Raw genomic sequence first — 115343 nt, forward strand, 5'->3', positions numbered from 1 at the left:
TGGGACGGAGGAAGGGTCAGAAGTGTATACGAGAAAGGTAGATAGGTTGGAGGTGGAAGTGCAGCAATGCATGGAGCTGACCAATACTAATCGGTCGAGGGCTTATCCTACAAGTTTTACGAAGTAAAATTACTTCGTAAGCATATGCTTATTCTGGAGTTTAGGCTTCAGAAGCAAATGTAAGTTTCTGAACTGCAAATTCATTCGTATCTAGTTTTCAGGGATTCAATCTCTGATTCATGAATAATCTGGAGAGATACCCAAGTGGCTATAAGGGGACCCTCTGCTAAGGGGTTAGACTGTGTAAACGGTGCGTGGGTTCGAATCCCACTCTCTCCGCCATTGATTTTTTCATGAATATGTAAATATTGTTTATCGTGGCGGTGTAGCTCAGCTGGCTAGAGCGTACGGTTCATACCCGTGAGGTCGGGGGTTCGATCCCCTTCGCCGCTACCATACATATTACATTCCCAGGAGGCTTAGCTCAGCTGGGAGAGCATCTGCCTTACAAGCAGAGGGTCGGGGGTTCGATCCCCTCAGCCTCCACCATTTTTATTGGTTTTAGATTTAATACACTTGCCGTTGTAGCTCAACTGGTAGAGCAACTGACTTGTAATCAGTAGGTTGGGGGTTCAAGTCCTCTCGACGGCACCATTTTTACTAAAAAGTGTGGAACCGTGGTGTAGTTGGCCTAACATGCCTGCCTGTCACGCAGGAGATCGCGGGTTCGAATCCCGTCGGTTCCGCCATTTTTTTATTAAAAATACAACAACATGTGGCTCGGTAGCTCAGTCGGTAGAGCAAAGGACTGAAAATCCTTGTGTCGGCGGTTCGATTCCGTTCCGAGCCACCTTTTTATTACGGAGGATTAGTGAAGTGGCTAAACACGGCAGACTGTAAATCTGCTCTCTACGAGTTCGGTGGTTCGAATCCATCATCCTCCACCATTAGTACGAGCCATTAGCTCAGCCGGTAGAGCACCTGACTTTTAATCAGGGTGTCGAAGGTTCGAATCCTTCATGGCTCATCAGTAGCAATATCAAAAAAGTCATCAACCTTTAGAGGTCGATGACTTTTTTTGTTTAAATATAAGAAAGTATAAGTTTTACTTGATACTCTATTCCTTATATTTCCGCTGAAACGGGTGCCGTCCTTGGAGAAGGACGGCGCAGCCGTTTCTACTTGATTCTTCTTTTTAGTCCGAATATGTTACTATATGAAGAAAAAGGTAAAGTGGTAGGTGAAAGCCGATGATGGAGATGGAGACATTACGTCTGAAGTTGCAACAAATTGTAGGTATTCCTCTCACAATTAAAGAACTCAGCAAAATGGATTCTAGCTCTTTTTTCAATTATAAGAATAGTACGCTCATGGATTCTGTTGTGAATGAGGGCGAAGTATGGTTCCCTTTGTATAGTAGAGAGGGTAGAATGTCTGTTTTAGCTGGTGAATTAAATGCATTAAGTCTAGAAGAAGTTCAATTTATGGAACTCATCCTGAGCAATGTACGGGTGCAGATGCAACAATCTTTATCTCCTCAAGCTGAGGAAGAGAGAGTGGCTAGAAATTTAAGCTCATGGATTCAATCAGAATTAGAGTCAGGGAGATTAGAAAGTTACATTCCGGATAATATCTCGTTAAAGAAGCGTATGGTGTCAGGTATGGTGCCTTTATTGCTGACATGCGAAGGAATTCATTTGCCTGATATTCCATATTTTCAATTAAAGAGATTGTTAGTCAGTTACTTTGATGGTGACGTAATACTGATTCCACTGAAGGATCACGAGTGGTTAATTTTGGCGCATAAAGAATTGTTGTCGGGATCTACGGATGATAAAGATGAAGAGTTAGAGGAAACAGAAGAAGAGATTTTATCCGCGTTCTCGCTAGGGTTATATGAATTGATTGCTAGTGAATGGGTTGGAGTGTTCCACTTGTCTGTTGCACCTTCATTAGATCCGATGAACACGTTACCAGGTGCAGTTGCGATGCTGAGGGAGACGATTGTTCTAGGTAAAACCTTTCATATTACAGAGCACATTCATCTCCCTTGGGACTTAGTGCTGGAACGCCTCGTCAGTAGTATTCCAGATAATCAAGGGGGGCGATTTCTAGAGCAGGTAGGAGATCATTCCGTGCTGTTTACTGATCCAGAGACGCTATCGACTTTAGAGACTTTTTTTCAGCTAGATTGTAATGTGAGTGAGACAGCAAAGAGAATGTACATCCATCGCAATACACTTCTCTATCGATTAGACAAGATTAAGAATGAGACTGGGCTTGATGTTCGGAGCTTTGGAGATGCCGTATTAGTTAAACTTACAATGCTATTGTATAAAGTGACGAAAAGGAAATAGGTTTTTTGTGCAGTTTGTGGATAGTAAGTGTTGATGATGTTCGGTAATATAAGACTATCAAATGTATTCGATTTCAATAATACCACTTAGGGGGAAATTATAATGGCTGGAGTACGCTTAGAGAATATTTCGAAGAAATACGCAGGTGCCGATAAAGCAACAGTAGAAGCTATTAACCTTGATATTGCTGATAAAGAGTTTTTGGTTCTAGTTGGACCATCTGGTTGTGGTAAATCTACAACACTTCGTATGATCGCTGGTCTGGAAGAAATTACGGATGGTAAGCTTTATATCGGAGATCGTGTTGTAAATGATGTAGCTCCTAAAGATCGTGATATCGCGATGGTATTCCAATCTTACGCCTTGTATCCTCATATGAGTGTGTATCAAAATATGGCATTCGGTTTGAAACTTCGTAAAGTGAAGAAAGAAGAGATCGACAAAAAAGTTCGTGATGCAGCTAAAATTCTAGATATTACACACTTGCTTGATCGTAAGCCTAAAGCACTTTCTGGTGGACAACGTCAACGTGTAGCTCTAGGACGCGCAATCGTACGTGATCCACAAGTCTTCTTGATGGATGAGCCTCTTTCCAACTTGGATGCTAAACTTCGTGGTCAAATGCGCGCTGAAATCACTAAACTGGTTAAACGCCTTGAAACTACTTGTATCTATGTAACGCATGACCAAACAGAAGCAATGACGATGGGTGATCGTATCGTAGTTATGTACGATGGTATTATTCAACAAGCAGCTTCACCAGAAGAGCTTTACAATAGCCCAAGTAACCTTTTCGTTGCAGGATTTATCGGATCTCCTACAATGAACTTTATCAAGGGTACATTGAGTGAATCAAATGGTTCTGTACGCTTCCGCGCTGATGGCTTGGATGTTGAAGTTCCAGGTGGTAAAGCTCAAGTCTTGAAGAACAAAGGTATGATTGGTAAAGAAGTAATTATGGGTGTTCGTCCTGAAGATATTCATGAAGAGCCTGTATTCTTGGAAGCATCACCAAATACAATCTTCTCGGCAACTGTTGATGTTACTGAGAACCTTGGACATGAAATGTTGCTTTACTTGAGTGGCTTGGGTAAAGATACAGTTATCGCTCGTGTAGACGGACGTTCTACGACTCGTGAAGGTGGAACAGTTCGCTTAGCTGTTGATATGAACAAAGTTCATATCTTCGATATTGAGTCCGAACTTAATGTTCTAATCGAAAAGTAAGAAATAGCATTATTGAATACGGAGACCGCCCTTAGGGGCGGCTTTTTTATTGTTTATTTCGCTTGTTGAAATGATCGCTTACAAGGCAACGATTGCATTCGGTAACGATTTCATTTACGATGAATACATCGCAAAAAGGTCATATATCTTGGAAATTAGTCTTAAAATAATAGATAGATAGAATGAACTAAAGACGAACCCTCATAATCATAATCGGACTAGCATCTATGGAGTTTGGTGAGTGTAAACTTTAGTTCAATCTATGCAGATCGTTGGATGAAGGGATGATGTGTCTTGGGTAAGAATGTTAAAGTTTCTGAATTAGTGCAACAATTTCAGTTGGAAGTCATTGCTGGTGAACAAGGTCTCAAACGTACCATAACCGTCGACGACTTAAACCGACCTGGATTAGAAATGGCAGGCTATTTTGAATATCATCCTAAAGATCGTGTTCAATTGCTTGGCAAAACGGAGTTAGCTTTCTTTGAAATGTTAACGGCAGAAGAAAAAATAGATCGTATGCGTCGAATCTGTTCAGATGTGACTCCATGTTTCGTGGTCACCCGATCGCTGGAAGTCCCACAAGAGTTAATTGATCTTAGTAATGAGAAGGATCTACCCGTGTTACGTAGTAATATGTCCACAACGACGCTATCCAGTAAAATCACAGGGTTTCTGGAGAGAAGGCTAGCACCTACAACTACGATTCATGGTGTGTTGTGTGATGTATATGGTGTAGGAATGCTGATTACAGGGACTAGTGGTATTGGTAAGAGTGAGACCGCCTTGGAATTGGTCAAAAGAGGACACCGTTTGGTAGCAGATGATGCGGTGGAAATTCGTCAAACATCGGATAGCCAGCTTCATGGTTCTGCTCCAGAACTCATTAGACATTTACTGGAGATTCGTGGTGTGGGTATCATTAACGCCATGACGTTGTTTGGTGCAGGTGCGGTTCGTAACCATAAACGAATTACGCTAGTCGTTAGGTTGGAAGCTTGGCAGCAGGATAAACAATATGATCGTCTTGGATTAGATGAAGAGACAACCCGAATTATCGATACAGATGTTCCGTTGGTGACGATTCCAGTTCGTCCGGGACGTAACCTTGCAGTTATCATTGAAGTGGCTGCAATGAACTATCGATTGAAAAAAATGGGGCTGAACGCAGCGCTTCAATTCACGAATAAATTAACGGCAACAATAGCAGAAGATATGGACGATATGGATTAGGAGTGATTCAATGGCCACGTTATTACTGGATCCGATTGCAATTTCGATTGGATCTCTAAAAGTTCACTGGTATGGATTGATTCTAGGGTTGGGTGCTTTAGTGGGCCTAATGCTTGCTATTAGAGAAGGAAAGAGATTTGGGATCTTCTCAGAATTCTTTATGGATCTTTTATTAATCGGAGTTCCTTCGGCTATTATTGGAGCACGGATATATTATGTTGCTTTCAAATGGGAGGATTATAAGGATAATCTTTGGGATGTGTTCAAAATATGGAATGGAGGTATTGCCATTTATGGCGCTTTAATAGGGGCGATCATATTTGCTTTCTTCTATACCCGTTACAAAGGATATAAATTTTGGAGAATCGTTGATATATGTGCTCCTGGACTCATCATCGGGCAAATTATTGGACGATGGGGAAATTTCGTTAACCAAGAAGCTTATGGTGGTCCAGTGGAACAATCTTTTTTACAGAATAATTTGCATTTGCCGGACTTCATTGTTAACCAGATGAATGTTCAAGGGGTATTCCATCATCCTACATTCTTGTATGAATCCCTTTGGAATCTAGTAGGTCTTGGGATATTATTGGTTCTGCGTCGGCAGAAATTTTTGCGATCTGCAGAGTTATTCCTTTCTTATCTCATATGGTATTCGATTGGAAGGTTCTTTATTGAAGGCCTACGTACGGATAGTTTAGCTTTCCAAGGTCCGGAATGGCTGGGCTCCTTTATCAGTGGTCTTTGGAGTCCTATGAAAGCGATGGGATTTGACTATGGTAATCTAGATGTTGACTACGGAAATGTAAGAATATCACAGTTGCTACCGATCTTGATTCTTATCGGTGCAATTGCATATATTATCTATCGCCGTGTAACAGGTAAAGCAGAAGAGCGTTACCTAGATCCAATCGTTTCAACGAGAGTAAGTGTGGATACCATGCCAGAAGCACTAGCTACTCATAAAGAAACGAAAAAGGTAATTCCCTCCGTACCCGTTGTGAATGAGGAAGAGTTACCAACCGAGAGCAAAAAGGAGTAACGAACAGCATGATTGACACGATATTGTTTGATTTAGATGGAACGATTATAGATACGAATGAGCTTATTATTAAGTCTTTTATACATGTGTTAGAGGACCATACGCAAGCGCCGTTTACGAGGGAGCAGATTATTCCTAAGATGGGTTTGACATTGGAGCAACAAATGCAAATCTTCTCTGGTGTTGAAGATGTTACTCATTTCGTTCAGGCATATAGAACCTATAATGATGTCGTTCATGATGAAATGGTTCAGCCATTTCCTCAGGTGTTAGAAGTCATTGAGGCACTACATCATAAGGGAATTGCTATGGGTGTAGTCACTACGAAGAATCGTCCGGGTACTTTGAAGGTGCTGGAGATGTTCGGGTTGATGAAATACATGAAGTCCATCGTAACTGTGATTGATGTAGAATATCCTAAACCACATCCTGAGCCTGTTCTTAAAGCACTGAAAGAACTGGGATCTGATCCTCGTAAGACGTTAATGGTTGGAGATAGCCCTGTAGACATTCAGGCCGCTAATGCTGCTGGTGTATGGTCTGCAGGTGTGTCTTGGTCTCTAAAAGGTGAAGAAGTACTCAGGGAGTATAATCCGAACTATATATTGCACTCGATGAATGATTTATATCCTCTGGTAGAACAGGAGTAAGATGAAGTGAGAAAGGTAACCCGATATCCAGTGGAAGGTCCGAATTCGCTTTGGCAGATATATAGAACGGTCAGTCCCTGGAAAGGGGTCAAAAATTTCATCTGTATACAAGTTGCCCGTTACTGTCCTATTCTTCATGTGAAGAACTGGATTTACCGTCATATGTTAGGGATGAAAGTAGGAAAGCATACCGCCTTCGGTCTGATGGTGATGGTAGACGTTTTTTTTCCAGAGAATATATCTGTGGGAGATAATACAGTGATTGGATATAACACTACGATCTTGGCGCATGAGTACTTGATCAAGGAATACCGCCTAGGTCATGTTATTATTGGTGCGAATGTGATGGTGGGAGCAAACACCACTATTTTGCCAGGAGTGACGATCGGAGATGGAGCTATGATAGCGGCTGGTTCTGTTGTACATAAAGATGTGCCAGCTTACGCCTTTGTAGGTGGTAATCCATTACGTGAATTGAAGTCTTCGAAATCGAGTGATGATGATATGGAACATACACCAAGCCCAAAGTGAATGACTTTGGGCTTTTTTGAAATATAAGAAAGTATAAGTTTCACCAAATACTCTATTCCTTATATTTCCGCAGAAACGGATACCCGATACCCACCCTTAAGGGGAGGGGTAGCTGTTTATGCTTGGTACCGATAATAACGATCATATTTTATTCAAGGCAAGCACAATACATTTATATTATGTAATGAGTACTATTATTGGAAGGGCACTTAGACAGCGATATTTTATTGAAAAGGGGAAGTTACTTTAAGTTCATAAAATGTGCGCCTTCCTCAGTTGGGCGATAATACAGTTTTGTTTCAAAAAAATATCGTTGTCAGGGTATTTCTAGGAAAATATCCCAAGCTCTTTATCACAAAAAGGCAAAAAGCATGATATACAAGGTAAAGAACAAAATAATACTTTGCATATGGTAAGGAGAAACTAACCCATTGACGATAAGGATTTATTCATGTTAAAATAGCAGAAATTCTTTATCTTGGTAGTATGGTAGATCATTAACGCGCTAAAGCGTTTGGGAATGATAAATGATAGTACTCTCTAAGTCGAGGTGAATATAGTGTCAAAGCCAAAAGGGTTTGAAAAACCGACAGGTGTTCGGGATTATCTTCCGTACGCAGTAAAAAAATTACGTAAGATCGAACGCAATGTATTGGAGTGTATGGATCGTTGGGGATATCAGCAGATCATGACACCAACCATGGAATATTACGATACGGTAGGCGTGGCGAGTTCCACATCAGACCAGAAACTGTTTAAATTACTCAATAATCGAGGTACTACTTTGGTGCTTCGTTCGGATATGACGGCTCCAATTGCTCGGGTTGTGTCTTCTCTTCTGAAGGAAGAGTCGTTGCCAATTCGTTTATCTTATCATGCTAACGTATTCCGTACGATTGAAGAGGAAGCGGGTAGAGAGGCAGAGTTCTTCCAGACGGGTGTTGAATTAGTAGGCGATGATTCAGCAGAAGCAGATGCAGAAGTGGTAGCACTTGCGATTGAATCGTTGAAATCAGCAGGGGTGTCCTCTTTTAAAATCGCTATGGGTCACGTTGGGTTCCTCCATGGATTGTTCGAAGAAATTGTTCCCGGTAGGGATGATGATCAGGAGTCATTGAAGGAAGGTCTCTTACGCCGCGACTATGTCGGATTCCGTAATACCATTCGTCAGCTTGATTTAACTGAAGCACAGGGTAGCGTTCTCGATGGTATTGTAAGATTACGTGGAGGCAAAGAGATTTGTGAGCAAGCGTTGAAGTTAAGTTCTAATCGACAAGCTAGAGCATCCATTGATCATTTATGTAAGGTATGGGCAGTACTTGAGGCATATGGTGTGTCAGAACATGTACTGATCGATCTTACGATGATTGGCGATTTCTCATATTATACAGGTATGACTTTCGAGGGTTATGCGTCAGAGCTAGGGTTTCCGGTGTGTAATGGGGGGCGCTACGATAATCTATTACAACAATTCGGGCGAGCTATTCCTGCGACGGGCTTTGCACTCAAGACGAATCGGATTCTAGATGGTGTACATGGTATAGAAGAGGCAGAAGAGAAGCGAGTATTAGTCCAGTATGATGCGGATCGACGACAAGAGGGGCTTGCAGAAGCTGCTAAACTTCGGAGTGAGGGATATATCGTAATCACCGAGTTAGTCGGTTGTAGTGAGTCATCAGTACCATCAGAAGAGCTTATAAATAATGAAGTAACAGGATATAACGATGTGTTCACTTTCACAACAAAGAAATGATACATATCAAAGGATAAGGAGGGGATGAGCACGTGGGAGAAACGTTAAAAGTGGCTATGCCAAAGGGACGTATCTATGCGAAGGCAGCAGCCTTATTTCGTCAAGCTGGGCTAGCTATACCACTAGAAGTGGATGATTCACGTAAATTGGTAGTTCCACTACCGGAGATGGGAATGGAGTTTATTCTAGCCAAACCAGTAGATGTGCCTACGTATGTAGAGTATGGGGTCGCTGACATTGGTATCGTAGGTAAGGATGTTCTTCTTGAAGAGAATAGAGATGTGTATGAACTCCTTGATCTCGGAATTGCACGATGTCGGATGTCCATCATTGGACTGCCTAATTGGCAACCAGGTATACAGCAGCGAGTCGCTACGAAGTATCCTAATGTTGCATCCCAATATTTCCGTGAGCAGGGACAACAAGTAGAAGTCATTAAGTTGAATGGATCGATTGAGTTGGCACCCCTGATCGGATTAGCTGATCGAATTGTCGATATGGTGGAAACGGGTCAGACGCTGAAGGATAACGGGCTTGTGGAAATGCTGAGTATTTTTGAAATATCGAGTCGTCTGATTGCAAATCGTGTGAGCTACAGAATGAAGAACACTCAGATTCAAGAATTATGTGATCTTCTCCAAAAGGTGATTCCCGTACCAGAAATAAAGATAAAGAAATAAAGATAACGATTCACGACGAGTGAAGAGTAAGTAAAGTACGCGTAGTGGGAAGGAACGGATGACGATGAAAATTGTACCGATTCAGGAGTTTGATTTGAAACGTGAAGTAGATTACGGTACGCCGGAGCAGAATGCGACTGTCAAACAAATTGTACGTGATATCAAAGTCGAAGGCGATGCTGCACTCTTACGTTATACCGAGAAATATGATCGGACGGCGCTTTCTTCCGAACAGCTTCGTGTGACACCTGAAGAGTTGAAGGCGGCATACGAACGTGTAGAACCCTCTTTTGTTAAAGCTATTACAGCTGCAGCATCGAATATCCGATCATTCCATATGAGACAAAAGAGAAACTCTTGGATGGATATGCAACCCGATGGTAGCATACTAGGGCAAATCATTCGTCCGCTCAAACGTGTTGGTGTCTATGTTCCAGGTGGTAAGGCAGCATACCCATCGTCTGTTCTTATGAATGTAATTCCTGCCCAAGTGGCTGGTGTACCTGAGATCGTCATGGTCACGCCACCAGGGACGAATGGGAAAGAGGGAATTGATCCTTATATCCTTGTCGCAGCCGCTGAAGCGGGTGTGAATGAAATTTACCGTGTAGGTGGAGCGCAAGCGATTGCGGCCTTGGCTTATGGAACGGAAAGTATCGCACCAGTTGATAAAATATGTGGACCAGGAAATATATATGTAGCACTAGCGAAACGTGAAGTGTACGGAGCTGTTGATATAGACAGCATCGCTGGACCGAGTGAGATCGTCGTATTGGCCGACGAGAGTGCTGACCCGGCTTATGTTGCCGCAGACCTGTTATCACAGGCAGAGCACGACGAGATGGCCTCAGCCATTCTCGTGACACCATCCCAAGCGTTCGCCGAGGCGACTTCAGTCGAAGTGGCAAGACAGTTAGCCTTGTTACCACGTCGAGATATTGCGGGTGCTTCGATTGAAAATTATGGTGCCATCATTGTGGTGGAATCTATCGAAGAAGGAATATCCGTTGTGAATCGATTAGCGCCTGAACATTTGGAGATTGTGGTAGAGGATCCGATGTCTTACGTAGGTAGCATAGAGAATGCAGGGGCTATCTTTCTAGGTCCGTATAGCTCCGAGCCGGTAGGTGACTACTTTGCGGGACCTAATCATATTATTCCGACGAATGGTACAGCTAGATTCTCTTCCCCCGTAGATGTCGATGATTTCATTAAGAAGTCGAGTATGATTTATTATAGCAAGGAAGCATTGTTACAGAACGGCGCAATGATTATGGAGCTCGCGCGTCATGAAGGATTAGAAGGTCATGCTCGAGCGATTGAGGTTCGGCTTGAAAAGGAAGGTAGGGTTAATAATGGACAATAATGTTAATGAGAACTTACGTACGGCAAGTGTTAGTCGAGCAACGAATGAGACGAATATCTCACTTTCTTTCGGAGTAGACGGTACTGGGGTTTCTGAGATGGAGACAGATGTTCCTTTCTTGAATCATATGTTGGATTTATTCACGAAGCACGGACAATTTGATCTCAAGGTAAAGGCTACGGGTGATATTGAGATTGACGATCACCACACGGTTGAGGACATCGGGATTTGCTTAGGGCAGACGATACGGGAAGCGTTAGGAGATAAACGTGGAATCAAACGATATGCTAGTGTCTTCGTACCGATGGATGAGGCTTTGGCACAAGTCATTATTGATGTAAGCAATCGCCCTCATTTCGAATATCGCGCAGAGTATCCATCTTCACAGGTGGGGAGTTTCTCGACAGAGTTAGTCCATGAATTTCTCTGGAAGCTCGCGCTGGAAGCTCGCATCACGTTACACGTGATTGTTCATTACGGACAGAACACGCATCATATGATTGAGGCTGTATTTAAAGCGCTGGGACGTGCGTTAGACGAAGCGACGAGTATTGATCCACGTGTGACGGGTGTACCTTCCACGAAGGGAGTGCTGTAGGCGTGGCAATTGCGATTGTGGACTATGGCATGGGGAACCTGCACAGCGTGAGTAAGGCTGTTGAGCGTCTCGGGTATGAGACGCTCATCAGTAGCGATGAAAGCGAGATTCTAGCCGCAGACGGTGTGATTTTGCCTGGCGTTGGCGCCTTCGGCGATGCTATGGAGCATCTTCGACTGAGCTCGCTCGATACGACAGTACAGAAGGTGGCAGCAGGCAAGCAACCGTTGCTCGGTATCTGCCTGGGTATGCAACTACTGTTCAGTAGTAGTGAAGAGCACGGTACTCATGAGGGGCTGGGTATTTTACCTGGCTCAGTGGTACGATTCACAGGTGGCGATTACAAAGTGCCACATATGGGATGGAATAAACTTCAGTATCGTGCAGAGGAAGGTCCGCTATTTGCTGGGCTTGTAGAAGGTTATGTATACTTCGTACATTCCTATCATGTTCTTCCAGAAGTGAAGACGGATGTTCTGGCTACGACTGACTATGGAACTGATGTAACAGCGATTGTGGGACGTGATTCTGTCTTCGGTATGCAGTTCCACCCTGAGAAGAGCGGGGAACTTGGCATGAACCTGTTGCAGAATTTCCTTAAGCTTACAGGTGATCCTGTGAAAGAAATCCGTGTTTAGAGATCAATGACGATTATAAATGCTTCATAAAATATAGGTTGAGAAGAAAGTGAGGCTACATAAAGATGTCTTCTTTTATCATCTATCCAGCTATTGATATACGTGATGGGAAATGTGTAAGACTTGTGCAAGGGGATTATAATCAGGAAACGATCTATAATGATAGTCCTTTAAAAGTAGCAAAGGCTTGGGAAGAGCAAGGCGGAACCTATATACATCTCGTGGATCTGGACGGAGCTAAGGCAGGCCATCCCGTGAATGATGCTATAATTGGTGCTATAGCTAAGGGAGCGAATGTACCTGTACAGGTAGGCGGCGGTTTGCGTACGTTAGATGATGTGAAAAGATTACTTGCACTTGGGGTAAGCCGTGTCATTATCGGAACGGCAGCGATAGAAGATCGTCCCTTTACTGAAGCGGTCTTAGGTACATTTGGAGATAAAGTAGCGATCGGTATTGATGCAAGGAACGGCTATGTTGCGACTAGGGGTTGGCTTGAGACATCTGAAGTTAAAGCAGAAGTATTGGCTAAGGAGCTTGCATCCAAGGGAGCAGAGACATTTATCTTTACAGATATTTCTCGAGATGGAATGATGCAAGGACCGAATGTGGAAGCTATTCGTGCTTTAGCTGTGAGTAGTGGTCGTACTGTTATTGCTTCAGGAGGCGTTACTGTCTTAGATGATCTTCTTAGTCTTAGTGCGTATCACCATGAAGGTATAGGTGGAGCAATCGTAGGCAAAGCGTTGTACACAGGAAGTGTCGATCTGGAGACGGCTGTACAAGCGATTAAGAAACAGGGCTAGAAGGAATGAGTGTGGGATGTAAGCCTACGCTCATTTTTTCACACTAGGGTATATCATGAACTTAAAGATAGAGGGGAAGAGAAATATGCTAGCTAAACGTATCATTCCGTGTCTGGATGTGAAGGATGGTCGGGTGGTAAAGGGCGTTAACTTTGTCAATCTACGTGATGCGGGGGATCCGGTGGAATTGGCGGCGCTTTATGATAGAGAAGGCGCAGACGAACTCGTTTTCTTAGATATTTCAGCTTCTGTAGAAGGTCGTGCAACGATGATCGAAGTCGTTAGGCAGACCGCAGGTGAAATCACCATTCCATTCACGGTAGGTGGAGGAATCTCGCATGTAGATGATATGAAAAGAATTCTACGTGCCGGTGCGGACAAGATTGGCATTAATACGGCAGCGGTGCTTAACCCACAGTTAATATCTGAAGGTGCACGTCGCTTCGGTTCTCAGTGTATCGTTGTAGCGGTGGATGCTAAGTATAATCAGGCTTGGGGAGAATGGGAAGTCTATACACATGGCGGACGTACGCCATCGGGTATTCGCGCTTTGCAATGGGTCAAAGAAGCAGAATCTTTAGGGGCGGGTGAGATTCTACTCACCAGTATGGATGCGGATGGTACAAAAGATGGATTCGACCTTCCGCTTACTTCGGCTGTATCTGGACTTGTGGGTATTCCTGTCATTGCCTCAGGTGGAGCGGGAACCTCAGAACATTTCCATGACGTATTTACAAGTGGTAAGGCTGACGCGGGGCTAGCAGCAACTATTTTTCATTATAAAGAAATGACGATCCAAGATTTGAAAATGGACTTAAAGCAAAAAGGAGTGGAAATTCGATGAGTAACAAGCTGAATCAAGAGGAAACATTGGAAGAATTACAGAATAAAATTCGGTGGGATGAAGCGGGACTCGTGCCTGCTATCGTTCAAGATATCACAACCAAAGATGTGTTAATGATGGCTTATATGAATAAGGAATCCCTTAAACTTTCAATAGAAAGTGGAGAAACTTGGTTCTGGAGCCGTTCCAGAAATGAATTATGGCATAAAGGTGCAACGTCTAGTAACACACAACGAATTGGCTCACTAAGCTACGATTGCGATGGAGATACGTTGTTGCTTCAGGTTCAACCTCAAGGCCCAGCTTGTCACACAGGGGAGCAGACGTGCTTCTTTAACGATGTTCCATTGGAGAAGAATGAAGACCTTACCTCAACAAGCTATCAAGATGGCGGACGTTTTGCTGTGTTAGCGGAGTTGGAACAGATTATTTCGGCTCGTGAGAAAGAACGCCCAGAGGGTGCATATACCACTTACTTGTTTGAAAAAGGTGTCGATAAGATCCTTAAAAAAGTGGGCGAAGAAGCCTCTGAGACGATCATTGCTGCTAAGAATAAAGATAATGCTGAGTTACGTCTTGAAATAAGTGATCTTATCTATCATTTACTAGTGTTGTTAGAAGAACGTAAGCTACCGTTAGATGAAATTATGGCTGAGCTTAGTCTGCGCAGCGAGCGCCCTAGACGCGATTAAAGGAGGATACGTTCCATGCTGATCGATTACCATACGCACCATGTCCGTTGTGGGCATGCGATCGGAGAACTGGAGGAATACGTTCTTAGAGGGATTGAGATGGGGTTATCCCAGCTCGGTCTATCGGATCATATGCCTCTTCTTCATGTTGATCCTGCTACGTATTATCCAGAGATGGCGATGCCTATGGACGAACTTCCTCGATATGTTGAGGAGTGTCTTGCTCTAAAGGAGCGCTATAAGGGTCAGATTGATGTTCGCGTAGGGCTAGAAGGTGATTTCATTGAAGGATATGAAGCAGAGATTGAACATATAGTTACATCATACCCTTGGGATTATGTTATAGGTTCCGTACATTTCCTTGGAGAGTGGGATATAAGCGATTATCGCCAGACGCATAACTGGGAGGGTAAGGATATTCTCGCTGTTTATGAACAGTATTATGATGTGGTTAAGAAGGCGACAGCAACGGGATTCTATGACATTATGGGGCATGTTGATGTGATTAAGCGATTTGGCTACAGACCGGCACCAGAGGTTTCGCGTGAGGTGGAAGCATTAGAGAATTCAGCACTAGCGGCCGTACGCAAAAGTGGGATGGTGATGGAGCTCAATGCCTCGGGTTTATCCAAAGCTTGCGCTGAGATGTTTCCCAGTAAACGAATGGTGAGTGAAGCCTTTAAGTTAGGAATTCCGGTCACGATAGGTTCCGATGCACATGATCCGTTAAAACTTGGAGAACATTTAGATAAAGCACGGGTCCTACTCTGGGAAGTTGGTTATCGGGAAATATCAGTGTTTAAGCAGCGGAACAGAACGGAGGTTCCTTTTGAAATATAGCAGAATTCTGTATAATGCAATTACATATGGATTAATTCAAGTCTTTACAGTTTTGAAATCAGGAGGATGCTATGCAACACAAGATGCGTATTTTTACCGGTTCGTCGAATCCGAAGCTTGCGGAGGATATTTGTAGTAAGCTGGGCGAGGAATTGGGAGATGTTACACTTTCGCGCTTTAAAAGCGGTGAAATCTATGTTAACTACGAGGAAAGTATACGTAATTGTGATGTATTCATAGTGCAGTCGCTCTCACATCCGATAAATGAGATGTTTGTAGAACTGCTTGTCATGATAGATGCAGCCAAGAGAGCTTCAGCTCGTACGGTTAATATTATCATTCCTTATTATGGATATGCACGTCAGGAACGGAAATCAGCTCCACGTGAACCGATATCCGCCAAAATGGTAGCCGATGTTCTAACGACTGTTGGTGCTAACCGAGTGATTACAATGGATTTACATGCTCCTGCAATTCAAGGGTTTTTCAATATACCTGTGGATCACTTAACTGCACTTGATCTTATTAGTGAGTATTTGAAATCTAAGAATATCAGTAACCCAGTTATTGTATCTCCGGATGCTGGACGTGCTTCAATGGCAGAGAAACTGGCGAATCATCTCGATTCTCCATTCGCTATTATGATAAAAAAGAGACCTTCTCATAATGAGTCCGTGATCACTCACGTGATAGGTGATGTTGCGGGTAGAACACCGATTATTATAGAAGATATCATAGATACAGGAACAACCATTGTTAATGTGGTGGAAGGATTGAAGGAGCGTGGAGCAGAAGAGGTGTATGTCTGTGCTACACATGGTCTCTTCTCAGGGTCTGCCCTAGAACGATTGAATCATCCCCATATTAAAGAAGTCGTGGTGACGGACTCCATCGTACTTCCTAATGATCATGTCGGACGTGTTAAAGTGCTATCGGTGGCTCCAATGCTTGCTCAGGCGACACGTATTATTACAGAAGGCGGATCGATCGCGACATTGTTTAAAGACTCCGGCATGTAAGCCATGCGGTGTCTTTTTTTATAAGCTTCACTTGATGAACAACAAGAAGAACCTCCCTACTTAAAAGGACTCATGAACTTATGGTATACTAGGATGTGGGTTACAGGATTGTAGGATAAAGGAGGTACCTTGCTTCAATGAATGATGAAAAACTACGGGCTGAGGCCCTACACAATAAAGTAATACCTGTCCATTTCGATGCCAATTTCTTCTTCGAAAGGGCTGTTCAATCGTTAGAGCGCAACCATTATGCTAAGGCATTGAAATATTTCAGTAAAGCAGTAGAGTATGAACCAGAAAATCCGGTGAATCATTGTAACATGGCTGGCATTATGTCAGAGATGGGGGACTATGAGGGTTCCAACTCTGTTCTTGTCGATATTATTAAGCATATTGATCCAGCTATGACGGAATGTTATTTCTACATGGCTAACAACTTTGCCAATATGGAGAATTTCGAAGAAGCTGAGAAAGCACTCGTCACATATCTGGAAGAGGATTCTGAAGGTCAGTTTCTACACGAAGCAGAAGAAATGATGGAGCTTCTTATGCATGAGTTAGACCGTCCAGCTAAATTAAAACGGATTAAAAGTCGTCAAGGAATGATCGAGCATGAGCAGGCCCGCGCTCTTCTAGAACAGGGTAAATTCGCTCAAGCCGTAGAGCTACTTGAAGAAATTGTAGAGAACTATGCGGATTTCCTTGCGGCACGTAATAATTTAGCGCTTGCTTATTATTATGTGGGTCTGTTTGGCAAAGCGAAGGAAACGATCCATGAGGTATTGGAACAAGACCCTGGTAATTTACACGGGTTATGTAACCTGGCTATCTTTTATCAACACGAGAATGATGTAAGTCAGTTGCTTCCGTTGTTACAACTCCTTACGATTACGGTTCCCTTTCATCAGGAGCATTTGTTTAAACTCGCTACTACGATGGGGATCTTAGGTCAACATGAGTTAGCGTATCAACATTTTCGTCGGTTACTAAAGGACGAAGAACTGAGTGATGACCCGAGTGTGTATCACTACACGGCTACAGCCGCTTTCAACTGTGGAAGATTTATTGATGCAGAGCGATATTGGAGATTTGCGTCAAAGCTTGATCCAGATTCTGATGTTTCGAGGTTTTATTTATCTCAGCTTGCGCAATTCCGTGAGGGGACCACGGAGCAACCTAAGATCAACTACCATTATCATCTTCCCTTTGAAGAACAGCTAAAGGCGTGGGAGCATAACGGTGAAGGGATAACGGATGAGGTTAAACATAATCCGTTGGTTCGATCATCCTTTTTCTGGGCGCTTCGTCATGGGGATCATGCTACCAAGCTTCAAGTCATTCAATCTTTCGCGTGGATTGCTGATGAAGAAGTGAAGCGGGTTCTACAAGCGTTCTTACGAGATCCGAAAGAAGATTTACAGCTTAAAGAGGCGGCCGTATTAGTACTAGAAGGACTAGGGATAGAGAACCCTTTAATGGATTCTCCTGAACAAGAAGAGATTGAATCTGAAACGTTAGTAGCTAGTGAGCTTTCTAACGATTTGGATCAACCTTCTCGCACAGTTGTGAACAAGACATTACAAATGATGGATCAATCGTGTGATTTGGATCAACAGCATGATATACAAAACCTATGGACTGAGTTTTTGCATAAAAGTTATCCTAATACGCCTGAGTTAGGGCATACAGAAGCCTGGTCAGCAGCGCTTGAATATTGGGCTATCAAAATGGTAGGCCTTCCGACGACCTATCAGGAAGTAGCTAGACGTTATGGTCTTTCTCCATCTACAGTCAGTCGATATGCACGACGTATGGACAGTGTATGTCATATGAAGGATAGAAATGGTTAATATAGAGTTATAGGCATGGGATATAACAAATTGGGAGGTCAAACGAATGTATAAATCGATTGTTATTGGAACAGGTCCAGCAGGATTGACGGCAGCAATTTATCTAGCACGTGCGAACATGAAACCACTGGTTATTGAAGGTATGCAACCGGGTGGTCAGTTAACGACTACTACCGAAATCGAGAATTTCCCAGGGTTCCCTGAAGGAATTATGGGACCTGAATTGATGGATAATATGCGTAAGCAAGCTGAGCGTTTCGGAGCTGAATTTAAAACGGGTTGGGTAGAGACGGTTGATTTCTCAGCACGACCTTTTAAGGTTAATGTGGATGGAATGGGAGAATTACTGGCTGAGACGGTTATCATTTCCACAGGTGCTTCTGCGAAGTATATAGGCATTCCAGGTGAACAAGAGAACATTGGACGTGGTGTTAGCACATGTGCAACATGTGACGGATTCTTTTTCCGTGGGAAGAAGATCATCGTGGTTGGAGGTGGCGATTCAGCAATGGAAGAAGCTAACTTCTTGACGCGTTTCGGTTCTAGCGTAACACTAGTACATCGTCGTGAAGAGATGCGTGCTTCCAAGATCATGCAAGATCGTGCGCGCGAGAATGAGAAGGTCCTATGGGCTTTGAATCGTACGCCTCTGGAAGTGGTTACAGAAGGTATGGGTCTTAAAGGTCTAAAAGTTCGCAACAATGAGACCAATGAGGAAGAATTGATTGAAGCGGATGGCATGTTCGTAGCGATCGGACATACGCCGAACACGGCTTTCTTGGACAAGCAAATCACGACGGATGATGTAGGATATATCGTCGTGAAGCCAGGTACGACAGAAACAAACATTCCGGGTGTGTTCGCATGTGGAGATGTGCAGGACACTCGTTATCGTCAAGCTATTTCAGCAGCAGGTTCAGGATGTATGGCTGCGATGGATGCTGAGAAATTCATTGAAGGTAACATGGTTCATGACTGGAGCCAGACTTTAGGAGAGTAGTACTAAATTGCTTTGATTCATATTAAGAACCTGACGGAATATTCCGTCAGGTTCTTTTATGTACCCTACAACCATCCCTTGTCCTCTGCCACCCGAATACCCTCAATGCGGTTCTTAGCATCTAGTTTATTCAAGGCTTCGGAGATATAGTTGCGTACCGTTCCATAGGAAAGGTGGAGCATCGCTGATATTTCATTGGCTGACTTCCCCTGGGCAGACAGAGATAGAATCTCACGTTCACGAGCATTAAGTGGATTCTCTTCCTTTAATGTCCCGAATATCAATTCAGGGGAAATCTCTCGATGCCCCTTCATAACACGTCGAATGGACTCCGCAAGTTGTTCAGTTGGTCCATCTTTTAATAGATATCCTTGAACATTTGCCTTTACGGCACGCTCGAAATAACCAGGACGAGCGAAGGTAGTTAGAATGATGATTCTAGTGATGGAACCTAGTTCAATCAATTGTTCAGCGACATCTAGACCGGTCTTGACGGGCATCTCGATGTCCAGCAAACAGACATCTGGTTGAAGAGAAGCGATGAGTGACAGGGCTTCTTGCCCGTCGCAAGCTTGACCGACCACTTCAATATCATCTTCCAAATCTAATAGTAAAGCTAATGCACCGCGTAACATACGTTGATCTTCGGCAATAAGGATTCGTATCATGCAGTCTCCTCCTTAATGATAATAGGTATATTTATAGTGTAGGTGGTGCCTTCCCCTGAAGATACTGCTAAAGAACCTTCGATTAAAGAAAGACGTTCGTTCATACCCTTCAATCCATTTCCATCATGATGATCTTCTTTGAGTCCTATACCATCATCACGAACGATGAGTGTGACTTCTGAATTCTTCTGTTCAAGAGTAACATTACAATTCTTTGCTCGACTATGCTTTATAATATTTGTAATGGCTTCTCGGAGGCATAGACTGAGAATGTTTTGAGTTAGATCAGGTATACCGACAAGCTTAGCATCTCCTTCGAAATGAGAGGTAATATCGGCACTCTGTAAAATGACCTGTACCTCTAACATTTCTTCAGCGATCGTAACCGCACGCATATCCGATACAAGTTCGCGAACCTGTCGCAGAGCTGCCCGCGAAGTACGCTCGATCTCTTTGGCTTCAAGTTGTGCCCGCGCTGGATCTTTGGTAATGAGCCGGTCCACGATCTGGCTCTTCAAGGTAATCAAAGACAATGTGTGCCCTAAAGTGTCATGCAGATCCCTAGCAATACGCATCCGTTCTTCTCGTTTAACGAGTTGCTTAATATGTTCATTGGCTTCATCAAGCTTCAACTCCAGCTGTTGGTGTCTATTCATAGAACGTATTCCAAAAGGAGACATGAGCATAATGATTAAAAACGGGAGAAAAAACAAGTATTGCTTAGGTGCAATGCTATTTAAATTCAATATAATCGGTAGCGATACAATAATGGCTAGTGAACCTAAAGATACTTTGAATTTAAAAGAGTTCGTGTAATAGCCTATGAAGTTAGCGGTGAAGAAACCCATGAAAAAGTTATAAGGGTTATAAAAGTAACTGAGAATAAAAATGATAACCATCTGTGTGGCAAGCCAATATGAAAAGCTTCCTTCTTCTGAAGCGAAATAAAGCTGCCTATAGGAGATTGCGAATACTCCGATCATTAAATAGCCTAAGACCAATTTCAACCCTTGTTCTTGTGCGGTATTAATGATAGGTAAGAAGAGGTATATTAACCAAACATAAGGAAAGAATCCTAACTTTTCAGGGAAAAGCTGAAATTTTTCGCGCATAACGAGCTTCACACCACTTCCTGTTTTTTACGGATATAAGTTGATAATACCACGAAGAAAACAAGATATCCTGACAGAATAAGTATATTATCCCAACTAGGGGCATTCCCTTGGATAAGCTCCCAAGCACCATTTCCAAAGTTATAGGAAGGAAGCCATTTACTAACCAGTTGTAATCCTTTGGGGAAGGAATCAAGTGGGAACCACATTGCGCCGAGAACAGCTAATACCATATAGATCGCATTACTAACGCCACTTGCGGTGTCCACCTTTTTCATGGTTCCGACTAATGTACCTAATGCTAGAAATGGTGCGCACCCTATTAATATCCACAGTCCACTGAGAATCCACTGCGACGCAGTCAAGGACACGCCATTGATAAGATACCCAGCAGTAAAAATAATGATAATAGAAAATAAGTGCATGACCGATTGCCCGAACATCTTACCAAAGAAATAAACACCTTCGGGAAGTGGCGTAATTCGCATGTACGTGGACCAACCATGAACTCGCTCCTGCACGATACGAATACCAAGCGTCATGATTGACGAACCCATTACACTAAATGTAGTCATGGACATCAAATAATGAGCTTGCCAAAGTCCTTTATCATCGGGGTTGGTATTCACAATTCGAGTAAAGATATAATAAAATATGATAGGTAATATCAAGGACCAGAATACATAATAAGGATTACGAAAAATTCTTCTTAACTCCGCTTTACACTGCATGGTTATCACGTTCATCATGATATTGCCGCTCCTTTGGTATCCATTTCAGGATGTGTTGTTAATTGTTCAAAAGCATCGTCTAGGCGACCGTGCTCGACTCGGATATCCCTAACCGCCAACTTATGTTCAAAGATAGATGCTAATATGCCGTCTGTATCTTCAGTAACGGTATAAATACGCCCTTCTTTCTCATAAACATCATGAACATTCGGTAATGTAAGCAGAAAGCTACATAAATCAGGATCATCCGATTTGAAGGATATAGAGGATACAGTAAGTTTAGATTTGATATCGTCAGGTGTTCCATCAGCAATGATGACCCCTTGATCAAATAAAATGACGCGATCTGCATAGTCTTCAGCTTCGGGTAGGTAATGCGTAGTAAATAGAATGGTCTTCCCCTGTTGGGTCAGTGAACGAACTTGCTCCCAGAACACACGACGAGCGGTAACATCTAACCCTACGGTGGGTTCATCTAAGAAAATCAGATCAGGATTGCCAGCAAGAGCGAGTGCGAAACCAAGTCTTCGCTTCTGACCGCCGGATAACTTATTTGCATATCGATTGAGATCTTCCTTTTGTAGACCGGTAAGTGGGATCAGTTGATCGATATCAAGAGGCCGAGGATAGTAGCTACGAATTAAATTAATAAGTTCATGTACCTTCAACGCATCCATGACGCTAACCTCTTGGAGCATAGCACCGATTCTTTGTCGTACTTCTATATCCCTAGGGTCTTTACCCATCACTTGCACTGTACCTTGGGTTGGCTTAATCAGACCTAGCAACATGGATATCACCGTTGTCTTTCCTGCTCCATTAGGACCAAGAATGGCAACGATGGAACCTTTATCAATCGAAAAGGAGATATTGTCCACAGCTTTCTTATTTTTAAACTGCTTGGTTATATTCTTCATTTCCACAATCGTGTCCATACATTAATACCTCCATTAGCGTTGACTGAATTTCTCTTAAGTTCATCATAAGAAATATGCCGCGTTCTTGTTAGTTAAGACTGTCACCTTATGCAGATGACAATTGTCATGAATATCCAACACTTGTGCAATTAATCACAAAAGGGTGCAATAACTCAACATAATATCCTCTGAATTTGCTATATAATGAAGCTTTAATTCTATCGAATGGCTTTGGGATAGAGTCTAGCTTCTCTTGACCAGAATGAGGGCATCACTTATAGTGGGTACGTAGGCTCAAAACTATTTTAGATTGAAAAAAGGTGGCTGGAACATGTCTGAAAGTATCTATGTTGGTGTGGATTTAGGTGGAACGGCGATTAAAGTTGGGATTTGTGATCAGGAGGGCAAGCTTCTTCTAACGCATGAAGGACCCACGGAGGCTGCAAAAGGCGTTGAAGCGGTAATTGACAATATTGTGCAATATGTGCGTGACATTGTTGAGAAATCACCATATAGCTGGGACCAGCTAGTGGGTGTAGGAGCAGGAGTTGCCGGCTTTACGAATGTCCGTGAAGGGATTATTATTCAAGCACCCAACTTAGGTTTTTCGGATGTTCCGATGCGTGCGCTTTTAGAGGAACGTTTAGGCAAGCCTGTGAAAATAGATAACGATGCTAATGTGGCTGCTTTGGGCGAAGCTTGGAGTGGTGCGGGACGTGGATTAGAAAATTGTGTCTGCTATACACTTGGAACAGGTGTAGGCGGGGGCGTTATTTTAGATGGAAAGATTTATCAGGGTTCAGGAGGAATGGCAGGAGAGGTTGGTCATATTACGGTTGTGCCTGATTTGGAAGCTATCCAATGCGGATGTGGCAAAAAAGGTTGTCTAGAAACCGTATCTTCTGCAACAGGTATCATTCGTATGGCGAAGGATGCTGTTGAACGTGGAGATCGCACAACGCTCTCAACGGTAGAAGTGATGAACGCGAAGGAAGTGTTCGACGCAGCCAAAGCTGGCGATGAAGTGGCATTACGTATCGTAAATCGTGCAGCATTTTATTTGGGTAAATCGATGGCAGCAGTAGCTGCTGTATTGAATCCTGAAGTGTTTATTGTTGGTGGTGGTGTTGCATATGCAGGCGATATTCTCTTTAATGAGGTTCGTGAGGTATTTGCCAAATTCACGCCAGAACCGCTACAACGGGGCGTGTCAATTCTACCAGCTATATTAGGAAACAAAGCGGGAATCGTTGGGGCTGCCGGTCTGCATCTTCGTTCATAGAATTCTTCTTGTTTGAATATACCCGTCAAAAGCATGTGGGACTCATTGACAAGGGAGTGGAAGCTGATGCAGGAAACTGAAAATGAAAATATAACGTCGGCCATGGCCAATTTGATTATTATTACAGGGATGTCAGGCGCGGGGAAAACACTTGCTGTACAAAGCTTAGAGGATCTTGGATTCTTCTGCGTGGATAATCTACCGCCAGTATTGATCCCTAAGTTTGGAGAACTTATAGAACAGTCGAACGGTAAGATCGCTAAGATTGCCTTGGTTATTGACCTAAGAGGACGCGAATTCTTTACGGCCTTATCAGAATCTTTATTATACATTAAAGAGCATTTCACGATGCGTTGCGAGATTCTATTCCTTGATGCAACAGATTCCGTTCTAGTACAAAGATATAAAGAGAGTCGTAGACGTCATCCGTTGGCTCCAGAAGGGATGCCACTTGATGGCATTCGATTGGAGCGTAAGTTGTTGGAGGAACTTAAAGATTCCGCAACCCAGTTGATCGATACAAGTAATACGAAGCCAGGGCAATTGAAAGAGACAATCATTTCTCGATTCTCTCATATCGAGCCTAATACCTTGTCTGTCAACATTACATCTTTTGGGTTTAAATACGGTATTCCAATTGATGCAGATCTGGTGTTTGATGTAAGGTTCTTGCCGAATCCCCATTACGTGGATCATTTACGTCCACGAACGGGGCAAGATAGCGAAGTCTATGAATATGTGTTGAAATGGGCTGAAACCCAATTATTCTTAACTAAATTGATGGATATGCTCCATTTCTTAATTCCGCAGTATTATAAAGAAGGTAAGAGCCAGGTCATTATCGCCATCGGATGTACAGGGGGCAAGCATCGTTCAGTTGCAATTGCTGAGTACCTCGGTAAGATGCTGGGTGTAAGTAAGACGGAGAACGTTTCCGTTAGCCACCGAGACTCTGATCGAGATCGTGACCGGCATTAATGAGGTGAAGAGTGATGAAAGTGGCAGAAGAAAATAGATCGCGTCCGCGAATTGTTGTAATGGGTGGAGGAACGGGATTATCGGTCATGCTTCGGGGATTGAAAGAAAAGCCGCTTGACATCACAGCCATTGTCACTGTAGCTGATGATGGGGGAAGTTCGGGCATTCTGCGTAGTGAGATGCAGATGCCTCCACCTGGAGATATTCGTAACGTATTGACTGCGCTCGCAGATGTAGAGCCGCTACTTTCGGAAATGTTAAGTTATCGTTTTAGCAGTGGTACAGGACTTGCTGGTCATAGTCTTGGGAACTTAATATTAGCAGGAATGACCGATATCACGGGAGACTTTGTGACCGCTGTACGGGAGTTAAGTAAGGTATTTGCTGTTCGTGGGCAGGTATTGCCTGCAGCAGGAGTTGCCGTAACCCTTCGGGCAGAAATGGAAGACGGAAGTATCGTCATTGGAGAATCCAAAATACCGGAACACGGGGGAAGAATTAAGCGTATTTTTCTCGACCCGGCTCACGTGGAGCCGTTGCCAGAAGCTGTTGAAGCGATTCGACAAGCGGACGCAATCCTGATTGGGCCCGGTAGTTTGTATACAAGTATTCTTCCTAATTTACTCGTTCCAAAGCTTGCTGAAGCTGTGTGTGCTTCAAAAGCGATTAAGATTTTTGTATGTAATGTGATGACGCAACCTGGTGAGACAGATAATTATACGGTAAGTGACCATCTAAATGCGATCTACGATCATATTGGTACACAACTATTTGATTATGTCATTGTAAATAGTGGTGATATTCCGACTGAAGTTCAAGATAGATATGCCGAAAAAGGAGCTAGACCCGTTCAAGTGGACTGGGATGAAGTGACAGGCCAAGGTTATCAGGTCATAGCCGATACACTGGTCCTATTCCGGACATATCTACGACATGATGCTGAAAAGCTCAGTCAACATATTTACCAGCTCGTGCAAAATTGGATTTTACGAGAGAGGTGAGTCCCTTGTCGTTTGCGGCACAGACAAAAAAAGAATTGACTATGGTCGAAGGACAGGCATGCTGCGAGAAAGCTGAGTTATCAGCGTTAATTCGTATGAATGGTTCTGTTCAGTTATCGAATAAAAAGGTCATATTAGATATCTCGACAGAAAATGCCGCGATTGCAAGACGGATTTATTCCTTAATCAAAAAATATTTCCAGGCACATACCGAGTTACTTGTGCGTAAAAAAATGAGATTGAAGAAGAATAACGTTTATATCGTACGTATACCTGCTCGTGTACAGGAAATTCTGAAGGAATTGTATATTGTTTCGGAAGGTTTTCTATTCACACCAGATATCCAATCAGACCTCATACGTAAAAATTGTTGTAAGAGGGCTTATTTACGAGGAGCATTCATGGCTGGTGGATCCGTTAATAACCCAGAGGGTTCTTCATATCATCTGGAGATTTCGTCTATGTATGAAGATCACTGCAAGTCGTTAGTAGATTTGGCTAACCAATTTAAGCTGAATGCTCGGTTTATTGAACGTAAGAAAGGTTTTGTTCTTTACATTAAGGAAGGCGAGAAGATCATTGAATTTCTCAGCTTGATCGGCGCGCATCAATCGTTGTTCAAATTTGAGGATGTTCGAATCATGCGGGATATGAGAAATTCCGTGAATCGTATCGTCAACTGCGAGACTGCGAATTTGAATAAAACGATTGGTGCTGCGGTACGACAGATTGAGAATATTAAGCTATTACAGCGTGAGTTGGGACTAGAGAATTTGCCAGAGAAGCTACGAGAAGTGGCCGAGGTTAGGCTAGTTCACCCGGATATGAACTTGAAAGAAGTTGGCGAGATGCTAAAAGGTTCCGTCAGTAAATCAGGTGTGAACCACCGTCTACGTAAGATTGATGAGATGGCTGATAAAATTCGTAATGGCTGATTTTTTTCTTCTAGTGTCCTTCATGTTATAATGGTATAATGTTCTTAAATAAAATGTGTGTACAGTGTACAGATTTATAAATAGGGGGTAAGTTTCCATGATAAAACACCCGGTAGTTGTCCGTCTAAAGACGGGTCTCCATGCGAGACCGGCAGCGTTGTTCGTCCAAGAAGCCAATAAGTACTCTTCTGAAATTTTCGTGGAAAAAGATGATAAAAAAGTGAACGCAAAGAGCATTATGGGAATCATGAGTCTTGCGATCAGTTCTGGCACGGAAGTCAATATTAGCGCAGAAGGTGCTGATGCTGAGCAGGCTGTAACCGCTTTAGTAAATTTGGTAAGTAAGGAAGAATTAGACAATCAGTAGAGTATTTGGTATCACGACCAAATAGCGGCTAACCTTTAAAGGGACTAGCTGCTTTTTTTTGTTTTTTTATGTGTATTTTGTTATAGATAACTCATCAGTGATAAGACTTCTGTCTATATATACTAAACCTAACATGGAATTATTACAGAATATTATTATACATAGAACATCAGAAGGAGCTAAGGTCATTATGAATTTGAAATCAATTATCGGAAGTAATAACAAGCACAAATATTCAGGAACTTACGGTGCATGTGAATAAAACTTCTCAATTTAGTCAGACTATACGTGAAATAGCTAGAATAGAGGAGTTAAAATAGCCTCAAAATTATCTTGTCTTCATATGCAACATTTCCCAATCTGTCTCGTCTAAAGGTTGAATGAAAGATTAGATGATGCTTACGAGTGAGAGTTACTTCGTAAAGCTAAGAAGATGCTTACGAAGTTAGCTTTACTTCGTAAAACTAAGATTATGCTTACGAGGTAAGTTTTACTCCGTAAAACTTTTAGGGGGCGAAAGTTATGAAAAGATTGGTAAAGACGACAGGAAGTATATTGGTTGCGGGAGCATTAGTATTTGGGTTAACAGGGGTGGGTGCGTTGGGTAATGCATCCAAGATTTATGCAAGTGAAGTACAACGTAATGTTATCAATGTTGTAGGTAAAGGTGAAATATCCATCACACCGGATATCGCTTATCTATCAATCGGTGTAACTTCGCAGGCGGAGACGGCTCAAGCGGCACAGAAGGCGAATGCAGCTAAGATGCAGAAACTGAATGATTTATTGAAGAAGACATGGAAGATTGCTGATAAAGATATCAAGAGTACACAGTTCTACGTACAACCTAATTATATCTACACTGAAAAAGATGGACAAAAGTTAAAAGGGTACAATGCGAATCATACCATTGAAGTAACATATCGCGATCTTGCTAAGATTGGCCAATTGCTTGATGCAGCATCCACTGCAGGGGCAAATAACATTGATAATGTTCGCTTCTCGATAGAGAATCGTGACCAGTTCGAAACACAAGTGATTGAGAAAGCCATGGCGAATGCGAGTGTGAAGGCAAATGCAATTGCTAAAGCAGCAAATCGGACATTAGGCGTAGTGCTGGTTGTGAATCAAGGTGATGCTAATGACTTAATCGTATACGGACAGAGAGAGATGTTGATGAGTCCGAAGTCAAGTATGGACCAAGCAGGTTCGACAGCTGTTGAAGCAGGAGAAGTGAAAGTGTCTACACAACTTAGTGTTCAATACGAACTTAAATAATTACTAAAATGATTGTTGAACGTTCAAAAGTCACCTTTCTTCGACAAGCCATTGTCGCGAATAGGTGACTTTTTTGTGATAATAAGATAGTATAGGTTTTTGTTCAAATATAAGAAAGTATAAAGTTTCACTTAATACTTTCTTATATTTCCGCTAAAACGGGTGCCGTCCTTGAAAAAGGATGGCATAGCTGATTCTACTTGTATCTCAATCATTACTATATTGTGACGAAAGTTGCCAGGTTACTGTCGATGACTATAGAAAGTTGTTGTACCTCAAGGCGAAAAACGTTATAGTGAATATGCGAAAATGGTACGAATTTTTGAAAACAAATGGTTGAATAATAACAATAAAAGTAAGCCATACGGATGGTATGGCTTTTTTAAAATGTATGAGGATATAGAATGGATTCGACAACGAACGGACATATGATACAAAAAGGGGATGGTACTTATGATTGAACTCGTTGAGATCGAGAAACAATTTCAAGGGCAAGTGGTGGTGAAACCATTGTCTATGGTTATTGAGGAGGGTGAATTTCTCACGTTGCTTGGACCAAGTGGATGTGGCAAAACGACCATTCTTCGAATGATTGCGGGTTTTGAACAACCGACTAGCGGAAATGTAGTACTTGCTGGGAAAGTAGTTACAGAGAATCCTCCTAACGAAAGAGATTTGAACTTGGTATTTCAGCACTATGCTCTATTTCCGCATATGACGGTGGAAGAAAATATTGCATTTGGTCTTAAAATGAAAAAGATTCCGAAGGAACAACAAAAGCAGCGGATTGCAGAGGCTGTTGCCATGACGCAATTAACGACTCTAACGTCCCGGTACCCTCATCAGCTCTCTGGGGGTCAACAACAGAGAGTAGCTATTGCCCGAGCGATAGTGAATAAACCTAAAGTATTGTTACTTGATGAGCCACTAGGTGCGCTCGATTTACAACTACGTAAGAATTTACAGACCGAGTTGAAACATCTTCAACGGACACTCGGTATTACATTCGTGTATGTAACACATGATCAAGAAGAAGCTATGATGATGTCTGATCGCATCGTTATTTTAAATAATGGACAGGTTGAGCAGATTGGAACCCCTAAAGAAATTTATTCTTCACCACGTACGCTCTTTGCTGCAACTTTTGTCGGTGAGAATAATGTTTTCACTTCTCCTCAAGGTTTATTTGCTGTACGACCTGAGAAATTACGTCCACAACGAAGTGAAGAAAGTTCAATGAAGTCTGGTGTAATTCAAGATGTTTTGTATTTGGGAAATGTGCATAAATTAATGGTTGAACTTGATCAAGTTGGTGAGCAGCCAGCCATGACCGTAACTATTGTACTTGATTCAACAGATGAAGAATCTTGGCAAGTCGGTGAGCGGATTGGGGTGAACTGGAACCCTAAGGATGAGGTGGTGATCCAGCCATGAATAAATCCAAATGGTTCTTTACACCGGTGCTACTATGGCTGGGTTTGTTTTTAATTGTGCCAATGCTTATCGTCGTGGTGATGTCTTTTATGGAACGCGACACACTGGGTAATGTTGTCTATAATTTTAGTTGGGATGGATATAAGACATTTTGGGATTCCCTTTATCTAGGGATCTATTGGGATACGATTGTGTTATCCATCACCACGACAGTGATATGTTTAGTTGTAAGTTATCCTTTAGCTTACTATTTGGCGAATTCCTCTCCCCGAGTGCAGAATTGGGGTCTGATCCTGATTACGATTCCGTTCTGGATTAATTTCTTGATTCGGACTTATGCGTGGGTGTTGCTGCTCAGAACTCAGGGCGTAGTCAACAGTTTATTGATCCATTTCGGATGGATCGACGAACCATTGCAAATGCTCTATACAAAGGGAGCAGTTCTACTAGGAATGGTCTATAATTTTATTCCTTTTATGGTACTACCACTATATGTAGCTATCGAGCAGATTGATCGACGTTTGCTAGATGCTGCGAGCGATCTAGGAGCTAGTCGTTGGAAGGCCTTCTGGCACATTGCACTACCACAGAGTAAAACGGGGATTATGACCGGGTCTGTGCTTGTATTTGTGTCTACAGCAGGAATGTTTGTGGTAACAGATATTCTGGGGGGCTCTAAATCCTCTATGATTAGTAATATTATTCAATCTCAGTTCCTCGGGGCACGTAATTGGCCTTTCGGTTCAGCGCTTTCGGTCATCTTTGTTCTGACATCGCTCGTACTGATCGTATTATTTAGTCGAGTTATGAAGTCTCGGAGCGATCGAACAAAGGAGGAGGGGAACATATGAAGAAGAAAGGACATCCTCTTCTTGGTATTCATTCTGCGCTAATGATGATATTCATCTATGTACCCATTGTGCTCGTGATGGTGTATTCATTCAATAACACGCGATTAAGTGGGGATTGGAAAGGATTCACCCTCGACTGGTATGTCTCTTTAATGAAGGATCGCCACGTGATGGAAGCGTTAATGAATAGTCTTGTCATAGCCGTAATTTCTACCGTCGTAGCGACGTTATTAGGTACAATCTCAGCTTTGAGTATGCGGGATTTCGCGAGAAAGTGGAAAGGCCCACTAAATGGGGTGCTGTATATGCCAGTGATTATTCCTGACATCATTATGGGATTGTCGTTGTTGGTATTATTCAGTCAACTTCAGATCCCATTAGGTAAGTCTACAGTTATGATCGCCCATATCACCTTTAGTATGTCTTATGTATATGTTGTTGTGAACGCAAGATTGGCTGGAATGGGCAGACAGCTTGAAGAAGCAGCTCAGGATTTAGGAGCTACGTATTGGCAAACGTTTCGTTATGTCACATTACCACAGATTACACCTGGTATCATTTCTGGGGCACTTATTGCATTTACGCTTTCACTTGATGATTTCATGGTTAGTTTCTTCGTTGCTGGACCTAGCTCCACGACGCTACCAATCTATATTTATGGACAAGTGAAACGAGGGATCTCACCCGAGATTAATGCACTCTGTACACTGCTAATTCTAGTTAGCATTACGTTAATATTGTTAGCACAATACGTATTGAATCGTGGAAAAGGTCAGAAGAAACATAAGATGTTGCCCTTTTGATTTCTAAATTATGAGAACATATTTGCTTCGAATGTTGGATGATCGGGCTGTGAACGTCATGGCTTGTAATTCTTTCATATAAAATGGTTTGACGAAAGAGAGGAGATACGTAACTGTGAAAAGAACTGGATTGTTAAGTATGCTTGTAGTAGGAGTTTTGGCCATTTCCCTTTTGGCTGGTTGTTCTTCTAAAGAAAAGTTGCATATTTACAGTTGGGCGGACAATTTTGATGAAACGGTGATTTCAGATTTTGAGAAAGAGTTCAACGTAGACATAACATATGATATTTACGCAAATAATGAAGATCTTTTAGCTAAAATTAAAGCTGGTGGCGGAGGTTATGATCTAATCCAACCTTCTGATTATATGGTGGAGACGATGATCAAGAACAATCTGCTTGAACCATTGGATAAGAATAATATCCCAAACTATGTGAATATTGCGGATACATTCAAAGATCCAGCGTTCGATCCAGACAATAAATATTCCATTGTCTATACTTCTGGTGTAACCGGAATTGCATATAACAAGAAATATATTAAAGATCCGATTGATAGTTGGGAAGATCTTTGGAATCCAGCCTATAAGGGTAAAGTATTGCTACTGGATGACAACCGTGAAGTGATCGGTATGGCGCTTAAGAAGCAAGGATTCTCAAACAGTACGACGAATGAAACGGAGATTAAAGCGGCCGTAGATAATCTTAAAACGTTGCTTCCAAGCGTGTTAGCTTTTGATACAGATACGATTAAACAGAAAATGATTCAAGAAGAGGGCTGGATCAGTACCGTATGGTCTGGAGATGCTGCATATATTGTGAAGGATAACCCTGATATTGCTTATGTTGTGCCTAAAGAAGGGGCAACGATATTCTCTGATAACTACGCTATCCCTAAGGGCGCTAAGAATAAAGCATTAGCAGAGAAATTCATCAACTATATGTTAGATCCTAAAGTGAGTGCGGCAAATTATGAAGCGATTGGATATAGTGATCCAAATGTGAAAGCGATGGAGTTCCATAGTGAAACATACCGCAATAATAAGATGATCAATCTTTCTGAGGATGAACTAAATCGGGTAGAGTGGTTGAGTGATGTAGGCGATAGCCTGCAAATCTATGATCGTTACTGGACGGAATTGAAAAGTGGGCGGGAATAATATCCTAAACACATATGGTAAGGGATGAACAGATAGCAGTTCGAAGCTACAATTGTAGCTTTGGACTGTTTTTTTGCTATATAGATCAAGAAACAGGTGTGTGATGGGTTGGGTGAGTTGAAAACAACCAAACGATATTATATAATGTTTATTAAATTGGCAAACATAAGTGAGAGGTGTCTATAATAATGGTTCATTTGTCTGATTCATTCTGGAACGCTAGTATGGAAGAAATCAAGCGAGGTTACGTGTTCAATCAAGAACAGGAGGCTTATGAGTGCTTAGTCTGCGGCAAGCGGTATGAGAAAGGAATCATCTATAAGGATGAAGAGGTGTTGTACGAGGCTGAGAAGTATGTGCGTCGGCATATCACGAGTGAACATACGTCGATGGTAGATTTTTTATTGGGATTAGATAAGAAATGGACAGGATTAACCGATTTGCAACGAACGTTATTGAACTTTTTCCAAAGTGGACTAAGTGATCAAGAGATCGTTAAAGAATTGGATGGCGGAAGTTCCTCCACCATTCGCAATCATCGGTTTACTTTACGCGAGAAGATGAAGCAAGCTAAGGTGTTTCTGTCTATTATGGAACTTGTGGAGGAGAAATCGAGCCATAAGAGCAAGTATATCCATATTCACGAGTCCCCTTCCTTACTGAATGAGCGGCATGCCATTACGGAGCGAGAGAATGAAGAGATTCTTAATACGTATTTCAATCAGGGTCTAGAAGGACCGTTAAAGGAGTTCCCGAAGAAGGAGAAGCGTAAAATTGTTGTTTTGAGATATCTTACGCAATTGTTTGATGGTCAGAAACACTATTCGGAAAAAGAGGTCAACGAAATCCTTAAAGAACGCTTAGATGACTATGTCACATTAAGACGCTACTTGATCGAATATGGATTTATGGACCGGGAACCAGATGGTAGTCGATATTGGGTGAAAAGTAGAACCAAATAGAATGAACTAAAGTACTTCACTTTCACGTTTAGTTCAATCTATGTAAATAATGAATGATAAAGAAAGAAGGTAACGATATGGATCAACAAAGACGTAAACAATTAGTAACTGAGTATCAACAGCTCCCACGTAAGATTGGGGTATATCAGATTTGTAACTTATCAAATCAAAAGATATGGATTGGGAGTAGCTTAAATCTATATGGAGCGCTGAATAAAGATGTGTTCATACTGAACATGGGTAATCATGCTTGTGTACCCCTACAGCAGGAATGGAAGGAATATGGTGAGCAACAATTCCAATTAGAAATATTGGAAGAACTGAAGCTGGATGAGGGAGAATCGCTGATTGGTATGGTCCCTTTGAACGTACCTGTAAACCATCCGATGAATAAAAGATACAAGAACGAGCTAGAGGAGTTAGAGCAGAAGTGGTTGGATAAGCTGCAGCCTTACGGGGACAAAGGGTATCATGAACGAAAATCATGAATATTAAGGTAGTTCAATCTATATAGCGACAATACTGTTACTCGGATGTTACCTTATTCATTTCCTATTTCGATATACTATGAGTGAAATACTAATAATTAGTTTATTGGAGGGAATACTGGGAATGAATAGGGTAAAGAAATATAGCGCTACAGTATTAGTGGCAGGTGTTCTAGTAACAAGTTTAGGATTTACAGGACTAGCGCCGGCCATTGCAGCACCGATCACGAAGAACACCGTACAACAACCAAGTGTGGTTCTGAAATGGAAAGAAACGACGTTATCCCAAAAAGGATTGATCAGTAATGGAAGTACTTTGATTCCTGTAACCGTACTGAGAGATCAAATGGGGCTACCTTTAACTTATAATCCAGCAAGTAAAACATATAGCATTGGCAGTGGATATAAACAATTGGATATATCTATTTCTGAATATGGCGTAGATGCATACATTAATAACCATTATGTGAATGAGTACGAAGTGAAGAATATCGGTGGCAGATTGTATGTCCCTTTTAAATTAATGAGTGATTATTTAGGGTATCAAGGCGTGTGGAATCCACCACTTAAGTCTTTGAGCATTACTCCGAGAGTGGAGAATGATATCGTGATCACAACAAAATCCGAAGAGAGTAAGACGAAGGATGCATCATTCCTTTTGCAATACCCTACGATCAGTGGGCTTGAGAACGCCGCCGCGGAGAAGGAAATTAACGCTATGTTAGAGAAGGTTAAGAAACAGTTCGTTGAAGCTGCGAATGAGCAGGCTGCCTTGAGAGATGGCACTGTCGAGCACCCTTACGAATTCCTTCAAAATTATCTCGTAACTTATAATCAGAATGGGATGTTAAGTCTTGTTATGAATCAATATAGTTATACAGGTGGAGCACATGGTATGAACAACCGCATAGGATTAACATTTTCATTACAAGATGGGAAGTTACTTTCGATTGATGATCTTTTGAAAGAGAAGAATCCTACCTACAAAGTGGGCCTAGATAAATTCTTATTGAAGAGTCTTCAGGGATTCGAAGGGTATTATGGTGACTTCAAAGGACTAGGTGCTGATGTTGATTACTATCTCAAAACAGATGGGTTAGCGTTGTTCTTCCAACAGTATGAATATGCACCTTATGCTGCAGGCAATCCTACCTTCGTCATTCCATTCGATCAGGTAGTACCGAAAGCAAATAGTCTATTTGAATAGTATGTTCTCTTGAAAATCATGAAATCTTGTTCTTCCGAATATGTGGGAGCAAGGTTTCTTTGAAATATATAAGTAGAGTTGTGGTTCAATATAATCCTACTTGGCTTATACTCATAATAGTTGCGTTGAAGGGAGCTGTCATAATGAATAAGGTACTGAAATATAGTATTTCGGCATTGATTGCAGGTGTTCTGGTAGCAAGCTTTGGATATACAGGACAGGCGTCAGTATTTGCAGTAGAGAATACGAAGAACGTTGTGCAACAGACACCAGTTATTTTGAAATGGAAGGGAAAAACGTTATCCCAAAAGGGATTAATCAATAATGGGAATACACTCATTCCTGTGAGTGTACTGAAAGATGAGTTAGGGTTACCTTTATCTTATAATCAAGGAACGAGAACATATTACCTTGGCAGTGGATATAGACAGTTGAATATGGATGTATCCGAGTATGGGGTAAGTGCGAACGTAAATAACTATTATATTTATGATTACGAAGTGAAGAATATTGGAGGCAAGCTCTACATACCGTTTAAATTATTAAGTGACTATATGGGGGTACAAGGGGTATGGAACCCTTCGCTGAAGTCTTTGAGTATCACGCCAAGAGCGGAGAATGATGTAAAGATTACAACAGAGTTATTAGAAACGAAAACGAAGGATACATTATTCCTTGTACGTTATCCTAAGCTTAGTGGACTAGGGAATGCAGAGGTGGAGAAGAGTATTAACGCTGTACTCGAGAAACACAAGAATCAGTTTGTCGAAGATTCGAAAGAGCAGGAGAAGAAGAGAGATAGCTCTGTCGATTACATGTACCAAGCCTTTCAGAATTTTGCCGTAACTTACAATGAGAATGGCATGCTAAGTCTGGTCATCGATCAGTATAGTTATACTGGGGGTGCTCACGATGGCACGATTCGAACAGGATTCACTTTTTCGTTGAAGGATGGAAAAGTGCTTTCACTTGAGGATTTGTTGAAAGAGAAGAGTCCCACTTACAAAGTAGGGTTGGACAAACTCGTAATGAAGAATCTAAAGGGTATCAATGGCTTTTCTGATCAATTTAAGGGACTTGGTCAAGACGCTGATTACTATCTCAAACCAGACGGGCTAGCGGTGTTCTTCCAACAGTATGAATACACTCCTTATGCTGCAGGCATTCCGACGTTTGTGATTCCGTATAATCAGGTGTTGCCGAAAGGGACGAGCCTTGTCAAATAGATTTCTTTCTGGAAATAAACATAACAAAAACCTTGCGCCTAAATTTCATAGGAGCAAGGTTTGTTGTGGAAATGGTTTTATTTATTAAAATATAAGAAAGTATAAGTTTCACTTGATACTCTATTTCCTATATTTCCGCTAAAACGGGTGCTGTCCTTGAAAGGTAAGGCTCAGCCGTTTCTACTTGTCTAAAGCTAACGGGCGCTCGATTACTTTGTCGATGATACCGTATGATGCAGCATCAGCGGCACTCATAAAGTAATCACGATCGGTATCTTTCTCAATACGTTCTAGCGGTTGTCCTGTACGTTCGGACAATATTTTGTTCAACTTATCACGCATTTTGAGAATGCGACGAGCACGGATTTCGATATCCGATGCTTGACCTTGCGCACCACCCAAAGGCTGATGAATCATGATTTCACTGTTTGGTAGAGCGAAACGTTTGCCAATAGCGCCTGCGTTCAATAGGAACGCACCCATCGAAGCAGCCATACCAACACAGATAGTGGATACATCTGGTTTAATATATTGCATTGTGTCGAATATCGCCATACCGGCTGTAATCGATCCACCAGGACTGTTTACATATAAGGAGATATCCTTCTCAGGGTCTTCAGCAGCTAGGAATAACAATTGTGCAATAATGGAATTGGCAACAACGTCATTAACATCAGAGCCTAAGAAAATGATGCGATCTTTCAAAAGTCTAGAATAGATGTCATATGCGCGCTCGCCGCGGTTGCTTTGTTCAACGACCATAGGAATGAAACCCACGTTGAAAACCTCCCTTAATTAGCTAAATTATAACCTTTATTATACATACGATTACCGTATTTACCACATGATAAACATTTTAAATCAAAAAGTCAAAGAAAGTCAAACTCTAGATAAAAAAAATAGCCATGATTGGCTTTTGATGGTTTGGTTAAAGATATAGTAGTCAGCTATTGTAACAATTATAATGGCGCGCCCGCGAGGAATTGAACCTCGATCTCAGGCTTCGGAGGCCTACGTCATATCCATTTGACCACGGGCGCAAAATCAATAGCAAAAATTATTATATGATATCTACGTCAGAATAGCAAGAATTATCGATGTGTACTATCTTAAGCAGGATCGAAAATCGAGTGTGGCTTCCTAAATGTATAAGAAAATAGGGTGTTGTAAAATATACTCAAGGAACACTTGCAACAGGAGCGAATATTGAGTAGAATAGTAGTGGGACTTAAAAAGTTATCCCGGGACATTTTAGGGCCATTGAGAAAGTAGCAGGAGTGGAGAGCATGCGGAATTTATTAGAAATACAAAAGCAGCTTCTGCCTGATCTCATGGAAATACTCAAGACAAGGTATAGCATTCTTCAGCGGATCATGTTGTTTGATATGATCGGTCGCAGAACACTTGCTGTATCGCTTCATATGACGGAACGCGTGTTGCGTGCCGAGACGGATCTTTTGAAGTCACAGGGATTGATTGAGATTGAGAGCAAAGGTATGAGAATCAGTGAAGCGGGCAAGAAATTGCTTGAATCGCTTGAACCCCTTGCTAAGAATCTATTCGGTCTCGCTGATTTAGAAGAGAAAATTCGTCAAGCATATGGATTGCGGAAGGTAGTAATTGTGCCTGGTGATTCGGAAGTATCGTCGTTCTCTAAAAGAGAATTGGGGCGTGCAGGAGCGAAAGCACTGCTAAGCGTCATGGGTAATGAAGATATAATCGCTGTTACAGGAGGTTCTACACTTGCTGCAGTTGCTGAGCAATTGACTCAACCGTCATCTGCTCACGTTAAACGGACCTGGTTCGTACCCGCCCGTGGAGGGTTGGGAGAGAGCTTGGAGTTCCAAGCGAATACCGTAGCTTCTACGATGGCTAAGAGTGTAGGTGCCCAATATCGATTATTACATTTACCTGATTTACTGAGCGAAGATGCGTATCAATCACTTGTCCAAGATGTTAACATTCAGGAAATTGTGCAGATTATCAGACAGTCACGAATCATTGTGCACGGTATTGGTGATGCCATGGAAATGACACGTCGCAGAAAGCTGGATTCAGCTATTGTTGAAGCGATAAGAGCAGATGGTGCTATCGCAGAGTCCTTTGGTTATTATTTCAATGATGAAGGTGCTATGGTTCACAAGATGATGATTTTAGGTCTTCGGCTGGAGGATATCATGAAGACTGAAATTGTGATCGGGATTGCAGGCGGTAAGAGTAAAGCCAGAGCAATACACGCCGTTCTCAAGTTCGGTCAGGAAGATATACTCGTTACAGATGAGGCTGCCGCCCTGGAAATTGAGAGAGAGATGGAAGAAAAGGCTCTCACAACTTAGAAGAGTAATATTATTTATCGATTTATTATGTTGTTGTCACGACAGGCTTAATAACCCGTCTTGAATAAATAAAAACGAATTCTGGGAGGAACTATTAAATGACTATTAAAGTTGGTATTAATGGATTTGGACGTATTGGTCGCCTTGCATTTCGCCGTATTCAAGCTGTGGAAGGTATCGAAGTAGTTGCTATTAATGACTTGACAGACGCTAAAATGTTAGCTCATCTTTTAAAATATGATACAACACAAGGTCGCTTTGACGGTGACGTTGAAGTACATGACGGATTCTTCAAAGTAAATGGTAAAGAAGTTAAAGTTCTAGCTAACCGTAACCCTGAAGAATTGCCTTGGGGAGAGCTTGGCGTAGAAATCGTTCTTGAATGTACTGGATTCTTCGTATCTCAAGAAGCAGCTGAGAAGCATTTGAAAGGCGGAGCTAAAAAAGTCGTTATCTCTGCTCCAGCTACTGGCGATGTTAAGACTATCGTGTATAACGTTAACCATGACATTCTTGATGGAACTGAAACAGTTATTTCTGGTGCTTCTTGCACAACGAACTGTCTTGCTCCAATGGCTAAAACATTGCAAGATCAATTCGGAATTGTTTCTGGTTTGATGACTACAATTCATGCTTACACTGGCGACCAAAACACTTTGGATGCTCCACACAACAAAGGTGACTTCCGTCGTGCTCGTGCAGCAGCTGAAAACATCATCCCTAACACTACTGGTGCTGCTAAAGCAATCGGCCTAGTTATTCCTGAACTTAAAGGTAAATTGGATGGTGCAGCTCAACGTGTTCCAGTTGCAACTGGTTCATTGACTGAATTGATCACTGTTCTTGATAAGAAAGTAACTGTTGATGAAGTTAACGCAGCTATGAAAGCAGCTTCTGATTCCGAAACTTATGGTTACACAGAAGACGAAATCGTTTCTTCCGACATTAAAGGTATCACTTTCGGTTCCTTGTTTGATGCAACTCAAACAAAAGTAATGACTGTTGGCGACCAACAATTGGTTAAGACTGTAGCTTGGTATGACAATGAAATGTCCTACACAGCACAACTTGTTCGTACGTTGGAGCACTTCGCTAAATTGGCTAAGTAATATAGACTCAAGCATGGCAAATTTAAAGAGCGGAAACGGGTATTATTGTTTCCGCTCTTTCTACAATAGTAAGAAAGTATCCCGAATTTAAGATACTTGGTTTGCAGAACGGTTATGATCCTTCATGGGTCTTAGGCCGAAGGTGTTTTGAAATGTAATGATTCCTTGGATTCCAATCGATAAAAATATAATGGGTGTGGGGGAACGTGGAGATGAATAAAAAGAGTGTACGTGATGTAGAAGTTAATGGGTTAAGAGTATTTGTTCGTGTCGATTTCAATGTGCCGCTCGAAGATGGTAAAATTACCGATGATACACGTATTCGTGAAACACTACCAACGATTAACTACTTGGTAGAACGCGGAGCTAAGGTTATTTTGGCAAGCCATATGGGACGTCCAAAGGGAGCAGTCGTAGAATCTATGCGCTTAACTCCTGCTGCTGAGCGCCTATCTGAGTTGCTTGGTAAGAAGGTTGTCAAAGCTGATGAGGCTGTAGGCGAAGCTGTTAAGTCCCAAATTGCTGAAATGTCTAATGGCGACGTATTGTTGCTTGAGAACGTGCGGTTCTATCCTGGAGAAGAGAAGAATGACACTGAACTAGCGAAACAATTTGCTGAACTAGCAGATTTGTTCGTGAATGACGCTTTTGGCGCCGCTCACCGTGCTCATGCTTCCACTGAAGGTATCGCTCATCTTTTACCAGCGGTATCCGGACTTTTGATGGAAAAAGAATTGTCCGTGCTTGGTAAAGCATTCTCCACACCTGAGCGTCCGTTTACTGCAATTGTTGGGGGATCTAAGGTTAAAGATAAAATTGACGTGATCAATAACTTGCTCAATCTTGCTGATAACGTACTTATCGGTGGCGGATTGGCTTACACGTTCTTCAAAGCACAAGGGCATGAGATCGGTCTATCCCTGTGTGATGATTCTAAGCTTGAAACTTCGCTAGGATTCATTGAGAAAGCTAAAGAACTAGGTAAGAACTTTATGCTTCCGATCGATATCGTCATTGCCGACGACTTCAGCGCGGATGCAAATGTTCAAATCGTTGATATCGATAGCATCCCAGCAGGTTGGGAAGGCGTAGACATCGGACCGAAAACTCGCGCTCTTTATGCTGATGTAATCAAAAACTCCAAATTGGTTGTATGGAATGGACCTATGGGCGTATTTGAAATGGAACCATTTGCGAATGGTACACGTGAAGTAGCACAGGCTTGTGCTGACACAGACGCTTACACGATTATTGGTGGCGGGGATTCTGCTGCAGCAGCTGAGAAATTCCATCTTGCTGACAAGATGAATCACATTTCTACGGGTGGCGGAGCTTCTCTTGAATTCATGGAAGGTAAGGCCCTTCCTGGTGTAGAAGCATTGAACGATAAATAAATCCTCTTTCTACGTTTATGAATGGCGGGTTATCCAATCAAGAATTTACGAAGTTGGATAGTCCTTCAGTTATAAATGTAAAGGGGCTAAAAGGAGTGGATAGCATGAGAACACCTATCATTGCAGGTAACTGGAAAATGTTCAAAACCGTTCCAGAAGCTAAATCGTTTATTGAAGAAATCAAAGGTAAAGCTGAAGTAGCAGGTGTAGAGAGCGTGATCTGTGCTCCTTTCACGAATCTTCCAGCATTAGTGGAAGCTGTCAAAGGAACTGCTATCAAAATCGGTGCACAAAACTTACATTTCGAAGATGATGGCGCTTATACAGGTGAAATCAGCGGAATTATGTTAAAAGATCTAGGTGTTGACTATGTAATCATTGGTCACTCCGAACGTCGTGCTTATTTTGCTGAATCTGATGAAATCGTGAACAAGAAAGCACATGCTGCTTTCAAACACGGTATTACTCCAATTATTTGTGTGGGTGAGAAGTTAGAAGAGCGTGAAGCTGACCAGACTAAGGAAGTATGTAAAGTTCAGACTGAAGGCGCTTTGAAAGGTTTGACTGCTGAACAAGTGGCTCAAACCGTTATTGCTTATGAACCAATCTGGGCGATTGGTACAGGTAAATCTTCTACAGCACAAGATGCTAACGAAGTTATTTCTTACATCCGTGAGCTAGTAAAAGGCTTGTATGGAGAGAGCGTTTCAGATGCTGTACGTATCCAGTATGGCGGTAGTGTGAAACCTGAGAATGTGGTAGAATATATGGGCCAAAGCGACATTGATGGCGCATTAGTCGGCGGTGCTAGTTTGCAACCAACTTCATTCGTTCAGCTTGTTGAGGGGGCGAAGTAAGATGCCAGCACCAAGACCGGTAGCCTTAATCATTATGGATGGTTTCGGGCTACGTAATACGCAAGAAGGAAACGCTGTGGCACAAGCCAAGAAACCTAATTATGATCGGTTGATGAGCCAATATCCTAATTCAACACTCATTGCCTGTGGCGAAGAGGTTGGATTGCCCGTAGGACAGATGGGTAACTCAGAGGTGGGTCATCTTAATATTGGTGCAGGCCGTATCGTCTATCAGGACTTGACCCGCATTTCCAAATCCATTCGTGATGGTGAGTTCTATGAGAATCCGACATTGGTTGAAGCAGTACGCAGTGCAAAGAATAACAATAAGAAATTCCATATCTACGGCCTCTTGTCGGATGGCGGTGTGCACAGCCACATAGAACACGTATTTGCGATGTTGGATTTGGCGAAGAAGGAAGGCCTTGATGAAGTATATATTCATGCCTTTCTAGACGGTCGTGACGTTTCTCCTGACTCAGGTAAGCATTTCGTTGAACAATTGAATGCTAAGATTGAGGAAGTTGGGATTGGTACGATCGCAACGGTACAAGGTCGCTATTATGCTATGGACCGTGACAAGCGTTGGGAACGTGTTGAGAAATCATACCGTGCCATCGTGTATGGAGATGGACCAAAGTATACTGATCCTCTTCAAGCCGTGACGGAGTCATACACGAAGTCGGTCTTTGATGAATTTGTAGAACCTACAGTGATTGTCGATGAGCAAGGGAACCCTGTGGGTACGGTTGAGAGTGGAGATTCTGTTGTATTCTTGAACTTCCGTCCAGACCGTGCCATTCAATTGTCTCAAGTATTCACGAATAAGGACTTCCGCGGTTTCGATCGTGGAGATAAATTCCCAGAGAACTTACACTTTGTATGTCTGACGATGTTTAGTGAAACGGTTGAGGGTTATGTTGCGTATGAACCGAAGAACCTGGATAATACACTCGGGGAAGTATTGGTACAGAACAACAAGAAACAACTACGTATTGCCGAGACAGAGAAATACCCGCACGTAACCTTCTTCTTCAGTGGTGGACGTGATGTGGAACTGCCAGGCGAGACTCGTATTCTCATAAATTCACCAAAAGTAGCAACATATGATTTGCAACCAGAGATGAGTGCATATGAAGTGGCTGATGCTTGTGTGAAAGAGATCGAGGCGGAGAATCACGATACCATCATTCTTAACTTTGCTAATCCTGACATGGTTGGACACTCAGGTATGCTTGAGCCGACAATCAAGGCAGTTGAAGTAACAGATGAATGTATGGGTAAAGTTGTAGATGCTGTCATTGCCAAAGGCGGGGTAGCGATTATTATCGCCGACCACGGTAACGCTGACATGGTATTTGATGAGCAAGGTCGACCATTCACTGCGCATACAACGAATCCTGTGCCGTTCATTCTAACAGCATCCGATGTTGTGTTACGTGACGGAGGTATTTTGGCAGATGTTGCACCTACGATTCTAGATCTAATGCACTTGCCACAACCTGCTGAAATGACTGGATTATCCATGATTGCTAGTCGTAAATAAAGAAGTGAAAATGTTTCATAAAATATTGTACAAAAAAGGAGATTAAATACATGACTATTATTTCTGACGTGTACGCTCGCGAAGTCCTAGATTCTCGCGGTAACCCAACAGTTGAGGTTGAAGTTTATTTGGAATCAGGCGGTCTTGGCCGTGCAATCGTTCCTTCAGGTGCTTCCACTGGAGCTCATGAAGCTGTAGAACTTCGTGATGGCGACAAATCCCGTTACCTTGGTAAAGGTGTATTGACAGCTGTGAAGAACGTAAATGACATCATTGCTCCAGAAGTTATTGGTATGGATGCTTTGGATCAACTAGGTATCGACAAAATGATGATCGCTCTAGACGGAACACATAACAAAGGTAAATTGGGTGCAAATGCTATTCTAGCTGTATCCATGGCTGTAGCTCGCGCTGCTGCTGACGCTTTGGATATTCCATTGTATGTATACTTAGGCGGATTCAACGCTAAACAATTGCCAGTACCAATGATGAACATCGTTAATGGTGGCGAACATGCTGACAACAACGTTGACGTACAAGAATTCATGATCTTGCCAGTAGGAGCTCCTTCATTCAAAGAAGCGCTTCGTACAGGTGCTGAAATTTTCCACAGCTTGAAAGGCGTTCTACAAGCTAAAGGATTGAACACAGCTGTAGGTGATGAAGGTGGATTCGCACCTAACTTCACTTCCAACGAAGAAGCATTGTCTACAATCATGGAAGCGATCGAAAAAGCTGGTTACAAACCAGGTGTTGACGTATTCCTAGGTATGGACGTAGCTTCTACTGAGTTCTTCAAAGATGGTAAATATCATTTGGCAGGCGAAGGTAAATCCTTCACTCCTGAAGAATTCGTTGACCTACTTGTATCATGGGCTGACAAATACCCTATCATCTCCATCGAAGATGGATGTTCTGAAGATGACTGGGCTGGTTGGAAATTGCTTAGTGACAAATTGGGAGACAGAATCCAACTTGTTGGAGATGACTTGTTCGTAACGAACACAGATCGTCTTGGTAAAGGTATCGAAGAAGGTATTGGTAACTCTATCTTGATCAAAGTTAACCAAATCGGTACATTGACTGAAACATTTGATGCAATCGAAATGGCTAAACGCGCTGGTTACACAGCTGTTATCTCTCACCGTTCAGGTGAATCAGAAGATAGCACAATCGCTGACATCGCTGTTGCAACAAATGCTGGCCAGATCAAAACAGGTGCTCCTTCACGTACAGACCGTGTTGCTAAGTACAACCAATTGCTTCGCATCGAAGATCAATTGGGTGAATTGGCTCAATACAACGGCATGAAATCTTTCTACAACTTAAAGAAATAATTTAACATAAATAAAAAAGTCAGTTCGGGTGTACACCGACTGGCTTTTTTTGTGCTGCTAGAATCTTTATTTTGTCATGCTCCTGATATATCGGCTTATGTATAGATTTGATCCGGTTTCCAACAGACAATCTTGTCAAATATAGGTTGGATGTGCTACAATAAGAATGCTGTTTTCCGTAAATAATGAACAATTTTCATCTTGGAATCCAAGAGAATGTTCGACACGTTTAGGAGGTGGAATGAATGGAACTCTTTTTACAAGTATTGCTCGTCATTTTCTCCATTGGTTTGATCACGGTGGTTCTTTTACAAAAAGGGAAAAGTGCAGGTCTTTCCGGCGCCATCTCCGGCGGTGCTGAACATCTTTTTGGTAAAAGTAAAGCTCGCGGTATGGACTTAGTCCTTCAACGTGTAACGGTTGCTTTGGCTGCAGGATTCTTTATCCTTGCTATCGCAGTGGCTGTTGTTAGCTAATGAAAATTTCTTGAAACCTTCGCTCTTACATATCCTATGTGGAGTGAAGGTTTTTTTGTTAATAAAAATAACATTTCGTAGGTTATCTTGTCCTCACTATTTCTATATATCTCCTTGAAAGGGATGTATCGGATTGAAATCGTGTATACTAGGGTAAGGGTATAGTAAAGAAATAATTGGTAAACAAATAAATAATAAAGAAATAATATGAAGCAAAGGATACATAAGAGCTTGCAGTTCACAAATAGCAAGTTATCTGAGGTGATGATAAAGATGATAACAGAACAAGAGATACTTGATTTCATGCGGGAAACCGCCTATAAACCGATGACGTACCAGGAGCTAGAACAGCATTTTAGTATTGATAAAGCTCAGGACTTTAAAGAATTCGTGAAGTTACTGAATGCCATTGAGCAGGATGGCAAAATTATTCTAACTCGCACCAATCGTTATGGCGTACCAGAGCGAATGGATCTTATACGTGGTCGTGTACAAGCGCATGCCAAAGGTTTTGGATTCCTTATTCCTGATGATCGGGAACATCCAGACGTGTACATCAATGCCAATGACCTAAAGAGTGCTATGAATGGTGATATGGTCCTTGTCAAAGTGACCTCTAAGAGCGCTGCGGGAGGTAAGCTAGAAGGCGAAGTTATCCGTGTTGTGAAACGGGCCGTTACGCAAATCGTGGGTGTATTTCAGAATAACGAAGCTTATGGCTTCGTATTGCCGGATGACAAGCGGATTAACCGCGATATTTTTATACCTAAGAATGCATTTAATGGTGCTGTTGATGGTGAGAAGGTCGTTGTACGTATCGTGAATTATCCCGAAGGTCGCTCTGCTGCAGAAGGTGAAGTAGCAGAAGTCCTTGGTCACAAGGATGATCCGGGTGTAGATATTATCTCTATTATTCGGAAGCACCAATTGCCGGAGGGATTCCCTGAAGAAGTCACTGCGGAAGCGGAACAAGCACCAGATTCCATTACGGATGAAGAGATTGTTCAGCAGGGTCGACGTGATCTACGCAACAAGATCATTGTGACGATTGATGGAGAAGATGCGAAGGATCTTGATGATGCCGTTAATGTGGAACTTCTACCGAATGGTCATTATCTTCTCGGCGTACATATTGCCGATGTTGGTTACTATGTACAAGAAGGTTCTGAGTTAGATAAGGAAGCCTACAATCGTGGATGTAGTGTGTATCTGGTAGATCGGGTTATTCCAATGTTACCACACCGTCTTTCTAATGGGATCTGTAGTCTTAATCCACAGGTGGACAGGCTAACTTTGTCATGCGAAATGGAATTCGACGAGAATATGAAAGTGGTTAATCACGATGTGTTTACGAGTGTGATCAGAACCAAGGAGCGTATGACGTATACGAATGTACGCAAAATTCTAGAGGATGAAGATCCTGAAGTGATGGAGCGTTACAGTGATTTGGTGGACAATTTCCGTCAGATGAAAGATTTGGCTTTGAAGCTTCGTGGTAATCGGATGCGCCGTGGTGCGGTGGATTTCGACTTTCCAGAGTCCAAAGTTGTTATAGATGAGAATGGCAAGCCGATCGATATTGTCAAAAGAGAGCGTTCCATTGCGGAACAAATGATTGAAGAATTCATGCTTGCGGCTAATGAGACTGTAGCGGAGCATTTCCATTGGCTGAAGGTTCCGTTCATTTACCGTATCCATGAGAATCCAGATCCGGAGAGATTGCAGACCTTCTTGGCTTTCGCTGAGAACTTTGGGTATCATGTCAAAGGTCGTGGGAACTCCATTCATCCAAGAGCGCTCCAAGGGTTGCTTGAAGATATCGAAGGAACCAAAGAACAAAAGGTTATCAGTACGATGATGCTTCGATCCATGAAGCAAGCGAAGTATGATGCGGGCACGTCGGGCCATTTCGGGCTAGCGGCTGAGTATTATTCACACTTCACGTCACCAATTCGTCGTTATCCTGACCTTGCGATACACCGTGTCATTCGTGAAGTGATCGAGAACAAGGGTGTATTGACGGAGAAACGCCATGAATACCTAGCTTCCCGTATGCCAGATGTAGCTCAACAATCTTCTGAACGTGAGCGTGTTGCTGTAGAGGCAGAACGAGATACGGATCAGCTAAAGAAAGCTGAGTATATGTTGGATAAGGTCGGAGAAGAATTCGATGGTATGATCAGCAGTGTGACCAACTTCGGTATGTTCATTGAGCTAGAGAATTCGGTCGAAGGTCTCATTCGGTTGAGCGCATTGACAGACGATTATTATCATTTCGACGAGAAAGTCATGTCGTTAATCGGTGAGCGTACTTCTAAAGTGTTCCGTATTGGTGATGATTTGAAGATTCGTGTAGCCCGTGTAAACATGGACGATCATACGATTGATTTTGAATTATTAGATATGAAGCCGCGTGCTGATGGTGATCGTGGTGGTCGTCCTCAAGGGTCAAGTGGTGGATTTGGTAGAGGCCCGGGACGCGGAGGTAAGAGCGGCGGCGGAGCTCGTGGCGGTAAGGAAGCTTTCGGCAAGGAAGCCGGAGGTAAAATGGGTTCAAAGAGCGGAGGCGCAAAGGCGTCTCGTGCACATGGCGGAGGTAAGAAGAAAGCGATGAATACGGGGAATAATACAATGGTTAACGGTGTGTCTACAGATGCAGGAAGTAAGCCATCTGAAGGCAGTAACAATAGAGGTAAGGGTAAATCAGGCGGTTTCAAGAACCGCAAAGGAAACAAGGATGTTGTTTTTAAACCTGTAGCTGACAATGTGGGTGTTATTGGTGAAGGGGTAAAAGCTGCAAAACCAAGTGATACTAAGAAACCAGCTAGTCGTGGTGACGCACCGAGACGTGATGGAAGTGGCGGTAACAAGGATAAGGGAGCGGGGCGTAAGCGTGATCGTGGAGCGGGTGCTCCGGCAGGCCGATATGATGCTTTGCAGACTACACGAGGACCTGGATTTGCCTTCGGATCTGGTAAGGGAGGTTACGGAGAAGCGTCGACTATCGAACCTACACGTAACGACAGCCAGTCTTCCAACGGTAACGCTCGTAAATCTTCTGGTCGCGGTGGAATCTTTCTAGGTGGAGATGCAACACCGGGTAGCAACGCTGGTGGTAATGACACTCGTAAACGTCCGGCTAGAGAAGATAATAATTAAGAGGACTGAAACTTCAAGTGAATCGTAATAGGCTGCCTTTAGAAACTTAGATGGCTTGTCTCTTCTTGATTTTGAAGGGTGCAGTTGATACAATGGATTTCTGGTGCATTCCTTGTTTTCTTGAGGATATGAACACCAGAATCCATTTTTTATAATGATTTAAGGGGTGAAGACATGGGTAAGAATAATAGTGACGGGAAAGTCTTGGCCCAGAACAAGAAAGCTTCCCATGATTATTTCATAGAAGAAACGTATGAAGCTGGAATGGTCTTAACGGGAACAGAGATTAAGTCGCTACGGAATGGTAGATCGAACATTGGTGATGCATTTGCAACGATTCGTAATGGTGAGATCAACATTCACAATATGCACATCAGCCCTTTTGAACAAGGGAATCGTAGTAATCCAATCGATCCAACGAGAACGCGTAAGTTGCTCATGCATAAGGCGCAAATCAAGAAATTGGTTGGGCTGTTGAAGCAAGAGGGTTACACAGTCGTTCCTCTTAAGATTTATATTAAGAATGGCTATGCGAAGCTGCTTATTGGTCTTGGTCGAGGTAAGAAACAGTACGACAAACGTGATACAGCTGCTAAGCGCGATGCTCAGCGTGATATCCAACGTGCACTTCGTGAGAAACAGAAGATTGCTCGGTAAAAGGATACTGATATGCCTTAAGTAGTTAGCAACTGGCAATGATAGCCTACATTTCCTTGAACAAAGTATCATAGTGTAGTGGAAATGTGATATACTAAGTTATACGAGATCACAAGATCTTGTTGAATGATTACCTTCTAGTGGTCCTTTTTCATGGAGGAAAAGGATACTGAATAGAACATCATGTCTTGGTTACTCAAGATTCTATCCTAGAAGCCCTTTATATTAAGGGGGCGTTTATGGATTCGACGGGGATAGTTTGAGCATGGGTAGCGGGTAGTGGGGACGCGTCCGCTTTATCAACGCTAAAGCCTATTAAATGGCAAAACACAAAACAACTACGCATTAGCAGCTTAATAACCTGTTAGCGTGCTCCTACCTAGCATCGTCCATGTGACTAGACTAGGGGCTAACAAATAGTGGAATACGCTGTCTCATCTCCGCCTGCGGTGAGCTGAAGAAGATAATCAGGCTGACCCAACGTATAGCCGGTTACGGGGCGATACTCGGGTGACATCAAAACTGTGACTACACCCGTAGAAGCGTATGTGTCGATATTTTCGGACAGGGGTTCGACTCCCCTCGCCTCCATTTGAAAGACCCGCTCACTGAGCGGGTTTTTTCTCATTTATGGAGTAAATTGTAGACCAAATGTAGACATGAAATTATTGAGGATCTATTGTTTAGTCTATCCTGTAGACATGATGTCTACAGGATAGACAGAGGAATTAATATGCTAAAGTTAGCTAACATCGGACAAAACGGTATGTAATAGGGCTTTTGGGGACATGCTAAATTAAGGTAGCACAAGGGGGATGCTTGTTCGATTCCCCTCCACCAAACCATGAAAAAAGACACCTCAGAGGTGTCTTTTTCATTTTAAGCTAGGATCGAATTAATAAGTAGTCTTGATTGACGTTATATTTCATTCATGTGTGCTATGGATATTTATGTTCAATATTGTTGTGTAATGAGAATAGTTTGAAAGTTGATTAGTGAGGTGACATCTCAGATGAAGACGTAGCCTTCCAATGACTAAATTTCCTCTTTTCTATTACAATCGGTAATAGCGTTATCCGTAGCGTTAACCAATAGAGGTTCGAGACATGCATCTAAAAAACCGCCCCGCATGTGAAGTGACCCCTTAAAGTTAGACAGGTTATATAATTAGGCGACTTGTTTGGCCTGAGTTCGGTACTGTACCGGACTCAGGCCTTTTAGTTTTGCCTTAATGCGCTTGTTGTTGTAATAATCGATGTATTTTGATAGCTCTTGTTTAAAATGTGCGATACTTTCAAATTCCTTTTCTCTAGCAGACGTCCCGAATTTGTTCATATAATTAAGTACGTCTAGTTTAATCTGTACAGAATATGATGTACAGCCCTTTTTAAAAGCTTCTTCACCATGATGCTCATATTGCCTAATCCAGTTTGAAAAGACAGAATGGTGGAGATATATGGATTTTGCGATGGTTTTCAAACTGTCTGATCCCTTTTTATAACGCATAACGGCTTGTATTTTTTCATTTGTACTGAATCTGGTCATAAAAAACTGCACCTCCAATAGTTAGATAGTGTCTAACTATTGGGGTGCAGTTCACATGCAGCGGAGCAGTTTCTATTCAATTGCAGTTGCAGCTTGCATGATGAAAGGGAGAGAAAGGGCATTTACAGATGCTGTAATCCAGTTATGGTCTCAAATTCGGTGTATGTACAGGAGCAGTTCTTGCTTTCGTAGCTTGCTCGAAGGAATAAGCTAGATTAAGCAGCGTTTGCTCGCTGTATGCTGTTCCCAAGAATGAGATGCCCACCGGTACGCCTTCTTCTACCGTTCCCGCAGGTACGGTTACCTCAGGGAAGCCTGTAGCAGATGCCACGTAGCTCGCTGTATAAGTATCATACGCATTGCAGACATAAGTAGGGTCTTCTTTGTCAAAGCGGTTGGAAGCAGGGCAGGCCATCGTAGGGAAAACGATAGCGTCCAGGTTGTTCTTCTTCATAATCTTTTCAATTTCTTTACGGGTCTGCGGCATTTCTTTCTTAACGATCTCCTTGTACTCTTTGGAATATAGAGTATCTGCTTTAGCCAATGCTGTCTTCAAGCCTTCCAAACGAGCAGGGTTAACAGGTGTTGCCGAGTTCAATACTTCAGGAGATTCACTAATATCGATTACCTCTTGCAGCGTTTTAGGTCCGCCGACAGGAAGCGAGCGCAAATATTTTTCAAACTGTATTTTGAATTCTGCATCCCCGACCGGTCCAAGAACTGGAGTCCAGAGGTACTTGGTTTGTTTGGAGAATGTGACAGGCACTACTTCCGTTCCCATGCTTTTCATTTTAGCAATCGCTTGATTCGTAATAGCATCTACTTCATCATTGCCGCCGAAGAAGTCAGTCGCCACACCGATACGCGCATGCTTCAGCGAAGAAGCGTTCAGTGCTTTGGCGTAGTCTTGAACATGGCGGTTCGCAGATTTTGTCGCATAATCTGCTTTGTCTGTTCCAGCCATCGCAGTAAGTACTAAGCTAGCGTCGTTGACACTACGTGCCAAAGGACCAGTTACGTCCAAAGAAAGGGAAGAAGGGACAACGCCGCTGCGACTAGTCAATCCCATAGTCGGTCTGATACCTACTAGCCCGGTAACATTGGCTGGACCTCTGACGGAACCGGAAGTATCCGTTCCAAGTCCGAATACGGCAAAGTTAGCCGCTACCGCTGCTGCACTACCGCTGCTGGAACCAGAAGCATCACGGTTCAGATTGTAAGGATTAATTGTCAAACCGCCCATGGAGCTATATCCCAGTCTGCCATAGGAAGCTGCGAGCTCGGACATGTTTGTTTTGGCAATTACAATGGCTCCGGCATCGATAAGCTTCTGTACGGTGAATGAATTCTTAGTAGGATATTCATTCTTCAGAGCTACAGCCCCAGCTGTGGTCGCCATGCCAACCACATCAAAATTATCCTTTACGACAAAAGGAATACCGTGAAGCTTACTTCTTGGTCCTTTCGATTTGCGCTCGGTATCGAGTGCCTTTGCTGTTTCAAGAGCTCGGTTGTTAACCGTAATAATAGAATTTATAACAGGGCCTTGTTTATCAAAGGCTTCAATACGTTTCAAATAGTATTCCACAAGCTCTTCCGATGTAATTTGCTTTGTGTCCAGAGCCTTTGTGACTTCATCGATGCTTTTCTCAAACGGATCAAACGTACTTTTTGCTATTTCGGCATTTGCATGATTCCATGGCAAAATCGAGAAGACTAGCAAAATAGCTAGTAAAGCTTTGAAGTTTATATATTTTTTTCTCAAGTGTCTTGCCTCCTGATGTCTTTTTTTTAAAAGTAGTTCGTAATGCTCATTTTCTCTCCCTGTAACAGTTATCGTCATTTCCTCTGAAAAAATGAATGGAATTCGACAAATCTCTACTTATCCATTAGTTAATTCGACAATATCTAACAAAAAACCATTCTTTTACCGATAGTAGTATAGACACACTTCAATGTTTACACAACAAGATGGAGGAGAAACAACTTGAGAAAGAAACTACAGTGGAATCTAAAGCTACAACTATTGGTTACGATGGTCGTCCTGGTATTGCTGTCGACATTATCGATGGGACTCGGAATCAACATGCAAGTTAAGGAAGAAATGACGGAGGATTTCTACGATGCAACTCGTAAGGAAATCGAACAAGTTAGCGGTGCTATAGACTTGTACTTTACTACCGTGAATGAATCGGTTGAATACTTTGCCAAAAGCCCACTCGTCAAGATGATCGACAGTTCCATCACCTCTTATGTGGATACGGTAGGAGCAGATGGAACTCTTCAGATGACTCCGGCTAAAAATGGAGGTATAGAAGCTAAGATTTATAACTTTTTCTTGGAATATTCTAAGACACATCCAAATGTGCCTTATATCTATTTGGGAACAAAGGATGGCGGATACATACAATGGCCGGATGGTACTTCCACCGATAAATTTGACCCGAGACCAAGAGCGTGGTACACCCAGGCGATTGAGAATCCCGACAAAATCGTGCGATCGGGTGCTTACGCTGCCTTTACCACAGGTGCTCCGATCGTCAGCTCTTCGGTTACCATTAAGGATGACACAGGTAACATCGTTGGTGTCCAAGGTGTAGACGTAAGCTTGGACTTTCTGACCAATACCATCAATAACATGAAGATCGGTAAAGCCGGCTATGTCATCTTGGCAGATCAAACCGGTACGATCCTCGCAAATCCTAAGAACCCGGAAATCAACTTTAAAAATCTAAAGGATCTGGGTATAGCCGAATTTGCTGACATTGACAAACTGGCAGGCAAAAATTTGGATATCACCTTGAATAAGCAGGACTACAAGGCTAGTGTCTACGTATCACCGAAGAATGGTTGGAAATATATTGCGGTTATGGATGAGAGTGAAGTAGCGGAATCAGTCAATGCGATCCAAGACATTATTTTCCTCATCATGGTTGTTATCGCTGTTATCGCCATCGGAGTAGCTTTGTATTTAGCTGGCGCGATTACGAAGCCGATAAATGCGGCTGTTAAGTATTTGCAGCAAATTGGCAGTGGTGACTTGGCAGTCGATATTCCGCAATCTATGCTGAACAAGCGAAGTGAAGTAGGTACCATGGTACGGGCTATTGATGAGATGAAACAGGATATGCAGAACATGATCGGCGGCATTTCTACTTCGGGGCAAATTGTCTCTCAATCGGCAGATAAAATTATAGAAAGCATGGATCAGACACAAAAGTCTTCCTCACTCATTACCGAGTCCATCATTCAACTTGCTTCCGCTTCTAATGATGAAGCCAACAATGTTATGGAGGGCTCTGATAAAGTTGAACAGCTCGGCGGAGCGATCGATCAAGTTACGGCATCCGCTCAGGAAATACTGGATCTTGCTCGTCGTACATCCGAATTGAACCAACGCGGTATCGTAATTGTGCAGGAGTTAGTAGGGAAATTTAACAGTACACAACGAGCTTCTGAAGAAACAGCACAAGCTATTAATCATGTGAGTGGCAGCACTGGTGAAATCAGTGGCATACTCGGTACGATTCTTGAAATCTCCGGTCAGACGAATTTGCTGGCTCTAAATGCGTCCATTGAGGCTGCAAGAGCAGGTGAACATGGGCGAGGATTCTCCGTGGTAGCTGCCGAGATCCGCAAGCTCGCGGAGCAATCAGCTTCCGCTGCGAATAATATCAGTCACATTATTTCAACTGTAAACAACCAGGTTGGAGCGGCTGTTCAGGCCATCGGCACATCCCACGAACTGTTTATAGACCAGGAAACGGCAGTTCGAGAAACCGAATCCATCTTTAATGATATTATGGTGTCCGTGAACAGCCAAATGGACATGACGAACCAGGTTGACGGCCAAATGCAGTTGATGGTTGAAAAACGCTATGAACTCACAGACGTCTTCACCAATATCTCAGCGATTACGGAAGAGAATGCTGCTATTACCCAAGACGTGTCCGCGGCAGCAGAGGAACAGCTGGCTACGATTGATGATATAGCAGGTTATCTGACTCAGCTGCAGGGACTTTCTAAGGATCTGGAGGACAATATTAAGAAATTTAACATCCAAAACCAGTGATGTGTGATGTACTCCCCGTATGGGAGAGAAACGCTTTAGAACAAAACAAACCAGCCCAGGGAAGCATAAACTTCTCCGGGCTGGTTTTGTTTTGTATAGGATGTTCCCAAAGGATTATGAAAACGAGGAATCATATAAAAGAATTTAATCTGCTTTTCAAATGAGATCATCAATTACCATCGTTGTCGATGGACGAATGCAATCATAATCGGCTTAACTAATTAATCAAGCACTGATTTCGAGGTTGAGCCAGAAAAGGAACTAAGAAAGTGTTACATAAATCAGAGGAAATGGTTCTAATCCTAGTCTAAAGTCTAGGTTCAGACACTCCCTAAGACGGTTACGTCAGGCAAATAAGACGGATATAATGGATTTATAACTCAGAGCGTGACTTATGAAGCCAAAGGAGTGTTTGAAATTTGAAGACAATGGAAGCGACTGCAAAGGCGCCATCAGGTAAGGTAAATTGGGTGGTTTTTAATCCAAAAACCTATGCAACGATCCTCTATTTATTACTATCCCTCCCGTTAGGGATTATCTATTTTACAGTAGCGATAACGGGACTTGCACTATCCATCGGTTTAACTCCAATATTTATCGGAATACCGCTATTTTTTGGAGTAGCTAAGCTGTTGAATGGGATTGTGAATTTTGAACAAAGAATGATTAGACAAATTTTGGGTTTACCTACTCCTCCTGTTTCATATACCTACAATCAACAGTCTGAAGCTGGGCATAACTGGCTGATGCGAATGGTGAGAGGTTTTGACGGGGGGCTATTCATTCGAGATCTGCTGCTCGTATTACTAAGATTTGTAACAGGCATTGTATTCTTTGTTATTATGGTAACGGTGATTTCAATAGGACTAGGATTTATTACTCTTCCAGTCGTGCATATCATTTTAATGAATGAGATGAAGCTTGATATTTTAGAAAATACCTTGTTTAGTTATTTTCATATCGATTGGACCTATAATCAGCAATATATGCTGTACGTAGGCGTTGGCCTTGTGCTTTTTTGGATCGCGCTTCGCGTCGTGAATGGGCTCATGCAAATTCAGCGCAGAATCATGTATGTGGACGAGCCATATCAGCAGCCGTCAGTGCCAGTGGAGTCACAAATACATGCGCCGGTTCAGTCGCAATACTATGAGTACCAAGAGGAGCAGCCCACTCAAGGGATGATGCAGCCATCCTATAGAGAGCTTTAGAAGCTCTCTTTTTTTATGCGTATCGTCAAAGTGCTAATCCCTCTATGAATGAGGTACAATTAAAAAAACTCAGGGATTCTAGTTTCATAATGAATCCCTGAGTTTTATTTTTTCCACATGAAAACCTTGAACTGATTATGCAGCAGTTACATAAATTACTGTTATATTGCTTGTAATTATACTCCAACCATTGAGATAAATAGAATCAAACGGACCATGAGCTTGATTCACAGTATCCGCCGCCCATGAAGAGCTTTAAGTCGGTTTATAAGCACCGTTTCATAGAAGAATTGGCCAATAATAATTTTATGGAGCAACGCATGCAATCGGATCGTCTTTTTTATGATCATAGGAAGGTAAACATGCTATGATGTAGAATATTTGGGGGAATTCCTAAAATTAGGGGGATGGATATGAAGAGAATCGTCGTAGTTTTATTTTTTGTACTCATGATTTTAACGTTGCATCAGCCGGTACACGCCGACTCCAATAAATATTGGATCATGCTGGATGGAAAATATTTGAATACGGAATTGATGCCGATCAATAATAATGGAAGTATCTATGTTCCGATGCGCTTAATCTTCGAGTCGCTGCACGCCGAAGTGACTTATGTTCCCGAAGAAGGAAAGGTCATCGGCAAAAAAGGTGACATTATGATCGAGCTTCAGCTCGGCAAAACGATGGCTTATAAAAATAGTCAACCGATTCTTTTGTCCGGACCTCCAATGATCGTAAACAACAGCGTCTATGTACCGATCCGTTTTGTCAGCGAATCCCTAGGGGCATCGGTATTTTGGAAATCGGACATCCATGCCGTGGTGATCGAAACACCGCAATTGACGGCCATTACCGAGCTTCCGGTGCTCAATGATCGCGGCAACCGAGCTGTTCTAGAGCACAGTGGAAATATGAAATTGAAGTGGTCGTTTCAAGATGAAAGTCCATATGAAATGTACAGAGGGTATAAGGGGCCGACGGATACTCTGATTTTTTCAAATTTCGATACGATCAAAGTGATGGATCGTGATGGAAATCTTCAGAATGAATGGCCGTTCAAACATAAGGACATCCCGGCGAAGATCAATGCGATCATCAATAAGGGGTTAGCGGAATCGGGATCGGAACCGACACAAGCGTTTCATGTCACCAAAGATAATAAAACTTTGGAAAAAATAGACCCGAAAACCGGAAAAGCGCTGTGGACTTATCGTTTACCGGTCTCTGAGGAAAAGATGGGATTTAGTTTCCTTGATTACACCGTGTTTCTGGACCCATACGGAACTGTCTACATATCAACTCAAGGCGGCACACTGCATGCCCTGGATTCCGCTGACGGAAGTTTGAAATTCAAGCTGGTATTCGACCACCGCACTATTTCTTCGACGGAAGTGCTTCCGCTGTCCGCAACCGAGCTAGTGGTGCTGAATGACAATGCCATTATGTTTTTTGGAATTAAAGAGTAAAACATCTTAGTTAACGAAACTGCGCAATCTTATTTGGAGATCTATTTAAGCACTGTATGGACACATTTGATCGTAATACTGTTATTTTCGATTTTTAATGTAGGAATAACTAAATTCTATATTTAATCAAAAATAACATTTTGAGAAAAAGTCATCTGGAATATGCATCGGATGGACTATTACAGATGAAATCATTACCTTCATGGCTCCGTTTTCAGATAGTTATCTAACGATTAAAAAGGGACGATATGGAACACTCGGCGGCGAATTGTGGTTTTGAACAGCCACGGCTCGCCTCCACCATGAAAGCCCGACCTCACGCGGTCGGGCTTTTGACTTGCTCGGAATTGTAGACGGATTGTAGACATCAGAAAAATAGAAGTCTATTTATTGATGATCCTGTAGACGAAAAGTCTACAGGTTATAGAAGGTTGTGCTCCCAAGCGATATTTTTTACAAATTACTTCAACTCTTTAACATGTAAATTTACAGTTCATCTATATACTTAAATCGATATCATAATGCATTCGAAGGGGATTATAACTACATGAACAGCAAGCTGAAGTCTTTAATTTGTACCTCATTCGCCTTTTGCATGCTCGCACAGAGTATGGCGACGGTGTCTGCAACAGAGAACACACCTTCCACCATTTCAACAGGAAGATGGATGTCTGGGGAGTACCATACCCACACCATACAATCGGCAGATTCATCCGAATCTTTTATGAAATTGGAAAATGTACTCGATGCAGCGTTTCGAGAGGATCTTGACAAGAAGCCTGTAGAAACAGTCACATCACTGACGTACGGCAATCCCTTTGATTTCATTGTACTAGCTGATCATTTACGCAATTCACCGCGAGACCCAGATGGCAACAATAAGGTTACTGCACGTTGGGAAGCGATTAAAGATCAGCAGGACAAGCTTGCAGCGCTCCAAGCTGCTGGAAAATACACAGGTAAATTCATTTATTCTGGTTTTGAATGGGACATGATGGGCTTGGATCATGGTTCTGTCGGTATTATTGATTCCAAAAGTAATGAAGTACCCATCGATGCTATTCATCAATTCGAGTGGTTGTACAGCTACGATACAACTCCAGAGATGTTTCATGAAGATGAGACTGCTCTTTGGGGAGCAAGGCCTGATAAGAATACGTTGAAACCTGATAAAAATAAAACCTTTGAAGCCATTGAGTGGCTGAAAACCAATTACCCGGAGAGCTATGTATTGCTTAACCATCCATCTAGACATAATGGTGATAGCAGCGGTGTTGTCACTATCGAAGATATTCGCAAGATGAATGATATTGCTCCTGAGATTGTATTTGGTATGGAAGGGTTACCGGGTAACCAAATGGCAGGCGGTGGGAATAGAGCGGAATTAAAAGACGTATACGGCGGAGCTGACGTCATGGTCGCAAAGGTCGGCGGAATGTGGGATGCCATGCTTGGTGAAGGTCGTCACTTCTGGAACTTCACAAATTCCGACTTTCATTTTAAGTTGAGCAGCAATCGGAGTTACTCAAGTGGTTACTGGCCTAGCGAGTACTCGCGAAACAATACTTGGGTCGAGGGTAATACCTTCAAAGATATTGTCGAGGGTATGCGTTCAGGTAAATCTTATGCCGTTTATGGCGATCTCATCAATGCGCTTGACTTCAAAGCCACTGGAAATGGCGCTCAAGCTGAAATGGGCGAGAACCTACAGGTAACCGAAGGGGATCTTACAACAATCAGCATTCGATTCAAGAGCCCAGAGCACAACAACTATGCACAAATTAGCCCGCACGATACATCAGTCACCAATGATGTCTATGTTGATCATGTCGATCTGATCTCTGGAGAAGTGACGGGCAAGATCGATGAAAGTCAATATGCTAGCAATACGACCAATGACACGACGAAAGTCATTAAACGTTTTACGAAAGAAGATTGGGGACAACCAGATGTCGACGGCTATTATACTGTCTCCTATAAGGTACCTGCGGATACAAACCGTTATTATCGTTTGCGCGGTACGAACCTGGGTACAGACGTAGCAGATTTCACAGAGAACGGTGAGCCTTTACAAGATCAATCATTTTCTAGGGGTGACGAGCCGGAGCAGAATGAGGAACGCTTCAATAATATTAATGACCGTAACTATGCAGGCTTGTGGTTTTATTCCAATCCGATCTTTGTTAATGTCGCCGCGCTCAGCGACGAGCAGGCAGTTACCGATACGATTACTAGTGTAACTTCAACACTTGGTGATACGAGTGCGATTACCACTAACATTCCCCTCCCTTCTGAAGGGTTGCATGGTACCCGGATTGAATGGAAGAGCAGTAATGCGAATATCATTCGCATCGACAACAACACCGCGATTGTTACACGCCCATCCTCTGGCATGGGGGATATACGTATCACACTGACTGCAACGATATCTCGCGGCGATCAAAGCATAGATTTACCCTATACTTTAGTCGTTAGAGCGTACCCTTCTAACAACTTGCCAGACAACAACTCGTCTGGCAACAGTTCGCCAGGCAATAGTTCTAGCAAGCCAAATGCGTCTGTCTCAGGTGGTGGAGGAACAGTTACTGCTGATTCAAATGGCAATATTACAATAACACCTGACAAAGGCTATCAGGTTAAAGATGTTACGATCAATGGGATATCTAAGGGAGCACTCACTCAATTGACGGGTCTGAAATCTTCTGATCAAGTTGTTGTGACCTTCGAGAAACTTCCGGAGCAACCTCAGAAGCCAACTGAGCCCGCTAAACCTGTTGTTACTTTTAGTGATGTTTCGAGTCACTGGGTAGCCTCATCCATTAACTATGTTGTGGAACATGGATTGTTTACGGGTACCGCGGCAAATACGTTTAGCCCGAACAAAACGATGACTCGTGGTATGCTGGTCACCGTTATGCACCGATTAGCGGGTAAACCTGAAGTAGAGTCAGAGTCAAATCACTTCAAAGATGTTAATACGAATGCCTATTACAGTGATGCGGTAGCTTGGGCAAGTCAGAATAACATTGTCCATGGGGTTAATAGTAGTCACTTTGCTCCAGATCAACCTATTACTCGTGAACAACTTGCACAGATATTCTTTAATTATGCAAAAGCAAACAAATTGAATATTAATGCTAGGCAGTCATTAGTCGCTTTCACAGATGCGAACAAAATCTCAACGTGGGCAGTTGATGCGATGAAGTGGTCCGTAAGCAACCATTTACTTTCTGGCAACGGTAATGGCATGCTTGATCCAACGGGTGCCGTATCACGTGCTGAAGTCGCAGCAATTATTAATCGTTTTATGACTACCTTTAATATGTAATAATAAATACCATTTTCAAATGGACAAAAGTGCACCTTTTAGAATAATCATTTGGTAAAGCCCAACTGGGTTAACCGATGAATTCTAGGGGGTGCACTTTCATTTTTTTTTGTAGATGGAAAGTAACCAGTTGGCTGCGTGATATTATTGATGGCGATCATATGAAGTTGACATAGGTTAGTTTGTTCGCATTTTATTGGGTATAATTTTTTGGTTGGATTATAGCTCTGCTTATGTGTCGATATTTTCGGACAGGGGTTCGACTCCCCTCGCCTCCACCAACATGAAAAAGGACACCTCAGAGGTGTCCTTTTTGCGTTGGTGGAGTCTCGAGGGGTTGGACCCTTGGGTTCAGTCCGCGCGGAGGGAGCGAAGCGAGAGAGCACGGCGTTTATATCCAACCTCTAATATCGTCGGCGGAGGATGGGCATCGTGAGCAAGTTTATTGGAGATATGAACATTCCCCTCGCCTCTACCATGAAAAACCCGACCGCATGAGGTCGGGTTTATATCTACGCGATGAAAATATTATTTTGCGTTCTTATCTGGCTGATGAATGCCAAATACATTTCCTTCTGTATCAATGTAATACCCTTGCCATGCCATTCCCGGAAGTGCGTATTTTGGCACTGCCACCTTGCCTCCAAGACTAACAATTTTTTCTTCAGTAGAATCGTAGTCCTCCACTCCAATTGTACATGTATAACCATTCATTGGTTGACCCGGTTCTGGAGAGGCACCTTGACGCTGCATCAAGGCACCGTTGATTCCCATTTCATTCGCATCGCCTGTCACAGCTCCGAAATAAGGCATTCCGGCATATTCACTCCAATCCTCAAATGTCCATCCGAATACCTCTCCATAAAACTTTTTGGCACGCTCCATGTCGTCTACATGAATCTCAAAATGAACTAATCTGCCCATGATTTCCTCCTATGATTTGACTTCCTTAACATTTTTCCATTATTAGGGTTTCCTTTCCTGCAAGCTTTATAAGGGACAATATAAATTTTTACATACAAAGTAGCGACCATCGGGTGACGTCGAAACCGTAACTATACACGTAGAAGCCTAAACGTTGTTATCTTCCGACAGAGGTTACACTTTAGTCTTTTGACAAAAGGTAACTGGTTACATATAATGAATGTAATCAGTTACCTTTTTTTGAGATTGGGGGTATATTATTTTGAATGAAATGGAAAAGAAAGCTTATATCTTTGGTGGCATTCTCACATTGGCGAACCGATTACAAGCTCTTGGCGACAAATTGGATGAGAATGTAACGCTTAAGCAGTGGTTGTTGATAGCTGTTATTTTAAAGTCTGGGCAATCATCTCCAACCATAAGTGAAGTGGCGAAGTTGATTGGGAACTCTAGACAAAATGTTAAGAAGATGGCCCTTTTACTTGATAAACAGGGCTTTGTTTCCCTAATAAAAGATGATCATGACGCGAGGATCTTTAGAGTTCACCTTACACCCAAATGCTTCACTTATTTCCAAGCTCGAAGCGAAAAAGAGATGCAGTTTATGAATGCTTTGTTTGATACATTTGATGAAAATCTGACAAATGGGTTGTACGAAGGAATCGTTCAATTAGCTAACAATGTGACTAGAATGGAGAATGCTCATGAAGACGAGGAAAGGGGGTGAAAAAACGATGTGGGTGATCTTTATGATCTTTGCCATAATCCTAACCGGTATCACTGTATTTTTTTATGTACCTTATTCCAAGACCAAAACAGAATTTACTCAATCCGCAACAGAACAAATCGGTATCTCTAATGCGATAAATAATGTTTTTACATTTGATGATGTTAAAGAATTGCCGAATCCCGTAAGGAAATACTTTGAATATAGTGGATACATAGGCACTCCCAAAATGTCTTACATGAAGGTTGCCTTTAAAAATGTTGATTTTATTATGTCACCTGACAAACCAGCTTTAATAATCGATTACACTCAATATAATTTTGTTCGTGAGCCTGTAAGACTTGCCTATATTGATACGGCTATATACGGAATACCTTTTCAAGGGTTCGATTCTTATATAGATGGTAAAGGCAGTATGAAAGGAGTTCTAGGCAAAGTCATTACACTGTTTAATCAAAAAGGTGATGAAATGAATAAAGCTTGTCTAGTAACCTTCCTTTCAGAATCTCTAATTATGCCTATTGCTGCTTTACAGCATTATATAACCTGGGAAGCTGTTGATGATACCCATGCAAAAGCGACAATATCGTACAATGATATATCAGCAAGCGGGATATTTACTTTCAGTGAGAATGGGGAACTTCTTTCTTTTACAACAGAAGATAGATCCGTCATATCTGCCGATAGGGCAATTCAGCAAGTGAGATGGTCGGCCGAATTTAAAGACTACAAGACGATTCGTGGGATCAAACAACCAACTCACCTTCAAGCTGTTTGGAATTACGATCAAGGAGATCTCATTTATTTTGATGGTGATTGTTTTACGGTTGAGTATGATTCAAAATAGATATTTCTTTATACATCCTTAACATGATGAGGCTTCTGCGGTGACATCAAAACTGTGACTACACCCGTAGAAGCTTATGTGTCGATATTTTCGGACAGGGGTTCGACTCCCCTCGCCTCCATTAGTAAATCCACAACCGAATGAGGTTGTGGATTTTTGCTAATTTTGGAACGGATAAAGTTTCTATAAATTGTAGCGCGGTAGAGGGTTATTAATGAATGGGACGAAATCAGGAATTCTAACCGGAATTCAGTGGTGCTTACACTTATGTTATAATTCAATAAAGCGCTTCTGTGCTTTTTAGAAAAATTGGATAAAGGATGCAATGACCAACCATGTGTGAAAATCAGAATTCTATGCACCACAAGCTGTTTATTATCGGCGCAGGTGCTGCAGGACTAATGGCCGCTGTTACTGCGCAGGATCAGGGTATCGATACTGCCATTCTGGAGAGCAATGACCGGATTGGAAAGAAGATATTAATGACAGGTGATGGCCGCTGTAACATTACGAATGAATCCACTGCAACGGGTACGGATGAAGCGGTCGCTTTATCACGCAAGTATCACAGCAATCAGACTGGATTTCCAATTACGGTACTGCAGCAATTTGGCATCCGTCAAACCATCGATTACTTCTCTATGCTTGGGCTTCCGCTTACAAGATTGAAGGATGGCTTCATGTATCCAATGTCGCTGCAGGCTGCATCGGTGCTGGATATTTTTGAACTTGCGCTGGAGGATCGGAATGTTCCGGTATACCTCAAGAACAAAGTGTTGGATGTTACCGTTTCGACGAATCATCCGCGCTTCACGATAAAATGCCAAACGGAGACAGAGGAGCAGGTTGTTTATACCAGCGAATATCTGTTTCTATGTGCGGGTGGCCTTGCCGGTCCGAATGCGGATAAAGATAGTCCTGGTTATACGCTTGCCGAACGTTTGGGGCACACCCTGGTCGAGCCTGTGCCAGCTATTGTGCAATTGAAGCTGCACTATCCGCATATGAAGGCGCTGTCCAATATCAAGCTTCAGGGACAGGCCCATATCATCGTAAACGGAAAAGTCATCCGCAGCGAAAAGGGTGAAATTGCTTTCACGGATTATGGCATAGCAGGCCCGCTAAGTCTCCAGCTAAGTAGGAAGGCTGCGTATCATCTCGCAAGAGGGGAATCTGTGAGCGTATCGGTTGATTTGATGCCGGGCCGCACGGAGGAAGAGTTAGTTGAGTTTTTGGAATTGCACTGGGGGACCTTTGGACATCGAACTGTTGCGGATTCTCTACTTGGCATCTTCAATAAGAAGTTGGTTCCTGTCTTGCTGAAGGAGGCAGGCATCGATCAGCAGCCGGACTTGCTTTGCCAGGATCTTTCGAGGAAAACCAAAAAAATATTTTGTCGAATATTGAAGCGTTGGGAATTTAAAGTGATCGATACCAAAGGCTTCGAGAACGCACAAGTAACAGCCGGAGGCATCAATACAACTGAGCTAATCGAGGGAACGCTAGAATCCAAGCTAGTACCTGGGCTTTATTTGGCAGGTGAGGTGATGGATGTGGACGGGGATCTCGGAGGGTATAATCTACAATGGGCCTGGAGTTCCGGTTATGCGGCCGCGATGGCGCTTGCTAAGCAAATATAATGAATTCATAGGAAAAGGGATGCATCGATCAACATGTATGAGGATCAGAATTCTAAGCACCACGAGCTGTTAATTATTGGTGCAGGCGCAGCAGGTATGATGGCTGCTCTTACTGCACGGGACCAAGGTATTGATACTGCAATTATTGAAAGCAATGACCGGATGGGGAAGAAGATATTAACGACGGGCAATGGGCGTTGCAACATTACGAACGAATCCACTGCGACGGGTACGGATGAAGCGGTCGCTTTATCCTACAAGTATCACAGTAATCAGGCTGGATTTCCACTGCATGTGTTGCAGCAATTTGGTATCCGCCAAACTATCGATTTTTTCTCTTCTCTTGGGCTTCCTCTTATAAGCTTGGAGGATGGTCGGATGTATCCGATGTCGTTGCAAGCTGCTTCTGTTCCGGGTGTGTTTCGACTTGCGCTGGAGGATCGGAATGTTCCGATATATTTCAAGAATAAAGTATTGGATGTTACCGTTTCGACGGAACATCCGCGCTTCACAATTAAATGCCAAACAGAGACAGAGGAGCAAGTCGTTTATACCAGCGAATACTTATTTCTATGTGCGGGTGGTCTTACCGCTCCGAAAACGGGAACGGATGGATCCGGTTATACGCTTGTCCAACGACTAGGACACACTCTGATCGATCCTGTGCCAGGCATTGTGCAATTGAAGCTAGAATATCCGCATTTGAAGGAACTATCCGGCATCAAATTCGAGGGACATGCTCATATTATTGTAAACAATGAAGTTATCCGCACCGAATATGGCGAAATTCTTTTTACGGACTATGGTATTTCTGGCCCGCCAATACTCCAGCTAAGCAGGAAGGCTGCGTATAATCTCGGTAGAGGAGAATCTGTGACATTATCAGTTGAATTGATGCCGGGGCGCACGGAGGACGAGATCGTTGATTTTCTGGAAACGCACTGGGGAATCTTCGGACACAGGACTGTTGCGGATTCCCTTATCGGAATCATAAACAAGAAGCTGATTCCTGTCCTGCTGAAGGAGGCGGGAATTGATCAAGAGCTTCACCTGCTTTGTCAGGATCTATCGTGGAAAACCAAGAAAATATTTTATCGAATCATGAAGCGTTGGGAATTTAAAGTGACCGATACCAATAGCTTCACTAATGCCCAAACAACAGCCGGTGGTATCGATACGACTGAGCTAATCGAAGGGACGTTGGAATCTAAGCTAGTACCTGGGCTCTATTTGGCAGGCGAGGTGATGGATGTGGATGGAGATTGCGGTGGCTATAACCTGCAATGGGCCTGGAGCTCCGGATATGCCTCTGCGATGGCGCTTGCGAATCGACGACGTGCAGACACCACATAAGGGGATAGATGGTTGCTGACTCCTGGCACGTTGCGGAATACTTGCATGCATTGAACACACGGCGGCGAATTGTGGTTTTGAACAGCCACGCCTCGCCTTCATATGAAAGACCCGCTGATATAGCGGTTTTTTTCTTGTTTATGGAGTTAATTGTAGACAAAGAAGCTTCGAAAACCACGGGCCACGAGGAGAAGGAAGCTTCTTTTTCTGTGATTTTAGCCAAAACATACTCTGTTAACTGAATGAGAAGCTCACCAATGTCCACCAGCGACGAGTTCATTGCAACTCAACGAAGCTGTCTAACATGGATCAGCGGGATACGATGGATTGGGAAATTTCCTGAGTTATGACGCATAACGTTTAGCTTGCGTATGGAACATTTCGGCGTAAGCGCCTTGTGCGGCGAGCAATGTCTCATGATTGCCTTCTTCAATAATCTCCCCGTTATGTAGCACGATAATTTTGTCTGCGTGTCTGCAACTGCTCAAACGATGAGAGATCATGATCGTAGTTTTTCCTTCATACAAAGTAGCGAAGTTATCATAGATTTCCGCTTCCGCTCGCGGATCAAGCGCTGCTGTTGGTTCATCAAGAATAACGATTTGCGAATCTCGCATGAAAGCGCGGCTTAATGATATTTTCTGCCATTGTCCACCGGACAGCTCGTGTCCATTATGAAACATCGCGCCGAGTTCCGTATCCAGGCCGTTAGGCAGTTTGTCGATTAAATCTGCCAAGCCGGCTTTAGAGGCTGCGGCTTCGATATATGCGTCATCATCGATTTTGGGGTGTCCCATGGCGATGTTCTCACGAACGGTTAATTGATAGCTCTCGAAATCTTGAAAGACGGCGGAGACATTTTGACGCATACTATTGGGGTCAATGGTACGCATGTCCACCCCGTCGAAAAAAATGGCGCCTTCGTCTGGTAAATACAGTCCTAGTAAGCATTTTACAAGCGTACTTTTGCCTGCACCATTTTCACCCACAATCGCGATTTTTTCTCCCGGTGAGATGTTGAAGTTGATTCCTTTTAGCTGAGGAGAGGTGTGCGTCGCATAAGTGAAAGACAGATTTCTGACCTCGATTTGTGACGTTAATTTCCCAGGGAATTTGCGGTTTCGATCTTTGGAGTTCTCCACTTCTAAATCGAGAAAGTGCAAGACTTCATTAATAAACAGACTTTCTTCATAGATGGCGGCTATTGAATAGCCCAATCCGGTAATGATGGATTGAATTTGTTGAAGAGCTTGCGTTAACGAGACATAATGACCAATCGTTAACGCGCCACCGGAGCCGAACGTAATAAGTACAATAATCACACTGATATCTAGTACAACTTGGAAAGCATTCACAAGCAGCATCTTGCTTTCGGTACGTTTGCGTAGGTCATATTGTTCGTCTGAGGTCTTCCAGAACACACTTTTCCATTTGTAAGCTAAATATGGCACGTAATTATAGATTCGAGCTTCTTTGGCTGAGCTTCGGCTATGTAAGATGCGAAGCAAATAATGAACTTTTCGTTGTTCTGGTGTCTGGGTCATTGCCTGATTATATTTTTGTTTGCCGAAATAAGTATTTACCAATATATTGGGGATAATCATAATGAGGACGAATGGAAATCGTATCAACTACAGTTCAACATCAAGGACGGGACCCAAATGAGCATGTACTGATGCCTTCTTTGATCAATCCGGGGATATCTTTTCAGGGCTTAAACAAGAGGCGTTGCACTCTACTGAATAAATGAGTTCGGGGCCAGAGTATTACCGGAGTTGGGCCTGGTGTAAAGAATACTTGGTATAAACCCTATTGTGAGTTTTGCTTTTTAAACAACACCATCCCTTTAAGGATGGTGTTGTTTATTTTCATGAAGATATTAACGAACCTCAGTCTTATTAGGATAAAGAGTCCTTTTTTCTATTTTAAAAATAGTCTAAAAAATAGGTATTGATATATATTCATATATTTAAATTGTTTTTGTAGTATATTAGTAATTAATGGAAATATTTAATGCTTTATTTAAAGGTTCAAGTTTTTGTCATTATAAAGAGGTTATAGAGGAGATTGATTATTAATATGACAACTGAAGTTTCTATTTTACCCATTCAATCTATCTATTCTATCGACAATCACATCATTACTGCCACAGTGTTAAATGAAGAACCTTTAATAATGAAATTTGATCATGTACTAAGCGATGAAGAATGCCAAGCACTTATTGAGTCTGCTGCATCTCGTCTTGCACAATCGAAATTAGCGAATAAAGAAGTTAGTCAGATTCGTACTAGCAAAGGTATGTTTTTTGATAAAAACGAAAGCCTATTAATTACTATCATTGAGAACCGCATATCAAGCTTAATGCAGGTGCCCATTGCACATGCTGAAGGACTACAAGTTTTACATTATGAACCCGGACAAGAGTATAAAGAACATTATGATTTTTTTTGGCCCAATAACCCTTCAAGTCATAATAATCGAATAAGTACATTAGTCATATACTTAAATGATGTAGAAGAAGGAGGAGAAACAACATTTCCAAACTTAGGTATTACTGTGAAACCAGTTAAAGGATCTGCTGTTTACTTCGAATATTTTTATAATAATCAAACATTAAACGAACTAACGCTGCATAGTGGTGAACCTGTTATCCGCGGTGAAAAATGGGTAGCTACTCAATGGATGCGTAAACAACGAATTCGAGAAGGGGACTAAAGGTTAGTTATACAGAGCGATCAATCTAATGTGATGAAGAAGGAGACAATCAGGCTGGGTCTAGCGAAAGTTGTTTATGGGGCGGGCGAGTATCGCTTGCGATGCTAGTCATTGCTTGCAATGACTTTCAGGTGCAATCAAACCGTGACTATACCGGAACGCCAAGCGCAGCTTATGGATGGATATTTTATGACAGGGATTCAACTCCCCTCGCCTTCACTTAAATGCAGAATATTGATGTTTAGCATTCTGTCTTTAAATGGTGGTAAGGGCGGCCTTTCTGGTTTGATCATCAAAAGAAGAGCTATCTTAAATTCTAAGATAGCTCTTCTCTCATATAACTAATTCAAAGGTTGTGCAGCGAGCCCATTCATAGTCGCCCCAAGGTGCATTCGCTGCCAAAGCTCTCGTTCTTTATATTTAGGAGGTTCTTGCTATTATAGGCTCGAGCGTAAGTACTCAACCACCATCTTTAGGAAATGAATACTATGGTTTAATTAGCAGCATTATGAATCATGAGTTTAATAGAGAGTTCACTAATTTGTTAATTATAATTATTCTAAACTAACTTGACAGATTATATTATTTAGTTAATAATAATTATTATAAAGTATGTTCAAATTGTTTTGTATGAAGGCCTGAATATGCTCTATTAATACTAAAAAATACAACTTAAGAGGAGATATAAATATGTCACTTATTGGAACAGAAGTACTACCGTTCAAAGCATCCGCATTTCAAGACGGTAAATTTATCGATGTTACTGAGGAAAATTTTAAAGGTAAATGGAGCGTGGTTTGCTTTTATCCAGCGGACTTTACTTTCGTGTGCCCTACCGAGCTAGAAGATCTACAGAACCAATACGAAACTTTAAAAGCACTTGGAGTTGAAGTGTATTCCGTATCAACGGATACTCATTTCACACATAAAGCATGGCATGCAAGTTCTACTGCTATTGGCAAAGTTAAGTATATTATGATTGGTGATCCTGCACATGTGATCTCTCGCAACTTTGATGTATTGATTGAAGCTGACGGTCTTGCTGATCGTGGTACGTTCATCATTGATCCGGACGGTGTTATTCAAACTGTTGAGATTTCTGCTGGTGGCATTGGCCGTGATGCAAGCACTCTTGTTAACAAGATCAAAGCTGCTCAATACGTTCGTACTCATCCGGGTGAAGTATGCCCAGCGAAATGGTCTGAAGGTGCGGAAACACTTAAGCCAAGCCTTGATCTCGTAGGCAAGATTTAAGGTAGGTGCGGAAGATGACACTAGATCCTGAAATAAAGTCTCAACTAGAACAATATCTCCAGCTCTTGGAAGGTAATATAGTGTTAAAAGTCAGCGCAGGCAATGATGATGCATCTGAAGAGATGTTGTCTCTGGTCGATGAAATTGCGAGCATGTCTTCCATGATTACGTTGGAAAAAACACAATTACCTAGAACACCAAGCTTTAGTGTAAATCGTGTGGGTGAAGATACAGGCGTAACCTTTGCTGGAACGCCATTGGGACATGAATTTACTTCCTTAGTACTCGCTCTACTGCAGGTTAGTGGAAGAGCTCCAAAGGTTGACCAGAGTGTTATTGATCAGATCAAAAACATTCGCGGTGAATATACGTTTGAAACTTATATCAGCTTGAGCTGCCATAACTGTCCTGATGTTGTACAAGCACTGAACTTGATGAGCATCCTCAATCCTGGCATTACTCATACCATGATTGATGGTGCAGTATTCAAGGCAGAGGTTGAAAGCAAGGACGTTATGTCTGTGCCAAGTGTTTACCTTAACGGTGAATTCTTCGAAAGCGGTCGTATGACGGTTGAAGAGATTCTTGCCAAGATGGGTAATGCTCCTGATGCATCGGAGTTTGATAATAAGGAACCCTTTGATGTGCTTGTTGTTGGCGGTGGTCCAGCAGGTGCAAGTGCTGCGATTTATGCAGCACGTAAAGGGATTCGAACAGGCATCGTTGCTGAACGCTTTGGCGGTCAGGTTAATGACACGATCGGCATTGAGAACTTTATTAGTGTGAAATATACTGAGGGTCCTCAGCTCGTAGCTAGCATTGAAGAGCAGGTTAAAGAGTACGGCATCGACGTTATGAAGCTGCAACGAGCCAAGCGTCTTGAGAAGAAGGATCTAATCGAAGTTGAACTCGAGAATGGTGCTGTTCTGAAGAGTAAGACGGTCATCCTATCTACAGGTGCGCGTTGGCGGAATATGGGTGTTCCTGGTGAAGCGGAGTTCAAGAACAAGGGTGTGGCTTACTGCCCGCATTGTGATGGTCCTTTGTTCATTGGTAAAGATGTTGCGGTTGTTGGTGGCGGTAATTCTGGTATTGAGGCAGCGATTGATCTTGCAGGTATTGTGAGACATGTGACTGTTCTTGAGTTTGCACCAGAGCTCAAAGCTGATGCTGTACTGCAAGATCGTCTTCACAGTCTGCCTAATGTTACTGTACTAAAGAACGTTCAAACAAAAGAAGTTACTGGAACTGATAAAGTTAACGGTATTTCCTATGAGGAACGTGATACAGGAGTAACGAAGCATATTGAATTGCAGGGCGTGTTTGTACAGATCGGTCTTGTACCTAATACCGATTGGTTAGGTGACATGGTTGAACGCACTCGCATAGGTGAGATCGTCGTAAACAGCCATGGTGCTACAAGCCTACCTGGAGTGTTTGCTGCAGGAGATTGCACGAATAGTCCTTATAAGCAGATCATCATTTCTATGGGATCTGGTGCTACTGCAGCATTAGGTGCTTTCGATTATCTAATCCGAAATTAATAAGATAACAATAGCCCTCATTAATCACAAAATGGGGGCTATTGTTATGCCATCCTATTGCCCAATTGAGATATTCTGTATTCAAATGAAATTATGAATTGACAACAATGGCGTCGTACTGGTTCTTAGTTCCAATCAGGAGTAGAGAAATGTAAGTCTGTTGTCATTCACATTTTAACTTGTCAGTAAAACCTATTCCTGCTATTATCAAAGTTACTTATTAAACGCGTTTAATAAGTGTGATTTTAATAATAAGGTGGGGAGTATGGTGAGTGATATACGACTTACTTCGCAACATACGAAATCGGAAATGATACGTTGCATTCGATCTGCACTATTAGAGCAAGGAAGTGCAACGAAGGTTGAATTGAGCCATAATTTACAAATTAGTTTTCCAACGATCAGTAAGTTTCTGAAGCAAATGGAGGACAGAGGGGAAGTAACAACCATTGGTCTTGATGAATCAAGCGGGGGAAGAAGGGCGATAAGATATACATATCGTCCAGATTATATGCTGGGCCTAGCTATTTTTTTAGAGAAAAGTGAGACGAACTATACCGTTTTTAATTGCTTGGGCGAAGTCATTGAGCAAGGTAATACTCATAGTATGCTAGAGCAAGATGTGTTACATCTAACCACATTCATTGAGAATATAAGAAATGCTTATCCTAACATAAATGCAGTGGCCATTGGCGTTCCAGGTGCAGTTAATAACGGAAAAATCTTTCTTATACCTGGGTATGAGAACTATCATAATCTTGATCTTAAGAAGCATATAGAGGAACAACTCTCTATCCCGACTGTTGTAGAGAATGACATGAATGCAGCTGTAATCGGCTATATGGCTCAAAGGAAAATAGGGGACAATATTTCTTTGTTTTATTTATATTTAGGGCAGAATGGTCCTGGTGCAGGGATTGTAATCAATGGAGAAATTGTACGAGGTAAAACGTTCTTTTCAGGAGAGGTCTCATTTGTTCCACAGTATGACGATAGAAATTTCCTACAAGCTTTAACAAACGGAAATGGTGGCGAGATGAGTATTGTACCTATGGAGAAAAAAGTGGATGCGATTAGCCGACTAGTGGCCTCAATCACCTCTATCTTGAATCCACATTATATTATTTTTGGTGATGATGAAATAGAAACGTTGATGCTTCATCAAATTGCTGAGCGAAGTGCCACATACGTTCCAAAAGAGCATCTTCCAGAGTTAGCTGCAAGTGACTTGAAGCACGATTATCTAAATGGATTACAATGTCTTGGATTGAGTTTATTGATTTCACAACAAATAGATGACTAACACTAAGGAGTACAGATATCGATGGCAACTTTCTTTTTAATTATTATTTATTTAGCGTTTATTAGTTTGGGATTACCTGATTCATTGCTTGGATCGGCATGGCCTGTGATGAGTTTGGATCTGAATGTTTCATTAGGAACTGCCGGAATTATTTCAATGGTTATTGCAGCTAATACGATTGTATCAAGCTTGTTAAGCGGTACAGTGCTACAACGTTTTGGTACGGGGAAAGTGACACTTGTGAGCTGTATCCTGACAGCAGGAGCTTTATTTGGTTTTGCATGGTCTCCTTCACTAATCTGGTTAGTTATTTTTGCGATTCCACTAGGTATAGGTGCGGGGTCTGTAGATGCAGGATTAAATAATTATGTTGCTATTCACTACAAAGCACATCATATGAGTTGGCTACACTGTTTTTGGGGAGTAGGCGCTACGCTGGGTCCATTTATTATGGCAGCGTCCATTTCTGGTCACAATCTTTGGAGACAGGGTTATCTCGTTGTTGCGGGTATTCAAGTGATTCTAGTCATTATTCTATTCGTTACGCTTCCTTTATGGGATAGAGTTGCTAAACGTAGTCATGTCACAAATGTTGAGGCTGAAGATGAGTTGATTAATCAAGAGTTAGAGCAACTTTCTGAGAATACAAAGCCATGGAGAATACCAGGGGTCAAACTAGCGATGGTAACCTTCTTATTTTACAGTGGAATTGAAGCTAGCATGGGATTATGGGGAAGTAGCTTTCTTGTAAATATGAAGAATTTACCTGCAGCAACAGCGGCACAATGGGTTTCTTGGTTTTTCATAGGAATTACAGTTGGCCGAATGATTACTGGATTTATCACGTTTAAAGTGAGTAGTCGAATGCTGATTAGGTACGGCCAGCTTATCGCTTTATTCGGTACAATATTGCTTGTGTTACCATTCCCACCGATCCTCTCGCTTGTTGGATTCACGATTGTAGGATTGGGGTTAGCACCCATATTTCCGTGTATGTTACATGAAACGCCTGTGCGATTTGGGAAAAAGAAGGCTCAGTCCATCATGGGCTTTCAAATGGCAGCTGCTTATACGGGGAGTACGCTAATACCTCCTTTTCTTGGATTGCTTGCAACTAATACAACCATTAGTATCTTTCCGTGGTTTATTATTATGTTTGCCATTGTGATGCTCTTGTGTACAGAAAAGCTAAATCATTTCTTGAAGAAACTACATGTGGGAATAAGACAAAGTATTCGTTAAAAGAGTATTAAGGATGTCGTTGTTTTTATAGTAGATGGTGAATATGATAATCAAAATAAGAAAAGGGCAATCGCTATTCTCAGCGATTGCCCTTAGGTTATGGAGCTATGAATGAATTCTTATAAGGCCCGATTCCCCTCGATCGCAAGCTTGCCGTATTTGGTATCAGCTACAGCCGTCAAGTGATCTCCTTCAATAGTACCTTTTGCCGTATAAGGAATCTTGGTAATTAACTTCTTGATCTCCCCTGAGAATACGAACGCATTGGCCTCGATCTTCCCACCTGAAAAAGCGTTACTGCCTCTTAAGATGTTCAATGAGCCGCTAAGTGCGTCACCATCCTGCGTAAAAGTAATTGTTCCTTTTTCCATACCCATTGGGGTTTGCATCGTAATATTATATGTTCCGTTCATCGATTACTTCCTCCCTTATCTGTATGAGGTATTCAATGCTTTCATCAAGGTACGAACATCATACATGTGAGGTGTTACCGGGCACACCTTCTTATTCAATCCCAGCAAGGTATAAACGGCAATTCTGGCCGCACGAATTGAATATTCTTCAGTGAATACCATGTCCTCCGGAATTTCAACGAACTGACTAATCATTGCCAGGTTCGTGGAGCCATCTGGCACCACTTTTGGACGATCGCTCATCGCACGTGGCTGGAATTGGGCATCAATGTATGGCATCATGCATGGAATGACATTCACGACGCTATCCATGATTTCATCCATATCCTCTTCCATATGCAGATGGTGCAGCAGTTCAATCAGCATCTCTTTGCCTGTGCAATCTCGCATTGGCTTCTTGACATAATCGCCTTCTCTATCGGTGTACAGACCATATCCCCAGAATATCGTAGTGTCTGCTGGCTGATTTTTGAAATGAGGCTGTGCGGCAACGACAATCGACATCAACCAATTGGAATCTTTGAATGTCATTAGAGCACCGCTACCCGGTTTGTTGCGGGAATATTTCTCGATCATCTTCAACAGTTTGTCACCTTTGCAAGTAACTGTGAAGGATGCCCAGTTCGTTTCCTCTGCATTGCCGAAGAATGGAGCTGGATTGCCAAGTCCCTCTTTCTTAAGCGCGATCTTCGCCCACAGGTTGCCTGACATCGGATTCTCTGACACCATCTTAGCAGGTGTGTTCAGATCACCTAAGGTCGCATTGTCGGTCATACAGCCATTGGTCATGATGCACAAATCGCCATTATGAAGTTGAATCATACCCGATTTTCCATCTTGCTCATAATGGATCGCTGTTACCGTGATACCATCGCCCTCTTCAAAATCGAGATCTGTCACTGTATATTTCAAGCTGAAATCAACGCCGAAACCATCAAGATACGTCTTGATCGGCAAAATAATCGAATCATATTGGTTATAAGGAGTACGTGTAACCCCTTCAAGCGTTTGAATACGAGGAAATTCAAATATCATACGGTTCATATAGCGTTTGAATTCAAACAAGCTGGACCATTTCTGGAAGGCGAATGTCGTTTGCCACATATACCAGAAGTTCGTTTCGAAGAAATGTGGTGTCTCCGCAAACCAATCACAGATCCGCAAATTGTCCAGTTTCTCCTCCGGTGTGATCATTAATCTTCCAAGCGCTAATCGATCGGCCGTATTAAAGCCCATGGACATGACATCCAGAACCTCGCCGTCTTTATTAATCAAGCGAGCATTCGCATGAGTGGGATGCGCATGGTCAAAAGCTAGAATCTCATCGCATACGGACATACCTTCTTGTTCGATTGAAGGAATGGAGGATAGCAGCTCCCATGTATTTTCATAGGTTTCTTCATTTAACATACGACCACCGCGGCATACGAAGCCATTGGTTGTATCACCCGCACCGTCATTACTTCCTCCGAGAATGTGCATACCTTCTAAAATATGAATGTTTTCACCTGGGAAGTTACAATCTCGCACAAGATAGGATGCACCTGCGAGTGATCCTAGACCGCCGCCAATAAAGTAAACTTGTCTGTTTTCGTATTCTTTTTTCATCGATGTAACCTCCATATGTTAATTTATTATTTCTTTGTGAAATCAATATACTGCACATACGGATCGGTTACCTTAGACACTAAAAGGACAGTGTATGAAATCCATACACTGCCCTCACATTGTCTAAACATATAGGATAAAGAAGCACCTTATTATCAGCTCATCGCATATTTATTGATTGCTTTTTCCATATCGCCTTCAATGAGGACGCTCAATCGTTCAATAATAAACTCTGGATCTTCACTCATGTCGTTTCGGATCCACTCCAGCATTATACCTATAAACGCATAGGTGTAAAAATTCGCGATAAAATTCTTATCTTCCATCCGTACCTGCATGTCTGCGCTGACCTCTTCGATGACGGCCATCAGCAGCTCGAATACCGCTTGGTGGAGAAACAGATCCAAATGTTCTCGCCCCATCGACCGATATGTGCTCAAGCAGAATTTCTTGTTATCCAGTACATATTGAAATATCTTCAGAAATCCCTGTTGCCAAGTGTCGTATGTACGACAATTAGAGATACTATCCAGTGCTTCCCTCTTATAGATCCAATCTAATAGATCATATATATCTTGAAAATGATAATAAAACGTCTGTCGATTCACTCCGCAGTCAGCAACAAGATCTTTAACTGTAATTTTATCCAGCGATAATCGTCCCATCATTTCTTTAAGAGATGCGGCTAAAGCTTTTTTAGTTATCACGGACATATCGCACAGCTCCTTTCAAGCTATAAAAGAGTTATAATATTCGATAGTATAAACTCTCGTTTATTATAACTGCGCCGTGCCAAGTGGTACAAGAACACTATAATGTCCGTAACGCTATGTTTCCAGTTCGAGGAACCAGATGAACAACATAACAGAAGAATCAAATCCACAAACAGACAAAAAGGAGCTTTGCCAGTGAAGTAGGGTGGCAGACTCCTTTTTATGTGACACAGACATCACGACCTGTGGGTTCCGCAAATGATTGAACCTGTGAAAGTATTGGACAAGTTAAAAAAAACGAGACGAGCACAGGCTAAAAGTTAGTCAAGAATATTTCCTCCAGAGATGAAGCGGTTATTCAACTGTCTCCACGTCAATTCGCCAATATGAACCCCGCCGCTGTTTTTAGAAGGAGAATGAATGATCTTTCCATTCCCCATATAAATAGCTACATGGGTAATTGTCTTTTCAGAAGGTTCTAAATTTGCATAGTCAGATGCGTTGTCTCCTCTATAGCTAGAAAAGAATAACAAATCACCGCGTTGTGCTTCTTTCAGTGAAGTATATTTTTTCTTGGAAAAGGCATTAACATATGCAGCTTGACTCCTCGAATCCCACGGCAAATCCATGCCCAATGAAGTCATAAACACCCACCGTGTATAATCGGAACAGTCGAACGTAGAAGGCTCAGTTCGGTCAGAACCATACACATAAGGGGTTCCTATAAAAGATTCAGCGGATTTGATGAGACTCTCCACATAATTCTTATGGTTCGGCTCAATGGAAGGGTTAGGGTGTTGTTTGATGAGTGGAAATCCATTCGGATCTAGTAACACCTTTTTACTCGGATCAGCAGTTAAATTCCGTATGTGGTGGGAATTAGGTCGTTGTTCAACACCTAAATCTCCGAAGTACAGATCGGGGTCATTCGTTTGTTCTTCTGTAACCATTTTAGTCTTGTGGTCATTAACGGAACGTGGGCGTATTTCATTGTTTGACGAGCATGCAGATATCAGGATAAAGCTGCAGCTTAATCCTAATGTGAGTACCTGAATCCATAGCTTTCTCACCAAATCACGTACCTCTCTAAGGGAGTATGATTTTAGAATGTCTTTATTTGTATTCTTTGATTCAAAATGGGGGAAATAAGTGTACATGCGTGCTGACATCTGTAGTGAAAGGGGCTTTTCCTGTCGTGCGTTATTATATTGTCGTTTGCGATAAAATTCGAAAGAAAGATTTCTGAATTTTGTTGCTACAGTTCTAAGAGATCCGCGGAGATTAGTTTGGATTCACAATCCGCCGTGGATAAGACGGACGGAAGAAATATTTATTTCTTATATGATAGGTTTATCGTATTCAGTTCGTATTACATAGCAGGTACCAATATTCATTGAAAGGAGAGGTGAACAATTGAAAGTAACGGAGGACAATGTTGTACAACAAATACAGAATAGAAATGAAAAAGCTATTTCTTTCATTATCCATGAGTATGGAGGCTTACTCGCTGCGATTATTAAACGTCATTTAAATAACCAACAACAGGACTATGAAGAATGCCTTGATGATGTGCTGTTATCGATATAGAATCATATTCATTCCTTCGATTCTGGGAAAAATTCATTTAAACAATGGCTTGCAGCGATTGCCAAATATAAAGCGATTGATTACCAAAGAAAACAAATCGCCATACATAATCAGCAATTTTCAGTTTCGGAAATGGATGAATTGAAATTACAAGCCAATCAGCCATCAGAAACAATCTGTGTGGATGAACTGCTAGAGCAGTTATCGGCGACCGAACGTGAAATTTTTGAAAAATACTACCTAGAAGGAACACCTTCAAGTGAAATAGCGGCAGAGTTTAACGCGAACCTTAGGTCTGACCAAAGGTCAAGTGAAACATATCAGCCAGATTGAAAAGCAGAGTCAGTTAAGTTACTCTTGGATTGGAAATATCTAGTTGTTCGACTCGACCATGGTTCCCTTGCGTTTTATTGTCGAAGAGTTGAAGTGGAATGTAGGTTGGGACGAAAATACGAAAATGATCACATTAAACGAAGTAAAAGAGAGGTTCGTACTTATGACAATGAGGTTTAGGAAACTAAGTGAGCTATCGATCGAGGAAAATGTACGTATTTGGAATCTAGGATTTGAGGGCTATTTTATACAGATGATTATGACGATTGAGGCTTTTATGACTAGGAGTGTTAACGAAGGGCTTTCCTTGGAGAATTCACTCGCTATTTATGTGGATGGTGAGCCTGCAGGGTTTGTAATGAACGGATTTCGTGACGTAGATGGAAAGAAACTGGCATGGAACGGTGGGACAGGCATTGCGCCTGCATTTAGAGGGCAGGGCATTGGTAGAGCGCTCATGTTAAGAAATCTAGAGTTGTACCGAGAACATGGCGTGAAGCTTGCGATACTTGAAGCGCTGACCCAGAATGAGAGTGCGATTAAGCTATATCAGTATGTGGGATACGAAATTACGGATCGATTAATGATCTTACAACATATGGGTACAATCGATCCCCAATTACTGGAGGAATCTGCTGTGCATCCCTTTTCCATTACCAAAGGATTGCCCCGTGATGTATACCCGCTAGACTTCTATCGAGGCTTATCTGCTTGGCAGACACAATGGCCTAGTATGAAGGAAGGTGAATCTTTAATCATTAAACAAGGTAGCGAGCCTGTAGGTTATGCATTGTATAAGCGAACTTTTGATCAAGAGGGTAAATTGGTATCCATTACGCTCTATCAATGTGAAGCCCTTCCTGGGCGGGAAGATGCAGAGGAGATTTATAAGCTTGCTCTCGGTGAACTGTTCGCCCCGTTAGACTACGTTTGCAGACGAGCGACAGCTAACCTGCGTAAATCCAATCAACCTCTGAACGACCTATTGGTGAAATTAAGTTTCACAACCAATGTTGAGCAAGTCCTCATGATGCGAAATATGGAAAGTGAATTGACCTAATCTAATTACGGCATGGTCGTTATATAGGAGACTGTTATGTTAAGAAAAAACGAGGAGGAGAATACGATGAAATTTGTTTTTGATTTAGATGGGACAATTTGTTTTAAAGGAAAGCCTTTAAGTGAAGGAATGGTACAAGTATTAGACGCTCTTGTAGAAAAAGGACATGAAATAATCTTTGCCTCGGCTAGACCTATACGTGATTTATTACCCGTTTTACCACCGCATATGCAACATTTTTCAATGATTGGTGGGAATGGCGCGTTTGTCGCAACAGGTGGGCATATCATTTCAACTATTCATTTCGACCAACAGATAGCTGACAGTATCACCAAGTTAATAAAGACATACGAGGCAGACTATTTAATAGATAGCAAGTGGGATTATGCTTATTCAGGTAGTAGTGAGCATCCGATTCGACGAAATGTGGACCCGGAGCAGCGAGCAAAAAACATACATTTAGATGAGTTAAATGAAATTGTGAAAGTGGTCATTTTACATAGTTATAATGAGCGGCAATTGCTAGAGGAGCTACAGAAATTACCGATCGTTACATATATGCATGGCCATGAAGGTATTATTGATATCAGCCCGAAAGGCGTAGATAAATGGGCAGGGCTACAAAAAATGGGTATTGAGCCGCAAAAATTTATTGCATTTGGCAATGATGCAAATGATGTGTCGATGTTCAAGCATGCTCAGCGCTCCGTTTGTGTTGGAGAGCATACAGATCTTTTACAACAATTCGCAACAGATAGGATTACTAATGAAGAAGAGCAGGTAATTCAAAAGATAATGGAGTTAATGGAAGAAATACAATGATTAAGTTAAGCTAAACGGATATAAGAATTGATGATTTATTCGATTTGATGGATTGTCAAGCCAAATGCGACATGGCATCTGTGAATGATTCGTGAGCGGTCTTCCAATCCAGACATTTCCTTGGTAAGCAGGATAGATTGGTGGTTTACGTGGTTGTTACGCAAGGGAACCCAATTGAGATCACCGCTCCGCCTTCGCGTCGGTTACCAGCCGTGATCAGACCTCCGCAGCGCTCGACGATTGCACGAGATATAGCTAATCCAAGTCCGGATTCGCCATCTTTTCCTTTTACAAACCGGTGGAATAGATGAGGAAGTAGATCTTCCGAGATGCCCGGTCCATCATCACTAATCGAGATTTCAACTCGTCCATCTTTGATTGCAGCATGGATATAAATCTGTTGATTGGCATATCGGGTTGCATTAGAGACCACATTGATTAGAGCCTGCAATAATTTATCGCTATCGGCACGGATCGTAAGTGGCTCGTGATCTTCGTATGACGTATACAGGGTCAGTCCTTTCTTCATTAGAAGAGGGTTCAACCGTTCAATGGTTTCTATGAGTAGGTCCTTCAGACAAATCTCCGAGGGTTTGAATATATCTTCCTCACTGTCGAGCTTGGCAAGTAGCGTCATTTCCGTAACGATTTTCTTCAATCGGGAGCTTTCGCTCATAATAATATCAAGACCCTTATGAACATGTTCTCCTTCAAAAACACCGTCTCTGATCCCTTCGGCATATCCGGAGATGGACATCAAGGGGGTCTTTAATTCATGGGAGGCGTTTTGAAAAAACTGCTTCTGCACGTGATTATATCGTTTTAACTCACCAGCCATATCATATACGGATTGAGCGACAGAGCCAATTTCTCCGCCAGCCTTGATCAGTTTAACGTCTTCAAAGTGACGATCTTTTACTTTCTTCAGTTCCTCCCGTAGTCTCAGAAGGGGTTGAATTAGCTTTTTCGTGATAAATAGACTAAATAGGAACATCAGTATACCCGCCACACAGAAAACGATAAGTAGTCTCTTAAGCAGAGCTTGCTCAATCGTTTTGACTTTACTCACAGGCGTAAGGAGAGTCAATGTTCCTTGAGGCGTTGCTTTCACCTCAGTAATGTATCGTCTATCTGTCCCGTTCCAAATGTTTTGCAGACTTGAAGTTTCACTTGCTGTAGCTAAAGGTCCGGCATTTATTCCAATGTTAATATAATTCATAGGTACCGATGTAGACACAACCCTTCCTGTTTCATCGGTAAGAATAGCCTCCACGCCTGCAGTGGCGGGAGATATGATTGCGGGTAATGAGACAACAGCTTGATCCATGATGACCGTATTTTTCAAGCTTTCCTTACTCAATGAAACTGTCATTGCGGCACTCATTGTCTTCAAATCTTCCTTTTGTGCTCCGATAAAATGATCTAACAGCACATGATGGATCACAACAGCCGTAACAGAAAGTACCAAGACCAGCGCAATACCAAAGGCCAAATTAATCTGATGTACCAGCTTCATGTGCTCTGCTCATCCCCTTCTGTTCTCATACGATAGCCATGTCCCCACACCGCTTCAATCGGAACATGTTCTAACTTTTTGCGCATCCGCTTAATTAAATGATCAACAGCGCGATCGCTTCCGAAATAATCGTCGCCCCACACGAATGTTAGAAGCTCGTCTCTCGTAAATGCTCGGTTCGGAGAGTCGGCGAATACTCTCAACATAGTAAATTCCTTGCTGGTCAGGTCGACTTCGTCTCCACACCAGAATACACGTCTTTCCTCTAGCAGCAGTTGAAGCCGACCGACTTCAAGGCTGGTGGAAGTCGTTGGGAGGGTTACTCCTTCCATCGTGGCATTCATTTTATATGTCCGTTGGAGCTGCCTTTTAATACGTGCTACCAGTTCTCGGGGGCTGAAAGGCTTGACCATATAATCGTCGCTCCCAAGTTCCAATCCTAATATTTTATCAACTTCATTGTCCCTGGCAGAAATCATAATGATCGGCACTTCTGCCTCATTACGGATTCGCCGGCAAAATTCGTATCCGTCCATGCCGGGTAGCATGATGTCGAGCACCCACATATCCGGTGGATTTGTCTGCCACAAAGTCCAAGCCTCCTCTGCACTACCGAGGCTGATGGTTTGGTAATTTTCCTTTAGCAAATAGGCTTCTACAAGATTACGTATATGTAGATCATCGTCCACTATGGCGATGAGATAGTTATTATTCATTCATGTTACCTCCTGATTGTTTCTCTCATTAGTATAACAATCCGCAGGTGAGTGTGGAGGACTGCCATCATTTTTCCATAAATTAACCAATGTTCTGCCACACCTTTCTTGTAAGCTTGGACTTGTAAGATCATTCGAACCGAAGAGGAGTGTTTTATCTATGAATCACCAGATGATATTTAAAAAGTTAGCCCTGTCAGCCGTGCTAGTGTCCGCAGTTGCCGTCCCAACGGTAACGAACGCAGCTAGCGAACCTAAGGCAGTGAGCCCGGAAGCATCGTCCAAGACGGTCACTACAGTTTCAGGGAATAAGGTATTAGCTACAGTTACAACCGTTGCGAGCAGTTGGGCTAATCCCCTTGAACTGGTTAAAACTTACGCTCCTACTACGCTAGAAGACTGGAAGAAGACACTAGAGCAATACAAGAAGGTTGCTGGAAATGACTTGTCCGGAATTTATAAAGCCACCAAGGTGGTTTCTGCGGAGCCGGCAGTAAGCGGAGAAGCGATGCCATTTTTCATTGATATGAAAAAGATTGATATCAAGCCTGGTCAAGCCTTTGATATAACTTCTTTGGAGTCAGCGGGTGTAGAGCATATTGCGGCCATACCGACGGCAATCGGAGAAGCGAACAACATGTCAGTTACCCTTGTAATGGATAACGGTAAGGCTGATCAAGCAGCTTTTGAGAAAACTTCTTTCGTAAAAAGTACGATGGCTACATCATCGGAACAGATGAGCGAAGGAGATCAAGCCTTTTTCAAAGCTCAAATCGCTCTAAATGACGCAGCTAAATCCAAAGATGCCGCTGCTATCAAGGAAGCATTAGCTAAGCTATTGGTACAGTACAAGCAGCAGATCGCGGATTTCGAAACAGCAAAGTAATGAAATAGATAGATATAGAGAGAATAATTCACAAGAAGTACATTCAAGGAGATATTGAATATTAATGAGGCAATCCCTGTTTCAACCATCTGGTTGAGAGGGATTGTCTTATTTTGTATGTGGTGAGAGAGATAGTAGGGATAGATACTTTAGTATGATGAGTAGGAATAGGTAATATTTTCAGGTGTAGTAAATAAATATGGCGAAAAATTCCACTAATTGAATATAATAGAGTAGGGTTTCTTACCACACTTGGAGGAGGTATGTTCATGAAAGGTAAATGGATCAATTCACCTCATACGTTCGCATTAGGAATGTTTGCAATGATGGTTCCTAGTCAGGCATTTAGTTCATTTTACAGCTACTTCTATGTTGAAAAGCTAGGACTTGGGATTGGGCTCGCGACACTAGCACGAACGATCTTCCTCATATGGGATGCGGTGAATAATCCATTATTCGGTTATTGGTCGGATCGTACCAATACTCGTTACGGACGCCGCAGGCCTTGGGTGTTCGGTTCGATCCCGCTATTTATGCTGGCCTTCGTACTGGTGTTCTCGCCTCCAGGAGGTTTATCGGAGAATGGACTATTTGCTTGGTTTCTTGTGACACTTATTCTCTATGAAGCTGTCGCTACGGTACTCTGGGTGAACTATGGGGCACTACTTCCAGAGCTCTTTCGTGGAGATCGAATTCGTGCGAAAGCATCCGCGATCCAGCAGGGTTACCAAGTCGTTGCTTTGTTAATCGCTACCGCATTATCCCCAATGATTTATGCTGCGATCAACTTCTCCAATATGGCCATTGTGTACGCATGTGTCTTTGGTATTTTTATGTACATCTGTATGATGAATGTTCAAGAGAAGAAGGAGACGGACGTAGGCGAGCCATTAAAGTTGATTCCAGCCTTCCGCGAGACGATTCGCAACAAGAAGTTCTGGGTGTTTAATATTTCGAACTCTTTTGCCCAAACGGTGAATGGGCTTGTTAGCTCGATGATTCCTTTTTACGCCAAATATGTACTACATATTTCAGAGGCACAAGTGTCGATCTTGATGGCATCTGTTTTCGTCTCGGTGATTCCGTTAGTATTCGTATGGTACTGGATTATTCGGAATATGGACGGGGTCAAGGCATGGCGCTTATCTCTTATCGTATACGGGTTATCCGTGATTCCGCTCTGGTTCGGCTATGATCTTATAAGTGGTATTGCCGCAGGTGTTGCTGTTGGCTTCGGACTGGCAGGATTCCTAGTGACCCCGGCGATCGTAGGTGGCAGAATTATTGATGAGGATGCGGATAAAACAGGACTTCGAAGAGAAGGTATCTATACGGCTGTCAGTGGATTCATTACCCGTTCGAGCGGGCTTATCTCGGCGTTGGCCTTTTTTATAGTAGGTATGATATTCGGCTATCAAAGTGGCGATAACCCAGGTTCGGACCCTGAATCGACATTCCGGTATTTGATTAGTGTCGTTCCGCTATGTCTACTCGTGATATCCGTGGTCATATCTTTTACAATCAAATTCAAATTTACGGAACCCTTGAGAGGTGACTATGACCATGAGCAAAAGATTAATCATCAACTGTGATGATTTCGGGCAAAGCCCTGCCATGAACCAGGCGATAATGCATCTATTGGAAGAGGGTAAAGTATCATCAGCAACGATAATGGCCGTAGCTCCAGGGTTTGAGGAGGCTGCGGCTTGGAGTGCCCGTCGGCGCCAACCTAATGTGGGGATTCACTTAACGATGACAAGTGAGTTTGATGCTCTACGTTGGAGTAGCTTAACGGGTCATCCATCGCTGCATGATGAGAGTGGACATCAATATAAGACAGTGAAGGAATTCGAAGTAGGGACACGAACTGGAGCTGTACTGAATGAGATCGACGCCCAGTATAAGCGAGTAAAGAAGTCAGGCATTGTAATTAGTCATGTTGATAACCATATGGGAAGTCTATACGGAATAGAAACGGGTCGTAGTCTAATTCCGCAGGCGCTGTGGAAGATTTCACGTTGGGGACTACCTTCACGTTTATTTCGGTACATCTATGCAGATGATCCACTCCTTGGATCACTGAGTAACATCGAACGTCCGGTCGCGCTTGCGGCGGGACTGGCTGATACATTTGGGGTGCAAATTCCAGACTACCTATTGTCGCATCCTTTTCATATGCAAGAGGGCGAGACCTATGACAGCTTCAAGCAGTCGATCATCGACAAGTTGTATAAGCTTCCTGACGGTGTAAGTGAGACATATATTCATCCGGGAATAGAAGATCCATGGATGCTTGCGAATATTCCAGACTGGGAGAAGCGGGTATGGGAGTCACGCCTACCCTTCGACGATGATTTCACATATGCGATGCATGATGCAGGTGTTATCTTGTCCGACTACCGTTATGTACAGCAGTATCTTAAACGTCCGCGGCTAAGCTCAGCATTCAAGCTGTTGAGGGTACTGACAAGATAGGGTGAATGCAATTATTTACTTCCTTATAAATAAACCAGGTCATGCATGGTCTGGTTTATTTGATATGTAGCCTGTGCTCAAATTGTTAATTTACACAGACAGTTGTTGTGGGTGGATGATAGACTAGGATGGATGATGCAGGTCTGGTTACTCGGCTGTCGAGAAAGATAGATATATATTGAAAGTTAGATAGAGCAGCGTGATCACTACATATTGAACGGAGAAGATCGATGAAATATGATTGCTTAATTGTGGATGATGAAATGGTTCTTGCCGAAACAACGAGTGAATATTTGAATATGTTTGATGTGGAGTCTACGTATGTGACAAGCGCTGAAGGATGTATGGCGTTTCTTGAAGAGCATGAGACATCTTTAATTTTATTGGATATCAACCTAGGGAATACGTCTGGTTTTGACTTGTGTAAAAGACTGCGGCAGATCACACAAATTCCGATTTTGTTCATAAGTGCACGTTCCAGTGATGATGATATTCTCATTGCTCTCAATATTGGTGGTGACGATTATATACAAAAGCCTTATACGCTTAGTGTCTTACTCGCAAAAGTAAAAGCAGTATTGAAAAGAGTGCAAATCCAGCAGCGTGTTTCATCGGATACAATAGCTTGTTGCCCTGTCGTTGTTGATGCCAATCGGTGCCGTGTCCATGTTCATGGCGTGGAGGTTAAGCTCAAATCTATGGAGTTCAAGTTGTTATGTTATTTAGTGAATCATAAGAATCGTATCGTGCCCAAAGAGGAGTTGTTTCGCCAAGTGTGGGGTGATTCCATCACAGGGGATGGAACGTTGAACGTACATATCCGTCATTTACGAGAGAAAATTGAAGTGAATCCCAACGAGCCACAATATATCAAGACTGTGTGGGGAACCGGCTATGTATTTGAGGATCAACGTATATGAAAACCAAGTGGATGATAAGTTTCATCGCCATTATTTTTGGGGTGGGCGTTTCCTTTTCTGTGCTATTGATGATTATACAAGTGGAACCCGATGTGGATATGGTTGCGATCAATGAGGTTGTGAAGAAGGTTGAAATCCATTGGGAGCATATGGATCGGGGAGATTTCAGCATCGCTAATCAAGAATTTGTCGTCATGGATACGAACGAAAAGGTGCTCTATGCAACAGCAGATCATCTCTCTACCACCGTGAACGAGGGTATCAAGAACAGAGACTCGATCGTCGATGTGGTGGTTAACGGAACACCTATAGGGAAAGTGATTTTCTATAACAACGGTAACCATATTCTTCAACAATGGAAGCAGCGGCTTTTCATCGTGATGCTAAGTACATTTTCGGCGATAGCATTACTATGCATCGCCTATGTCTGGTATCTGAATCGCACCGTCGTTCGCCCCTTCCTTAAGCTCAAGGATTTTGCTCGAAACGTAGCCCACGGTAACCTCGATATCCCTTTGGACATGGATAGAAATAATCTGTTTGGTGCGTTCAGCGAAAGTTTTGACATGATGCGTGAGGAATTGGCCGCGGCCCGTCAAAGCGAATATCTGGCAAATCGTAGTAAAAAGGAACTCGTTGCGAGCCTTAGCCATGATATCAAAACACCCGTTGCATCCATTAAGGCCGTAAGTGAACTCATGCTGGTTCTTGCCACGAATGAGAAAGAACGTAAACGGTTAAACACCATCTATGTTAAAGCGGAGCAAATTGATCTCCTCGTGACGGACATGTTCCATGCGAGCTTAGAAGAGTTGGAAGAGTTAAAAGTAACCGTAGTGGATGAACATAGCAGTGTGTTGAAGAGACTTATTGAAAATAGTAATTATGATGACAAAATAGAGTGGGACGACGTTCCGGAATGTATTATTTCAACGGATCTTGCACGTCTGCAACAGGTATTCGATAACGTACTGAGTAATTCGTATAAGTACGCCAATACCTCCGTTCGGATTACCCAACAGATCGTTGGGCCTTATTTAGAAGTAAAGATCATGGACTACGGGACGGGTGTCAGTGAGGATGAATTGCCACTCTTATTCAATAAATTCTACCGTGGTGATCATGTGGAGGGGCAAGTGGGTTCGGGCCTAGGTCTATATATTTCTAAATATCTCATGGAGAAAATGCAAGGCTATATTATCTGTTATAACCGGACAGACGGGTTCACCGTTACGCTACAAATTCCCCTTTCTTAATAATTAACTCAACTTTCGCAGCTTAAATCTTTAAACAAGCCCTTGATATAGCTGGGTAAACTAGAGATCCAATCCTGTAGTTGACAAAAAATAGACGTTTTGTTTTTCTTCGTCTTCGCTTGGGCCATTTCGAGAAATAAAACCATGAGTTGTTGGAGTGCGGTCTGAAAATCTAAATCGCGGACTTCATCGGCAAAGAGAAAGAATAACCCACCTAGTGTTCGGTTGTCATGGGTTTGACGTCGTTCATATTCCATCGCCAAATAACGGCTAAATACAATCGTAGTGTGGCTAATCAGTTGATCAAACGAACGACCTTGGAACTCTGTTCCTAGTTTTAAATAGCTTTTTGTTACTTTGAAAAAAGTCTCTATACTCCAGCGCATCCCATAAATTCGCACGATTTCGGCCGAATCTAGGGATACATCCGTACTCAAAATTGCAAGCCATTCCCGGCGTTTATTCCGGTTTCGTACAAAAACCAGTTTCACAGGCAGGCCGCAGGTCGTATGGACAATCACGGAACCTTTTATGTCCGAATTTTTATGTTTTGGAAGGCTTTGAAAGACTTCACGTAACGTCATTCGTTGTCCCTGAACGAGGTATCGCTGCTTCATTTCCTTCACCATGCCAATCACGCAAAGGCCTTTATCTGTCAGCTGGCGAAGGAGTGGTGCCTGGGTGAACCAGCTGTCCATCAGCACGTAATCGGCACTGAATCCAGCCGTTAAAGCCCGATCTAATAGGGCGACTACGGCATCTGGCTTACGAGAAAGGGCCTCCATTCGGCGCTTATACCCCAGGCTACGCTTAGAAACTTTCGATGTCATCTCACAAATTCGATTCGCAAGCTTCGCTGAAGAAAGCATAACAAAGTCAAGCGGAGCAAAGCTGAACCCATCTGACCATCCAAGCGTCAGCATGCTGTATCCTTTGGTGAAACGACCGGTCGTATGGTCAAATACCCGAGCCAGCAATTCGGCTTTTTTGCTCCGGTTGCGACTGAGCACAGAATCGTCGATGATGAATACTCGAACACGAGTAGATGAAATAAGCGACTCAAAATGCAACACGATATTAAGGCTTAGAGTGTGCAGAAATCTACGCCAAGCAAAGGAAGGATGATTTAGGAAACGATAGACGACATCTTTTCCGGGAAAATCTACGCCCCGCTGGCTTTCTAGCAAACGGAACCAATTCTTCCCCTCAAAAACAAGGGAGAAGACGATTTGGAAAACAGCAAGACTAGAAAGACCAAATGACTTAGAAATCCCAGCATTTCGTAGGCATTTCCCCATTTGAAGTGTTGCAAAAAGCTTGGAAAAACGAGACTGTTCAGACATGGAATGTTGTTGTAACATAGAGTTACGCACCTTTCTTTGTTTGCATGGTTGATCGACACTTCCATGATACCAAACTAGAAAGGTGTTTTCTGTCAAGATGAACACTTTTATTGAATTAATTCCTTAGCCTCAAGGGGTTAAGCTGATTTTCTAGGTGCGAAAGTTGAGTAATTAAGGATTGGTTAAGAATTGGGCAAAGATTCGTTAAGAGTTTCCATCGTATGATAGGACTGTAATCAACGTTACAGTCTTTTTTTGATATATAATCGTTGAAATTTAAAAATAAGGGATGCGTTCATTATGTCTACAATCCTATTATCTACCAAGAAATTATGTAAAACTTTCTCCAGTGGAGGCCATCAACAGCATGTGCTGAAAAACCTAGATATCGATTTATTCGCTGGTGACTTTACGGTCATTATGGGGAGCTCGGGCTCAGGTAAATCCACTTTACTGTATGCACTTTCCGGTATGGATAAGCCTACATTGGGTGAAATCGATTTTGAGGGTAAGCAAATCGCTAAATTGAATAACGATCAGCTTGCCGTTTTTAGAAGAAATCATTGTGGCTTTGTGTTTCAAAAGGTTCATCTACTGGATAACATGAGTGTACTAGATAATGCATTGGCGAGTGGCTTACTGGTCAGCAAGAACAAACGAGAGATATTGGAGAAAGCCAAACAGTTACTAAAGCAGGTGGGATTAGATGAAATATCTTGGGACAAATTTCCGAGCCAACTTTCCGGCGGTGAAGCTCAACGTGCAGGAATTGTACGGGCATTAATGAATAGTCCCCAGATCGTGTTTGCAGATGAGCCAACGGGTGCACTTAATTCCGCCGCCAGTACAAGCGTGTTAGATGTCATGACCGAAGTGAATCGGAATGGACAAAGTATTGTTATGGTTACGCATGATATGAAAACAGCATTACGAGGTAATCGGATCCTTTACTTACGAGATGGCGTCATGTGTGGAGAATTGAAACTAAGCGCATTCCATGTCCAGGATAACCATGCACGATATGAACAGCTGCAATCCTTTTTGACTGAAATGGGGTGGTAACGATGAAGCTATTCAATCTTGCCATAGCCAACATGAACAAAAGTAAAGGTGCGGCATGTTCGCTCGTTCTGTTAATCCTAATTGCCACACTGCTGTTAAACATAGGGATTGGCATTTTTACAAAGGTGGATACGTTCTATCGCGATAAAATCGAAGAATATCACAGTCCACATGCACTCGTTATTATGAATCATAAGGAATATAAGCAGGTATATGGAGACTTTTTCAAGGGTGATTCTAGAGTGAACGAAGTTGAAACAGAAGACATGATGTTTCTAGGTAATGCGAAAATGAAATTTGGCGATAACGAGATGGGCATGGGTGGAGCATTCCTTAACGCCGATCAAGAGCGAAACATGGCTCCTCTTCAACTGGTTGAACGAAAAGAGATTGCGAAGGAGAATGCCATTTATGTGCCTCTCTCCATGAAAAACGGGGGGTATGAGCTCGGCGATTCCCTAAGGATTACTTCTCTTGATCAGGAGTTCAATTATCGCATTGGGGGGTTCTATGAGTCACCTACGCTCGGGACGATTAATGCGGGAGCAATGAAGTTCTTTTTATCCGATACCGCATATAAGCAGATGTACGATAAAATGGGAGAGGCAACAGGCAGTACATTATTATCGATAAGACTGGATGATGTGGAACAATCGACCACATTGCTGCGTGATTTTAAGAATAAAACGGATGTACAGCTGTCTGCACTGGGTTCGTTTGGTAATACGTTTGATATGGATATGCAGGCTATGACTATGACATCTACGATGATGATTAGTGTGATTTCTATGATGTTAGTTGCTTTTGCAGGGATTATTGTCATTGTATCCTTATTTGTGATTCGATTCCGTGTGGTGAACAGTATTGACGATAATATGACAAATATCGGGGCATTAGGTGCAATGGGGTATACAAGCAAGCAAATCACGGCTTCGATGGTACTGCAATTTACCTGGATAGGGATGATCGGCGCAATCATCGGGGTTGGACTGTCTTATGTCGTAACGCCTTTATTTAGTCAAATTCTTTCTAACTTAGCAGGTCTACAATGGAAGAGTGGTTTTCAACCCGGTAGGGATCTTGTGAGTGTCTTGATTGTAATAGCGCTGTTGTTGATGGTTACCTTGTTATCAAGTCGCAAAATCAAAAAACTCCCGCCTGTTGTTGCGCTTCGTGGCGGTATCCTTACACACAGTTTTAAACGAAATCATTTCCCGCTGAACAAAGCAATGGGTGGACTTCAATGGACCTTAGCTTGCAAAACCATGGCAGCTCATATGAAACAAAATATCATTATTGCGTTGGTTATTGTAGGGGTCACGTTTGCGTCCATATTTTCTATGATCCTCTATTATAATTTATCAGTCGATAACACCGCCTTTTATAAAATGCTTGGAACGGAAGTATCAGATGTCGCCGTGACTGCAGATCCAACGGCTAACCTTGAACAACTGGTTGCACAGCTTGAGGTGATGGATGGCGTAAAAAAAATAACCAAGATGGATTCGGCAACCTTAATTATGGATGGAGTTGATATGGCAACCTTTGTGTCAGATGATTACAGTCAAATGGATTATCTTTCGGCCTATAAAGGGAGATTGCCTGTATATGATAACGAGGTTGTGCTTACAGGTGTTATCGCGGACATGCTTAACAAAGAGATAGGGGATTCCGTTGAAGTGAGGTCGGGCGATACCACGCACAACTACCTGATCACCGGACTGACTCAGACAATGAGTAATTCCGGGAAGGTAGCTTATATTGCTCTATCGGGTATGCAAAAATTCATGCCAGACTATCACATATCAACCATTAATGTGTATCTGAACGGTACAGACAGTACAGACAATCGGGAATATATCCAACAAGTGAAAGCCACATTTGGAGATCAACTCATACAAGTGAAAAATTTGCGTGAATTTGCAGAAGCGCAGTTGTCTACCTATAGTTCAGCCATGACTTCTGTGGTCTTGGTCGTTCTGCTCGTAACCGTGGTTGTCGTCAGTTTAATTCTCTACCTAGTGATCAATACGATGATCGTTAAACGTAAACGGGAATTGGGTATTTATAAAGCGTTAGGGTACACAACTTACCAACTTATGACGCAAATCGCTTTAAGTTTTGCTCCTGTCGTCATTGTCGGAACGGCTGTGGGGGGATTTCTAGGGTGCATCGGCACCAATCCTCTAATTTCTGTATTAGTTCGTAGCGTTGGCATTTCGAACGCCCAATTTAAAGTACATATTCCGACCATCATGATCCTTTGTATTGGAATTGTTGTATTCTCATATTTGATATCCATGCTGATAGCACACAGAATTAAGAAGATAACTGCGTATGGCATGATTACGGAATAGGTATTGAGTGTGGTTAAGGACGAATGATCGGATGCAAGCATAGAACAACAGAAAGAAGGACACCGTTGAGGTGTCCTTCTTTGTTATGTGCTACCTATTCGATTCATTAATTAACTTGCAATGTGATCGATATAATATGACGTTGTATATTCCTAATAAAAAATAAAAATATGTATTAGAAATATATTTAGGTTGACATATTATTTTATCGCGGGTTATATTACTAATACAAATATTATATTTTTAATAACTATAAATACTAATCGAAGAGGGTGGACAAACTAATCACACTAGCTTTACCAGCAAAATAAACACAATAAATGAAATTAAGGGGAGAATAAATAATGACAAGAATAACAGTGGTATCAACGATAATGCGTATCGTGATGGGAATATTATTTCTAGCTCATGGAATTAGTAAATTGCAAATGGGTTTAGGGAATGTAGAGGCATGGTTTGGATCTTTGGGTTTACCTGGATTGTTGGCATATGCGGTAGCTGCACTTGAACTCGTTGGTGGGATCATGTTGATTGTTGGACTCTTCACCCGATATGTGTCAGCTATATTTACGGTCATGCTTCTGGGAGCGATTGTGACAACGAAATTCTCAGCAGGGTTACTTGGGAATGATCAGATGGCTGGATATGAGATGGATTTGTCTTTTATGTTAGTGACGATTTATTTGACTGTTGCTGCTCCTACAGCGTTATCTATCGATCAATTGTTTCTTAAGAAACGCAGCGCATAATATTCAATATTGATTTGAACGTTTGGACGTCAAGACGCTACTATCAACAATCAGACCCTATGTGGTCTGATTTTTTTCATGTGAGGAGAGAGAGGTATCGGTAGTCGAACGTGTTTAACTGGCTTAACATGATCGGTCACCAAGTTGTAAGCCCTCGAAACAACTGAACAGCATTATTCGGTGTGAAATTTAATTATATTTATGGGGATTACCTGGGAAATTATGTATAATGTGAGCCTGAAGCCTAATCTGGACTCCGAAGGTATGATTAAAGGATTAGACTTACTGAGCATTGATAAATTAACGATAGCAAGCAGATGTAGTAGCGGGTATGATTGCTGATATACGTACATAGGGTGGTTGATGGTTGTCCACTTTTCCAATGAGATGAAGTGGTTAGAATTTCACAAAATGATGTAGAACGATACGAGGCATTGATGGAAATAAGGATAAGAAGTAGCTAGAAAGTAAGAAAATAATAATTCAAAAAATAAGCTCTAATTGGATCCATGCGAATGAATGAAAGAAAGGATGTGGCAGATGTCTAAAGATATGCGCAAGCTGCTGATCATGACCACGATCAGCACAATTATCGCAAGTTATATTGGGATATTCGTCAATTTATTTATTTGGGAGTATGACCATTCGATTACGGAAGTATCTCTTTACAACATGTCTATGTTCATCAGTTGGGGGTTTTCTTTCACTGTTGCGGCTAGGTTATTAAATCGATTTTCTATACGTCTGCCTTTAGCGATTTCTGCGTTGTTCGGAACCGTTGCTTTCATGTATTTAGTCATGGTGCAGTTCGATAATCGATATCTGTGGATATTAGTATTAGGTATACCTGTAGGTGCAATGTTTGGGTTCTCTCAGGCTTCGCAGAATCTCAGCATCGCCTTAAGGGGTAAGGGGAGTGAATATACTCCATATTTCGCCACGCTAATGGTTATCTCTCAGGTAATATCTGTTGCTGTTCCTTTTGTATCGGCGAAAGTTATCGATGGGTATGGGTATTCGGGCTCTTTCATCTTGATGCTTGTCTTCGTCGCCATGATGCTGATCTTCTCGTTCTTTATGCCGAGAATTACTTTAGCTACTCCAGACGTACAGGATAACCATGCTGCTCGTGGGCGTTATAGTCTCCGTACCGCATTCGGCCGTCCAGGATCAAAGTGGATCGTACTATCCTTTCTCGCAGCGGGTGTATTCATGCAATTTCAGAATTTATTTACGTTACTCTTTACGTTCACTGTCACAGAGGACAAATTGTTGATTGCTTTGTTAAACATGGTGTATACGATTTGCTCTTTGCTTGGGTTATGGGTGTATCGAAAAGTGAAAATTGACGAGATGCGTTGGCTGTGGATTGGGATGACACTGTTGGCTGTCGGTTTTATAATCGTATTATTCCAGCATCCTGTAGCGCTTATTATTTCTAACCTAATCACTTCAATAGGTATGTTCTTCTTCCTGACGGTCTGGAACGCTCAGCAATTCCGCTTTATCCAACATGCAAATCCCGTCAGTCAAGCCTCTTTCCTTATATGGAGAGAATGCTTAATGGTAGCCACGAGATGCATCTTGCTTAGTCTGACTTTGCCTTTGAAAGGAATGGGAGGGACGGGGTTTGCTCTGGTTATTGGAGTGGCAATTGTCTGTTTGGTAAGTATACCGTTCTTTCAACAACGCGCTAACCGCGCTGTAGAGACCTCTTCTTCATGATTAGTCCCGTCTCCTGCGGATACTAACTTTTAGTAACTTCTTTGGCTTAGAGAGACCCACTATAAAGTGGGTCTCTTTCATTTGTGGACTTTATTGCAGACAACATATGGGGTTATTTATAAATTTATTATATATCGGGGGTTATCCTAGTAGGTCCTTTAAGCGAATAAAGAGGGATGTAACTTTGGATAAGCATATATACGAAAAATAATACAATTCTTGCTAAAATTCCACAATATTCAAAGGTTAAAAATATTAAATATGATAAATTTTATTGTTTGTATATATTTACCATAGTAGAATTAGGTAGATATTTGTAATTTATAGTACATATTTTTACAAGGGGGAGCAAGATGACTTTATTTAAAAAAATTACTGTAACTACGCTAAGTCTGGCCATGAGTATAGGAGCATTATCCAGCGTGTATGCAGCTGAAAGTTCTGGGGAGATAACGTTTTCAGATCTGAACAAAGCCTCTGTCTGGGCTAGAGAAGCTATCGTGAAGGCCAAGGAATACAATTTAATGGCAGGCAGTTCAGATGGAACTTTTCGACCAATGAGTGCTGTTACACGCCAAGAAGTGGCGGCTGCTCTCAATAATGTCATGCAAATCGAACCTCTTCAGTTGAGCAAGTCATCCTTTACCGATGTCATCTCTGGCTCATGGAGTGCCGGTGCAATTGAGGTGATGAAAAGTTCGGGCTGGATGCTCGGGGATGGGAATGGAACCTTTCGTCCTACTGCACCTCTTACCAGAGAAGAAATGGCAGTCCTATTGGTAAAGATCGCAAATATCAACATAGAATCATCGGTTCCGGAATTGTCCGTTACTGATAAGGATAAAATTTCATCGTGGGCTAAACAATCTGTAGCCCTTGCCCTAGAATCGGGCTTAATGCAAGGCACCGGAACGAGCTTTAATCCTCTTCAGCCTGTGTTGCGTCAAGAGATGGCAGCTATTGTGCTTCGAGTTGCCGAAATGAAGAACAATCAGCAGACCAGTATCATTGAACAGATCAATAATGACACTATAACAATTTCAGGTAAGAATTACGCCTTATCTGAATCTTTGAAGAAATTGTTTAAGAATAATTCTGAAGCTTTAGCAAAAGCGAAAGTTAAATTTAAGGACGAAAATAACACGATCATAAGTATCACTTATTTAGAGCTTGCTCAAAGTGGAAAACCTGCGGATACGGGAAAGCCGGAGTTTTCAGGGAATATCGTGTTTGATGGTAACGGGGCCAACATTGAAGGAAGTTTAAAAGTTGCAGCCGATTATGTGACTTTAAAGAATATCAACATTCAGGGTAACCTTAACATCGGAAGTGAACTATACAATGACTTCTATGCCCTGAACGTGAATGTTAAAGGGAATACACTTGTGAATGGCGGGGACGAAAATACCGTAGTATTTGATAAAGCTCAGCTTAGTGCAATGACAATCAACAAAAAAAATGTTCATGTGGAAGCCAAGAACATGACTACCATCGGTGATGTAACTGTCCATTCTGAATTATCTAGTCTTTGGGGTGATAGCTCGGTTGTCTATGGTCATGTTAAGCTACAGGATACTGTTAGGAGTTTCTGGAACTATGCGAATATTAAAGAGCTTCAAATCACAGCATCAAAAGAAGAAACCATTCTTTCTGGAAACGGTCGTATTGATAAACTAGAAATATCAGGAGAGGGTAAAGCAAAAATCATGACTACAGTACCTATCGGTACTATCATCATCAAGAATAAAGATGCTCAAATTACACTTCCGTTAAATGTGAATATAGCAAACCTCGTATTGCCTGAAGGTGTAAAAGCACAAGATATCATCTCAAATTACGAACAAGTTAAAACCCATATTGGACAGTTGAATAATAATGTTAACCCAGAATATATAAATAAAATTGGTAGCGGTTCAAACAACTCTTCTGGATCAGGCAGTAGCTCCGGTAATAACGGAAATTCAGGTTCAGGCGGAAATACGACAACACCCTCACCTACAGAGCCTCCATTGCAGCCAGGTAATTCAAATAATTTTCTAATAAAAACCTATAAGTATCGTGATATGAACTCAGTGGAACTGGTACTCAAACCTAAAGCATCAGGCACTGTCTATTTTATAGCTACACCTAGCACTTACAATAGTTCCCGGCCTACTATTGAGCAAATTAAGAATGGTAAAAATGATGATAACAGCCCGGCTGACTCCAGCGGACATTTTTCTGTAACAGCAGGCTCCCTCGCAACTCATAAAGCGGTAGGCCTGAAAGAAGAAGAAGCTTATATTATCTGGAGCGTTTTTGTTGATGCTGCGGGTAAGGAATCAGGAGTTACGTTTTTGTACTCAGTACAAAACTATCAGCCTAACAGCAATATCGTTCTGCCATATGAAAAAGCGAATCTATCTGAGATTAGCACCCAATTCACAAGTCCTCTGGACAACAATGTGACCATGGTAACCGACCCAAAGGCAATTCTCCAAAAAGGGATACTGAGGAATTATGGATTTGGTTATATTCCCGTCAAATCGATTAGCTGGGATGTCAGTAAACCCGATATGCCAATCCTAACGTTCCACTTTGATCAGGTTAATTTAGGCACAATAGATTCATATCGAATTGACTGGAGATTCGTTGATCGCGCACTTACTATGGATGGAGGGAAGTATGGCCTAGGTGGTCACGGAGCTTACACCGGAGAAAAAGTGGTTGATCTTATTACCGCTCAATTAAAACTCGAGACGGGTACAGTCGCTGACCCTGTCAAAGCTGACGACGTCATATATGTTCTTAAAGCATACCCATCACCCCTAGACACAGAGCTTAACTTGATTGAGTACAACGCTGAATATTATCAACGTTATTTTGCGGAAGTGAACGGATCCATTCATAATTATACCGATGTTAAGTCGATTATTGCGAATGTAAACACACAATATCCAGCACCTGCTAAAGAAGTAACCGAAGTATTGATGAACATGAATAACGCATCAAGTAGTAATACTATAAAGTATTATCTCGAGAACAAAGCAAGCATTATTGGTATTGATCTAACAAGTTATACTGCAATGAATACCGACGCTAAAAATTTGATTTCCCAATACGTTTTGACACAGCGAAAACTCCAACCTAGAGGGAAATATACTAACTTGGAACAAATAAGAATAGCATTCGAAGAAGCCTGTAGCCTAAACACTGATATTCCGCTTGGACTAAGCTTCATTGATACCGATGCGCGTGCAGGATATTTGGGAGGAATCATAATATGGACTCCGGGTTCTGACGAGGCAGGCATCGAACAATATGAACTGTTGTATAGCTTCAACAAACAAAGTTCTACTGTATTGGCAACTGTAGACAAAGTTTCGGGACATCAATATGTCTTACCTGTAGATACGATTGTACCTGCTGGAGCCACCCATATTGGAGTGAGGGGTATCCGCGCTGAACAAAGCTACACAGCTGTCGTATATACTCCGTTAAAGGATATACTGCCTTTACAACCAGGGAAACCTGCGGTCGATAATGATGATATGTATAACGTTCTTGTAGGCGCCGATAATACTATGGAATTTTCTATAGATTCGGGAGTTAGCTGGATCACTTACGATGAACAGTCTGATTATACTTTTCCAGGGAGGATCTCCGTTTATGTCCGTTACAAGGCAGACTCTCAAAATCAGGTACCCGCAGGAAAATACGAGATCGTTAGTTTTGTAGACAATGTTTATATGTTTGTCGGAATAAATGATGTTGGTAATACTTTTGATCAAGGAGCGACTTCGGCTATGGAGTATTCCTCAGATAATGGACATACATGGACAACATATGTTAATCAGGAATTTCCAGGAGATTTAAAGATACTGCTTCGTGAACGGGGAAGCTCAGTTCTCCCTGCTGGAGCTACCAAAGCATTTGAGTTCACATCTAAAGTTAATATTGGAATTTTCAGCGGTGGTAAATACTTTGAGCCATCATGTGATAGTTTTGAGTATTCATTGAACGGAAGTGAATATCAGCACTGGCCTAAGGACAAGATAATACAATTCAACCCTGGGGATATTGTTGTAATACGTGAAGAAGCACGAGGGCAATTCCCGGCTGGGAAAGAAGAAGTATTTAATATTCAATGAGAATGAAAGACCTTAAAAGGATGACTTCTAATCTATTTAGAAGTCATCTTTTTTTTAACAAATACAATCAATTCACATAATATAGCGGAAATATTCACGATCTATACTTTAGATGGGCTGAAACAACAAGAATACATAGATAACCCACATTAAACCACACGGGAGTGAAGTAGAAATCATGAAACATTGGTTAAAGAGGGAGTTAGCTGTTGGTCTTGTTCTATCTATGTCTGTTCTAATGCTTACCGCATGTGGGGGTAATACCAACAAGGAAGTGAAGGCGAGTACTGAGGTTGAGGTCATCACTTTAGCAGATCTTGAGAAGAAAGCGAAGGAAGAGGGTTCTGTCGTAAGCGTTGGAATGCCAGATACCTGGGCGAACTGGAAGGATACATGGTCGGATCTACAGACTAAATATACGCTAGCGCACACAGACACGGATATGTCGAGTGCTGAGGAAATAGCCAAGTTCGATGCTGAGAAAGACAAGCCGACGGCAGACATCGGGGATGTCGGTATCGCATTCGGACCCGTAGCCATCGATAAAGGCGTAACACAGCCTTACAAAACGTCTTATTGGGATGAAATTCCAGATTGGGCCAAAGATAAAGACGGGCATTGGGTCGTAGGTTACCAAGGTTCGATCTCGTTCCTAACGAATAAGAAGCTTGTACAAACACCGCCCCAAAGCTGGGAAGACCTTAAGAATGGCGATTACAAAATCATTGTCGGTGACGTAACGAAGGCAGCGCAAGCTCAAATGGCTGTTCTGGCCGCGGCGATTGCTTTTGGTGGAGACGAGTCGAACATCGAGCCGGGGATTGCGTTCTTCGAGGACCTTGCGAAAAAAGGCCGTTTATCCAATGCAGAAGCCAGTCTCGCGAATATCGAAAAAGGCGAAGTCGAAGTGACGATGTTATGGGATTTCAACGCCCTCAACTATAGCGATCAGCTTGGCAAAGATAAATTCAACGTAGCCATTCCTAAAGAAGGTAGCGTTGTGAGTGGTTATGCCACAATTATCAACAAATACGCTCCACATCCGTATGCGGCGAAGCTCGCTCGCGAATATATTCTAAGCGATGCAGGTCAGATAAACCTTGCAAAAGGTTATGCTAGACCGATCCGTGACAGTGTGAAATTACCTGAGGACGTTGCGGCAAAATTACTACCTAATGAAGCATATACCAACGTGAAACCAGTTGGCGATTACAAGGTGTGGGAAGCAACAGCTAAGGCCATTCCCCAGATGTGGCAGGAACGTGTTCTTGTACACATGAACTAATCACAGAAGTCTGAATGGTGAGCTGTATCTAGATTGTGGGGCGTCTTCGTCTTCTTGCCGAAGACCCTCCTTTTCTTTATTTAGGGAGGGAAAGTGATAGTCATGAAGTGGAGAAATCGATGGGTTTTTCTAGGTCTAGCCCCTTTTGTACTGATGGTCGTCGCATTTCAATTCGCTCCGATCTTGTCGATGATAACCGGAAGTTTAAGACCAGAAGACGGCCCGGGTTTTACGTTTAGTTACTACGCGAGAGTTCTTCATAGTGCGTACTATTTAAAAGCGATTAAGAACAGTCTACTCATTTCCGTATCCTCCAGCGTAATCGGTATCATCGTCGGACTTATTTGTGCTTACTCGATCACGCAATTCTCACCAAGGATTCGTAATCGACTTCTTATGCTGTCCAATATGACCTCGAATTTCTCGGGTGTTCCGCTAGCCTTCTCGTACATCATCTTGTTAGGTAATAACGGTGTGTTTACGCTGCTATTTAAACAGTGGGGCTGGAACGTTTTCGGTGACTTTAATTTATATAGTTGGACAGGACTGATTTTGGTCTATGTTTACTTCCAGGTTCCACTCGCTTTGTTATTGTTATATCCCTCGTTCTATGGGATTCGTGACCAATGGAAGGAAGCGGCGTCACTTCTGGGTGCAAGTAGGTGGCAATTCTGGACAACGATAGGCATTCCGGTTCTGACGCCAGCAGTATTCGGAACGCTTGGCATTCTTTTCGCAAATGCGATGGGCGCATACGCAACAGCATATGCTCTTGTTGGGGGGAATTACAATTTACTTGCTGTTCAGATCGGGTCCCTAGTGTCGGGAGATGTGGTGAACGAGCCGCAACTGGGCAATGTGCTTGCGGTAATCCTCGCGTTGTCTACGTTACTAGCCGTGTATCTTAATCATAAGATGACGCAGCGGTCTCAAATGTTTAATTCCAATCCATCCTCTATACAAGTTCGGCGACGTCGGAGATTGCTACGGCCATGGGCTACGACCGTGAAGGAGGAATTGTGATGGGGACGACCGTGAAGAAGACGGGTTGGACACATAAATTATTAATGTTTGTGCTTATGATTTACTTGCTGATTCCTTTAGTGGCTACCTTCCTCTATGCGTTCGCCAAAGAATGGCAGACGACTGTGCTCCCTGAGCGATGGACGATGGAATGGTTCAGCGAAATGTTTCAAGATATTCGCTTTCTGGATGCGTTGTGGACTTCCCTGTATTTATGTTCAATAAGTGTGGCGTTAAGTCTAGTTATCATGTTACCTGCTGTGTTTATCATTACAGTCTACTTGCCTAAGTGGGAATCGTTCATGAAAGGCATCGTCGTTCTGCCATACGCCGTACCGGGTGTGGTAGCAGCGGTCGGGCTTATTCGGGCTTATTCTTCGGGACCCATTGAAATCGCGGGAACGGCTTATATTGTAATAGGAGCTTATTTCATAGTCATTCTCCCTTATATGTATCAGGGAATTCGAAATAGTCTGCTCACCGTCTCGGCAGTGGAGTTACTGGGTTCAGCGGAATTGCTAGGTGCTACTCGAATGAAAGCTTTCGTTAGCGTCATCTTGCCGAATATTTGGCCAGGGGTTATGACCTCAACCTTATTATCCTTCTCCGTGTTGTTCGGTGAATTCGTGCTGACCAACATGTTAGTTGGGGGGCATATTCAGACGATCCAGATTTACCTTTACCAGAGGGTTGGGGAGAGTGGGCATTTGGCAAGTGCTATAGCGATATCCTATTTCATATTTATTCTAGTGTTGTCCATGATTCTAATGAAACTTGGTAAAAGAATGAACAGGGGGATAGAAGGATGAATGCATACTTGGAGTTACAGGGGATTCGTAAGCGATTCGGGAATACCCATGTGCTAAATCATGTGGATCTACAAATCCGTGAGGGAGAGCTCGTGACGTTGCTAGGGCCTTCTGGTTGTGGGAAAAGCACGCTTCTACGCTGTATAGCGGGCCTTACGGAAATAGATGAAGGAAAGATTTTGCTTGAGCAGAAGGATATCGTGAATCTGGCTCCTCGTAACCGCGAAATCGGTATGGTATTTCAATCCTATGCTTTGTTCCCTAACTTAACCGTAGTTGAGAATATCCAATATGGCATGAAAATGAGAGGGGCTTCCAAGGAAGAAAGACATAAACGCTCCGAGGAATTGCTTGGGCTCATCGATCTTGAGGACAAACGTGATGCGTATCCCCAACATCTCTCGGGTGGTCAACAACAGCGTGTGGCACTTGCCCGTTCGTTAGCGGTCCAGCCTAAAGTTCTTCTACTTGATGAACCGCTTAGCGCATTGGATGCTAAAATACGCAAAAATCTGCGGACAGAAATCCGTGAAATTCAGAAAACGTTTAACATGACGACGATATTCGTGACCCATGATCAGGAGGAAGCGTTAATCTTATCTGATCGGGTATGTCTCATGAATAAGGGAAGTATTGTTCAGCAGGGAACCCCTGAAGAGTTATATACGACGCCCCGAACAGAGTTTGTCGCTCGCTTCATGGGTAGCTACAATGTGCTGACCAAGCCCGAGGCATTGCGGCTCTTTGAACGGATAGATAGTGCATCCGAAAGCTTCGCAATTCGTCCTGAATCGTTCATTCTTCTGGATGAGGAAGGCCGCAAAGATGCGTTATATGCGGGTAAACGCATTGTGGATGGTAATGTCCATTCCGTCTCCATACTAGGCAATATCATCCGTTACTCGATAGATGCCGCTGGCGTAAGGCTCACTATTGATGCATTGAATGACGGTCGATCTTTTCGGATAGGAGATCAAGGACCTGTAAGCTTAGCGTTAGATGATTCTCAACTGCTACATCTTGAGAAGGAAGGAGCATAAGGAATGTCGATATCGTCGGAAGAACGCAAACGAGTCATCATGGAGCAATTAAAGCTAGAAGGGCAAGTGAAGGTGCCCGAATTATCGTTGCGTTTTACCGTCTCGGAGGAAACGGTTCGTCGCGATCTTGTGTTATTGGAGAGAGAAGGTTTGGTGAAACGAGTATATGGTGGAGCTGTGCTCACGAAGCCGTCTAACTACGAGCCTCCTTATTTACAACGCCAGATTGTGAAGGCAGAAGAGAAAGAACGAATCGGTCGAGCGGCGGCTAATCTTATCAAATCCGGTGACACCATTGCTATTGACGTTGGCACGACGACACTTGAGTTAGCCAAAGCGATTGTAGGACGGGAACGGCTCGCCATATTAACGCATTCTTTTGCGGTTGCCTATCATTTAATGGAATCTCTGAACAGCGGCAGATTCACCGGTAAGATCATCGTCATCGGAGGTGAATTGAATCCTGATCAGCAATCGATGTCGGGCTCCCTTGGCGAAAGTATGATGTCACAGTTCCGTGTAGATAAAGCCTTTATCTCTGTAGGAGGTATTTCCCTGAAGCGGGGAATGAGTGATTATGACTTAGGTGAAACGGTTATTTCACGGTGTATGGTTGCGGCAGCTAGTCAGACGATTGTACTCGCGGACGATTCTAAGTTAGATAAGGAAGCATTTATGGAGATTATGCCTCTTCAGAGAGTGCATGTTGTCGTTAGTAATGTTGCTCCTCCAAGGGAATGGGCGCAGATGCTCAGGAACAATCATCTGCAATGGATAGAGGCGAAATAATGAGGGGGATGGCGTATGAAGGAAACAGCTGGCAGACTTATCGTTATTGTCTTGGATGGACTCAGATATGATTCGGCACGCAAGTATTTAGGTTACATGGAGCACCTTGTAGAGCAAGGAGAGGTTACTTGTTATCAGGTTCGATCCGAACTGCCCAGCCTCTCTCGCCCGCTCTACGAAGTCATACTTACCGGAACTCCTGCTGTGAAGAACGGCATAACAGCAAATCATATCGTGAGATTAAGTCAAGAGCAGAGCGTGTTCCATATTGCTAGAAAGGCTGGAATGAGAACGGCCGCAGCAGCGTATCATTGGGTGAGTGAGTTGTATAACTCTGCGCCCTTTAACCTCGTAACGGATCGTCATCAGCATGACGAGCACAAACCGATCCAGCACGGAGTATTCTACTTCGAGGATCATTATCCAGATAGTCACTTATTCGTGGACGCCGAATATTTGCGTACGACGTACGACCCAGATTTCTTATATATTCATTCCATGAACATAGATGATGCGGGACACAAGTTCGGAGGAGAAAGTAAAGAATACGAGGGTTCAGTTCGTTTAGCAGATAGCATGCTTGCGACTGTGGTTCCACTTTGGTTATCGCAGGGTTATCAAATCATCGTAACTTCCGACCACGGGATGAACGCCACTAGACAACATGGAGGCACGGAACCTGAGGAGCGGCATGTTCCTCTCTATATTTGGGGAGAATCACCCATCTCTCACATGAATAATAATGGACAGTTCTTGTCCCAGCTGATTCTTGCTCCGTTAATGTGTCATTACCTCGGACTTACACCTTCTAGTGAAATGAAGGACCTTGGTGAACCAGCACTAGAAGAGATTAGACTACTCACGGATAAACAGGAGGGTTAGCCTGTGAAAGTTGATATGCATTTCCATCTAGAGGAAGGTCCTTATTCGTTACGTTGGTTGTCTCGGACTTTACAAGCATTGGCTTCCACGGAGCTCAAGCATGATTAGATCGGTATTTAACGACGGGACGATCACGTGGGATCGAAGTGTTCGGTGTAGTTGATCATCTATATCGCTTCCGGGAATGTCGGTCGTATTATGAGAAACATATGTTGTTGGATGATAGTCCGATAGGTAGATTGCAGCGGTCTTGGCTGGATCAGGTCTGTGTGGCTTCGCTCCCCGAGTCCTTTGTTCCTATCGATTCTAGCACAGTATCACGTTCCGCTTACTTTACCTTCTGACGCCCATTTTCCGGACGATATCGGCATGCTATTAGATGAATCTACAGCAGCGGCGGTAGACTAGGGATATACGGAATGGACCGTGTTCAGAGCGCGTAAGCCGATTAAATTACCTATTTGAAATTACAATGTAATGTATGTAGATGCCGCCCTGATCCAACACGTATGTGGGATTAGGGCGGTCTTTTCCGAAATATAAGAAAGTATAAGTTTCACTTGATACTCTATTCCTTATATTTCTACTTGTATGGACATCTGGCTCATATTTTGTCAGAACTGAGTCTTAAGGATGTATACCCTATTACAGGAATATGTTACCATTGGATGAAAGTGAAGGGTACATTCATAATAGTGTTTAATAAGTTTTGGAAGCGTTTGCAGATATAAATATAGGTTCTTAATTCTGTTAATGTGCAGCTAAGATAGAGGTGCGAATATGAAAAACTGGCTAGGAAGATCACTTAAACACAGATTATCGCTGTTGATCATTGTGGCTACACTTGTTCCGTTACTGTTCCTTGGATTCTTCTCATATAGAATAGCGGCAAACCTTACCGAAGAAAAGGCAAAAATATCAGGTATGAACACGTTACGTCAGCTTGAGGCCTACTTGGCTACAATGGTCAAAGACGTGGAGAATATGTCTTTATTTCTAATTGGACATAACGGTGTACAGAATTACTTGAAGTCTCCTGAGGGAGATTTCGTCCAACAAACGTCGATCATTAATTTCTTAACGAATCTGGCCTTCTCCAAAGAGTATATAGCGAACATCATTATAGAACCACTGAGCGCCAAACCACCGATTTCACATAAATCGTTAGTCGGGTCGGACTTCACAGATATTACGCAAACCCTGCCCAATTATTATGATGATCATCCGAACTGGTGGTCCTCTGTCCACCGACAGTGGACCTTTGATGGGGCACGTAAAGTCATTACACTCGCCAGACTAATCCGTAGTACAGATAAATTCATTCCTATCGGAAAAGAACAAATTAATCTGGATCAGGCCGTTATTGCACAACAAATCAGACAATCTGTTTTGGAAAAGAGCGGGTTTGTTCTACTTCTCGATGAGAAGAATCGAATTCTCGCTGGTCCTGCTGAGTGGGGAACAAATCTCCCACTAACTTATTATTATCCGAAAATAGGACCATTTGAAGGCGCAAGCGGGTTTATGGATTACGGAGAAGGGTCTGACAAGAAGACCATCCTCTATAAAACGATGGACAGTGGAAACTGGAAGTTGGTTGGGATCATACCCTCTGAAGAATATCGTTCGCAAAACCGCTATTTTCTTACGTTGACGGCTGTAGCTGTCTCGGTTGCGATTCTTTTTGTGATTATTTTCGTTCTCGTTCTTATCCAGAAAATAACCAAGCCATTGTCCGCTTTAACTAACTTTCTTAAGCATTCAAGTCCGGAAGAACCTATGCCTGCCATTCCTGTGAAGTCCATAGATGAAGTTGGACAGCTTATTGTTAGCTATAACAAATTAAGCTCCCGTATTGTTAAACTGACTGACGAAGTCAAATGGAATGAATCTCTTAAAAAAGAAGCAGATATGCAGGCACTTCAAATTCAAATAAATCCCCACTTTTTGTACAATACATTGTCCTCCATTCACTGGCTGGCGCTTATGAACGGAGATGCTAAAATTGCTGAAATGGTAGGCTCATTGAGCGAATTTCTAAGATTTAGTCTAAATAATGGACAAGAATATTGTTCCATTGAACAAGAGATCATTCATGTCAAGAATTATGTGAATATTCAATCCATTCGGTATCCTAATAAATTTGAATTTCAAGTGAACGTGGAGGCTAGTATACAGGAACAACATTTCATGCTGAAACTTCTGTTGCAGCCGTTGGTTGAAAATGCGATGTTGCATGGCATATTGAAGCGTGACGGACAAGGAAGGATTACGATCTATACGGCGTGTGATGAACAAGGCATTAATTTCACCGTAGAAGACGATGGTATCGGGATTCCACCAGAGCGCTTGGAGTCGCTTCGAACTAAGTTGTTGGATCTACCTACTCATGAGAGTCAGATTCCAACGAAAGGGGGGTATGGGTTGCGTAACGTTAATAACCGACTCTTGCTTCATTACGGGAAGGAATCAGGGCTTCGAGTGGATAGTACAGAGGGAGAAGGAACACGTATTATGTTTACCATTCCCTACACAGAGTACGGAAATAACGAATAGAAGAGGGAGATGATGAGAGTGAAAGTACTAATTGTTGACGATGAAGTGATCATTCGTACTGGATTAAGCACAGTAATCAATTGGGAAGATAGTGGATTTACGGTACTTGAACCGGCCGCTTCTGCTGAGGAGGCACTCCAACGGATCCCTAACGAATGGCCAGAGATCATTTTTACGGACATTCGAATGAGTGGGAAAAGTGGTCTGCAGATGGTTCATGAAGTCAAGAAGGAATACCCAGACATGGAAATGATTATTATCTCAGGTTTTGATGACTTTGCATACGCACAACAAGCCTTGAGGGAAGGGGCTAGCGATTATTTGCTCAAAACAAGCCGTCCCGATGAGATCATCCAAGCGGCGCTACGTGCAAAGCAACGACTCGAACATCGAAGACATGAGTATGAACAAGTTAAAGCGAAAGAAATTGTAGTGAATCGGAGTTTCCTAAGACAACTGTTAGCCTCTGCATCTAATCCAAACGAGCAGATTGTAACGGAACTATGGAATAGATATCCGGCATTACGCGTGAAGAAAGGTGAGCAGCTGCTTCAAATGTGGATCATTACAGCACAGGATGAGGATCTAGAAGAGGTCCGTGATCCCGAAGTGCTACATGCTGCACTTGGCCAAATGTTAACGGGCCTGTTGCCATGTGAATGGCTCCACTGGAATCAATCCTTATTGTTACTCGTGAAAATAGAAGTAGATAACAACGGTTGGGACCCGGTAGAGTGGGCTATTCGAAAAGCGGAAGAAGCGTTACATTTTCAAATATTTGCGGCCTGTGGTCGGAGTGTGGAAGATGCATACCAGTTACGTGAAGCTATGAACACAGCTGTGGAAGCTAGTTCCTATGTGTGGCTACTAAGTCATGAGCGGAGTGTGCGTTATGAAGAAATCGAAGAACGTAAAGGGCTTCGTATGGTATGTACGATGGAAGAAGAAACCACACTCTTCACCTTATTACGGGCAGGTAATATGGAAGACTTACATGTGGGAATTAAGAATATATTGGAGCGGAGCAAGCAGGATGTTCAGGCGACACCTAACTCAGTTCAGGCTTACCTACACTCTTTAATCATGGCTGGATATCGGTGGTTGGAACGGGCGGCGTCTTCAATCGGATATTCTAATGTGCTACCTCATGGCGAGGATGTGAACAAGCTAGAACTGGCGAAGAGACCAGAGCAGGCACTCATGTATCATTTTGAAGCGATGATGAAACAGTACAGTCTTATAGTTTCCGGCACAAGTCCGGTTCAGCGGGCCCTTGAGTATATTCAAGATAACTTAGATCAAAGCCCCTCACTGAGCCAAGTGGCCAAACATGTGCATATGAACCCAAATTACTTCAGTGAAGTATTCAAACGGGAGACCGGACAGAACTATATTGAATTCATTACACAGGCTAAGCTACGCAAAGCAATGGTGATGTTAAGTGAGACACCTGCTAAAATCAGCGAAGTGGCAAATCGAATTGGATATGAAGACATTAAACATTTTAATCGTTTGTTCAAAAAATTTACAGGACAGACCCCTTCGGAGTATCGTGGAAAAATCTGAGAATTGTCCCTCTATCAACTGAATTATATCCCCTATGTATCGTTGTCCCCCCTCTTTATACTTAAGATATTCATTAAAAGAGGATGAACTAAGGTTATCTTTTGGTTCATTCTGTATAACTACTAAGGGGGATTGACTATGAAAAAGATGCAGAAAATGAGTCTAATGTTATTGATCATGATGTTCATTATTTCAGCTTGTGGGAATAGCGGTAACACCAACAAGAAGGCGGAAGAACCTACCACGAAGGACGAGAAGGTTAAGCTGACTGTTTGGCATAACTTTGCTGGAGATGACTTACGTGCCAAAACAGTAAGATCACTTATTGAGAAATTCCAACAGGACAATCCTCAAGTTGAACTTGATGCACAGGCAATTCCTCCGGATGGTTATCGTCAACGTTTAAGCACAGTTGCGGCTGGTAATGAACTTCCAGACTTATTCTTCGTCTATGCAGGAAGTCATTCCGCTGAATTATATAAAGCAGGATTGTTGCAACCGATTACAGAACTGACAGTTGAGCATCCTGACTGGACAAGTAAATTCCTTCCAGGAGCTTTTGATCCGTATAAATTTGAGCAAGATCAGATTTACTCAGCTCCTATGGGTATGTCAGCAACTTCTTTCCTTTACTACAACACATCCATATTTGAGCAATACAACGTTAAAGTACCGACAACTTGGGATGAATTGATGACCGCGATTAAGGTCTTTAATGATAACAAAATGACTCCAATTGCACTTGGTAATAAAGCGCCATGGGTTGCTCAATCAACAATCATCGGTGCAATTGGCGAACGTGTAACTGGAACAGAATGGTTTAAGAATGCAACAGCTCAAAAGGGCGCGAAATTCACAGATCCTGAATTTATTGATACATTAGGTTACTTTAAACAACTTGTCGATAATAAAGCGTTCCAAGAAGGTGCGAACAGTATCGATAATACGCAAGCAGAGCAATATTTCATTCAAGGTAAAGCAGCTATGATGATCAGCGGAGCTTGGAGTCTTACCAACTTAGCAGCTTCTGCGAGTGAGGAGCAGATGAAAGTTATTGATGTAACTGTACTTCCGTCTATTTCAGGAGGTAAAGGAGATGCGAACACCATTACTGGTGGAGCAGGAGCTGGTCTAGCATTAAGCAAACGTACAGAAGGTGCAACGAAAGATGCAGCCCTCAAACTTATATATGCAGTTAGCGGTCCGGAAGCTCAGAAAGCGATAGCAGAGAGTAACTCCATGGTTATGTACGATACAGAAATTGATCAATCTAAAGTAAGTTCGTTGTACTATAAAGCGTTTAATTTGGTCAAGAAAACTGGAATCACTCCAGTATATGATGCATATCTGTCAGCGGAAGCAGGAGAAGTTATCAATAACGGGCTCCAAGAAATTATGACAGGCGGCACGGTAGAAAGTGTTGCGAAGAAGCTTCAGGACGCTCAAGCAAGAGCTGTTACCCCATAGATATGGCATCCTGATTCGACATTTGGAGGGAAGTTACCATGCCTACTGCTGTACGTAGTAAAGGATTTATTGCACTAGCCCTACTTCCGGCACTTCTTCTGTTTGTGGTGTTTGTCATAGTTCCTATTTTTTGGTCAGCTTACTATGGCTTCTTTGAATGGAAAGGTATCGGAGCAACGAAGTTTATTGGTCTGGGTAATTACCGTGAAATTCTGCAAGATCACATTTTTTGGAGAGCGCTTAGAAATAATATGATTTTGGTGGTATCAGCGATTATCGGTCAGGTTCCTATTGCACTTATTCTAGCGATAGTGCTGCTAAAGAACTCCTTCTTTAGCCGATTTGTAAGGTCCGCGGTATTTATGCCGATGGTTCTTTCAACAGTTGTTGTAGGTCTTATTTGGGGTTATATCTACAATCCGCAGTTCGGACTAGTGAATACCATTTTGGAGGCAGTCGGGCTTGAGTCTTGGACTCGAGCTTGGCTCTCTGATATCAAAGTCAATATGTTGGCTATCACAATTCCGATTAACTGGAGTAATATCGGTCCTTATATGATCATCTTTATTGCAGCACTACAGAATATATCGCCTGAAATAGATGATGCTGCAAATATCGATGGGGCGCAAAAGGGCAAAAAGCTGTTCTACGTAACACTACCTATGATCTGGAGCACTGTGGTAGTTACCCTAGTACTTTGTATCTCGGGAAGCTTGAAGGCGTTCGATCATGTTATGGTGATGACCCACGGGGGACCGGCACAATCGACAGAATTGCTTGCCACTTACATGTACAACAACACGTTTCGTGTTTACCGGTATGGGTACGGTTCTGCCGTGTCCACCATCATCATGATTATTAGCGCCTTACTGATCGGGATAAATTATATCCTGACCCGTAAGAAAGCTGATTAACGAGGGAGGAGGAAGGGGCGTGGAATTAGGAACAACTAGGACTGCTAGAACTACCATCAAATCCCCAGGTAGGAAGCTTGCGGACAAGGGATTATCCCTACTTGGAAAGTTGATATTACTCGGATATGCCGTAGGTACGCTATATCCTTTGTATTGGCTGTTCATTAGTGCATTTAAGACGAATGAAGATTTCTTTCAGCGTCCTTATGCCCTACCGAAGGCTTGGATGTCAGATAATCTATTTCGAGCGTGGGACCTTGGAGATATGGGAAGAGGGATGCTCAATTCTACATTCGTAACGATAACTTCAGTCATCCTGACGCTTGTCCTCGGTCTTCTAGCAGGTTACGTGCTTTCACGATTTCAATTCAAGTTTAAGAAGGTTGTCGTAGCCTTATTCTTGGCAGGACTACTTATTCCGATTCATAGTACGCTTGTCCCGTTATTTCTTATGATGAAAGAGGTCGGCTTGTTGGATACGTACGGTGCGCTCATTTTACCGTATACGGCGTTTGAACTTCCGATCGCCATTTTCTTAAGCATGGGTTATATGGCCTCTATTCCAAAAGAAATTGAGGAAGCAGCTATGATCGACGGAAACGGTTGGTGGGGGATTTTTGGAAGAATTATATTCCCGCTGTGCACGCCAATTATCGCGACCATTACCATCTTAGCGTTTCTACGGTTCTGGAATGATTTCTCGTTTGCCCTTGTATTCATTAACACGCAGGCGTTGAAGACACTTCCACTAAGTCTAGCGTTATTCTCAGATGGGTTTGGTACCGATTACGCCTTGACAATGGGAGCGATGGCGATCGCAGTTATACCAACGATTGTTGTGTATCTGATTCTACAAGATCAGATTATGAAGGGCATGGTAGCAGGGTCAATTAAAGGCTAAGTAGGAGAAGTCAGCTTGTTGGGCTGTGGATTAACATGCCACGGCTCTTATGAAATACAAAAAGAGAACCCTTAAAGTTCTCCTTTTTGTGCTTCATTCGTTAAGCATGTGCTCCCAGATATCCTGTAAAGATATCGTATTCTAGTATGAAAAAGTAGACTAAAAATTGTATAGACAAACGGACGACACTTTATTACAATTAATGCAAGTTATGGTATTTAATAAAATTGCAACAATGTTAAGTCTACTGCCGGAGAGAAGGAATGTTGATGGGAAACGCTATTGAAGTCAATCATCTGGTGAAAAGTTTTGAGTATTACAAGAAAGATATTGGGATGAAGCAATCGCTCAAAAACTTATTTTTTCGTAAAAAACTGGTGAAAGAAGCGGTTAATGACGTGTCTTTCTCTATTGCAGAAGGCGAAATGGTTGGTTTTCTTGGTCAGAATGGAGCAGGGAAGACCACTACTCTCAAGATATTATCTGGCATCCTGCACCCTACCGCAGGGAATGTAAGTGTTTTTGGATACACGCCATGGGAGCGCAAGAAACAATTCAAACAAATATTTTCGATTGTTATGGGTCAGAAAAGCCAACTCTGGCCTGATTTACCGGCTGGAGAGTCCATTTTCCTGAATAAGTGTATTTACCAGGTATCTGACGAGGATTATCACCGAACGCTTGATGAGTTGTCTGAACTGTTGGATGTGAAGGAATTACTGGGTGTACAGGTACGCAGACTCTCCTTTGGAGAGCGGATGAAGATGGAGCTGATTGCCTCCTTGATTCATAGGCCCAAGCTGATGTTTCTGGATGAGCCGACGATTGGGCTAGATATTATCTCTCAACGAGCCGTCCGTAATTTCCTGAAATATTATAATGAGCAATATCATGCTACGATCATATTAACAAGTCATTATATGAAGGACATTGAGGATCTCTGTCCGAGGGCCATTCTGATTAATGCAGGCAGTATTGTATACGATGGTGAACTTAAAAAGATTAATGCGTATCATGATGAGAGAAAACTGATCAAGCTGCACTTTTCTGAACGGATTTCATCGGAACCGCTGAGAGCGTTCGGTGAAGTGAAAGAGTTTGATGGCTACTACGCTGTAATTGAGGTGGGAAAAGAAGAAGCCCGAATATGCTTGCACCAGTGTTTGGACAGGTTTCCTGTTATGGATTTCACAATTGAGGATCTGACGATTGAAGATGGAATTGTCGAACTTTATAGAGGTAGCGCATGATCAGGAATAAATATGTTGTTGCTTTTCGTATTGGATTTCAAAGCTCACTAGAGTATCGATTTAATTTCTTTCTCTCCCTGATAAGTGCGGTCTTTCCGATGATTGTGCAATATTATATGTGGACAGCGGTATATGCCAATGCTGGAGAGAGTTCCATATTCGGATATTCTTATCGTGAAATGATTATGTACACCATTTTAGCGGCTGTTATCTCGAAGCTCGTAATTACTAATATTGAATACTCTATCGCTGAAGATATAAAGAGTGGGGGGTTGAATAAATATATTATCCAGCCAATCTATTATTTTGGTTTTAGAATCAGCTCCTATATTGGACAACGTTTAATTTACTTCGTAATATCCCTGTTCATCATCTTTGCTTTAACCTACGCATTAAATACTTTCTATAACCTACATACGGAAGAAGAACGAATGATCATCTTTTGCCTTTCCTTAATCCTGTCTATTATTCTTAGCTTTATGATTTCTTACGCAATCTGTGCCTGTGCTTTCTGGTTATCCGAGATATCTTACTTTTTCGTGGTTACCAGTTTACTGATTAATATTATGAGTGGTGGAATATTCCCATTGGATATTTTTGGAGAGAGGTTGCAGCAGTTATTT

At 42.4% G+C, this 115343-nt stretch carries 94 protein-coding genes, 9 tRNA genes, 1 other RNA gene and 3 pseudogenes (1 of these 107 running past the window's edge); 89 read left to right on the plus strand and 18 right to left on the minus strand.

The genetic code is table 11. The features are described from left to right. The first annotated feature begins 250 nt into the window (after positions 1-250). From PGLA_RS12680 to trxB, 26 genes are all read left to right on the plus strand, one after another. Positions 251-342 (plus strand) — tRNA-Ser (locus PGLA_RS12680). Between the two features lie 37 nt (positions 343-379). After that, positions 380-456 (plus strand) — tRNA-Met (locus tag PGLA_RS12685). A gap of 17 nt (positions 457-473) precedes the next feature. Next, positions 474-549: transfer RNA gene (locus PGLA_RS12690), tRNA-Val, on the plus strand. A gap of 29 nt (positions 550-578) precedes the next feature. Continuing rightward, positions 579-654, plus strand: a tRNA-Thr gene (locus PGLA_RS12695). 17 nt (positions 655-671) lie between these two features. Further along, positions 672-749 (plus strand) — tRNA-Asp (locus tag PGLA_RS12700). Positions 750-777: 28 nt separating this feature from the next. Next, positions 778-850 (plus strand) — tRNA-Phe (locus PGLA_RS12705). 12 nt (positions 851-862) lie between these two features. Beyond that, positions 863-947 (plus strand) — tRNA-Tyr (locus tag PGLA_RS12710). 7 nt (positions 948-954) lie between these two features. Continuing rightward, positions 955-1027 (plus strand) — tRNA-Lys (locus tag PGLA_RS12715). Between the two features lie 223 nt (positions 1028-1250). After that, positions 1251-2357, plus strand: a complete 1107-nt coding sequence (locus PGLA_RS12720; protein WP_245699856.1) for a PucR family transcriptional regulator — start codon at positions 1251-1253, stop codon at positions 2355-2357. 102 nt (positions 2358-2459) lie between these two features. Beyond that, entirely contained in the window at positions 2460-3584 is a 1125-nt protein-coding gene (locus tag PGLA_RS12725; RefSeq protein ID WP_068533256.1) for an ABC transporter ATP-binding protein, read from the plus strand. A gap of 294 nt (positions 3585-3878) precedes the next feature. After that, complete coding sequence (gene hprK, locus PGLA_RS12730) at positions 3879-4817, plus strand: HPr(Ser) kinase/phosphatase (protein ID WP_068533258.1); 939 nt, start codon at positions 3879-3881, stop codon at positions 4815-4817. 10 nt (positions 4818-4827) lie between these two features. Beyond that, positions 4828-5859, plus strand: a complete 1032-nt coding sequence (lgt, locus tag PGLA_RS12735) for a prolipoprotein diacylglyceryl transferase (protein ID WP_068533259.1) — start codon at positions 4828-4830, stop codon at positions 5857-5859. Positions 5860-5867: 8 nt separating this feature from the next. Continuing rightward, positions 5868-6509, plus strand: coding sequence for a pyrophosphatase PpaX (ppaX, locus tag PGLA_RS12740; RefSeq protein ID WP_068533261.1), 642 nt, complete (start codon positions 5868-5870; stop codon positions 6507-6509). A 6-nt stretch (positions 6510-6515) separates the two neighbouring features. After that, positions 6516-7040 (plus strand): acyltransferase, encoded by a 525-nt coding sequence (locus PGLA_RS12745; protein WP_068533263.1) that lies wholly within the window; start codon positions 6516-6518, stop codon positions 7038-7040. A gap of 559 nt (positions 7041-7599) precedes the next feature. Continuing rightward, complete coding sequence (locus PGLA_RS12750; RefSeq protein WP_068533264.1) at positions 7600-8793, plus strand: ATP phosphoribosyltransferase regulatory subunit; 1194 nt, start codon at positions 7600-7602, stop codon at positions 8791-8793. A 32-nt stretch (positions 8794-8825) separates the two neighbouring features. Continuing rightward, complete coding sequence (gene hisG, locus PGLA_RS12755; protein ID WP_068533265.1) at positions 8826-9473, plus strand: ATP phosphoribosyltransferase; 648 nt, start codon at positions 8826-8828, stop codon at positions 9471-9473. A 64-nt stretch (positions 9474-9537) separates the two neighbouring features. Next, on the plus strand, positions 9538-10839 hold the full coding sequence (hisD, locus tag PGLA_RS12760; protein ID WP_068533536.1) for a histidinol dehydrogenase: 1302 nt from the start codon (positions 9538-9540) through the stop codon (positions 10837-10839). After that, entirely contained in the window at positions 10829-11437 is a 609-nt protein-coding gene (gene hisB, locus PGLA_RS12765) for an imidazoleglycerol-phosphate dehydratase HisB (protein WP_068533266.1), read from the plus strand. The genes hisD and hisB overlap by 11 nt, the downstream gene beginning before the upstream one ends. A gap of 2 nt (positions 11438-11439) precedes the next feature. Next, a complete protein-coding gene (gene hisH / locus PGLA_RS12770) occupies positions 11440-12075 on the plus strand; it encodes an imidazole glycerol phosphate synthase subunit HisH (protein ID WP_068533267.1) in 636 nt (211 codons plus the stop codon). A gap of 65 nt (positions 12076-12140) precedes the next feature. Next, positions 12141-12881 carry a 1-(5-phosphoribosyl)-5-[(5-phosphoribosylamino)methylideneamino]imidazole-4-carboxamide isomerase gene (gene hisA / locus PGLA_RS12775; protein ID WP_068533273.1) on the plus strand — a complete coding sequence of 247 codons (741 nt, stop codon included), beginning with the start codon at positions 12141-12143 and terminating at the stop codon, positions 12879-12881. Positions 12882-12966: 85 nt separating this feature from the next. Next, positions 12967-13725, plus strand: coding sequence for an imidazole glycerol phosphate synthase subunit HisF (gene hisF, locus PGLA_RS12780; protein WP_068533275.1), 759 nt, complete (start codon positions 12967-12969; stop codon positions 13723-13725). After that, positions 13722-14417 carry a bifunctional phosphoribosyl-AMP cyclohydrolase/phosphoribosyl-ATP diphosphatase HisIE gene (gene hisIE, locus PGLA_RS12785; RefSeq protein ID WP_068533276.1) on the plus strand — a complete coding sequence of 232 codons (696 nt, stop codon included), beginning with the start codon at positions 13722-13724 and terminating at the stop codon, positions 14415-14417. The genes hisF and hisIE overlap by 4 nt, the downstream gene beginning before the upstream one ends. 15 nt (positions 14418-14432) lie before the next feature. Continuing rightward, the gene (gene hisJ / locus PGLA_RS12790) at positions 14433-15257 is read left to right on the plus strand and encodes a histidinol-phosphatase HisJ (protein WP_068533279.1); all 825 of its coding nucleotides are present in this window, start codon (positions 14433-14435) and stop codon (positions 15255-15257) included. Between the two features lie 71 nt (positions 15258-15328). Then, entirely contained in the window at positions 15329-16276 is a 948-nt protein-coding gene (locus tag PGLA_RS12795; protein WP_068533281.1) for a ribose-phosphate diphosphokinase, read from the plus strand. A 137-nt stretch (positions 16277-16413) separates the two neighbouring features. Further along, entirely contained in the window at positions 16414-18126 is a 1713-nt protein-coding gene (locus tag PGLA_RS12800) for a tetratricopeptide repeat protein (protein WP_068533283.1), read from the plus strand. Between the two features lie 46 nt (positions 18127-18172). Continuing rightward, positions 18173-19126, plus strand: a complete 954-nt coding sequence (gene trxB / locus PGLA_RS12805) for a thioredoxin-disulfide reductase (protein WP_068533285.1) — start codon at positions 18173-18175, stop codon at positions 19124-19126. Positions 19127-19191: 65 nt separating this feature from the next. On the opposite strand, the gene PGLA_RS12810 is transcribed toward trxB, so the two are convergent. Genes PGLA_RS12810 through PGLA_RS12825 form a run of 4 tightly spaced genes read right to left on the minus strand, consistent with a single transcriptional unit; the run spans position 19192 to position 22572 of the window. Then, positions 19192-19794 (minus strand): response regulator transcription factor, encoded by a 603-nt coding sequence (locus tag PGLA_RS12810; protein ID WP_068533287.1) that lies wholly within the window; start codon positions 19792-19794, stop codon positions 19192-19194. Beyond that, positions 19791-20906: a sensor histidine kinase gene (locus PGLA_RS12815; protein ID WP_068533538.1), complete on the minus strand. Its 1116-nt coding sequence runs from the start codon at positions 20904-20906 to the stop codon at positions 19791-19793. The genes PGLA_RS12810 and PGLA_RS12815 overlap by 4 nt, the downstream gene beginning before the upstream one ends. Before the next feature lie 8 nt (positions 20907-20914). Beyond that, on the minus strand, positions 20915-21652 hold the full coding sequence (locus PGLA_RS12820; protein ID WP_068533540.1) for an ABC transporter permease: 738 nt from the start codon (positions 21650-21652) through the stop codon (positions 20915-20917). Beyond that, the gene (locus tag PGLA_RS12825; RefSeq protein WP_068533289.1) at positions 21652-22572 is read right to left on the minus strand and encodes an ABC transporter ATP-binding protein; all 921 of its coding nucleotides are present in this window, start codon (positions 22570-22572) and stop codon (positions 21652-21654) included. The genes PGLA_RS12820 and PGLA_RS12825 overlap by 1 nt, the downstream gene beginning before the upstream one ends. 313 nt (positions 22573-22885) lie before the next feature. On the opposite strand from PGLA_RS12825, the gene PGLA_RS12830 reads away from it, so the two are divergent. From PGLA_RS12830 to PGLA_RS12895, 14 genes are all read left to right on the plus strand, one after another. Then, entirely contained in the window at positions 22886-23836 is a 951-nt protein-coding gene (locus PGLA_RS12830) for an ROK family glucokinase (RefSeq protein ID WP_068533290.1), read from the plus strand. Between the two features lie 66 nt (positions 23837-23902). Further along, positions 23903-24814: an RNase adapter RapZ gene (gene rapZ / locus PGLA_RS12835; RefSeq protein WP_068533293.1), complete on the plus strand. Its 912-nt coding sequence runs from the start codon at positions 23903-23905 to the stop codon at positions 24812-24814. A 14-nt stretch (positions 24815-24828) separates the two neighbouring features. Continuing rightward, positions 24829-25815 carry a gluconeogenesis factor YvcK family protein gene (locus tag PGLA_RS12840; protein WP_068533294.1) on the plus strand — a complete coding sequence of 329 codons (987 nt, stop codon included), beginning with the start codon at positions 24829-24831 and terminating at the stop codon, positions 25813-25815. A 5-nt stretch (positions 25816-25820) separates the two neighbouring features. Then, positions 25821-26750 (plus strand): DNA-binding protein WhiA, encoded by a 930-nt coding sequence (whiA, locus tag PGLA_RS12845; RefSeq protein WP_068533297.1) that lies wholly within the window; start codon positions 25821-25823, stop codon positions 26748-26750. Between the two features lie 97 nt (positions 26751-26847). Next, on the plus strand, positions 26848-27117 hold the full coding sequence (locus PGLA_RS12850) for an HPr family phosphocarrier protein (protein WP_068533299.1): 270 nt from the start codon (positions 26848-26850) through the stop codon (positions 27115-27117). Positions 27118-27639: 522 nt separating this feature from the next. After that, positions 27640-28395, plus strand: coding sequence for an SIMPL domain-containing protein (locus tag PGLA_RS12855; RefSeq protein ID WP_068533300.1), 756 nt, complete (start codon positions 27640-27642; stop codon positions 28393-28395). A 453-nt stretch (positions 28396-28848) separates the two neighbouring features. After that, on the plus strand, positions 28849-29829 hold the full coding sequence (locus tag PGLA_RS12860) for an ABC transporter ATP-binding protein (protein ID WP_068533302.1): 981 nt from the start codon (positions 28849-28851) through the stop codon (positions 29827-29829). Continuing rightward, positions 29826-30680: an ABC transporter permease gene (locus PGLA_RS12865; protein WP_068533304.1), complete on the plus strand. Its 855-nt coding sequence runs from the start codon at positions 29826-29828 to the stop codon at positions 30678-30680. The genes PGLA_RS12860 and PGLA_RS12865 overlap by 4 nt, the downstream gene beginning before the upstream one ends. After that, positions 30677-31483: an ABC transporter permease gene (locus PGLA_RS12870; protein WP_068533305.1), complete on the plus strand. Its 807-nt coding sequence runs from the start codon at positions 30677-30679 to the stop codon at positions 31481-31483. Before PGLA_RS12865 ends, PGLA_RS12870 begins: the two co-directional genes overlap by 4 nt. A 139-nt stretch (positions 31484-31622) precedes the next feature. After that, a complete protein-coding gene (locus tag PGLA_RS12875; protein ID WP_068533542.1) occupies positions 31623-32642 on the plus strand; it encodes a polyamine ABC transporter substrate-binding protein in 1020 nt (339 codons plus the stop codon). Positions 32643-32830: 188 nt separating this feature from the next. Then, on the plus strand, positions 32831-33604 hold the full coding sequence (locus PGLA_RS12880; protein ID WP_068533306.1) for a DUF2087 domain-containing protein: 774 nt from the start codon (positions 32831-32833) through the stop codon (positions 33602-33604). A 77-nt stretch (positions 33605-33681) separates the two neighbouring features. Beyond that, positions 33682-34092, plus strand: coding sequence for a GIY-YIG nuclease family protein (locus PGLA_RS12885; protein WP_068533307.1), 411 nt, complete (start codon positions 33682-33684; stop codon positions 34090-34092). Positions 34093-34216: 124 nt separating this feature from the next. After that, the gene (locus PGLA_RS12890) at positions 34217-35299 is read left to right on the plus strand and encodes a PdaC/SigV domain-containing protein (protein WP_068533308.1); all 1083 of its coding nucleotides are present in this window, start codon (positions 34217-34219) and stop codon (positions 35297-35299) included. Between the two features lie 143 nt (positions 35300-35442). Further along, positions 35443-36525 (plus strand): PdaC/SigV domain-containing protein, encoded by a 1083-nt coding sequence (locus PGLA_RS12895; RefSeq protein WP_068533310.1) that lies wholly within the window; start codon positions 35443-35445, stop codon positions 36523-36525. Between the two features lie 180 nt (positions 36526-36705). Here the strand turns inward: PGLA_RS12895 and clpP are convergent, their stop codons facing one another. Together clpP and PGLA_RS12905 are read right to left on the minus strand one after the other, a co-directional pair. After that, on the minus strand, positions 36706-37302 hold the full coding sequence (clpP, locus tag PGLA_RS12900; RefSeq protein ID WP_068533312.1) for an ATP-dependent Clp endopeptidase proteolytic subunit ClpP: 597 nt from the start codon (positions 37300-37302) through the stop codon (positions 36706-36708). Between the two features lie 188 nt (positions 37303-37490). Continuing rightward, positions 37491-37565, minus strand: a tRNA-Arg gene (locus tag PGLA_RS12905). Positions 37566-37811: 246 nt separating this feature from the next. Here PGLA_RS12905 and PGLA_RS12910 point away from each other — a divergent pair. The 10 genes from PGLA_RS12910 to ssrA all read left to right on the plus strand — a co-directional run bounded on the left by PGLA_RS12910 (position 37812) and on the right by ssrA (position 49990). Next, positions 37812-38861 (plus strand): sugar-binding transcriptional regulator, encoded by a 1050-nt coding sequence (locus PGLA_RS12910; RefSeq protein ID WP_068533314.1) that lies wholly within the window; start codon positions 37812-37814, stop codon positions 38859-38861. Positions 38862-38959: 98 nt separating this feature from the next. Next, positions 38960-39970, plus strand: coding sequence for a type I glyceraldehyde-3-phosphate dehydrogenase (gap, locus tag PGLA_RS12915; protein WP_068533316.1), 1011 nt, complete (start codon positions 38960-38962; stop codon positions 39968-39970). A gap of 212 nt (positions 39971-40182) precedes the next feature. Further along, positions 40183-41364, plus strand: a complete 1182-nt coding sequence (locus tag PGLA_RS12920; RefSeq protein WP_068533318.1) for a phosphoglycerate kinase — start codon at positions 40183-40185, stop codon at positions 41362-41364. Positions 41365-41468: 104 nt separating this feature from the next. Further along, a complete protein-coding gene (tpiA, locus tag PGLA_RS12925) occupies positions 41469-42221 on the plus strand; it encodes a triose-phosphate isomerase (protein WP_068533320.1) in 753 nt (250 codons plus the stop codon). Position 42222: 1 nt separating this feature from the next. Next, a complete protein-coding gene (gene gpmI / locus PGLA_RS12930; RefSeq protein ID WP_068533322.1) occupies positions 42223-43767 on the plus strand; it encodes a 2,3-bisphosphoglycerate-independent phosphoglycerate mutase in 1545 nt (514 codons plus the stop codon). Between the two features lie 50 nt (positions 43768-43817). After that, a complete protein-coding gene (gene eno / locus PGLA_RS12935) occupies positions 43818-45104 on the plus strand; it encodes a phosphopyruvate hydratase (RefSeq protein WP_068533324.1) in 1287 nt (428 codons plus the stop codon). A 245-nt stretch (positions 45105-45349) separates the two neighbouring features. Then, positions 45350-45580 (plus strand): preprotein translocase subunit SecG, encoded by a 231-nt coding sequence (gene secG, locus PGLA_RS12940; protein WP_068533328.1) that lies wholly within the window; start codon positions 45350-45352, stop codon positions 45578-45580. Positions 45581-45853: 273 nt separating this feature from the next. After that, a complete protein-coding gene (gene rnr / locus PGLA_RS12945) occupies positions 45854-48739 on the plus strand; it encodes a ribonuclease R (protein ID WP_084411028.1) in 2886 nt (961 codons plus the stop codon). A 174-nt stretch (positions 48740-48913) separates the two neighbouring features. After that, positions 48914-49396, plus strand: a complete 483-nt coding sequence (gene smpB, locus PGLA_RS12950) for an SsrA-binding protein SmpB (RefSeq protein ID WP_068533330.1) — start codon at positions 48914-48916, stop codon at positions 49394-49396. Positions 49397-49625: 229 nt separating this feature from the next. Then, positions 49626-49990, plus strand: a transfer-messenger RNA (tmRNA) gene (gene ssrA / locus PGLA_RS12955). Positions 49991-50563: 573 nt separating this feature from the next. Here ssrA and PGLA_RS28935 read toward each other — a convergent pair. The 3 genes and pseudogenes from PGLA_RS28935 to PGLA_RS12965 all read right to left on the minus strand — a co-directional run. Next, a pseudogene (locus tag PGLA_RS28935) lies at positions 50564-50701 on the minus strand (IS3 family transposase); the annotation flags it as partial. A gap of 93 nt (positions 50702-50794) precedes the next feature. Next, positions 50795-50941: pseudogene (locus PGLA_RS29730) on the minus strand (transposase); the annotation flags it as partial. 142 nt (positions 50942-51083) lie between these two features. Further along, entirely contained in the window at positions 51084-52706 is a 1623-nt protein-coding gene (locus tag PGLA_RS12965; protein WP_161487891.1) for an amidase family protein, read from the minus strand. A gap of 222 nt (positions 52707-52928) precedes the next feature. Between PGLA_RS12965 and PGLA_RS12970 the strand changes: the two genes are divergently transcribed. The 4 genes from PGLA_RS12970 to PGLA_RS12985 all read left to right on the plus strand — a co-directional run bounded on the left by PGLA_RS12970 (position 52929) and on the right by PGLA_RS12985 (position 61018). After that, positions 52929-55013, plus strand: coding sequence for a methyl-accepting chemotaxis protein (locus tag PGLA_RS12970; protein WP_068533332.1), 2085 nt, complete (start codon positions 52929-52931; stop codon positions 55011-55013). A gap of 419 nt (positions 55014-55432) precedes the next feature. Further along, a complete protein-coding gene (locus PGLA_RS12975; RefSeq protein ID WP_068533334.1) occupies positions 55433-56224 on the plus strand; it encodes a sensor domain-containing protein in 792 nt (263 codons plus the stop codon). Between the two features lie 413 nt (positions 56225-56637). Then, positions 56638-57690: a copper amine oxidase N-terminal domain-containing protein gene (locus PGLA_RS12980; RefSeq protein WP_068533336.1), complete on the plus strand. Its 1053-nt coding sequence runs from the start codon at positions 56638-56640 to the stop codon at positions 57688-57690. A 547-nt stretch (positions 57691-58237) separates the two neighbouring features. Next, the gene (locus tag PGLA_RS12985) at positions 58238-61018 is read left to right on the plus strand and encodes an S-layer homology domain-containing protein (protein ID WP_068533341.1); all 2781 of its coding nucleotides are present in this window, start codon (positions 58238-58240) and stop codon (positions 61016-61018) included. Between the two features lie 528 nt (positions 61019-61546). Here the strand turns inward: PGLA_RS12985 and PGLA_RS12990 are convergent. Beyond that, positions 61547-61942: a VOC family protein gene (locus PGLA_RS12990; RefSeq protein ID WP_068533343.1), complete on the minus strand. Its 396-nt coding sequence runs from the start codon at positions 61940-61942 to the stop codon at positions 61547-61549. A 271-nt stretch (positions 61943-62213) separates the two neighbouring features. On the opposite strand from PGLA_RS12990, the gene PGLA_RS12995 reads away from it, so the two are divergent. The 4 genes from PGLA_RS12995 (at position 62214) to PGLA_RS13010 (ending at position 66509) form a co-directional block, all read left to right on the plus strand. After that, entirely contained in the window at positions 62214-62669 is a 456-nt protein-coding gene (locus PGLA_RS12995; RefSeq protein ID WP_245699873.1) for a MarR family winged helix-turn-helix transcriptional regulator, read from the plus strand. Then, on the plus strand, positions 62647-63516 hold the full coding sequence (locus PGLA_RS13000; protein ID WP_245699861.1) for a DUF6544 family protein: 870 nt from the start codon (positions 62647-62649) through the stop codon (positions 63514-63516). The genes PGLA_RS12995 and PGLA_RS13000 overlap by 23 nt, the downstream gene beginning before the upstream one ends. 356 nt (positions 63517-63872) lie before the next feature. Further along, on the plus strand, positions 63873-65156 hold the full coding sequence (locus PGLA_RS13005; RefSeq protein ID WP_068533545.1) for an aminoacetone oxidase family FAD-binding enzyme: 1284 nt from the start codon (positions 63873-63875) through the stop codon (positions 65154-65156). Between the two features lie 33 nt (positions 65157-65189). Next, the gene (locus PGLA_RS13010) at positions 65190-66509 is read left to right on the plus strand and encodes a BaiN/RdsA family NAD(P)/FAD-dependent oxidoreductase (RefSeq protein ID WP_068533348.1); all 1320 of its coding nucleotides are present in this window, start codon (positions 65190-65192) and stop codon (positions 66507-66509) included. A gap of 344 nt (positions 66510-66853) precedes the next feature. Here PGLA_RS13010 and PGLA_RS13020 read toward each other — a convergent pair whose 3' ends face one another. Then, positions 66854-68053 (minus strand): ABC transporter ATP-binding protein, encoded by a 1200-nt coding sequence (locus tag PGLA_RS13020; RefSeq protein WP_211269540.1) that lies wholly within the window; start codon positions 68051-68053, stop codon positions 66854-66856. 535 nt (positions 68054-68588) lie between these two features. On the opposite strand from PGLA_RS13020, the gene PGLA_RS13025 reads away from it, so the two are divergent. The 5 genes from PGLA_RS13025 to PGLA_RS13045 all read left to right on the plus strand — a co-directional run bounded on the left by PGLA_RS13025 (position 68589) and on the right by PGLA_RS13045 (position 74567). Then, positions 68589-69224, plus strand: coding sequence for a 2OG-Fe(II) oxygenase (locus PGLA_RS13025; RefSeq protein WP_068533354.1), 636 nt, complete (start codon positions 68589-68591; stop codon positions 69222-69224). A gap of 690 nt (positions 69225-69914) precedes the next feature. Further along, on the plus strand, positions 69915-70478 hold the full coding sequence (gene ahpC, locus PGLA_RS13030; protein ID WP_068533356.1) for an alkyl hydroperoxide reductase subunit C: 564 nt from the start codon (positions 69915-69917) through the stop codon (positions 70476-70478). Between the two features lie 14 nt (positions 70479-70492). After that, positions 70493-72022 carry an alkyl hydroperoxide reductase subunit F gene (ahpF, locus tag PGLA_RS13035; RefSeq protein ID WP_068533357.1) on the plus strand — a complete coding sequence of 510 codons (1530 nt, stop codon included), beginning with the start codon at positions 70493-70495 and terminating at the stop codon, positions 72020-72022. A gap of 265 nt (positions 72023-72287) precedes the next feature. Continuing rightward, positions 72288-73325 carry an ROK family transcriptional regulator gene (locus PGLA_RS13040; RefSeq protein WP_211269541.1) on the plus strand — a complete coding sequence of 346 codons (1038 nt, stop codon included), beginning with the start codon at positions 72288-72290 and terminating at the stop codon, positions 73323-73325. A gap of 21 nt (positions 73326-73346) precedes the next feature. Then, complete coding sequence (locus PGLA_RS13045) at positions 73347-74567, plus strand: MFS transporter (RefSeq protein ID WP_068533359.1); 1221 nt, start codon at positions 73347-73349, stop codon at positions 74565-74567. Between the two features lie 119 nt (positions 74568-74686). Here PGLA_RS13045 and PGLA_RS13050 read toward each other — a convergent pair whose 3' ends face one another. From PGLA_RS13050 to PGLA_RS13065, 4 genes are all read right to left on the minus strand, one after another. Further along, on the minus strand, positions 74687-74980 hold the full coding sequence (locus PGLA_RS13050) for a hypothetical protein (RefSeq protein WP_068533360.1): 294 nt from the start codon (positions 74978-74980) through the stop codon (positions 74687-74689). Between the two features lie 15 nt (positions 74981-74995). Further along, positions 74996-76588, minus strand: coding sequence for an oleate hydratase (locus tag PGLA_RS13055; protein ID WP_084411038.1), 1593 nt, complete (start codon positions 76586-76588; stop codon positions 74996-74998). A gap of 155 nt (positions 76589-76743) precedes the next feature. Next, on the minus strand, positions 76744-77301 hold the full coding sequence (locus tag PGLA_RS13060) for a TetR/AcrR family transcriptional regulator (RefSeq protein WP_068533364.1): 558 nt from the start codon (positions 77299-77301) through the stop codon (positions 76744-76746). 320 nt (positions 77302-77621) lie between these two features. Beyond that, entirely contained in the window at positions 77622-78371 is a 750-nt protein-coding gene (locus tag PGLA_RS13065; protein ID WP_068533550.1) for a C40 family peptidase, read from the minus strand. Between the two features lie 343 nt (positions 78372-78714). On the opposite strand from PGLA_RS13065, the pseudogene PGLA_RS29735 reads away from it, so the two are divergent. From PGLA_RS29735 to PGLA_RS13080, 3 genes and pseudogenes are all read left to right on the plus strand, one after another. After that, positions 78715-79170 (plus strand): annotated as a pseudogene (locus tag PGLA_RS29735) (sigma-70 family RNA polymerase sigma factor); the annotation flags it as partial. Between the two features lie 109 nt (positions 79171-79279). After that, positions 79280-80281 (plus strand): GNAT family N-acetyltransferase, encoded by a 1002-nt coding sequence (locus PGLA_RS13075; RefSeq protein ID WP_281197307.1) that lies wholly within the window; start codon positions 79280-79282, stop codon positions 80279-80281. A gap of 66 nt (positions 80282-80347) precedes the next feature. Then, entirely contained in the window at positions 80348-81103 is a 756-nt protein-coding gene (locus PGLA_RS13080; RefSeq protein WP_068533365.1) for an HAD-IIB family hydrolase, read from the plus strand. Between the two features lie 145 nt (positions 81104-81248). Here PGLA_RS13080 and PGLA_RS13085 read toward each other — a convergent pair whose 3' ends face one another. Both PGLA_RS13085 and PGLA_RS13090 read right to left on the minus strand, forming a co-directional pair. Beyond that, complete coding sequence (locus PGLA_RS13085; RefSeq protein ID WP_068533370.1) at positions 81249-82619, minus strand: sensor histidine kinase; 1371 nt, start codon at positions 82617-82619, stop codon at positions 81249-81251. Further along, positions 82616-83335, minus strand: a complete 720-nt coding sequence (locus PGLA_RS13090; RefSeq protein ID WP_068533372.1) for a response regulator transcription factor — start codon at positions 83333-83335, stop codon at positions 82616-82618. The genes PGLA_RS13085 and PGLA_RS13090 overlap by 4 nt, the downstream gene beginning before the upstream one ends. Positions 83336-83495: 160 nt before the next feature. Between PGLA_RS13090 and PGLA_RS13095 the strand changes: the two genes are divergently transcribed. The 5 genes from PGLA_RS13095 (at position 83496) to PGLA_RS13115 (ending at position 88872) form a co-directional block, all read left to right on the plus strand. Beyond that, the gene (locus PGLA_RS13095) at positions 83496-84221 is read left to right on the plus strand and encodes a hypothetical protein (RefSeq protein ID WP_068533373.1); all 726 of its coding nucleotides are present in this window, start codon (positions 83496-83498) and stop codon (positions 84219-84221) included. Between the two features lie 269 nt (positions 84222-84490). Beyond that, positions 84491-85813, plus strand: coding sequence for an MFS transporter (locus tag PGLA_RS13100; protein WP_068533375.1), 1323 nt, complete (start codon positions 84491-84493; stop codon positions 85811-85813). Continuing rightward, complete coding sequence (locus PGLA_RS13105) at positions 85785-86696, plus strand: polysaccharide deacetylase family protein (protein WP_084411044.1); 912 nt, start codon at positions 85785-85787, stop codon at positions 86694-86696. Before PGLA_RS13100 ends, PGLA_RS13105 begins: the two co-directional genes overlap by 29 nt. A 230-nt stretch (positions 86697-86926) precedes the next feature. After that, positions 86927-87616 carry a response regulator transcription factor gene (locus PGLA_RS13110; RefSeq protein ID WP_068533379.1) on the plus strand — a complete coding sequence of 230 codons (690 nt, stop codon included), beginning with the start codon at positions 86927-86929 and terminating at the stop codon, positions 87614-87616. Then, positions 87613-88872 (plus strand): HAMP domain-containing sensor histidine kinase, encoded by a 1260-nt coding sequence (locus PGLA_RS13115; RefSeq protein ID WP_068533381.1) that lies wholly within the window; start codon positions 87613-87615, stop codon positions 88870-88872. The genes PGLA_RS13110 and PGLA_RS13115 overlap by 4 nt, the downstream gene beginning before the upstream one ends. Before the next feature lie 8 nt (positions 88873-88880). On the opposite strand, the gene PGLA_RS13120 is transcribed toward PGLA_RS13115, so the two are convergent. Further along, positions 88881-90233 (minus strand): IS4 family transposase, encoded by a 1353-nt coding sequence (locus tag PGLA_RS13120; protein WP_068533383.1) that lies wholly within the window; start codon positions 90231-90233, stop codon positions 88881-88883. Between the two features lie 282 nt (positions 90234-90515). Between PGLA_RS13120 and PGLA_RS13125 the strand changes: the two genes are divergently transcribed. The 18 genes from PGLA_RS13125 to PGLA_RS13210 all read left to right on the plus strand — a co-directional run. Beyond that, complete coding sequence (locus tag PGLA_RS13125) at positions 90516-91277, plus strand: ABC transporter ATP-binding protein (protein WP_068533385.1); 762 nt, start codon at positions 90516-90518, stop codon at positions 91275-91277. Positions 91278-91279: 2 nt separating this feature from the next. Continuing rightward, positions 91280-93634, plus strand: coding sequence for an ABC transporter permease (locus PGLA_RS13130; protein ID WP_068533388.1), 2355 nt, complete (start codon positions 91280-91282; stop codon positions 93632-93634). Between the two features lie 344 nt (positions 93635-93978). Then, on the plus strand, positions 93979-94383 hold the full coding sequence (locus PGLA_RS13135; protein ID WP_068533391.1) for a DoxX family protein: 405 nt from the start codon (positions 93979-93981) through the stop codon (positions 94381-94383). Positions 94384-94923: 540 nt separating this feature from the next. Then, on the plus strand, positions 94924-96108 hold the full coding sequence (locus PGLA_RS13140; protein ID WP_068533393.1) for an MFS transporter: 1185 nt from the start codon (positions 94924-94926) through the stop codon (positions 96106-96108). A gap of 353 nt (positions 96109-96461) precedes the next feature. Beyond that, the gene (locus PGLA_RS13145) at positions 96462-100238 is read left to right on the plus strand and encodes a DUF4073 domain-containing protein (protein WP_068533395.1); all 3777 of its coding nucleotides are present in this window, start codon (positions 96462-96464) and stop codon (positions 100236-100238) included. A gap of 178 nt (positions 100239-100416) precedes the next feature. After that, positions 100417-101523: an ABC transporter substrate-binding protein gene (locus PGLA_RS13150; RefSeq protein ID WP_068533397.1), complete on the plus strand. Its 1107-nt coding sequence runs from the start codon at positions 100417-100419 to the stop codon at positions 101521-101523. A gap of 102 nt (positions 101524-101625) precedes the next feature. Then, positions 101626-102546 (plus strand): ABC transporter permease, encoded by a 921-nt coding sequence (locus PGLA_RS13155; RefSeq protein WP_068533401.1) that lies wholly within the window; start codon positions 101626-101628, stop codon positions 102544-102546. Further along, entirely contained in the window at positions 102546-103355 is an 810-nt protein-coding gene (locus PGLA_RS13160; RefSeq protein WP_068533402.1) for an ABC transporter permease, read from the plus strand. Before PGLA_RS13155 ends, PGLA_RS13160 begins: the two co-directional genes overlap by 1 nt. Beyond that, positions 103352-104395, plus strand: a complete 1044-nt coding sequence (locus tag PGLA_RS13165; RefSeq protein ID WP_068533403.1) for an ABC transporter ATP-binding protein — start codon at positions 103352-103354, stop codon at positions 104393-104395. Before PGLA_RS13160 ends, PGLA_RS13165 begins: the two co-directional genes overlap by 4 nt. Before the next feature lie 3 nt (positions 104396-104398). Then, complete coding sequence (locus PGLA_RS13170) at positions 104399-105184, plus strand: DeoR/GlpR family DNA-binding transcription regulator (RefSeq protein ID WP_068533405.1); 786 nt, start codon at positions 104399-104401, stop codon at positions 105182-105184. Positions 105185-105199: 15 nt separating this feature from the next. Continuing rightward, positions 105200-106066 (plus strand): alkaline phosphatase family protein, encoded by an 867-nt coding sequence (locus tag PGLA_RS13175; RefSeq protein WP_068533406.1) that lies wholly within the window; start codon positions 105200-105202, stop codon positions 106064-106066. Between the two features lie 780 nt (positions 106067-106846). Then, the gene (locus PGLA_RS13180; protein ID WP_068533408.1) at positions 106847-108622 is read left to right on the plus strand and encodes a cache domain-containing sensor histidine kinase; all 1776 of its coding nucleotides are present in this window, start codon (positions 106847-106849) and stop codon (positions 108620-108622) included. Positions 108623-108640: 18 nt separating this feature from the next. Continuing rightward, positions 108641-110188 carry a response regulator transcription factor gene (locus PGLA_RS13185; protein WP_068533554.1) on the plus strand — a complete coding sequence of 516 codons (1548 nt, stop codon included), beginning with the start codon at positions 108641-108643 and terminating at the stop codon, positions 110186-110188. Positions 110189-110326: 138 nt separating this feature from the next. Continuing rightward, positions 110327-111655, plus strand: coding sequence for an extracellular solute-binding protein (locus PGLA_RS13190; protein ID WP_068533410.1), 1329 nt, complete (start codon positions 110327-110329; stop codon positions 111653-111655). 38 nt (positions 111656-111693) lie between these two features. Further along, entirely contained in the window at positions 111694-112569 is an 876-nt protein-coding gene (locus PGLA_RS13195) for a carbohydrate ABC transporter permease (RefSeq protein ID WP_068533412.1), read from the plus strand. Between the two features lie 19 nt (positions 112570-112588). Further along, positions 112589-113470, plus strand: a complete 882-nt coding sequence (locus PGLA_RS13200; protein ID WP_084411048.1) for a carbohydrate ABC transporter permease — start codon at positions 112589-112591, stop codon at positions 113468-113470. Between the two features lie 269 nt (positions 113471-113739). Next, positions 113740-114720 (plus strand): ABC transporter ATP-binding protein, encoded by a 981-nt coding sequence (locus PGLA_RS13205; protein ID WP_068533414.1) that lies wholly within the window; start codon positions 113740-113742, stop codon positions 114718-114720. After that, positions 114717-115343: the 5' portion of an ABC transporter permease gene (locus PGLA_RS13210; protein ID WP_068533416.1), read on the plus strand. The gene runs 180 nt beyond the window's last position; the window shows 627 of its 807 coding nt (coding positions 1-627); its start codon is at positions 114717-114719; its stop codon lies beyond the right edge, outside the window. Before PGLA_RS13205 ends, PGLA_RS13210 begins: the two co-directional genes overlap by 4 nt.

This window comes from Paenibacillus glacialis (genome assembly GCF_001637205.1).
In the GTDB taxonomy this organism is placed as follows: Bacteria; Bacillota; Bacilli; order Paenibacillales; family Paenibacillaceae; genus Paenibacillus_AQ; species Paenibacillus_AQ glacialis.

What these genes read in the sequence shown, in the direction of transcription:
- PGLA_RS12720 (WP_245699856.1), top strand. Translation starts at nt 1,251, where the DNA reads ATGATGGAGATGGAGACATTACGTCTGAAGTTGCAACAAATTGTAGGT.
- PGLA_RS12725 (WP_068533256.1), top strand. Translation starts at nt 2,460, where the DNA reads ATGGCTGGAGTACGCTTAGAGAATATTTCGAAGAAATACGCAGGTGCC.
- lgt (WP_068533259.1), top strand. Translation starts at nt 4,828, where the DNA reads ATGGCCACGTTATTACTGGATCCGATTGCAATTTCGATTGGATCTCTA.
- ppaX (WP_068533261.1), top strand. Translation starts at nt 5,868, where the DNA reads ATGATTGACACGATATTGTTTGATTTAGATGGAACGATTATAGATACG.
- hisD (WP_068533536.1), top strand. Translation starts at nt 9,538, where the DNA reads ATGAAAATTGTACCGATTCAGGAGTTTGATTTGAAACGTGAAGTAGAT.
- hisB (WP_068533266.1), top strand. Translation starts at nt 10,829, where the DNA reads ATGGACAATAATGTTAATGAGAACTTACGTACGGCAAGTGTTAGTCGA.
- hisA (WP_068533273.1), top strand. Translation starts at nt 12,141, where the DNA reads ATGTCTTCTTTTATCATCTATCCAGCTATTGATATACGTGATGGGAAA.
- hisF (WP_068533275.1), top strand. Translation starts at nt 12,967, where the DNA reads ATGCTAGCTAAACGTATCATTCCGTGTCTGGATGTGAAGGATGGTCGG.
- hisIE (WP_068533276.1), top strand. Translation starts at nt 13,722, where the DNA reads ATGAGTAACAAGCTGAATCAAGAGGAAACATTGGAAGAATTACAGAAT.
- hisJ (WP_068533279.1), top strand. Translation starts at nt 14,433, where the DNA reads ATGCTGATCGATTACCATACGCACCATGTCCGTTGTGGGCATGCGATC.
- PGLA_RS12795 (WP_068533281.1), top strand. Translation starts at nt 15,329, where the DNA reads ATGCAACACAAGATGCGTATTTTTACCGGTTCGTCGAATCCGAAGCTT.
- PGLA_RS12800 (WP_068533283.1), top strand. Translation starts at nt 16,414, where the DNA reads ATGAATGATGAAAAACTACGGGCTGAGGCCCTACACAATAAAGTAATA.
- trxB (WP_068533285.1), top strand. Translation starts at nt 18,173, where the DNA reads ATGTATAAATCGATTGTTATTGGAACAGGTCCAGCAGGATTGACGGCA.
- PGLA_RS12810 (WP_068533287.1), bottom strand. Translation starts at nt 19,794, where the DNA reads ATGATACGAATCCTTATTGCCGAAGATCAACGTATGTTACGCGGTGCA.
- PGLA_RS12815 (WP_068533538.1), bottom strand. Translation starts at nt 20,906, where the DNA reads ATGCGCGAAAAATTTCAGCTTTTCCCTGAAAAGTTAGGATTCTTTCCT.
- PGLA_RS12820 (WP_068533540.1), bottom strand. Translation starts at nt 21,652, where the DNA reads ATGAACGTGATAACCATGCAGTGTAAAGCGGAGTTAAGAAGAATTTTT.
- PGLA_RS12825 (WP_068533289.1), bottom strand. Translation starts at nt 22,572, where the DNA reads ATGGACACGATTGTGGAAATGAAGAATATAACCAAGCAGTTTAAAAAT.
- PGLA_RS12830 (WP_068533290.1), top strand. Translation starts at nt 22,886, where the DNA reads ATGTCTGAAAGTATCTATGTTGGTGTGGATTTAGGTGGAACGGCGATT.
- rapZ (WP_068533293.1), top strand. Translation starts at nt 23,903, where the DNA reads ATGCAGGAAACTGAAAATGAAAATATAACGTCGGCCATGGCCAATTTG.
- PGLA_RS12840 (WP_068533294.1), top strand. Translation starts at nt 24,829, where the DNA reads ATGAAAGTGGCAGAAGAAAATAGATCGCGTCCGCGAATTGTTGTAATG.
- PGLA_RS12850 (WP_068533299.1), top strand. Translation starts at nt 26,848, where the DNA reads ATGATAAAACACCCGGTAGTTGTCCGTCTAAAGACGGGTCTCCATGCG.
- PGLA_RS12855 (WP_068533300.1), top strand. Translation starts at nt 27,640, where the DNA reads ATGAAAAGATTGGTAAAGACGACAGGAAGTATATTGGTTGCGGGAGCA.
- PGLA_RS12860 (WP_068533302.1), top strand. Translation starts at nt 28,849, where the DNA reads ATGATTGAACTCGTTGAGATCGAGAAACAATTTCAAGGGCAAGTGGTG.
- PGLA_RS12865 (WP_068533304.1), top strand. Translation starts at nt 29,826, where the DNA reads ATGAATAAATCCAAATGGTTCTTTACACCGGTGCTACTATGGCTGGGT.
- PGLA_RS12870 (WP_068533305.1), top strand. Translation starts at nt 30,677, where the DNA reads ATGAAGAAGAAAGGACATCCTCTTCTTGGTATTCATTCTGCGCTAATG.
- PGLA_RS12875 (WP_068533542.1), top strand. Translation starts at nt 31,623, where the DNA reads ATGCTTGTAGTAGGAGTTTTGGCCATTTCCCTTTTGGCTGGTTGTTCT.
- PGLA_RS12880 (WP_068533306.1), top strand. Translation starts at nt 32,831, where the DNA reads ATGGTTCATTTGTCTGATTCATTCTGGAACGCTAGTATGGAAGAAATC.
- PGLA_RS12885 (WP_068533307.1), top strand. Translation starts at nt 33,682, where the DNA reads ATGGATCAACAAAGACGTAAACAATTAGTAACTGAGTATCAACAGCTC.
- PGLA_RS12890 (WP_068533308.1), top strand. Translation starts at nt 34,217, where the DNA reads ATGAATAGGGTAAAGAAATATAGCGCTACAGTATTAGTGGCAGGTGTT.
- PGLA_RS12895 (WP_068533310.1), top strand. Translation starts at nt 35,443, where the DNA reads ATGAATAAGGTACTGAAATATAGTATTTCGGCATTGATTGCAGGTGTT.
- PGLA_RS12910 (WP_068533314.1), top strand. Translation starts at nt 37,812, where the DNA reads ATGCGGAATTTATTAGAAATACAAAAGCAGCTTCTGCCTGATCTCATG.
- gap (WP_068533316.1), top strand. Translation starts at nt 38,960, where the DNA reads ATGACTATTAAAGTTGGTATTAATGGATTTGGACGTATTGGTCGCCTT.
- PGLA_RS12920 (WP_068533318.1), top strand. Translation starts at nt 40,183, where the DNA reads ATGAATAAAAAGAGTGTACGTGATGTAGAAGTTAATGGGTTAAGAGTA.
- tpiA (WP_068533320.1), top strand. Translation starts at nt 41,469, where the DNA reads ATGAGAACACCTATCATTGCAGGTAACTGGAAAATGTTCAAAACCGTT.
- gpmI (WP_068533322.1), top strand. Translation starts at nt 42,223, where the DNA reads ATGCCAGCACCAAGACCGGTAGCCTTAATCATTATGGATGGTTTCGGG.
- eno (WP_068533324.1), top strand. Translation starts at nt 43,818, where the DNA reads ATGACTATTATTTCTGACGTGTACGCTCGCGAAGTCCTAGATTCTCGC.
- secG (WP_068533328.1), top strand. Translation starts at nt 45,350, where the DNA reads ATGGAACTCTTTTTACAAGTATTGCTCGTCATTTTCTCCATTGGTTTG.
- rnr (WP_084411028.1), top strand. Translation starts at nt 45,854, where the DNA reads ATGATAACAGAACAAGAGATACTTGATTTCATGCGGGAAACCGCCTAT.
- smpB (WP_068533330.1), top strand. Translation starts at nt 48,914, where the DNA reads ATGGGTAAGAATAATAGTGACGGGAAAGTCTTGGCCCAGAACAAGAAA.
- PGLA_RS12980 (WP_068533336.1), top strand. Translation starts at nt 56,638, where the DNA reads ATGAAGAGAATCGTCGTAGTTTTATTTTTTGTACTCATGATTTTAACG.
- PGLA_RS12985 (WP_068533341.1), top strand. Translation starts at nt 58,238, where the DNA reads ATGAACAGCAAGCTGAAGTCTTTAATTTGTACCTCATTCGCCTTTTGC.
- PGLA_RS12990 (WP_068533343.1), bottom strand. Translation starts at nt 61,942, where the DNA reads ATGGGCAGATTAGTTCATTTTGAGATTCATGTAGACGACATGGAGCGT.
- PGLA_RS12995 (WP_245699873.1), top strand. Translation starts at nt 62,214, where the DNA reads ATGGAAAAGAAAGCTTATATCTTTGGTGGCATTCTCACATTGGCGAAC.
- PGLA_RS13000 (WP_245699861.1), top strand. Translation starts at nt 62,647, where the DNA reads ATGAAGACGAGGAAAGGGGGTGAAAAAACGATGTGGGTGATCTTTATG.
- PGLA_RS13005 (WP_068533545.1), top strand. Translation starts at nt 63,873, where the DNA reads ATGCACCACAAGCTGTTTATTATCGGCGCAGGTGCTGCAGGACTAATG.
- PGLA_RS13010 (WP_068533348.1), top strand. Translation starts at nt 65,190, where the DNA reads ATGTATGAGGATCAGAATTCTAAGCACCACGAGCTGTTAATTATTGGT.
- PGLA_RS13020 (WP_211269540.1), bottom strand. Translation starts at nt 68,053, where the DNA reads ATGACCCAGACACCAGAACAACGAAAAGTTCATTATTTGCTTCGCATC.
- PGLA_RS13025 (WP_068533354.1), top strand. Translation starts at nt 68,589, where the DNA reads ATGACAACTGAAGTTTCTATTTTACCCATTCAATCTATCTATTCTATC.
- ahpC (WP_068533356.1), top strand. Translation starts at nt 69,915, where the DNA reads ATGTCACTTATTGGAACAGAAGTACTACCGTTCAAAGCATCCGCATTT.
- ahpF (WP_068533357.1), top strand. Translation starts at nt 70,493, where the DNA reads ATGACACTAGATCCTGAAATAAAGTCTCAACTAGAACAATATCTCCAG.
- PGLA_RS13040 (WP_211269541.1), top strand. Translation starts at nt 72,288, where the DNA reads ATGGTGAGTGATATACGACTTACTTCGCAACATACGAAATCGGAAATG.
- PGLA_RS13045 (WP_068533359.1), top strand. Translation starts at nt 73,347, where the DNA reads ATGGCAACTTTCTTTTTAATTATTATTTATTTAGCGTTTATTAGTTTG.
- PGLA_RS13050 (WP_068533360.1), bottom strand. Translation starts at nt 74,980, where the DNA reads ATGAACGGAACATATAATATTACGATGCAAACCCCAATGGGTATGGAA.
- PGLA_RS13055 (WP_084411038.1), bottom strand. Translation starts at nt 76,588, where the DNA reads ATGAAAAAAGAATACGAAAACAGACAAGTTTACTTTATTGGCGGCGGT.
- PGLA_RS13060 (WP_068533364.1), bottom strand. Translation starts at nt 77,301, where the DNA reads ATGTCCGTGATAACTAAAAAAGCTTTAGCCGCATCTCTTAAAGAAATG.
- PGLA_RS13075 (WP_281197307.1), top strand. Translation starts at nt 79,280, where the DNA reads ATGGTTCCCTTGCGTTTTATTGTCGAAGAGTTGAAGTGGAATGTAGGT.
- PGLA_RS13080 (WP_068533365.1), top strand. Translation starts at nt 80,348, where the DNA reads ATGAAATTTGTTTTTGATTTAGATGGGACAATTTGTTTTAAAGGAAAG.
- PGLA_RS13085 (WP_068533370.1), bottom strand. Translation starts at nt 82,619, where the DNA reads ATGAAGCTGGTACATCAGATTAATTTGGCCTTTGGTATTGCGCTGGTC.
- PGLA_RS13090 (WP_068533372.1), bottom strand. Translation starts at nt 83,335, where the DNA reads ATGAATAATAACTATCTCATCGCCATAGTGGACGATGATCTACATATA.
- PGLA_RS13095 (WP_068533373.1), top strand. Translation starts at nt 83,496, where the DNA reads ATGAATCACCAGATGATATTTAAAAAGTTAGCCCTGTCAGCCGTGCTA.
- PGLA_RS13100 (WP_068533375.1), top strand. Translation starts at nt 84,491, where the DNA reads ATGAAAGGTAAATGGATCAATTCACCTCATACGTTCGCATTAGGAATG.
- PGLA_RS13105 (WP_084411044.1), top strand. Translation starts at nt 85,785, where the DNA reads ATGAGCAAAAGATTAATCATCAACTGTGATGATTTCGGGCAAAGCCCT.
- PGLA_RS13110 (WP_068533379.1), top strand. Translation starts at nt 86,927, where the DNA reads ATGAAATATGATTGCTTAATTGTGGATGATGAAATGGTTCTTGCCGAA.
- PGLA_RS13115 (WP_068533381.1), top strand. Translation starts at nt 87,613, where the DNA reads ATGAAAACCAAGTGGATGATAAGTTTCATCGCCATTATTTTTGGGGTG.
- PGLA_RS13120 (WP_068533383.1), bottom strand. Translation starts at nt 90,233, where the DNA reads ATGTTACAACAACATTCCATGTCTGAACAGTCTCGTTTTTCCAAGCTT.
- PGLA_RS13125 (WP_068533385.1), top strand. Translation starts at nt 90,516, where the DNA reads ATGTCTACAATCCTATTATCTACCAAGAAATTATGTAAAACTTTCTCC.
- PGLA_RS13130 (WP_068533388.1), top strand. Translation starts at nt 91,280, where the DNA reads ATGAAGCTATTCAATCTTGCCATAGCCAACATGAACAAAAGTAAAGGT.
- PGLA_RS13135 (WP_068533391.1), top strand. Translation starts at nt 93,979, where the DNA reads ATGACAAGAATAACAGTGGTATCAACGATAATGCGTATCGTGATGGGA.
- PGLA_RS13140 (WP_068533393.1), top strand. Translation starts at nt 94,924, where the DNA reads ATGTCTAAAGATATGCGCAAGCTGCTGATCATGACCACGATCAGCACA.
- PGLA_RS13145 (WP_068533395.1), top strand. Translation starts at nt 96,462, where the DNA reads ATGACTTTATTTAAAAAAATTACTGTAACTACGCTAAGTCTGGCCATG.
- PGLA_RS13150 (WP_068533397.1), top strand. Translation starts at nt 100,417, where the DNA reads ATGAAACATTGGTTAAAGAGGGAGTTAGCTGTTGGTCTTGTTCTATCT.
- PGLA_RS13155 (WP_068533401.1), top strand. Translation starts at nt 101,626, where the DNA reads ATGAAGTGGAGAAATCGATGGGTTTTTCTAGGTCTAGCCCCTTTTGTA.
- PGLA_RS13160 (WP_068533402.1), top strand. Translation starts at nt 102,546, where the DNA reads ATGGGGACGACCGTGAAGAAGACGGGTTGGACACATAAATTATTAATG.
- PGLA_RS13165 (WP_068533403.1), top strand. Translation starts at nt 103,352, where the DNA reads ATGAATGCATACTTGGAGTTACAGGGGATTCGTAAGCGATTCGGGAAT.
- PGLA_RS13170 (WP_068533405.1), top strand. Translation starts at nt 104,399, where the DNA reads ATGTCGATATCGTCGGAAGAACGCAAACGAGTCATCATGGAGCAATTA.
- PGLA_RS13175 (WP_068533406.1), top strand. Translation starts at nt 105,200, where the DNA reads ATGAAGGAAACAGCTGGCAGACTTATCGTTATTGTCTTGGATGGACTC.
- PGLA_RS13180 (WP_068533408.1), top strand. Translation starts at nt 106,847, where the DNA reads ATGAAAAACTGGCTAGGAAGATCACTTAAACACAGATTATCGCTGTTG.
- PGLA_RS13190 (WP_068533410.1), top strand. Translation starts at nt 110,327, where the DNA reads ATGAAAAAGATGCAGAAAATGAGTCTAATGTTATTGATCATGATGTTC.
- PGLA_RS13195 (WP_068533412.1), top strand. Translation starts at nt 111,694, where the DNA reads ATGCCTACTGCTGTACGTAGTAAAGGATTTATTGCACTAGCCCTACTT.
- PGLA_RS13205 (WP_068533414.1), top strand. Translation starts at nt 113,740, where the DNA reads ATGGGAAACGCTATTGAAGTCAATCATCTGGTGAAAAGTTTTGAGTAT.